At 51.6% G+C, this 115,343-nt stretch carries 108 protein-coding genes and 2 tRNA genes (2 of these 110 cut by a window edge); 67 read left to right on the top strand and 43 right to left on the bottom strand.

Translation table 11 applies throughout. The annotated features are described in order from the left end of the window. On the bottom strand, window positions 1-2,721 hold the 5' portion of the coding sequence (locus TREPR_RS06425) for a type I restriction endonuclease subunit R (RefSeq protein ID WP_015707489.1). 501 nt of this gene lie to the left of the window's left edge; 2,721 of the gene's 3,222 nt are visible here — the first part of the coding sequence; it begins with the start codon at window positions 2,719-2,721; the stop codon falls past the left edge of the window. Window positions 2,722-2,868: 147 nt separating this feature from the next. On the opposite strand from TREPR_RS06425, the gene TREPR_RS06430 reads away from it, so the two are divergent. Beyond that, entirely contained in the window at window positions 2,869-4,020 is a 1,152-nt protein-coding gene (locus tag TREPR_RS06430; protein ID WP_015707490.1) for an XRE family transcriptional regulator, read from the top strand. Beyond that, on the top strand, window positions 4,017-4,493 hold the full coding sequence (locus TREPR_RS06435; RefSeq protein ID WP_015707491.1) for a PIN domain-containing protein: 477 nt from the start codon (window positions 4,017-4,019) through the stop codon (window positions 4,491-4,493). Before TREPR_RS06430 ends, TREPR_RS06435 begins: the two co-directional genes overlap by 4 nt. A gap of 14 nt (window positions 4,494-4,507) precedes the next feature. On the opposite strand, the gene TREPR_RS17810 is transcribed toward TREPR_RS06435, so the two are convergent. The 5 genes from TREPR_RS17810 to TREPR_RS06460 all read right to left on the bottom strand — a co-directional run bounded on the left by TREPR_RS17810 (window position 4,508) and on the right by TREPR_RS06460 (window position 11,452). Beyond that, a complete protein-coding gene (locus tag TREPR_RS17810; protein WP_015707492.1) occupies window positions 4,508-5,725 on the bottom strand; it encodes a restriction endonuclease subunit S in 1,218 nt (405 codons plus the stop codon). Next, window positions 5,722-6,150 (bottom strand): Fic family protein, encoded by a 429-nt coding sequence (locus tag TREPR_RS06445; protein WP_015707493.1) that lies wholly within the window; start codon window positions 6,148-6,150, stop codon window positions 5,722-5,724. The genes TREPR_RS17810 and TREPR_RS06445 overlap by 4 nt, the downstream gene beginning before the upstream one ends. After that, the gene (locus TREPR_RS06450) at window positions 6,147-7,847 is read right to left on the bottom strand and encodes a class I SAM-dependent DNA methyltransferase (protein ID WP_015707494.1); all 1,701 of its coding nucleotides are present in this window, start codon (window positions 7,845-7,847) and stop codon (window positions 6,147-6,149) included. Before TREPR_RS06450 ends, TREPR_RS06445 begins: the two co-directional genes overlap by 4 nt. A 21-nt stretch (window positions 7,848-7,868) precedes the next feature. After that, window positions 7,869-9,965 (bottom strand): methyl-accepting chemotaxis protein, encoded by a 2,097-nt coding sequence (locus TREPR_RS06455; protein WP_015707495.1) that lies wholly within the window; start codon window positions 9,963-9,965, stop codon window positions 7,869-7,871. Window positions 9,966-10,105: 140 nt separating this feature from the next. Next, window positions 10,106-11,452 carry a DUF1015 domain-containing protein gene (locus tag TREPR_RS06460; RefSeq protein WP_015707496.1) on the bottom strand — a complete coding sequence of 449 codons (1,347 nt, stop codon included), beginning with the start codon at window positions 11,450-11,452 and terminating at the stop codon, window positions 10,106-10,108. A gap of 190 nt (window positions 11,453-11,642) precedes the next feature. Here TREPR_RS06460 and rpoN point away from each other — a divergent pair, with 190 nt between their 5' ends. Both rpoN and TREPR_RS06470 read left to right on the top strand, forming a co-directional pair. Further along, the gene (rpoN, locus tag TREPR_RS06465; RefSeq protein WP_015707497.1) at window positions 11,643-13,001 is read left to right on the top strand and encodes an RNA polymerase factor sigma-54; all 1,359 of its coding nucleotides are present in this window, start codon (window positions 11,643-11,645) and stop codon (window positions 12,999-13,001) included. Between the two features lie 26 nt (window positions 13,002-13,027). After that, on the top strand, window positions 13,028-13,369 hold the full coding sequence (locus tag TREPR_RS06470; protein WP_015707498.1) for an HPF/RaiA family ribosome-associated protein: 342 nt from the start codon (window positions 13,028-13,030) through the stop codon (window positions 13,367-13,369). On the opposite strand, the gene TREPR_RS06475 is transcribed toward TREPR_RS06470, so the two are convergent. The 5 genes from TREPR_RS06475 to TREPR_RS06495 all read right to left on the bottom strand — a co-directional run bounded on the left by TREPR_RS06475 (window position 13,356) and on the right by TREPR_RS06495 (window position 18,568). Continuing rightward, complete coding sequence (locus TREPR_RS06475) at window positions 13,356-14,426, bottom strand: class I SAM-dependent methyltransferase (RefSeq protein ID WP_015707499.1); 1,071 nt, start codon at window positions 14,424-14,426, stop codon at window positions 13,356-13,358. The genes TREPR_RS06470 and TREPR_RS06475 overlap by 14 nt on opposite strands. Continuing rightward, window positions 14,407-15,063 (bottom strand): redox-sensing transcriptional repressor Rex, encoded by a 657-nt coding sequence (locus tag TREPR_RS06480; protein ID WP_041611052.1) that lies wholly within the window; start codon window positions 15,061-15,063, stop codon window positions 14,407-14,409. Before TREPR_RS06480 ends, TREPR_RS06475 begins: the two co-directional genes overlap by 20 nt. 123 nt (window positions 15,064-15,186) lie before the next feature. Next, a complete protein-coding gene (locus TREPR_RS06485) occupies window positions 15,187-15,996 on the bottom strand; it encodes a MetQ/NlpA family ABC transporter substrate-binding protein (protein WP_015707501.1) in 810 nt (269 codons plus the stop codon). Window positions 15,997-16,089: 93 nt separating this feature from the next. Further along, a complete protein-coding gene (locus tag TREPR_RS06490; protein ID WP_015707502.1) occupies window positions 16,090-16,653 on the bottom strand; it encodes a DUF3276 family protein in 564 nt (187 codons plus the stop codon). Between the two features lies 1 nt (window position 16,654). Further along, window positions 16,655-18,568, bottom strand: a complete 1,914-nt coding sequence (locus TREPR_RS06495) for a phosphohexomutase domain-containing protein (protein WP_015707503.1) — start codon at window positions 18,566-18,568, stop codon at window positions 16,655-16,657. Between the two features lie 224 nt (window positions 18,569-18,792). On the opposite strand from TREPR_RS06495, the gene TREPR_RS06500 reads away from it, so the two are divergent. The 8 genes from TREPR_RS06500 to TREPR_RS06535 all read left to right on the top strand — a co-directional run bounded on the left by TREPR_RS06500 (window position 18,793) and on the right by TREPR_RS06535 (window position 23,616). Then, on the top strand, window positions 18,793-19,983 hold the full coding sequence (locus tag TREPR_RS06500; protein WP_015707504.1) for a cysteine desulfurase family protein: 1,191 nt from the start codon (window positions 18,793-18,795) through the stop codon (window positions 19,981-19,983). A 37-nt stretch (window positions 19,984-20,020) separates the two neighbouring features. After that, on the top strand, window positions 20,021-20,623 hold the full coding sequence (locus tag TREPR_RS06505; RefSeq protein ID WP_015707505.1) for an iron-sulfur cluster assembly scaffold protein: 603 nt from the start codon (window positions 20,021-20,023) through the stop codon (window positions 20,621-20,623). 147 nt (window positions 20,624-20,770) lie between these two features. After that, window positions 20,771-20,843, top strand: a tRNA-Met gene (locus TREPR_RS06510). A 382-nt stretch (window positions 20,844-21,225) separates the two neighbouring features. After that, a complete protein-coding gene (locus tag TREPR_RS06515; RefSeq protein WP_041611053.1) occupies window positions 21,226-21,753 on the top strand; it encodes a site-specific integrase in 528 nt (175 codons plus the stop codon). A gap of 45 nt (window positions 21,754-21,798) precedes the next feature. Beyond that, window positions 21,799-21,996 carry a helix-turn-helix transcriptional regulator gene (locus TREPR_RS06520; protein ID WP_015707507.1) on the top strand — a complete coding sequence of 66 codons (198 nt, stop codon included), beginning with the start codon at window positions 21,799-21,801 and terminating at the stop codon, window positions 21,994-21,996. After that, entirely contained in the window at window positions 21,993-22,469 is a 477-nt protein-coding gene (locus TREPR_RS06525) for a PIN domain-containing protein (RefSeq protein ID WP_245534799.1), read from the top strand. Before TREPR_RS06520 ends, TREPR_RS06525 begins: the two co-directional genes overlap by 4 nt. 4 nt (window positions 22,470-22,473) lie before the next feature. Continuing rightward, window positions 22,474-22,722 carry a hypothetical protein gene (locus TREPR_RS06530; RefSeq protein ID WP_015707509.1) on the top strand — a complete coding sequence of 83 codons (249 nt, stop codon included), beginning with the start codon at window positions 22,474-22,476 and terminating at the stop codon, window positions 22,720-22,722. Window positions 22,723-23,175: 453 nt separating this feature from the next. After that, window positions 23,176-23,616 carry a hypothetical protein gene (locus tag TREPR_RS06535; RefSeq protein WP_015707510.1) on the top strand — a complete coding sequence of 147 codons (441 nt, stop codon included), beginning with the start codon at window positions 23,176-23,178 and terminating at the stop codon, window positions 23,614-23,616. A 122-nt stretch (window positions 23,617-23,738) separates the two neighbouring features. Here TREPR_RS06535 and TREPR_RS06540 read toward each other — a convergent pair whose 3' ends face one another. Genes TREPR_RS06540 through TREPR_RS06570 form a run of 7 tightly spaced genes read right to left on the bottom strand, consistent with a single transcriptional unit; the run spans window position 23,739 to window position 31,029 of the window. Continuing rightward, on the bottom strand, window positions 23,739-24,203 hold the full coding sequence (locus TREPR_RS06540) for a hypothetical protein (RefSeq protein WP_015707511.1): 465 nt from the start codon (window positions 24,201-24,203) through the stop codon (window positions 23,739-23,741). Window positions 24,204-24,258: 55 nt separating this feature from the next. Beyond that, window positions 24,259-24,705, bottom strand: coding sequence for a DUF4421 family protein (locus TREPR_RS18140; RefSeq protein WP_281054608.1), 447 nt, complete (start codon window positions 24,703-24,705; stop codon window positions 24,259-24,261). After that, window positions 24,706-25,134, bottom strand: a complete 429-nt coding sequence (locus TREPR_RS06550; RefSeq protein WP_148257246.1) for a hypothetical protein — start codon at window positions 25,132-25,134, stop codon at window positions 24,706-24,708. Further along, window positions 25,131-25,469 carry a hypothetical protein gene (locus TREPR_RS06555; RefSeq protein WP_015707514.1) on the bottom strand — a complete coding sequence of 113 codons (339 nt, stop codon included), beginning with the start codon at window positions 25,467-25,469 and terminating at the stop codon, window positions 25,131-25,133. Before TREPR_RS06555 ends, TREPR_RS06550 begins: the two co-directional genes overlap by 4 nt. A gap of 34 nt (window positions 25,470-25,503) precedes the next feature. Next, a complete protein-coding gene (locus TREPR_RS06560) occupies window positions 25,504-26,823 on the bottom strand; it encodes a TolC family protein (protein WP_041611054.1) in 1,320 nt (439 codons plus the stop codon). Next, a complete protein-coding gene (locus tag TREPR_RS06565; RefSeq protein ID WP_015707516.1) occupies window positions 26,810-29,920 on the bottom strand; it encodes an efflux RND transporter permease subunit in 3,111 nt (1,036 codons plus the stop codon). The genes TREPR_RS06560 and TREPR_RS06565 overlap by 14 nt, the downstream gene beginning before the upstream one ends. Further along, complete coding sequence (locus TREPR_RS06570; RefSeq protein ID WP_015707517.1) at window positions 29,917-31,029, bottom strand: efflux RND transporter periplasmic adaptor subunit; 1,113 nt, start codon at window positions 31,027-31,029, stop codon at window positions 29,917-29,919. Before TREPR_RS06570 ends, TREPR_RS06565 begins: the two co-directional genes overlap by 4 nt. Before the next feature lie 336 nt (window positions 31,030-31,365). On the opposite strand from TREPR_RS06570, the gene TREPR_RS06575 reads away from it, so the two are divergent. Beyond that, window positions 31,366-31,767, top strand: a complete 402-nt coding sequence (locus TREPR_RS06575) for a pyridoxamine 5'-phosphate oxidase family protein (protein ID WP_015707518.1) — start codon at window positions 31,366-31,368, stop codon at window positions 31,765-31,767. A gap of 53 nt (window positions 31,768-31,820) precedes the next feature. Continuing rightward, window positions 31,821-32,255 (top strand): Rrf2 family transcriptional regulator, encoded by a 435-nt coding sequence (locus tag TREPR_RS06580; RefSeq protein ID WP_015707519.1) that lies wholly within the window; start codon window positions 31,821-31,823, stop codon window positions 32,253-32,255. Window positions 32,256-32,262: 7 nt separating this feature from the next. Here the strand turns inward: TREPR_RS06580 and TREPR_RS06585 are convergent, their stop codons facing one another. The 4 genes from TREPR_RS06585 to TREPR_RS06600 form a co-directional block, all read right to left on the bottom strand. Next, window positions 32,263-32,715, bottom strand: a complete 453-nt coding sequence (locus TREPR_RS06585; RefSeq protein WP_015707520.1) for a MarR family winged helix-turn-helix transcriptional regulator — start codon at window positions 32,713-32,715, stop codon at window positions 32,263-32,265. Beyond that, entirely contained in the window at window positions 32,705-34,060 is a 1,356-nt protein-coding gene (locus TREPR_RS06590) for an MATE family efflux transporter (RefSeq protein WP_015707521.1), read from the bottom strand. The genes TREPR_RS06585 and TREPR_RS06590 overlap by 11 nt, the downstream gene beginning before the upstream one ends. Window positions 34,061-34,151: 91 nt before the next feature. Then, window positions 34,152-35,243: a HAMP domain-containing sensor histidine kinase gene (locus tag TREPR_RS06595; RefSeq protein WP_015707522.1), complete on the bottom strand. Its 1,092-nt coding sequence runs from the start codon at window positions 35,241-35,243 to the stop codon at window positions 34,152-34,154. Continuing rightward, entirely contained in the window at window positions 35,240-35,911 is a 672-nt protein-coding gene (locus TREPR_RS06600; protein WP_015707523.1) for a response regulator transcription factor, read from the bottom strand. The genes TREPR_RS06595 and TREPR_RS06600 overlap by 4 nt, the downstream gene beginning before the upstream one ends. Window positions 35,912-36,104: 193 nt before the next feature. Between TREPR_RS06600 and TREPR_RS06605 the strand changes: the two genes are divergently transcribed. From TREPR_RS06605 to TREPR_RS06630, 6 genes are all read left to right on the top strand, one after another. Continuing rightward, window positions 36,105-36,752 (top strand): hypothetical protein, encoded by a 648-nt coding sequence (locus TREPR_RS06605; RefSeq protein WP_015707525.1) that lies wholly within the window; start codon window positions 36,105-36,107, stop codon window positions 36,750-36,752. Beyond that, a complete protein-coding gene (locus TREPR_RS06610) occupies window positions 36,743-37,810 on the top strand; it encodes an AAA family ATPase (protein ID WP_015707526.1) in 1,068 nt (355 codons plus the stop codon). The genes TREPR_RS06605 and TREPR_RS06610 overlap by 10 nt, the downstream gene beginning before the upstream one ends. Continuing rightward, window positions 37,807-38,919, top strand: coding sequence for a VWA-like domain-containing protein (locus TREPR_RS06615; RefSeq protein ID WP_041611056.1), 1,113 nt, complete (start codon window positions 37,807-37,809; stop codon window positions 38,917-38,919). The genes TREPR_RS06610 and TREPR_RS06615 overlap by 4 nt, the downstream gene beginning before the upstream one ends. Window positions 38,920-39,027: 108 nt before the next feature. Then, entirely contained in the window at window positions 39,028-40,050 is a 1,023-nt protein-coding gene (locus TREPR_RS06620; protein WP_015707528.1) for a DUF362 domain-containing protein, read from the top strand. Continuing rightward, on the top strand, window positions 40,043-40,942 hold the full coding sequence (locus TREPR_RS06625; protein WP_015707529.1) for a permease: 900 nt from the start codon (window positions 40,043-40,045) through the stop codon (window positions 40,940-40,942). The genes TREPR_RS06620 and TREPR_RS06625 overlap by 8 nt, the downstream gene beginning before the upstream one ends. Window positions 40,943-41,094: 152 nt before the next feature. Beyond that, complete coding sequence (locus tag TREPR_RS06630; protein ID WP_015707530.1) at window positions 41,095-42,312, top strand: pyridoxal phosphate-dependent aminotransferase; 1,218 nt, start codon at window positions 41,095-41,097, stop codon at window positions 42,310-42,312. A gap of 31 nt (window positions 42,313-42,343) precedes the next feature. Here TREPR_RS06630 and hisS read toward each other — a convergent pair whose 3' ends face one another. The 5 genes from hisS to TREPR_RS06655 all read right to left on the bottom strand — a co-directional run bounded on the left by hisS (window position 42,344) and on the right by TREPR_RS06655 (window position 47,182). Continuing rightward, window positions 42,344-43,666 (bottom strand): histidine--tRNA ligase, encoded by a 1,323-nt coding sequence (gene hisS, locus TREPR_RS06635; RefSeq protein WP_015707531.1) that lies wholly within the window; start codon window positions 43,664-43,666, stop codon window positions 42,344-42,346. A gap of 46 nt (window positions 43,667-43,712) precedes the next feature. Beyond that, on the bottom strand, window positions 43,713-44,507 hold the full coding sequence (locus tag TREPR_RS06640; protein ID WP_015707532.1) for a hypothetical protein: 795 nt from the start codon (window positions 44,505-44,507) through the stop codon (window positions 43,713-43,715). A gap of 16 nt (window positions 44,508-44,523) precedes the next feature. After that, window positions 44,524-45,756 (bottom strand): DUF362 domain-containing protein, encoded by a 1,233-nt coding sequence (locus TREPR_RS06645; protein ID WP_015707533.1) that lies wholly within the window; start codon window positions 45,754-45,756, stop codon window positions 44,524-44,526. A gap of 33 nt (window positions 45,757-45,789) precedes the next feature. Further along, complete coding sequence (locus TREPR_RS06650; RefSeq protein ID WP_015707534.1) at window positions 45,790-46,509, bottom strand: HEAT repeat domain-containing protein; 720 nt, start codon at window positions 46,507-46,509, stop codon at window positions 45,790-45,792. A gap of 118 nt (window positions 46,510-46,627) precedes the next feature. After that, window positions 46,628-47,182, bottom strand: coding sequence for a hypothetical protein (locus TREPR_RS06655; RefSeq protein ID WP_148257247.1), 555 nt, complete (start codon window positions 47,180-47,182; stop codon window positions 46,628-46,630). Window positions 47,183-47,264: 82 nt separating this feature from the next. Between TREPR_RS06655 and coaD the strand changes: the two genes are divergently transcribed. The 5 genes from coaD to TREPR_RS06680 all read left to right on the top strand — a co-directional run bounded on the left by coaD (window position 47,265) and on the right by TREPR_RS06680 (window position 50,411). Further along, entirely contained in the window at window positions 47,265-47,741 is a 477-nt protein-coding gene (gene coaD, locus TREPR_RS06660) for a pantetheine-phosphate adenylyltransferase (protein ID WP_015707536.1), read from the top strand. Between the two features lie 771 nt (window positions 47,742-48,512). Beyond that, window positions 48,513-48,701, top strand: a complete 189-nt coding sequence (gene rpmF, locus TREPR_RS18145) for a 50S ribosomal protein L32 (RefSeq protein ID WP_081468643.1) — start codon at window positions 48,513-48,515, stop codon at window positions 48,699-48,701. Window positions 48,702-48,762: 61 nt separating this feature from the next. Beyond that, window positions 48,763-48,999: an acyl carrier protein gene (gene acpP, locus TREPR_RS06670; RefSeq protein ID WP_015707537.1), complete on the top strand. Its 237-nt coding sequence runs from the start codon at window positions 48,763-48,765 to the stop codon at window positions 48,997-48,999. Further along, the gene (gene rnc / locus TREPR_RS06675) at window positions 48,944-49,816 is read left to right on the top strand and encodes a ribonuclease III (RefSeq protein ID WP_425358173.1); all 873 of its coding nucleotides are present in this window, start codon (window positions 48,944-48,946) and stop codon (window positions 49,814-49,816) included. The genes acpP and rnc overlap by 56 nt, the downstream gene beginning before the upstream one ends. Window positions 49,817-49,895: 79 nt before the next feature. Continuing rightward, window positions 49,896-50,411, top strand: a complete 516-nt coding sequence (locus tag TREPR_RS06680) for a hypothetical protein (protein WP_015707539.1) — start codon at window positions 49,896-49,898, stop codon at window positions 50,409-50,411. A gap of 9 nt (window positions 50,412-50,420) precedes the next feature. Here the strand turns inward: TREPR_RS06680 and TREPR_RS06685 are convergent, their stop codons facing one another. Next, entirely contained in the window at window positions 50,421-51,782 is a 1,362-nt protein-coding gene (locus TREPR_RS06685; protein ID WP_015707540.1) for a CCA tRNA nucleotidyltransferase, read from the bottom strand. Window positions 51,783-51,885: 103 nt separating this feature from the next. Between TREPR_RS06685 and TREPR_RS06690 the strand changes: the two genes are divergently transcribed. The 8 genes from TREPR_RS06690 to TREPR_RS06725 all read left to right on the top strand — a co-directional run bounded on the left by TREPR_RS06690 (window position 51,886) and on the right by TREPR_RS06725 (window position 57,493). Next, window positions 51,886-52,533, top strand: a complete 648-nt coding sequence (locus TREPR_RS06690; RefSeq protein WP_015707541.1) for a thiamine diphosphokinase — start codon at window positions 51,886-51,888, stop codon at window positions 52,531-52,533. 95 nt (window positions 52,534-52,628) lie between these two features. Continuing rightward, window positions 52,629-52,910, top strand: coding sequence for a 30S ribosomal protein S6 (rpsF, locus tag TREPR_RS06695; protein WP_015707542.1), 282 nt, complete (start codon window positions 52,629-52,631; stop codon window positions 52,908-52,910). Between the two features lie 5 nt (window positions 52,911-52,915). Continuing rightward, the gene (ssb, locus tag TREPR_RS06700) at window positions 52,916-53,383 is read left to right on the top strand and encodes a single-stranded DNA-binding protein (protein WP_015707543.1); all 468 of its coding nucleotides are present in this window, start codon (window positions 52,916-52,918) and stop codon (window positions 53,381-53,383) included. Between the two features lie 23 nt (window positions 53,384-53,406). After that, entirely contained in the window at window positions 53,407-53,727 is a 321-nt protein-coding gene (gene rpsR, locus TREPR_RS06705) for a 30S ribosomal protein S18 (protein WP_015707544.1), read from the top strand. A gap of 79 nt (window positions 53,728-53,806) precedes the next feature. After that, window positions 53,807-54,802 carry a YybS family protein gene (locus TREPR_RS06710; protein WP_245534800.1) on the top strand — a complete coding sequence of 332 codons (996 nt, stop codon included), beginning with the start codon at window positions 53,807-53,809 and terminating at the stop codon, window positions 54,800-54,802. 145 nt (window positions 54,803-54,947) lie between these two features. Further along, window positions 54,948-55,541 carry a 50S ribosomal protein L9 gene (rplI, locus tag TREPR_RS06715; protein WP_015707546.1) on the top strand — a complete coding sequence of 198 codons (594 nt, stop codon included), beginning with the start codon at window positions 54,948-54,950 and terminating at the stop codon, window positions 55,539-55,541. Beyond that, complete coding sequence (gene dnaB / locus TREPR_RS06720) at window positions 55,542-56,921, top strand: replicative DNA helicase (RefSeq protein WP_015707547.1); 1,380 nt, start codon at window positions 55,542-55,544, stop codon at window positions 56,919-56,921. Window positions 56,922-57,196: 275 nt separating this feature from the next. Beyond that, complete coding sequence (locus tag TREPR_RS06725) at window positions 57,197-57,493, top strand: late competence development ComFB family protein (RefSeq protein WP_015707548.1); 297 nt, start codon at window positions 57,197-57,199, stop codon at window positions 57,491-57,493. On the opposite strand, the gene TREPR_RS06730 is transcribed toward TREPR_RS06725, so the two are convergent. The 9 genes from TREPR_RS06730 to TREPR_RS06770 form a co-directional block, all read right to left on the bottom strand. Then, window positions 57,490-59,505 carry a WD40 repeat domain-containing protein gene (locus tag TREPR_RS06730; RefSeq protein WP_174269881.1) on the bottom strand — a complete coding sequence of 672 codons (2,016 nt, stop codon included), beginning with the start codon at window positions 59,503-59,505 and terminating at the stop codon, window positions 57,490-57,492. The genes TREPR_RS06725 and TREPR_RS06730 overlap by 4 nt on opposite strands. Before the next feature lie 84 nt (window positions 59,506-59,589). Further along, entirely contained in the window at window positions 59,590-60,945 is a 1,356-nt protein-coding gene (locus TREPR_RS06735; RefSeq protein WP_015707550.1) for a site-2 protease family protein, read from the bottom strand. After that, complete coding sequence (dxr, locus tag TREPR_RS06740; RefSeq protein WP_015707551.1) at window positions 60,946-62,094, bottom strand: 1-deoxy-D-xylulose-5-phosphate reductoisomerase; 1,149 nt, start codon at window positions 62,092-62,094, stop codon at window positions 60,946-60,948. 14 nt (window positions 62,095-62,108) lie between these two features. Then, entirely contained in the window at window positions 62,109-62,963 is an 855-nt protein-coding gene (locus tag TREPR_RS06745) for a phosphatidate cytidylyltransferase (protein WP_015707552.1), read from the bottom strand. Then, window positions 62,956-63,699: a polyprenyl diphosphate synthase gene (uppS, locus tag TREPR_RS06750; protein ID WP_015707553.1), complete on the bottom strand. Its 744-nt coding sequence runs from the start codon at window positions 63,697-63,699 to the stop codon at window positions 62,956-62,958. Before uppS ends, TREPR_RS06745 begins: the two co-directional genes overlap by 8 nt. A 54-nt stretch (window positions 63,700-63,753) precedes the next feature. After that, window positions 63,754-64,308: a ribosome recycling factor gene (frr, locus tag TREPR_RS06755; RefSeq protein ID WP_015707554.1), complete on the bottom strand. Its 555-nt coding sequence runs from the start codon at window positions 64,306-64,308 to the stop codon at window positions 63,754-63,756. A 17-nt stretch (window positions 64,309-64,325) separates the two neighbouring features. Then, window positions 64,326-65,174 carry a translation elongation factor Ts gene (gene tsf / locus TREPR_RS06760; RefSeq protein ID WP_015707555.1) on the bottom strand — a complete coding sequence of 283 codons (849 nt, stop codon included), beginning with the start codon at window positions 65,172-65,174 and terminating at the stop codon, window positions 64,326-64,328. A gap of 88 nt (window positions 65,175-65,262) precedes the next feature. Beyond that, entirely contained in the window at window positions 65,263-66,153 is an 891-nt protein-coding gene (gene rpsB / locus TREPR_RS06765) for a 30S ribosomal protein S2 (protein WP_041611504.1), read from the bottom strand. Between the two features lie 193 nt (window positions 66,154-66,346). Continuing rightward, on the bottom strand, window positions 66,347-66,934 hold the full coding sequence (locus TREPR_RS06770) for a Maf family protein (protein WP_015707557.1): 588 nt from the start codon (window positions 66,932-66,934) through the stop codon (window positions 66,347-66,349). Between the two features lie 89 nt (window positions 66,935-67,023). On the opposite strand from TREPR_RS06770, the gene TREPR_RS06775 reads away from it, so the two are divergent. Beyond that, window positions 67,024-67,500: a thioesterase family protein gene (locus tag TREPR_RS06775; protein WP_015707558.1), complete on the top strand. Its 477-nt coding sequence runs from the start codon at window positions 67,024-67,026 to the stop codon at window positions 67,498-67,500. Window positions 67,501-67,502: 2 nt separating this feature from the next. Here TREPR_RS06775 and TREPR_RS06780 read toward each other — a convergent pair whose 3' ends face one another. Both TREPR_RS06780 and TREPR_RS06785 read right to left on the bottom strand, forming a co-directional pair. Then, window positions 67,503-69,344 (bottom strand): ABC transporter ATP-binding protein, encoded by a 1,842-nt coding sequence (locus TREPR_RS06780; protein ID WP_201765766.1) that lies wholly within the window; start codon window positions 69,342-69,344, stop codon window positions 67,503-67,505. Continuing rightward, entirely contained in the window at window positions 69,337-71,079 is a 1,743-nt protein-coding gene (locus tag TREPR_RS06785) for an ABC transporter ATP-binding protein (RefSeq protein WP_015707560.1), read from the bottom strand. Before TREPR_RS06785 ends, TREPR_RS06780 begins: the two co-directional genes overlap by 8 nt. Before the next feature lie 150 nt (window positions 71,080-71,229). On the opposite strand from TREPR_RS06785, the gene TREPR_RS06790 reads away from it, so the two are divergent. The 4 genes from TREPR_RS06790 to TREPR_RS06805 all read left to right on the top strand — a co-directional run bounded on the left by TREPR_RS06790 (window position 71,230) and on the right by TREPR_RS06805 (window position 75,790). Further along, window positions 71,230-71,303: transfer RNA gene (locus tag TREPR_RS06790), tRNA-Arg, on the top strand. 335 nt (window positions 71,304-71,638) lie between these two features. Further along, complete coding sequence (locus TREPR_RS06795) at window positions 71,639-72,145, top strand: hypothetical protein (protein WP_015707561.1); 507 nt, start codon at window positions 71,639-71,641, stop codon at window positions 72,143-72,145. Between the two features lie 12 nt (window positions 72,146-72,157). Then, on the top strand, window positions 72,158-73,522 hold the full coding sequence (locus TREPR_RS06800; RefSeq protein WP_015707562.1) for a bacterial Ig-like domain-containing protein: 1,365 nt from the start codon (window positions 72,158-72,160) through the stop codon (window positions 73,520-73,522). 243 nt (window positions 73,523-73,765) lie between these two features. Beyond that, window positions 73,766-75,790: a formylglycine-generating enzyme family protein gene (locus TREPR_RS06805; RefSeq protein ID WP_041611058.1), complete on the top strand. Its 2,025-nt coding sequence runs from the start codon at window positions 73,766-73,768 to the stop codon at window positions 75,788-75,790. A gap of 9 nt (window positions 75,791-75,799) precedes the next feature. On the opposite strand, the gene TREPR_RS06810 is transcribed toward TREPR_RS06805, so the two are convergent. Next, a complete protein-coding gene (locus tag TREPR_RS06810; RefSeq protein ID WP_015707564.1) occupies window positions 75,800-76,999 on the bottom strand; it encodes an NADP-dependent isocitrate dehydrogenase in 1,200 nt (399 codons plus the stop codon). Between the two features lie 123 nt (window positions 77,000-77,122). On the opposite strand from TREPR_RS06810, the gene TREPR_RS06815 reads away from it, so the two are divergent. From TREPR_RS06815 to TREPR_RS06895, 16 genes are all read left to right on the top strand, one after another. Next, window positions 77,123-78,175: an aldose epimerase family protein gene (locus TREPR_RS06815; protein WP_015707565.1), complete on the top strand. Its 1,053-nt coding sequence runs from the start codon at window positions 77,123-77,125 to the stop codon at window positions 78,173-78,175. A 121-nt stretch (window positions 78,176-78,296) separates the two neighbouring features. After that, entirely contained in the window at window positions 78,297-78,911 is a 615-nt protein-coding gene (locus TREPR_RS06820; RefSeq protein ID WP_015707566.1) for an ATP synthase subunit E, read from the top strand. A 3-nt stretch (window positions 78,912-78,914) separates the two neighbouring features. Beyond that, the gene (locus TREPR_RS06825; protein ID WP_015707567.1) at window positions 78,915-79,517 is read left to right on the top strand and encodes a DUF2764 family protein; all 603 of its coding nucleotides are present in this window, start codon (window positions 78,915-78,917) and stop codon (window positions 79,515-79,517) included. Continuing rightward, on the top strand, window positions 79,514-81,274 hold the full coding sequence (locus TREPR_RS06830; protein ID WP_015707568.1) for a V-type ATP synthase subunit A: 1,761 nt from the start codon (window positions 79,514-79,516) through the stop codon (window positions 81,272-81,274). Before TREPR_RS06825 ends, TREPR_RS06830 begins: the two co-directional genes overlap by 4 nt. 69 nt (window positions 81,275-81,343) lie before the next feature. Further along, window positions 81,344-82,642: a V-type ATP synthase subunit B gene (locus TREPR_RS06835; protein WP_015707569.1), complete on the top strand. Its 1,299-nt coding sequence runs from the start codon at window positions 81,344-81,346 to the stop codon at window positions 82,640-82,642. Between the two features lie 11 nt (window positions 82,643-82,653). Then, window positions 82,654-83,256 carry a V-type ATP synthase subunit D gene (locus tag TREPR_RS06840; RefSeq protein WP_015707570.1) on the top strand — a complete coding sequence of 201 codons (603 nt, stop codon included), beginning with the start codon at window positions 82,654-82,656 and terminating at the stop codon, window positions 83,254-83,256. 37 nt (window positions 83,257-83,293) lie between these two features. Further along, window positions 83,294-85,219 carry a V-type ATP synthase subunit I gene (locus tag TREPR_RS06845; protein ID WP_245534801.1) on the top strand — a complete coding sequence of 642 codons (1,926 nt, stop codon included), beginning with the start codon at window positions 83,294-83,296 and terminating at the stop codon, window positions 85,217-85,219. Between the two features lie 284 nt (window positions 85,220-85,503). Next, window positions 85,504-85,944: an ATP synthase subunit K gene (locus TREPR_RS06850; protein WP_015707572.1), complete on the top strand. Its 441-nt coding sequence runs from the start codon at window positions 85,504-85,506 to the stop codon at window positions 85,942-85,944. An 18-nt stretch (window positions 85,945-85,962) separates the two neighbouring features. After that, window positions 85,963-87,102: a (E)-4-hydroxy-3-methylbut-2-enyl-diphosphate synthase gene (ispG, locus tag TREPR_RS06855; RefSeq protein ID WP_041611059.1), complete on the top strand. Its 1,140-nt coding sequence runs from the start codon at window positions 85,963-85,965 to the stop codon at window positions 87,100-87,102. Window positions 87,103-87,418: 316 nt separating this feature from the next. After that, complete coding sequence (locus TREPR_RS06860; RefSeq protein ID WP_015707574.1) at window positions 87,419-87,979, top strand: BAPKO_0422 family outer member beta-barrel protein; 561 nt, start codon at window positions 87,419-87,421, stop codon at window positions 87,977-87,979. Between the two features lie 217 nt (window positions 87,980-88,196). Continuing rightward, complete coding sequence (locus tag TREPR_RS06870) at window positions 88,197-89,312, top strand: hypothetical protein (protein ID WP_052299795.1); 1,116 nt, start codon at window positions 88,197-88,199, stop codon at window positions 89,310-89,312. A 60-nt stretch (window positions 89,313-89,372) separates the two neighbouring features. Next, window positions 89,373-89,951 (top strand): porin family protein, encoded by a 579-nt coding sequence (locus tag TREPR_RS06875; protein WP_015707576.1) that lies wholly within the window; start codon window positions 89,373-89,375, stop codon window positions 89,949-89,951. 24 nt (window positions 89,952-89,975) lie between these two features. Further along, window positions 89,976-91,046 carry a uracil phosphoribosyltransferase gene (locus tag TREPR_RS06880; RefSeq protein ID WP_015707577.1) on the top strand — a complete coding sequence of 357 codons (1,071 nt, stop codon included), beginning with the start codon at window positions 89,976-89,978 and terminating at the stop codon, window positions 91,044-91,046. Continuing rightward, the gene (locus TREPR_RS06885; protein WP_015707578.1) at window positions 91,043-92,068 is read left to right on the top strand and encodes a tetratricopeptide repeat protein; all 1,026 of its coding nucleotides are present in this window, start codon (window positions 91,043-91,045) and stop codon (window positions 92,066-92,068) included. The genes TREPR_RS06880 and TREPR_RS06885 overlap by 4 nt, the downstream gene beginning before the upstream one ends. A 14-nt stretch (window positions 92,069-92,082) precedes the next feature. Further along, window positions 92,083-92,370 (top strand): DUF503 domain-containing protein, encoded by a 288-nt coding sequence (locus TREPR_RS06890; RefSeq protein ID WP_015707579.1) that lies wholly within the window; start codon window positions 92,083-92,085, stop codon window positions 92,368-92,370. 9 nt (window positions 92,371-92,379) lie between these two features. After that, window positions 92,380-93,072 carry a hypothetical protein gene (locus TREPR_RS06895; RefSeq protein WP_015707580.1) on the top strand — a complete coding sequence of 231 codons (693 nt, stop codon included), beginning with the start codon at window positions 92,380-92,382 and terminating at the stop codon, window positions 93,070-93,072. Here TREPR_RS06895 and TREPR_RS06900 read toward each other — a convergent pair. Further along, on the bottom strand, window positions 93,064-95,112 hold the full coding sequence (locus TREPR_RS06900; protein ID WP_015707581.1) for a hypothetical protein: 2,049 nt from the start codon (window positions 95,110-95,112) through the stop codon (window positions 93,064-93,066). The genes TREPR_RS06895 and TREPR_RS06900 overlap by 9 nt on opposite strands. Window positions 95,113-95,232: 120 nt before the next feature. Here TREPR_RS06900 and TREPR_RS06905 point away from each other — a divergent pair, with 120 nt between their 5' ends. The 7 genes from TREPR_RS06905 (at window position 95,233) to TREPR_RS06930 (ending at window position 102,358) form a co-directional block, all read left to right on the top strand. Then, on the top strand, window positions 95,233-95,913 hold the full coding sequence (locus tag TREPR_RS06905; protein WP_015707582.1) for a hypothetical protein: 681 nt from the start codon (window positions 95,233-95,235) through the stop codon (window positions 95,911-95,913). A 1-nt stretch (window position 95,914) separates the two neighbouring features. Continuing rightward, window positions 95,915-96,589 (top strand): tRNA (guanosine(46)-N7)-methyltransferase TrmB, encoded by a 675-nt coding sequence (gene trmB, locus TREPR_RS06910; RefSeq protein ID WP_015707583.1) that lies wholly within the window; start codon window positions 95,915-95,917, stop codon window positions 96,587-96,589. A gap of 17 nt (window positions 96,590-96,606) precedes the next feature. Then, the gene (gene ligA, locus TREPR_RS06915) at window positions 96,607-98,577 is read left to right on the top strand and encodes an NAD-dependent DNA ligase LigA (RefSeq protein ID WP_015707584.1); all 1,971 of its coding nucleotides are present in this window, start codon (window positions 96,607-96,609) and stop codon (window positions 98,575-98,577) included. Then, entirely contained in the window at window positions 98,574-101,351 is a 2,778-nt protein-coding gene (locus TREPR_RS06920; RefSeq protein WP_015707585.1) for an ATP-dependent RNA helicase, read from the top strand. The genes ligA and TREPR_RS06920 overlap by 4 nt, the downstream gene beginning before the upstream one ends. Window positions 101,352-101,575: 224 nt before the next feature. Then, window positions 101,576-101,719, top strand: a complete 144-nt coding sequence (locus TREPR_RS18585) for a hypothetical protein (RefSeq protein WP_015707586.1) — start codon at window positions 101,576-101,578, stop codon at window positions 101,717-101,719. Between the two features lie 19 nt (window positions 101,720-101,738). Further along, entirely contained in the window at window positions 101,739-102,155 is a 417-nt protein-coding gene (locus TREPR_RS06925; RefSeq protein ID WP_041611061.1) for a hypothetical protein, read from the top strand. Between the two features lie 5 nt (window positions 102,156-102,160). After that, a complete protein-coding gene (locus tag TREPR_RS06930) occupies window positions 102,161-102,358 on the top strand; it encodes a hypothetical protein (protein ID WP_015707587.1) in 198 nt (65 codons plus the stop codon). A gap of 39 nt (window positions 102,359-102,397) precedes the next feature. Here TREPR_RS06930 and TREPR_RS06935 read toward each other — a convergent pair whose 3' ends face one another. Further along, window positions 102,398-103,024 (bottom strand): hypothetical protein, encoded by a 627-nt coding sequence (locus TREPR_RS06935; RefSeq protein WP_015707588.1) that lies wholly within the window; start codon window positions 103,022-103,024, stop codon window positions 102,398-102,400. Then, window positions 102,999-103,664, bottom strand: a complete 666-nt coding sequence (tmk, locus tag TREPR_RS06940) for a dTMP kinase (RefSeq protein WP_015707589.1) — start codon at window positions 103,662-103,664, stop codon at window positions 102,999-103,001. The genes TREPR_RS06935 and tmk overlap by 26 nt, the downstream gene beginning before the upstream one ends. A 138-nt stretch (window positions 103,665-103,802) precedes the next feature. Between tmk and TREPR_RS06945 the strand changes: the two genes are divergently transcribed. The 6 genes from TREPR_RS06945 to TREPR_RS06970 form a co-directional block, all read left to right on the top strand. After that, window positions 103,803-108,416, top strand: a complete 4,614-nt coding sequence (locus TREPR_RS06945) for a translocation/assembly module TamB domain-containing protein (RefSeq protein WP_148257251.1) — start codon at window positions 103,803-103,805, stop codon at window positions 108,414-108,416. Next, window positions 108,416-110,926, top strand: coding sequence for an outer membrane protein assembly factor BamA (gene bamA, locus TREPR_RS06950; RefSeq protein WP_015707591.1), 2,511 nt, complete (start codon window positions 108,416-108,418; stop codon window positions 110,924-110,926). Before TREPR_RS06945 ends, bamA begins: the two co-directional genes overlap by 1 nt. Window positions 110,927-110,941: 15 nt before the next feature. Then, a complete protein-coding gene (locus TREPR_RS06955; protein ID WP_015707592.1) occupies window positions 110,942-111,472 on the top strand; it encodes an OmpH/Skp family outer membrane protein in 531 nt (176 codons plus the stop codon). A gap of 41 nt (window positions 111,473-111,513) precedes the next feature. Then, window positions 111,514-114,279 carry a DNA mismatch repair protein MutS gene (gene mutS, locus TREPR_RS06960; protein ID WP_081468644.1) on the top strand — a complete coding sequence of 922 codons (2,766 nt, stop codon included), beginning with the start codon at window positions 111,514-111,516 and terminating at the stop codon, window positions 114,277-114,279. A 103-nt stretch (window positions 114,280-114,382) separates the two neighbouring features. After that, window positions 114,383-115,240: a KilA-N domain-containing protein gene (locus TREPR_RS06965; protein WP_015707594.1), complete on the top strand. Its 858-nt coding sequence runs from the start codon at window positions 114,383-114,385 to the stop codon at window positions 115,238-115,240. 13 nt (window positions 115,241-115,253) lie between these two features. Next, a protein-coding gene (locus TREPR_RS06970; protein WP_015707595.1) for a ComFC family protein crosses the window boundary here: on the top strand, window positions 115,254-115,343 show its 5' end (the start). It continues 666 nt past the right edge of the window; the window shows 90 of its 756 coding nt (coding positions 1-90); the start codon lies at window positions 115,254-115,256; the stop codon falls past the right edge of the window.

Raw genomic sequence — 115,343 nt, forward strand, 5'->3', positions numbered from 1 at the left:
TAGATTGGTTATAGCCATATTTTTATATTGGGTATCATGCAATTTTTCCCGTAATTCGTCTGTATCAATTTTTGATAGGTCAATTTCCCTTCCTTTTTCATTTATTATGTATTCCGGCTCTCCTTCTGCGGCTATGACACATTGATCCAGTAGTTCGTTTATGCGCTCTTGGGCTTTTTCCAGTTTTTCAGGACGGATTTTACCTTCGATTATTCCCCGCAAGTATAGTATTATATTCTTCATTGAAGGATCATAATTCATTTTGAATATTTCAGGACGCAGGGATTCAAACAAATTTTCAACCGTATTAGCATATATTATAAATTCATTTTTTATCTCATCACTACTTACAATAATATTAGCATATTTTTCAAACAATGAAAGATTTGTAAACACGGCATTTGGCGTATCTTTACCCAGCAGCAACGATAAGTCCATATCTTTATCATGACAATAATCTGCGGTCATTTTGATGGTTTCATTTAGTTGGTCGAATAGTGTTTCTATATCCTTAACCGGGATATCATCTTCATCATCGGGGGAATATTCGGCAAGCGCATTCCGGAGATGTTTGAATACATCAAGGTAATCTACAATGATACCGTTATTTTTATCGGGGAAAACGCGGTTTGCCCTGGAGATGGTTTGCATAAGGGTATGGCTTTTCATAGGCTTATCAAGGTAGAGGGTTGAGACCGAAGGGGCATCAAACCCGGTAAGCCACATGGCGCATACAAATACCAATTGCAGGGGATGGTTAGGGTCTTTAAAATTGTCTTCTATATCAAAACCATTATCATCTGTTTTATCCATGCGCTGACGGTGTAACTGAATAGAAAGCCCTTCTTTGTTAAACTTATCTTCTTCACCGTCCTCTGCGCTTACTACCACGGCCATTTCGGCCTTACGCATATAATCAACTACCTGCTTTAACTCTTCTTTTCTTATCCGGCCTTCATTTGTGTATTCGTCTATTTCGCTGATTTCTTTATTGAGTTTTTTGATTTCTTCTTTCCAGTAGTAACTTACCTTATCATACATTTTTACTGCGGTAAATTTATCTACCGAAATAACCATGCCTTTACCCTTAAAACCACGCTGGGGGAAATGTTTTACAATATGGCAGGCTATGGCATCAAGACGGTCATCACGTTTAAGGACTTCAAGCTCTTTTGCATAATGATTTTCCAGTCTGATTTTTTCTTCATCGGTGAGGGTTTCTTCCTCCAGGATTTCAGCAAAATCTTCTGAAAGTGGTTCATGTAAAAGTTCAACCCCGGGAACACGTTTTATATAATAGAGGGGGACAGTAGCGTTATCCTGGATTGATTCTGAGAAGGTATAACGGCTTAAATAACCGGTCCCTTCGGTTTTGCCAAACCAACTGTTTGTTAAGTGTCTGCTGCCCAAAAGGGGAGTTCCGGTAAAGGCCATATACTGGGCATTGGGGAGGCCCCGGCGCATATTTTCAGCCAGGTCTTTATATTGTGTCCGATGGGCTTCATCCACAAAAACGAGAATATCGGAACGTTCTGAAAGAACAGGATATTGCTTTCCCTGGTCGTAACGGAATTTATGAATAAGGGTAAAGAGGATACCGGCATTTGTTTTCAAGGCTTCCCGCAGGGCAGTGCTGGAGGCCGGCTGAACCTTTTCTTTATCACCTATGACTTCGGTACGGAGGAAGTTTTTATAGATTTGAGTATCCAGGGCATCACGGTCTGTTACTATGAGGAACGTAAAATTTCCTTCGCATTTTCGCTTGATTTTACGGGTAATCATTACCATTGAGTAACTTTTACCGCTGCCCTGGGTATGCCAGAATACTCCTAATTTGCCGTCAAGTTTTTCGCGGTTAAGAAATGCCTTGTAGGCATTATTAACGCCATGATACTGATGATTTTTTGCAATGATTTTAATTTTGCGCCGGTCAAATAAAACAAAGTTTTCAATATAATCAATCAAGGTTTCAGGTTTGCATAAACCCCGGATAAAATATTCCAGGCTTATACAATCTTCTCTGATTTTTTTACGATCCGGTTTCTCGTCTTCGTTTTCTACTTTAAGCCATTCAAAAAAGTGTTCATAGCCTGACGAAAAACTCCCGAGGCGGGTCTCCATGCCATTAGAAAGAACGCAAATCTGGTTGTAATTAAACAGCCAGGGAATATCTTTATTGTAATCGATCAAGTTTTTATCGTAAGCGGTTTTAACATTGATATTTGAATTTTTAAGTTCAATGAAAACCAGGGGAAGGCCGTTGACAAATACTATGAGGTCAGGACGTCGCCAATGGAATTTTCCCTGTATCCACATTTGGGAAGCAACAATAAAGCTATTGTTTCTCAGATTGGTAAAATCAATAAGATTCAAAATGTTGGTGGTTTTTCTGCCGTCTTTCTGGTATTCAACGGTAACGCCGTTCCGCAGTTTTTGATAATTCTGGTAATTTGCAAGTACCGGATCGCCTGATTCAGGGGTAAGGGCAAGTTCAGCAGCTTTAGATTTTACCACCTCAAGGGGCAGATGGGGATTTATCGTGATAAGGCTTTCTAACAGGACTTGTGGTAAAACCACCTGCTTTTTATTTGAACGGCCGGAATTATCCGGCAAAGTATCGGCATCCCGGGTAAAACAATTGATAGCCGTATACTTATGCTCGGCCACTAGGAGTTTTAGGGCAGCTTGTTCTATCATGTCTTCGGTGATGATATTGGGCATCCAGTCTTTACACTCCAGTTGATTTATTATATCAAGGAGGTATAAGCTGTCAAGACAGAATATTTCCTACAAAAATGTATCTTTGTAAAAAATATCTCTTTACAAAGCTAATTATTCATGTTATATTCATTAATGGTACATTGTAATATGAAAGAGGCGCTGCCGGTTAATAAAGAAATCCTCAAATGGGCACGGGAAACCATCGGAATGGACATTGCCGAAGTTGCTCGCAGGGTAAAAAAACCGGCTGAGATCATTAAAGAATGGGAGGATGGCATTTCTTCACCCACCTATCCGATGCTCGAAAATCTGGCTTATAACGTGTATCGGCGGCCGGTGGCGGTGTTCTTTTTTCCGGCAGTTCCTGAAGAAAAAAATACCAATGCAGATTTCAGAACGCTGCCCGGAGAAGTCGTAGATACCATGCCACCCGGAATTATCAAAATCTACCGTAAAGCTAAAACTTACCAGCTTAATCTGGCTGAGTTATATGAAAATAGGAAACCTGTTGAAAAAAGTTTGCTTGATATTTTTAAAATGGATTCTCTAACGAATGTCGATCAGCTGGCGCAGGATATCCGGGCCTTCCTTGGTATTGACATGGTAAAGCTAGATGTATGTAAAACCGATGATGATGCCCTTAAATTGTGGCGTGATGCGCTTGCCCATAAGGGAATTTTTATTTTTAAAGATGCTTTTTTCAATAACGAATTTTCAGGGCTTTGTGTATATGATGCGGTCTATCCGGTGATTTTCCTTAATAATATTATGCCAAAAACAAGGCAGATTTTTACGATTTTCCATGAACTGGGACATCTCCTTCTTAACTCGGGCGGTATTGATGCTCCTTCTGAAAATTTCAACAGACGCCTTACCGGGGATTATTCCCGCATTGAACAAAAATGCAATAATTTTGCCGGCGAATTGATTTTCCCCAAAAGTTTTTTTGCCGCTTTAGGTGTTCCCTTTAGTGAAGATGCGGTAATAGAATTAGCCAACATTTACAAAGTAAGCAGGGAAGTAGTTCTGCGAAAATATCTTGATACCGGTCAGATTGACTTTTCTGCTTATACTGGGTTGACTGATAAATGGGCCTTTGAATATTTCAAGCGTAGAAAAAGTAAGCCCGGAGGGAATCCTTATTTAACCAAAAAGGCATATCTTGGAGAAACCTATATTACTCTTGCCTTTAGTCATTATTACGAAGGTAAGACTAGTATTGAAGGTTTGGCTGATTATTTTGGAATGGCAGTTAAAAACATTTCTACCTTTGAGGGTTATACCCTGGGGCAAGTATGATATATGTTTTTGACAACAATACTCTTGCAGGTATATTCAGGCATTATTTCCGCGCTTCTTTTCCAACGTTTTGGGAACGGTTTGATACAATGGTTTCCGATGGTACTATCTGTTCGGTTAGGGAGGTAAATAACGAACTAAAACGCATGGCTCGCGGGGATGAATTAGAAGCATGGGCTAAAACACACACAAATTTTTTCTGCCTGCCCACATCTGACGAACTGCGTTTTATAACTCAAATATACAGTGTCCCTCATTTTTTACAAAACCTTGGTGCAAAGAAATTATTCAATGGCGGAGCCTTTGCGGATCCATTTCTCATTGCAAAAGCATATATTAGCGGTGGTACGGTAGTAACCCAGGAAAAACTAAAACCCCATGGGGCAAAGATTCCGAATATTTGCAAACATTTTTCCATACCCTACACTGATCTGCAAGGATTCTTGCAGGCACAAAACTGGGTATTCAAGTAAATAGTTTTTATAATTCACACTTCAAGTTTACCGCTTAACAGGCGAGGAAGGAGGAGATCGCGCTGGCGATCCAAGTTTTGGGATTGAGTTTGCAATATACGTTTTTGGCTAATTAAAGCTCCGGCTTTTTCATAGAACACGTCCAAAATGTGGACCTCCGGCATAATGAGCTTGATTTTATTCAAATTTTCAATAGTTAAGGCACTTTGAGATGTTCCGATTGTCGAAGAAAATAATGCATTTTTACCAATATCAGAATTAAGCCAAAGAAAAATATATAAAGCGCTTTGCGGTGTTTTTCCGCTTTGTAACCATGTCAAATTTCCATCTTTGAAGTAAAACACACGATCATCAACGAGCCATGATATTCCAATTGTACCAACTGATGTTATAAGGATGTCATTTTTTGATGGTACACCAAATTTATTTTTCAGCTCATTATACTTATCTTCTAAAATATACAATGGTTCAGTTAGCGATTCACCATTTGCGGATTGTATGACTTCTTTTGAGCGATAGAAGGGGATGCCTTTGTCTACATAATCGGACAGGTAAATTCGTTTGCTGGAAGTAATATTTACAACTTCTCCCAATCGCTTAACTTCCCATCCCTTGGGGATACCGTCTTCAAACCGTGTTTTCTTATACCCTGGAAAACGAAATCGGACAAACCACTCTTTATACAATTCCTGGGTAGCTTTTTCCAAAAGTATTATGCAGCGACTATTGTTCTCTATAAGATCGTCATAGGCGGAGAGAATTTCGGCAATACGGTGTTGGGTGGGAAGAGGTGGAACGGAAATTTTCATATGATCAAAAGTAGCTCTAATTATTGTATCAAAGACGGCACCATTTGCAATTTGTTTAAAATATTTAAGTTGATGTTTTAAGGAATAATAAATATAATCATTTGAATAGTTTGATTTTGCTCGCAGCCCGTAATTCGATTGGTTAAAAGCCATTGGCAATCCTATTTGGGCAATTTCACCGACCGTTCCTCTTGCAGAAATAATGATATCCCCTTTTTCCAATAGATTTGTTGCACTGTTTTCCAACCCTTTATCTGTGATTGTTTTTTCCGACTTATAGACCCATCTTGAATCCCCTGAAAAATCATTAACAGAAAGCCAATAAATACCCCCATTCCAATAATCTGATACTTCGGTTTTTGGAGTTCCTCCATTAATAATATCTACAATTTCACTTACCCGTTTTACTTCCCACTTACTCATTTTCCACCCACCGTGACATATTTCTGATTTTTGCTGGTAGGCTTATCGGGGATAGTTCGCTCAAGTTTCCCGCTTTCAATAAGTGGATTTAATATTGCAGTTCTAAAATATTTCCTATCTTTAATATTTACCCGTCTCTGTATTTCGTCAGCACTTTTTGGAGTGTTGCAGAAAACCAATATACGCTCTTCCCTGCTTGCATCTTGATCACTACCTTGAGGGGTATCTTGGGGGGTAGCTTGGGGGGTAGCTTGGGGGGTAGCTTGAGGGGTAGCTTGAGGGGTACCATCGAAGAAAGGCACCGGTAAAATAAACCTGAAATAGGCGTTATCGTCCGTTATGACTGGGTTGTTGCCGCAATAGGCTTTGCAATATTTATAGATCTTGATGTTCCGTAAATCAATGCGTAAAATCTGCTCGTTCATTTACTGCCCACCAGTTCCTGCAAATTCACCCGTATCTTTTTTTCCAGCTTTTTTGCTTCATCATTAAGTTTGGAAAGTTCTTCATTTAAATTAAGCATTTCATTCTTGAATTCCGCTTCGGTCATTCCATCATCTTCGATAACTACACCGACATAACGGCCGGGATTAAGGGAATAATCCTGATCCTTTATGCCATCCTCACCTTTTATTTTTGCAGCTTTACAGAGGCCGATTACATCGGCATATTTACCCCTGGGGAAGCGTTCCGTGAGCCAATCAATATTTGACTGCCAATAAGCTTTTTCTTCTTTATCTTTTGCCTTTTCTTTAGCGGCCTTGTATTCATCAAGGAGGGCTTTATACTCATCGGTTTTTCCTTCGTAAAGGCGGGTAATGATTCCCAAATTCTTTATCTGTTCATCAGAAAATTTGCGATGAGCCCGGTCCACTTGGGTAAAAATATTACGGGCATCTATAAAAAGAATTTCATCTTTTTTATGTTTTGCCTTATCGAAAAACCAGAGGGTTGCGGGAAGGGTAACGCTGGAAAACATATTGGTAGGCAGGGTTACCATCTGGCTGATGACACCGGATTCTATCAATTTTATGCGGATATCCTTTTCGCTATGCCCCGCATCGGACGCAGAATTTGCCATAACCAGAGCCGCCCGGCCTTGATCGTTCAGGGAAGTGGCAAAGAGGTTTATCCAAAGGTAGTTGGCATTGGGGACTGTTTCCTTGGCGTCTTTTTTTTTCTGCTTTGTTTTATTCCGGGGAACACCGTAACTGTTAAAGCGGGGTTGGTTGATTACCTGATCCAGTTCTACCTCGTCAACGTTAAAAGGTGGATTTGCCATGACATAATCAAAAGCGCCAAGACTATTGTGGGGATCCCGGTAATAGGAATTTGCTTCTACAATTTCGCCTCGGACATTATTCAGAATCAGGTTCATTTTTGCCAGACGAACCGTGGCGGCTGTCTTTTCAACACCATAGGCGCGGAGATTTATATCCCTGCCCTTTTTCCGATGCCGGGTTATGTAATGGGCAGTCTGGACAAACATACCACCAGAACCACAGGCGGGGTCAAGGATTTTGCCTTCCGCGGGAGCAAGCACTTCTACCATATAGCGGACGACCGTTGATGGGGTAAAGAATTCGCCCCCTCCTTGGCCTTCGGCAAGGGCAAATTCGCCAAGAAAGTATTCGTAGATTTCACCGAATATATCCAGGCTTACATCGGTGGGAATATCCTTAAAAGCTTTGAGGAGTTTTGCCAATACTAGGGGGTCATCTTCACTGTTGACCCGATAGTATTCATCTTTGGGTAGGGTTCCGGCAAGCTCTACGGTATATTTTTCCAGTTTTATCATGGCGTTCTTAACTTTTTCGGCGAGGTTGGTATCTTCGCTCAGGTTAAGCAGGTAACTGTAACGGGCTTCATCGGGGAGATAATAACCGCATTTCTCTATGGCGATTTCATGGATGGGCCGCTCGGCCCGCTTACCTTTGTTTTTGTTGTATTCAGCCTGTATGTCCGCTTCATATTGGGTGTATTTACTTTCTGCAAAACGGAGGAAAATGAGGCCGAGTATGGGGGTAGCGTATTCGGTTGATTTTAGGCCGGAGTTGGCGCGGAGCTGGTCTGCGGTACTCCAGAGGGTGTCTTTCAGGTTTTTAAGCTGTTCGTTGGTCATTCAACCTTCCTTGCACTTCTTTCAAAAGCTGCTTCTGACCTTAAATATACTAATCGACTCGTCCAAATCCACCACGCCGCGCCCGGCGCTTTCTGCGAACTGGACCACCGAATTGGAATTATCCGACAGGGTGTTAAAATCCTGTTCACAGGCTGTAACCTTTTCCGCTACCCCAAGGCTTAATTCCGTAAGGGAACGGCACAGGTTTGACGCCGATGAGGCTTCAGTCTTCATAACTGCGGCGCCGTCTTTAACGTCCACAGTAATGGTGTTGATTATCTGGTTGGAGCGTACTATCTGTTCTGCTCCTATGCTTTGTTCACGGGTGGCATCGTGTAAACGGGTGGCAATCTTTTCAACATCATGGATCTTTTCAATGGTTTCCACAAAGGACTGCTCTACTTCGGTGGAAGCGGCGGCTATACCCCGGATCTTTTTCTGAATAGACAGGAGGGCCTCGCTGGAATTTTTTGACTGCTGGGAGGTGGCTTCTGCCAGTTTGCGGATTTCCTGGGCGACTACCGCAAAACCACGGCCCGCTTCTCCTGCGTGGGCCGCTTCTATGGCGGCGTTCATGGACAGGAGGTTTGTCTGGGTTGCTACATCGGAAATAACCTTGTTCATCTCCGCCAGGGATTGGGATTCTGTCTCAACCTGCTTAGTCGCTTCCGCTACTTCCGATAGCCGCTTTTTTTCTTCCGCCGAGGAGGCTACCAATTCTTCCACATTGGCGCTCATGGACAGGGCACTCTGTTCTACAGAACGAATGCTGGCGGCCATCTCTTCCATGGCCGAAGAAGCGGCGCTTATGGCATCACCCTGGCCGTTTATTTTTTCGTTGAGCCGTTCTATCTCGTTCATGATATTGAGAACCTTGGATTCGGATTCGCTGATGGATTGGTTCTCCCGGTTTATGTCCCCACGGATAGATTCTACCACTTCCCTGGCGCTGGAAATAGTTTCCCTGGTTATCCCCGCAGAGCTTGATAAATTATCCGCGATCTGCTGTATCGAAGTCGAAGAATCCTGTATTTTTTTTACCATGGAGCTGATACCCCCGGTAAAATTGTTGAAGCCCTGGGAAAGGCTTGATGCTTCTTTAGAGCTATAGTCCCCGGATTCAATGTTTAAATCCCCGCCGGCAATAACATCGAAACATTTTACCAGCTCTTTAAAAGGCCGGGTGATGGCGGTACTCATAAAAATTGCGGCGGCAGATACTAATACTGCTATTAAAACGGCGGTTAAAATGATGAGACGCAGCAGGGCCTGGGCGTCCTTCTGTAGTACCGCAAGAGAACCGGTTGAAACCATGAACCATTCTGTCCCGGCTACCGGGGAAGAACAGACGTAGGTATCCCTGGTGAGGGAAACTGTCCCAAGCTTTGTTAATACCGATTCCAGGCTGATAGATTTGTCAACCATGTCAAAGAAGTTGCGCTGCATGATATACGTTGGATCGCTATGGGTCAGAAACAAGCCGTCAGCATCAACAAGGAAGCTGCGGCCGTCATCGGTGATCTTCCGGGCGTTGACTAGATCCACCAGGACATCCATAAACACATCGACTCCGACTACCCCGGCGATCTGCCCCCGTGCATCTTCGGCGGTCCGGACTATGGAGACGCAGATCTTTCCGGTTTGAGAATCTTCATAGGGGTCGGTAATAATGATTTGACCGGGGGACTGTATGGCGCTTATAAACCAGGGGCGCTTAACCTGATCCCAGGTTTCGGAATCTACATAGGGCGCCCAGTCTGTGGCGGTAACAAAATAGCCCCCGTCAAAACGGGAAGCAATGGTCCCAAAGTACATTTCAAAGACCGTGGAATTGGTGGAAAGTATATCCTTGAGGATGCTGTCAAGGGATTCCGGGGAAGGAACGCCCGCCGCAAAGGCGGCCGCTTGGGTGGTCATCTGAATAGCCGGGGCCAGGGCGTTTTGTATGTCCGCATTCAGGTAACGCATGGTGATATCCGCATTGGAACGGAGGTTTTTTTCGGTAATCTTGGACAGGTTGGTCATAAAAATTACGGAAAAAATCGTGGAAATCGTCAGTACCAAACCAAGACACAGTAACAGAATCTGCAATGAAAGCGAAACATATCTCTTTTTCATGGTCTATTCCTTTGTACGTGTAGGCTAAAGGGACCCCTTTATTATTCCCAAACAAGGGGGATAGTCAAGTAGTGAGAAATGCCTAACCCGTCACTGGCAGAAATAGTAACAGTAAAATTGCTTTTCGAAAAGAAAAGCCTCTACCCGAAAAGTCTCCTGCACTCCAAGTAAAAGCGCTTTTCTTCCGCCTCCCCCATGGAAAAACTTTTCCGCGGCAGAGGGCCGGAGCGGGCCACGGTGCGGAATAAGCCGTCTTTCCTCACCGGTGGCAGGAGTATGCCCACTGCGGGCTTTTCTCCGACCGCCCAGGCGAGGCGGGTCAGGTCCTTTTCACCATGGATGTAGTCAATGGAGCGCCCCTGGGCTTCGCTAATAAAACTGTCCAACAGGGGTTGGAGGGGTTCAGTGGCTATTCCGGCGGCACTGGTTTCAACCAGGATGCTCTGGCCGGCTGAGATGAGACCGTAGCGGTTTCCCCGGGTCTCCTCCGCGACCAGCCGGGAAAGTTCCTCCAGGCCGGAGATGGGGCGGCTGGAGAAACCCGGGAGCTTTTTCAGAGTTTCCAGGACCGCTTCCACTCCGGCGCCGAAGATAAGCCGGTGTATGGGTTCAAAGGCTATTCCCGGATCGTAGAGGTTTTCCAGCTCAACCAGGGCATACCGGGCAGGATGTTTCTCAAGCCCCGGTTCACCCTGATGCTGCTTTTTGTACTCCTCCCAGACCCCCTTGGCGGTGGCCAGGGAGTGGTTGCCGTCGCCCATGGCGTAGAGGAAGGGGTGGTCTCCGGGCGCGGTGTTACCGTACCGGGTGACCGCCCGGCGGGCAAGGGTCTCCAGGCCCTCCGCCAGGAAACGCCAGTCCTCTTCACGGTCCAAAAACCAGCCGCTTACTGTCCCGGCGCCGCCCATGAGGGGGGTGTTGTAACAGGGCTGAACTTGCTTTGCCCGCTCTCCCAGGCCTGGGAACAGGGTGTCCTCTTGGTCATCGATAAGTACGATGATGTGGGGCGTTTCCAGGGGGGCGGAACGGCGTATCTCCATCCGGGGGGGAAGCCTTTCCGGGACCGTGCCTTCGGTGGACCGGATCAGGGGCCGGGAAGAAGGGGCCCAGTCGTATTCTTCCAGGTCTAAGGCCAGAACCAGCCCCCGGCGGCGGGGGTGCAGAGCCGTGCCCCGTTCAATATAGACCAGACCTTTCCGGGGAGGGGCCAGAATTCCTTCTAAAAAAACGGATTCCATTGCCTTATGGATGACCTTGATACGGTTTTCCCGGTCAGGATCCTCCAGATAGACTTCGGGGAAGATCAAATTTAGGGTGGAAGGGGAGGATCCGGCGGTTTTCCGGACAGTTTCCCAATAGCTGCGGTCCTGGGTAAACTGATCGCAGGCGATAACCGCCCACTTTTCCAGGTCAATATCCCCCCGGGGAAGGGCAATTTCGGGTATAACCGTGCCTAATGCCGCAAGCCGTTGCTCTAAATCTGCCATTGAAGAGCCTCCCTGTCAGGTACTTTACCGATCACCCCGGTTTTTTACAATAGAGTTATTCGGCAACCAACCGGGTTTCCAAACAAGTCCAATCTCTTTCCGCTTGACAAAGAACCCGCATGGAACAATAGTTTTATCAAGGCCTGTTGGATTTTGACAGGCCGGGCACTCGATCCTTTGGGAGTATTCCGTGCAGCTGCAGCGTCCGTCCTTTATCCAGGAACAGCGTCTCAAAATGAATCCCCAGCAGATTCAGTCTATCAAAATGATGGGGCTGCCCATTATGGATCTGCGGGAGAAAATCGAGGAAGAGGTTGAGCGGAACCCTGCCCTGGAAGTGGTGGCGGATCATACGGTCCTTTCCCTGGATGAAGCCTATGTTCCCCGCAAAGAAGAGAATGACTACTTTGAAACCAGTTCGGATTCGGGCTTTGTCAGCAAGGGGGGGGATGAGGAATCTGCGGAGCGGCATAAATTCCTGGAAGGGGCCCTGTCCCGGCCGGAAACCCTCCAGGAGCACCTGCTCTGGCAGCTTAGGCTTGAAATTGCAGAGGAACCGGTACGCCGTATTGGGGAACGTTTAATTCAAAACCTGGACGAAAACGGCTTCCACAAGGAACCCCTGGATGCCCTGCTTAAGGAAAATAATCCTGCCTATATTGTCCGGGCCCTGGCCATAATCCGCTCCCTGGACCCCGTGGGGACCTGTACCGCCGATTACCGGGAATCCCTCAGGGTGCAGGCGGAACTCCTTCCGGCGCCCCCCCCGGGCATCATCGAGGCCCTGGATTACCTGGAACAGCTCGAGCGGGGCAAAATTGCCGAAGTAGCCCGAAAGCTGGCCCGTTCCGAAGCTGAAGTCCTGGCCATATTTGAGCAAATCAAGGAACTGTCCCCCTTCCCGGGTCGGCGTTTTGCATCGGACAATACCCGCTATGTGGTTCCGGATGTGCAGGTTATCAAAAAAGAGGGGGAATTTGTCATCATCCTCAATGACGAGGAGATCCCCGTATTGGGCTTAAATCCTTTTTTTATGAAAATTTCCGGTGAAAAGGGAGAGGATAAGTCCGCCCGGGATTTTGTCCGGGAAAATATTAAGGAAGCCCGGTGGTTTATCCAGTCGATTAACGAGCGGAACCACACCCTGCTCAGGGTATCCCGTGCTATAGTGGAGTTTCAACGGGCTTTTTTTGTGAACGGCCCCCGGGACATTGCACCCCTGACCCTGCGGGATATAGCCCAGGAACTGGGGCTGAATGAGTCAACTATTTCCCGAGCCGCCCGGGGAAAGTATATGCAAACCGAATGGGGTATCTTTGAGATTCGCCATTTCTTTACCAATTCCATCAGTGGAACCGGATCCGACAGGTCCCGGTATTCAAAGGAGGGGGTTAAGGAGATAATAAGGGAACTTATCAGCACCGAGGGGAAGCACTCTTCGGATCAGGAAATTGCCGAACTTCTGGCCAGGCAGGGAATCCCCCTGGCCAGGCGGACCGTCGCCAAGTACCGGAACGAACTGGATCTGGGATCATCGTACACCCGATAGACCCATAAAAATATCAGGAGGCAACCATGAATACTGAAGTCAAAGCAGTCCATTTTACCTTACGGGATGATACCCGGGAGTATCTGGATCAGAAAATTGCCCGCATTCCCAATGCGGAAAATATGATCATCGATCTCCTCTTTACCCTTACTAAAGATGGCAAGGACTTTTCCGCCGAAGCTAAGGTTAACTTCCGATGGGGTGTTTCAATACATGTAAAAGAAAAGGATTTTGAGCTCAATCCCGCAATTGATAAGCTTTTGGGAAAGCTTGACGCCAAGATCATCAAGGAAAAAGAAAAGGTCAAGGATGTAAAAGAAAAAGAGCGGGCCCAGGAAAAGCGGGATACTAGCTTTACCTCTTCCTAAACCGGGAATCCGGGGGAAGGGTGAAGGTGTAAACCGCCGGCAGCCGTTTCCCCCGAAAGTCTTCATCACGAATTTTTTCACGTATGTCCTCAATTTTTATGCCGGGAAAGTCCGCGTTTTCCAGATTGAAACTCCGGGTATTGGCGCTGAACCAGAGGGTTCCCCCGGGGGACAGGAGCTTGAGGCAGCTGGTAATAAGTGTACCGTGATCCCTCCGTAGATCCAGGACCCCGTTCATCTTTTTGGAATTGGAAAAGGCCGGGGGGTCCAGGATGATCAGATCCCAGCTGAGCCCTGCCTCTCTGGCGCCCTCCAAAAAGCGGAGTGCATCCGCCCGGATGAGGCGGCAGGAGGGGAGGGCATCTTTCAGGCCGGCCAGGTCCTGAGGACTAAAGTCCCTTGGGGTGACCTGCCGGGTTTCCAGGCCGTTTAGGGTAAAATTCGCCGCCGCCCAGTCCAGGTAGGTGTTGGACATATCCACCGAATCCACTCCCAGGGCGCCACCGGCTGCGGCGTACACCGAGAAGGAAGCGGTATAACAGAACAGGTTCAGCACCCGCTTCCCCCCAGCGGCTGCCCGGATTAGGGAGCGGGTCTTCCGGTGATCCAGAAAGAGCCCCGTATCCAGGTAGTCCGACAGGTTTACCCGGAAACGCAATCCACCTTCAGCGATCTCCTTCATAACATGGTCGCCTGAGGTTTTTTCATACTGTGATTTGCCCCGCTGCTTGCCCCGTTCTTTCAGAAATATCCGCTCGGTTGGGATATCCAGAGCCCGGGAAATTGCCCCTTCCATGGCACTGAGCCATTGCAATTCCTGATTGGGGTCCTTTTCATAAGGTCGCTCGTAGAGGGCGCCGGCGATTGAATCGCCATATAAATCCAAAACCAGGGGAATTTCCGGGATGTCCCGGTCATAGAGGCGGAATGCGCCGGTTTCCAAGCGCTTTGCCCATTTCCGCAGGTGTCGGTACCGTTTCCGCAGCCGGTTTTCCAGCATTTCTCCCTGGGCGGCTGTCTTCAGGTCCGGCGCGGGGTCATGGGGAATTTCCGCCATTCTCTTCCCCCTGGGCCTGCAAGGTGACACAGAGCATGGCATATCCAGAGGAAAGGTCCTCCATTTCCACCACCACCGGTTCGGGTACTTTAAGCTTTATGGCGGTAAAGTTCCATATTCCCTGGATACCCGCATTGACCAGGGCATCCGCTGTTTGCTGGGCCGCCTCGGAATGGACTGCCAAAATAGCCACCTTTACCCCGGACTTATGGATCTCGGTTTCAAGATCATCCAGGTTCAGCACCGGTATCCCATGTATAGAGGTTCCAATTTTTTGCGGGTTTTTATCAAAGGCTGCCACAATGTTCATCCCATGGGAGCGGAATTCCTGGTGCCCCATGAGGGCGCTCCCCAGGTTGCCGGCGCCTACCACAATCACATCCTGCATAGAAGCCCAGCCAAGGAACCGTTCTATAGCATCAATCAAGGCATCTACCGGGTAGCCCTTCTTGGGCTTTCCGGAAATCCCCGTAATTGCCAGATCTTTCCGCACCTGAATAGGTTCCAGATTCAATTCCTGAGCTATTAGTGTTCCCGATATATATTCGCTGCCTTCACTCTGTAGTTGCCGGATAGCATGTAAATAGGAGGGCAGCCGGCGTACAGAAGGCGTAGCAGGTATCTTTCGTTTTGCCACAATGGTCCCCAAATTTAACAATACGTTTAAATCAATATAAAAGTCAATAATAGCTTGGGGGCAAAGTAATGGCAAAAAAAGCCGGCGGGGATACCTGGGTATTCAGCGCCGGCTTTTTGAGGCCTAGAATGTCGCTACAACCCCGCCGTTGTAGTGGCTATTGATATAATCTTTAACTTTCTGGGAAAGAAGGACCTTTTTCAGGGCTTCAAAACGGGGATCATTTTCAGTCCCCTTTTTCACGACCAGGCCGTTTGCATAGGGGGATTCGGCGCCTTCGATAGCAAGGGAATCCTTAACCGGGTTAAGGCCTGCTTCCAGGGCGTAGTTGCCGTTGATGGTGGCGGCGTCTACATCGGGCAGGGCTCGGGGAAGCTGGGCGGCTTCAAGTTCCCGAAACTTAAGGTTTTTGGGGTTGACCGTGATATCCTGGGGGGTTGCCCGCAAACCGGAATTTGGGGCCAGGGTGATCAGCCCGTTTGCCTGAAGCAGGAGCAGAGCCCGGCCTTCATTGGCGGGATCGTTGTTAATGGCGATGGTGGCCCCGTTGGGGATATCGTTGATGTTTTTGTACTTCTCCGAATAGAGCCCGTAGGGTTCCACATGGACGGCCCAGATAAAGGATAGGGCGTTTTTCCATTCCTCGCTTGATTCCAGGTAGGGGATGGTCTGGAAATAGTTGGCGTCCAAATCCCCCTGGAGCAGGGCTGAATTGGGCTGAACATAGTCGGTAAATACCACTATTTTCAGGTCAATGCCCTGGGCGGCTAGATCGTCCTTTATCAATTCCAGTAATTCCCCATGGGGTACGGGGTTAACCCCTACCGAAAGGGTGGTGGCTGATTTCTGCTGATTCCCCTTGGCTTCTACGGAATAATTCAGAGACAGAACCATGGCGCCCGCCATAAGCAGGCTGATAAGTGATTTTTTCATACAGATTCTCCTTTTCTTAGTATTTATATAGTATTTATCACATATAAATATAACCTGTCAAGAGGGTTTAATTTTTTTTAGATATGAAAGGGACTATTCGTCCCGATCCCGTTTTCGGACTACCACGCGGCCCCTGGGCGCCGGCCGGCTGGACCCTGCGCCGGAAGCGCCTGGTTTGCGGGGGCCTGTTTTACCGGCCGCGGGCTTTCTGCCCGGGGTTTTGCCGCTGCCCGCTGCTTTACCGGTTTCCTTCCTGCCCCGGCTTGTGGGGCTATCGGGGCGCTCCTGTTTACTCCGGAAGCGCTTTGCCGGGGCTCCATCGGAGCGTGTTCCACCGGGCGAAGCTTTTCTGGGAGGGCGGTCTTCCCGGCCTTCACCGTCACCCCGGGATTCCGGGGCCTTGCGTGGTGCAGCGCGGCGTTTTTCCTTTACCGCCTTTTCCAGAACCTTGAGGGATTCGTCAAAGCCCTGGAGGAATTCCGTAAGATCATCCGCAAAGAGGATCACCGATTGGCGGTCAAAGCCGCCGGTATCACGGTTTTTGCTCTCCACGATATTGAGGTAGAGATCCCCCAAACGGTTTTCCTTCACATTAAAAAAATAGGTCCTGTTCTGTAGAGCGACCGTAGTCGAAAATAGCTCTCCCCGAATTCCCATGTTATACTACTCCTCTTGTATTGTCCGCTTCGCTTACCATTTTACGCTGCCATTCGATGAGGGCCCGTTCTATACGCCTGTCCGAGCCTTCCACGTCTGCCATCACCCGGAACACCGGTTCGGTGCCCGAGCCCCGCATCCAGATGCAGGCGGCGGCATGACCGGTCTTGTTAATAAAACTAATCTTGAGGCCCCCCTTGCCGGCAATGGAAAAATCGCTGATCCCCCGCTTTTCCTCCATGCCGTTGTATACGGCGGCTTCCCAGCCCGTAATGCCGTAGCGGGTCCTGAGCAGTTCCTTCCGCTCCTCCCATTCCCGGAGGAAAATTTTCTGGTACCGGCTTTTCAGTAAGCCATGATCCGTGGTCTTTACCTGAAGCACCGCCTCGGGTGTGTAGGTTCCGGTGCTGATAAAGGCGGGGAGGGCGGCGATAATGTCTGACAGGGTAAAGTCCGGCCGGTAGATTTCCGCCTGGTCTGAGAGGTTGCACCACAGTTCAAAGAAGCCCTTCCGTTCCCCCTCACTCCGTATGGCCAGGAGTTTTATCAGGGATACCAGGGTGTTGATGGGGTCCCGCACCGCCGATGGGTGGGTGATATTGCCCCCGGCAGAGCCTTCTCCCAGGATACGGACCAGATAGCCCTGTTCCCGCAGTTTCCGGGCCAGGCCCACCACATTGGCTTCCCCCACCTCGGCGCGGAACACCGACACGTCAAAGGCTCGGGCGATACGGTCTATGCGCATGGAAGTGGGGTCGTTCACCGCCACCGCTGCCTTGGTCAGGGCATTGCCCTTGTTGTCGTATTTCAGTTCCCCGGTCCACACCAGGTGGGCCAGTTCGGACACGCAGGCCAGGGCAAAGACTTCCTGGGCTTCCAAGGCCCGGGCCTTTTGTTCCCCATGGTCCCAGAACACCAGGTTGCCCCGGTCACCGTCACAGTCAGGGACATAGCCGAGCATTACGGATGGATCATTTTCGTGGAGTTTTTCTAAAAATTTGCAGCAAGGATCTAGGGACTCCCCCTCGGGAACGATACGGTGGGCGATTTCGCCGGGTTTATCGTTCATACCATGGAGGGTGACCCCCAATGAGCCGAGGAATTCCCTGTCTATGGATACGGTACGGGCTGAGCCGTTAAAGTCTGCCGCCACCCCCAGGGGCTGGTCCTGCAATCCCCGGGCGATAAGCTCAGGAATCTCCCCGGGCCCTTCATGGGGAAGGTCGCTTGAACCGGCGCATACTTCCCGGGTAAAATCAAGGTAAGCTTGGAAGGCTTCCTGTTTGACCTGCTTTTCAGCGGCGTACACTTCGTCCAGGGCAAGGCTATCCGCTTGGTTTGCGGCTTCCACAATTCGGCTGATCCGGTCCGGCTCAGCCAGGCGGCGGCGGAATTCTTCGATCAGGAGCTTGGTTTCCGAAGCCGGCAGTACCCCCCCGTCGTCAAGGCCGAATTTCAGGCCGTTGTGGCCGATGGGGTTATGGCTGGCGGAGATATACACAAACCCGTCGGCTTTGACGAAGTTTGGGGTTTCCCGGGCTAGCCGGGCAAAGGCCATGATTTCCGGGGCGGCGGTGATCCCGGTGTACCGAACCCGGCAGCCTGAAACCAGGAGCAGCCGGATCATGGGATCCGCAATGGCCGGCCCGGTAGGCCGGGTATCCATTCCCAGGATCACCACAGGGGCTTTTTTCAAGCCCGAGTTTTTGCGGATCAGGTAGCCCGCGAAAACTTCCGCGGCCAGGGCGGCAATTACCCCATGGACCGGCTTTATCGCGTCTCCGGTATCCTCTTCATTACCGGTTTCAGCGAAAATTCCCCGCCAGCCCGAAGCGGAAAGGATCATCCCCTCCAGGGCTTTGTCCAGGAAAGGGTCATTCAAAGCGGGATCACCCGCCCTAAGCAGTATCGCCATAGGGTAAACTCCTCGGCCGCGCCTTTCAACGCACGGGGGATCAAGTATACTTGTTTTTTTGTTCCGTTGCTATAGGCGAAATAATACCTTCCGGTTATACTGGGAATTGCATGTAACTGACTGAAAAGGTATACTTAAACTATGGTCAAGGGACAAAAAATAAAGTATATTAGTTGTATATGATATATAGGATTTGATAAACTATAAAGAAGGACAGGAAGCTTATGGCGGAAAAAAGGATTTACATGGACTATAACGCGACAACCCCTTTAAATAAAGAGGTAAAGGCCGCGATGATAGAGGATTTGGAAATCTACGGAAATGCCTCAAGCATGCACAGCGCAGGCCGGCATGCCCATGCCCGGGTTGAAGAAGCCCGCAAGGCCGTGGCTGACCTGATAGGGGCGCCTACCAATACGGTGATCTTCACCTCCGGGGGTTCCGAGTCCAACAATACAGTATTCCAGACCATGCGGCGCATAGCTTCAGGCCCGGATGGGAAATCTCTTACTGAAGGGCGTACCGAAATAATCACCACCGCCATTGAGCATCCCTGTGTACTCAATTCCGCTTCCTATCTCAAGTCTTTAGGCTTCAAGGTGACTTTCCTTCCTGTGGATGGGTATGGCAAGATAAAAATGGATGAATATAAGAAGGCCCTGAGCGAAAAAACCCTCCTGGTTTCGGTAATGATGGCCAATAACGAGATCGGGACCATACAGGATATCAGGGCAATCGCCGACCTGGCCAAGGCAGCTGGAGCCTGGATGCACACCGATGCGGTCCAGGCGGCGGGGAAGATCCCTGTGAATGTGGAAGATCTAAAAGTTGATTACCTGACCATGTCAGGGCACAAGATATACGGCCCCAAAGGCATAGGCGCCCTCTATGTGCGCGCCGGGGCGCCTTTGTTCCCCCTGATCCACGGGGGGCATCAGGAGGACGGTTTCCGGGCCGGTACCTACAACAACATCGGCATCCTGGGCTATGGCAAAGCCGCAACCCTGGCCAAGCAGAACCTGGCAGCCTACAACCGGGAAATCCGCCCCCTGCGGAATCAGCTTCGGGATGGGCTCCTGGCAAATGTGCCGGACATCACTATCAACGGCCATCCCGAGGATGTGCTTCCCAATACCCTGGATGTTTCCTTCCCCGGCGCGGAGGGGGAGTCGATTTTGCTGGGCCTGGACCTCAGTGGCATTGAGGCTTCCACCGGCTCGGCCTGCGCCTCAGGCAGTCTGGAACCCTCCCATGTACTCATGGCAGTGGGGGTAGGGCCGGAACTGGCCCACGGCTCCATCCGCTTCAGCCTGGGCTGGGGTATTACAAAAGAGGATATTGATTATATTATAGAAACCGTGCCGCCCATAATCGCCCGGTTCCGGGCTATGTCAACGGTACCGTCAAAACAGTAAGGCCGGAAACGAAGGTTCCGGCAGAGAGAGGTATTGTATGTCTGACTGGTTATATTCAGATACGGTTAAAGACCATTTTACCAACCCCAGGAACGTGCTCATGGAAGATGAATCTTCCTATCCAGCCGATGCCCGAGGGCTGACCGGAAATATCATCTGCGGCGATCAGATGCTGATGCTGCTGAAGATTAAGGATGATATCATCACCGATGTCCGTTGGAAGACCTACGGCTGCGCCAGCGCCATAGCCTCCACCAGCGTGCTTTCAGAGGTGATCAAGGGTATGAACATCAGGGACGCTTACAACGTCAAACCCGACGAACTGGTGAAAAAGATGGGCGGCCTGCCTGCCCACAAGATCCACTGCTCCGTCCTGGGTGACAAGGCCCTGCGTAAAGCCATCGACGACTACCTGGACAAGACAGGCCGCTCGGGGCTGCTCAAGGAAGCGTCCACGGTGATCTGCACCTGCCTGGGCATCACCGACAAGGACCTGGAAGACGCCTACCACAAGGGGGCCCGCTCCTGGGAGGATCTCCAGGCGGCCACCAAGATCGGTACCGGCTGCGGCAAAGGGGAGTGCAAGAAAAAAGCCCTGGAACTGCTTCACGAGTACGCCCATATTTTTGCGGGAGAATAGGGCGCGTCCGGCGTGTTGACATGCCGGGATAATTTTTGGTAAATTAGGTTTCATTACGCTGGCATGCGCCCCTGCGGGTTGTGTGCCGAGCGGAATGGATTATATGTTATTTCTAAAGTAACTCTAAAGAGTTACTTTAGAAATAACGGCGGCATAGCTCAGTTGGTAGAGCATACGGCTCATATCCGTAGTGTCATAGGTTCAATCCCTATTGCCGCTAAAGAAAAAAAGTAAATATGACCGAATAGATTGCGGCAATAGGGATTGAAGGGTTCAGTCCGCCGACCGAACGGGAGGAAAAGGGGCCATGGATGGCCCCGACAGGACTGAACCCCGGGTCGGAAGGCCGAAGCAGGATGCTGAGGCCTGGAGACCAATCCCTATTGCCGCTAGAAAAGATTAAATACGACCGAACATATTCCGGCAATAGGGATTGAAGGGTTTAGTCCGCCGACCGAATGGGAGGAGAAGGGGCCATGGATGGCCCCGTCAGGGTTAAACCCCGGGTCGGAAGGCCGAAGCAGGATGCTGAGGCCTGGAGACCAATCCCTATTGCCGCTAGAAAAGATTAAATACGACCGAATATATTCCAGCAATAGGGATTGAAGGGTTTAACCCGCCGACCGAACGGGAGGAAAAGGGGCCAGGCCATAGGCCGTGAATACTGCTATGCAAATCACGGTTTTATTGAACGCCATATTAAGCCCCGCGTACAGGGATTACATCTGCGGGAAGTGACAGCCCAGGATTTGGATCGGTTACAGCTTCAGATTAAAAAAGAAACCAAACTCAAGGCAAAGACCGTCAATTCAATCCTGGCCGCTGTCTGTATACCAATTCGCGAAGCCTTCAGGGTTGGAAGAGTATCCCATAACCCGGCGCAAAAATTTCGCGGCCTTGGGCGCGATGACGATCCCCGGGGGATCCTTTCAAGCGCGGAACTGAAAAAGCTCTTTGCAGAACCCTGGGAGACGGAAGCCCACAGGTTAGCTGTGGCGCTCTCGCACGCCACCGGGATGCGCCTGGGAGAAATACTTGCCATAGGGCTGGAGGATATAACCCTGGACTTCGAGGAGAAGCCGGTGTTATGGGTCCGGAAAAGCTGGTCTACAGTATCGGGCCATAAGTGAAGATGTCCGGGGGTAGCGATGCAGCGGATTTCATAGGGAGGAGATATGGATCAACCAGCGAAGGAATACTACACTTACCAGGAAGTCGCCGAAAAATTCGGCGTGTCAGACCGTACCGTGTGGCGGTGGGTGGTGACAGGGACGATAAAGGCCCGGCGTTTTTCCCGGCAAATTGTCCGGATCCCGGTAGCGGAAATCGACGGTCCCCCGATTGAAACAAAACTGAGTAGGGAAGAACAATGAGCATACCCCGCGTTTATTTGGAAACGACGATGTTTAGCTTTTATTACGAAAAACGGGAAGATCCGCATTACCAGGAATTGAAGGCCCAGACCCGGCAAGTCTTTGACATGATAAAGGCGGGGAAGTTTGAGCCGTATACCTCTACTTTTGCTACTGATGAGATGGAAAACGAAAAAGACCCTGAGAAACTGGAAAATATGCGACAGCTTATCCCTGAATTTGGCATTCGTTTTCTTGACATAACGCCGGAGGTGGATCGGCTTGCGACTCTTTACATCAAAGAGGAAGCGGTTACGGCTTTAAGTGAAACGGATGCAGCCCATATTGCTATTACGGCAGTCAATGGTTTAGACTTTATTGTAAGCCTTAATTTTGGGCATATTGCCAGGGCCTGGACCATTGAGAGGGTCCGCCGGGTCAATATCCGGAGAATTATAAAGGCATTGGCATATACAAACCAGCGGAGGTATTAGAATTATGAAAACGATAGACGAATACATGAGCGATCCCCGGATACTCAACGATCCCTACATGGAGGATGGGCCAATAAAGGAAATCCATGCCGCCCGGCTCAAGCTTCAGGATGAAACGGCGGGAATGACGGTTCAGGAAAAATGCGACTACCTCAACAATAAAGCACGGGAAACACTTGCCCGGCATGGGATTACCCCCCAGTTTGTTAATCTTGCTGGGCAGGGGAGAATCCAGCCCAAGGTTACGGTATAGCCGCTAACAAGAAATTAGCCGCTTTCCTTATCGGCAAGTAACCGTATGTTGAAACCGCCCTTGCCTAGGGGCTGTTTTTACAACGCTGCCGTGTGACCAAATATGTGACACAAATCTCAAAAAAAATAGCGTTTTAACTGATATTATCAGATACAATATGAATTTACCTATTGCACTAATTCTTTACCCTATAGTAAAATATGATATGTGAAGGGTTTACGGGGTATTTACTGATACTATATTGGATAGGTTCAATCCCTATTGCCGCTAGAAAAGATTAAATACGACCGAACATATTCCGGCAATAGGGATTGAAGGGTTTAACCCGCCTCTTTAGATGCCGCGACCAAGTGGGAGCGGCTTCGAACGGGAGGAAAAGGGGACCTGGGGCTAAATTGACGAATTTCTCCAGGCGGTGTATACTATTATTCAGCACTATGCATGGAGGTAGTTGTGAAATGGTTACTTGCATTATTGCCGGTGTTAATGATACTGGGATGCGAAAGCCTGGTGACAGATTTGCCGAAAACCGATATTCCCTTGTATCAAATATCCGGCGGATATAAATTCCCTGAAAATACACCAACTATTGATATATATAATTGCCTTGTTGGCCACGGGCTTAATTTTGGCACAGAAATATCTGCTACAGGAACTTATGCCATAACGCGATCCTCAAAATTAAATGGCAACCTATACACAGACACAAAAACAAGAAACGTCCTATCTGTTTCTATTAAGCATTTAGAGCTGGATCCTGACATAAATGATCATATCGCTATTTTTACCTTTGATGATAATTCAAAACTTGAAATTCATTTTAAATGGCAAAGACAAACTACCAATGTTTGGCAGAACGATAAAATCGAAGGTAAATTAACCATTACGTTATAACTATTGGGCACCTCTAAAAACTCGGTTATTTTTACGGTGCCCTTCAGATATCCGGCGCAGTCCTGCTGTTCTATACCAGGATGATACGGCGGAAATGACGGTTCAGGAAAATGCGATTACCTCTAAGTGGAGATAGTATTTATATAGGCACTATTCGTCAAAACAGCACGTTCGCCAAAATTGGTAATGGTGCGGGTTTTTGGCATATCAACAAAACGTAATGGGCTAAAACGAGCAATATAATGGGCCGGTATGTAACCGAATTTAAACTTAAAGGCGGTAAGCCGGGACCACTTCAATGCGCAAATTTGGTATTTTTGTTTATCACACAATGCCCTGTTTAATGCAATTTTATTGTTTACTGTTTCGGCTATTGTCGTGGTACTGCTATCTATGTTTAATTCGGGTGAATGGTATCGCTGCAATGCTTCGAAGTTTTCAATATATCGGATTCTCTGGAATTCAGGATATTGGCTTGATATGGTTCCATCGGTCAAGTATAACATGGAATCGGCGCTGCCGATTTTCCGCATGATGATATAGCAGTCTGATACCGCTATGGTATACGGGATTATAATTTTTGTCATATGGATCCTCCTTTTTTCTCTCGCTAATGAGGAATAGGTTATCTTAATTCATGTACTAAAATCGTTTTGAAAACGTCATGCTCATGGTAGCCGGGATTAATACATCAAAATTGCCCATGTTCCATAAAAGTACCGATGCATTGCAGCCCATCACCATATTGATTGACCATGAAGCATTGTGATGACCGAAGGTAATTTTGGGATTTATCTGGGGCATAAAAAGCATTTTCGTATCAGTTGTATTTATTCCCAGGTTTGCCCCAATATTAAGACCTGTATTCAAAAACATATTTCCCGGAAGTATCCATGTGTATGAATACCCTGCCGTTGGCCCAAAGTGCACAATATGTATCCGCTCGTTATAACGTGCCATGTCCTCGTTCTTTGAATATATGGACGTGTAAAATACCCCGAAACCGTAAAGCAAACTTCCATTTGATACTGTTTGTTTTTCAGACATGGTAAATACTGAACGGAGCGAATGGTTTCTATGATTATATATTCAGCTGGCCATTATTCCGCCGCTCATTATATCCAATCCAACATTTTCATGTTCACCGGTTTTGTCATCGCCGTTATAAAAATTTTTATAATGTTTAATGAATGTTTCATAATACATTTTCTCAAAATAGAAATTTAACGCCACATCAAATGAATCATTGTTGAAAGCGATAGGCATATATAGCTGGGCGGCAATGCTTTTATATCGAATGCCAAAACCAATATCCCATGGTTTGCCTGTTCTGTATCCTGCTGCCTGTTGTTGAAAAATACCCATGTTATATTTCCCGGAAAAATTCAGGGCTTTCTTTTCATCAAATGGGACAATGGTATTTTCAGCAAATAATAACCCTGTATTAAGCGGACTAATACATACATACAAAAGACAGAAAAAGGGGAGAAATGTATGTTTGCCAAAGCTATCCATCATTCTCCCTGTCTGTTCAATATCACCTTACCGCTGGCAGCAAATTCATAATTCGGTGAATTGCCAATTGTCCTGCTGGTTGTCCATATTATATCACCCACATCAATATTGCCTTCATATCTTTTGTGGGCTTCTTCTAAAAGTTTAATGTAAGCCTGTATATTAATCGGTTCTTTACTGAATCCCGGCGTGGAAATAAACGTGGTCTGAACCGTACCGATTACTTCCACATTTACATTCTGAGATATTGGCTTATATTCTCCTGTGGACATACAGGAAACCAATAGTCCGGCGGTCAATACCGCAAAAAACATCCATCCGTACCATCTGCTTTTCATAAAAACCTCCAATACTATTTTTAGGGGTTTCCCCCTACCTCACTATTCCTGTGGCCAATTCCCAGTCGTAATAGGCCGAACGATACTCAAATATTGCGCTATGAAGCCCCAGGCTTGCCTGATCGAGCTTGTTGATTGCCTCAGTTACGGATAGTTGTGTGGCTGCTCCATTGATATACGCGGTCTGCGCCAGGGCGACCGCCCGTCGAGCCATGGCTTCGATAAGCCGGGCGGAGTTTATGCGCTCCGATGCCTCGTCAAGGTTTAACCGTATTTCAATCAGTTCACTTTCTATTTCCATCTGCTTTTTTATCAAGCTGAGGGCAGCTTTTTCCTGTTCTGTTTTGGCGCTTTTCATGCGGGAAAGTCGGTATCCGCCTGCAAAGAGCGGTATGTTTACGCCGAGCTTGAGCTGCATGGAGGTGTAATCATAATCGCCGGTTAACGAATCATTTCCCATGCCGCCGAAAGCAAAAGAAAAGCCGCCAGAGACAGTGGGCAGAAACGCGCTCATCGCCGCCCTTTGACCTATATCGCTCAGTTCGCGGTTCAAAAGCAATGCACGATAATCGGGACGCCCTGAAAATACGGCGTTCAGTTGCGGCGTGCCGGGAATGACGGGCAGGGCTTCGTCGGTCTCAGTAAGAACGACCTCTTCCGAAAGGGGAATCCACCCAAGGTTCTTAAAAGCGATAGTTGCCAACTCGGCGTTTTTACGGGATTCGGCGGTGGTGGGGATTTTCGATTTCCAGTCTACCTCCGCCATAAGAAGGTCTAACTCGGTGGCTACCCCGGCCTTGTATTTTCGTTCAATGCTTTGGTAGATTTCTTCACTGGTATGTTCGGATGCTTCCATGATATGAACCACTGCAACCGCAAGCTGGGTTCGGGCATACAGTTTTTTTGCGGCGGCCCGTAGGTTTTGCCGCCTTGTTTCCAAGGCTTGCTCCTGTATCTCCCGGCCCTTTCGCGCCTGGTTATACCGCGACAGGGCGGCGGCATCAAAAATGGTTTGGTTAACGCCAACGCCCAAGGTAAGCTCATTGTCGTAATTGGAATCAATGTCCTGCCGGATAATGCGTCCGGTCGTAAGGTCGGCGGCTACCGGTGCTGACTGTTTAATGTCCTGCAAATTGCGGGTATAACTGCCCTGTGCGCCTATATTCGGCAGCAGGGCGGATCGCGCCTGTACGACATTTTCCTTTGCAAGATCAAGCTCTTTGTATGCAAGGGAAAGGTCGGGGTTGTTTTGCTCAACCCTTCTTAAATAAGACTCAAGGTCATATTCCCCGGCGTTAGCCGTCATGACGACTAATCCGCATAATAGCGCAAGTACAATGTTAGTTCGCAGCATTGATACCCTCCTTGTTCGCCTGAACGTTTAACTTTGAACGGCTTGTACGCACATATTCCAGTGATGGGATAAGCCAGAGGGTCAGAAAGGTTGCGGATATAATACCGCCGATGATAACCACCCCCATGGGCTGCCTAATCTCCGCCATTGATTCGCCTATCCCTAAAGCCATGGGGAGCATACCCAGGACGATGGCAATATTACTCATCAGGATTGGTTTGAGCTTGGTTGGACAGGCTTTAATAAGCGCTTCCTGTACCCCTTTTCCTTCCCGTTTGAGCTTGTTATAGTAATCCAGAATAAGGATAGCGTTATTTACTACCACACCCACGAGCATGATAATACCAAGCATGGAAACCACGTTTAATACCGTATTGGTTATGAGGCATCCCACAATAACCCCGATGAGGGAAAGGGGAACCGTGGCAAGGATGAACAGGGGCTGGATGATGCTTTCCAGGACTGCGGCAAGGAGCATATACACCAGGAGTACTGCGATCACAAATACCAAAAGCATATCCACGATGGAGTCTCCCATGGCCTCGGACATACCGGTCTGTTTTAAGGTGTACCCTTCGGGGAGTTTTATTTCCCCGGCAGCTTTCATAACCGCAGAGAGGGAAGAACTCTGGGAATAACCGGGCAATAATTCGGAGGTGATTTCCACGGTGCGGAAACGGTTTACCCGCATGATCATGTTATAGCCGTTGTCAAAGCGTATATCCGCATACCAGGACAGGGGATTGACCCCAGCGCGGGAAACGATGGGTATGTTTCGCAGATCTTCAATATCTGTAAGGGCCGAATCGGCAAGTTTGACCCGTATATCGTATTCCTGTCCGTTCTCTTTATAAGTGGTTGTCACCAGGCCGTCCACTGCGGCCCGCAGGGAAACTGCCACGGCCTGTACCGTAAGGCCGTCCTCGGAAAGCCGTTTGCGGTTTGGTTCAAAGAGCAGTTCTGTCTTGCCCGCTTTGGAATTCATCATGACGTTCATGGCGCCGGGGACTTTTTCGATACGGTTCTTAAGCCGATTCCCAAGGTCCTGTAGAACTTCATTATCTGTTCCCTGGAGGTACAGGTCGATGGGGGCGCCCTGGCTTATGACAATTTCCGATGGAGGCAAAACCCGGATAGCCGCGCCGGGTATATCCTTCAAAGTTGCGGTCATGGCGGCGGCAATATCGCTGTTGCTCCGGGTCCGCTCTTTTTTGGGGACCAAGGCTATGTCTACCCGCGCAACGCTCACATCCTGTGTCATGGAACCCATGGAGCCCAGAGCAGTAAGGACCGTCTCCACTTCCGTATATGCGGCAAGCCGTTCTTCGATCTCCGCGAGTACCGCTGCGGTAGCGTCAAGGTCGCTCCCCTGGGGAAGTTCCACATCAACCTGAATTTTTCCCCCGTCGCTCTTGGCCATGAGTTCAATGTTGAGCAGGGGAAAAGCCGCAATACTGAGGATGAAAACCACCAATACTACCGCAACTACAAGGGCGCTGCGCCGTTTCCGTTTTAGCAGGAATGAAATGGAACGTCCATACAGATCTTCCCATTTTTTGAATAGACTTTCCAGTTTTCTTCCCAGAGGGCCGTCCTGTTTAACCGTTGCCGGCAGTATCCGGGATGCCATAAGCGGGGTCAGGGTAAAGGAGACGATAATGGAAAACACCGTGGAAATAACAATGGTGAAGGCAAAGTCGGAAAGTATCTTTCCCATGCCGCCGCCCATATTACCCAGGGGGACAAATACCGCCACATTGGTCAGGGTGGAGGCAAAGACCGCCAGCATCACTTCCCGCGTTCCCCTGGACGCCGATTCATGCCGGGACAGACCCTGCTCCTTATACCGGAAAATATTTTCCAGTACTACCACTGAATTGGCGACCAGGGTTCCGGTGGCGCAGGAAAGGCCCATGAGGGAAAGCACATTGATGCCGATGCCCAGGGGCTTCATGATAAAGAAGGTGGCGATAACGGAGAAAGGCATGGCCAGGGCGACAATGAGGGTAGAACGGGCGTCATGGAGGAAAAAAAACAGTACAAGGGCTGTAAAGATAATGCCCAGTACCACATTGCCCAGGGTATCATTTACTGCATTTCGTATAAACGTTGCGTCTTCCTGAATGACCTTAAGCCGTATATGGCCGCCTGATTCAGCTTCAATCCGGGGGATACGTTTTATCACCCCGTCGATCACATCAAGGCTGTTGGCGGTAGGGTTCTTAACCACACTTAAAAGGATGGCGCCCTCGTTCCGGGTTCCCGCTCCTTTGTCCAATAGAATTGTGCGCTCCCTGACAACAGTATGGGTATCCCTGACATCCCCAAGCTGCCGGAGTTTGAAAACCCCCTCGGTGGTGGGAACATCCAGATTGCTAATTTCTTCCAGGGAAGTAAATTCCCCCTTGAACCGGACGGGTATATCCTGATCCGCAGTTTCAATTGATCCGCCGGGAAGTTCCAGATTCGCCGCCGCCAGGAGGCCCGCAATCTGTTCAATGGGAACCGCGCGTTCAAACACCGTGGCCCGGTTCAGTTCCACGGTGATTTCCCGTTTGTCCCCACCGGAAAGGTTTATGCTCCCGACACCGGAAACTTGGGAAAGCTGATCCCCTATGGTAGTTGAGGCCAGGGTATAGAGTTCCGTGCTGTCCATGTCGCCTTCTAACACGATCTGCATAACGGGGATGGCTGATGCAATATCTATCTTGGAAATTGCCGGCCTTTTGGCGTCCGGCGGAAGATCGGCGATAATAACTTCAACTTTATCCTTCACTTCCTGGAGGGCTGCATTTTCATCCTTCCCAAACTTAAAGGAAGCGGTAATCACCGAAGCGCTGTCCATGGAATAGGATGTTATAGAATCGAGGTCCCCGATGGCAAAGACCTGATCCTCTATCTTTTTGGTAAGCTGGGTTTCTACTACCTGGGGGCTTGCTCCGGGGTATATGGTTTGAATTGTTACCATGGCGCCCGACATATCGGGGAAGAGGCTCACGGGCAGGGAAACATAGGCCAGGATACCGAAGATTACAAAAGCCAGAAGAACCATAATGGTAAGGACCGGCCGCTTGATGGAAAGATCGACTGCATTCATCGGGTTACCGCCTGGGCTGTTTCTACAATGTTAAGTTTTATGTTATCAGAAAGACTTTGTATGCCGTCATATATCAGGAGATCACCGCTTTCCAGGCCGCCTGTGATTTCAAAATCCAGGCCCCGTTCATGCCCCACCTGCACATCGACCCGTTGCGCCTTGTTATCCCGAGCGACATACGCTGCGTATCCCGAATCGGTCTTTAGCAATTCTTTGCGGGAAACCACCAGGGCCTTTTCGTTCCGGTAGGTTTCTACCACAATATCAATGCTCATGCCGCTGATAAAGGGCCGCGCCTGATTCAACGCCATAAGGTCGGTAATGTCAAAAAAAGCGCTTACCGGAAAGGCGCGTTTCCTGCTGTCCATCAAAAGGGCAACCTGGCTTACCCGTCCGTCAAAGGTCACCTGCTGGGAATTGAGCTTCCAGTTGAAATTGGAAATGTCGACGCTTTCCAGCCCGTCAATATAAACCCTGGCCCCGTTCTTTATGAGGTTTATTTCGTTGACCCCTACATAAAAACGGGTAACCAAACCATTCTGATTGGACACGGTAAAAAGGGGCGTCCCGGGATTCACATTTTCTGTTGCCCGGACATTCAGATGGATAAGGGTTCCCGCTATGGGTGCTTTAACATAGATCATGTCCCGCGCCGCATCCAGGCTGGCCCTAGCCAGTTCATACTGCATTCGGGAATTATCAAAATCCTGGCGGGAAATATCTGAGGTGGCGTAGAGAACTTCGCTCCGCTTATAGGCGGCTTCGGCATTTTCATAACTGAGCCGGGCTTGCTGCAGTGTCCGGTTGTTTTCAGAAAAAGACAGAATCACCTGATCCTGCTTGACCTGATCCCCGACTTTTACGGCTATATTCCTGACCACATCACTGAGGGAAGCGTAGGCGGTGGATTCCGACTGGGCGTCCAGGACCGTGGGATATTTCAGATAAACCGAAAAATCTTCCGGTTCAAGCCGCCGCACCCTGACCGGGAACCCGTTTTCGCTATAAAGCTGTTCCATGCTTTTAGCTTCCGCTAGATTGTCCTTACCGGCGGAGCAAGCCGCCAGTAAGACCGCCAGGGCAGGTATCAACAAAAAGGCATTACGCATACAAAACTCCTGTTTCAAACGGCCAAATGGCCATTTTCACTTAATAGAGTTGTTCGGAAACTTCAGTTTCTGAACAAGTTCCGCTAGAAATAGCAAAATGTGAAACATTTTGCGAGACTTATGAGGAAACCAACCGGGTTTCCTCATAAGTCCAATATCCTGTATGGATGTTGCGAGATGTTAAGGAATTGTTAGTAAAATATTAAATTTGGGGAAATTTCTGGATATTTACGATTTTTCCGTATATGTAACACTTGACATTACATTAAGCCGATAGTATAGTCAAATTGTAACATATAATGTTACATTAAATCTTTCCCTTTTAAGGAGTTTCGTATGTTTGATTTTGAATCGGTATTGAAGAAGAACCCCAACGGAGTGTTGGCGACACAGGACGGCGCGAAAATCAGGACACGGGTTTTCCAATACCTGTTTGCGGATGGGAAAAAAGTCTATTTCTCCACCAACAGTGAAAAGCCGGTCTATGCCCAGCTCAAAGCGCACCCACAGGTATCGTTTTGCACCTATCCGGCGGACTTTAACCCGGTAGTGTCCGTCAACGGCAGGGCGGTTTTTATCGAAGATTTGGGGCTCAAAACTCGTGCTCTTGACGAAAACCCCATGATAAAGGGGCGTTTTAAAACACCGGATAACCCCACCTTCAAAATTTTCTATATTGAAGCCGAAGAAGTGGAAACCTTCAGCTTTACCGATGGTTCGAAAAGTTATACACTCTAAGCATTAACCTATGTCCCGTTTAAATGCGGGGCATAGGCAAAAGGAAACGGTTAATGCAAATAGGGACGAAATTTTCTATTGCGATACATATCTTATTGTGTGTTGAAGTATTTAAGGGTGAATATAAAGTTACCAGTGATTTTATAGCGGCAAGTGCCAAAACCAATGCGGTAATAATCCGTAAATTTATGGGACTTCTAAATAAAGCCGGTTTAATTGAAATAGCCCGTGGGAAAGGCGGCGGGATTACATTAATGAAACCGCCTGAACAAATTACATTATATGATATTTATTGTGCTATTGAACCGGTAGAAAATGACAGTCTTTTTAAAATACATAAAAATTCAACGCCCCAATGCCCTGTCGGTGGAAATATTATAACCTTGCTTGATCCTTATTTTCAAAAAGCCCAAAATGCCATGGAAAGTAATTTAACCCAATGTACGTTACAAAATTTATTAGATGATTTAACTACATTACGTTCTTAATTGTTTTTTACTGATCAGAAATGCCGGGTTCTCCCGTGATTGATAAGAAACGGTTGATCAGCGTTATCAGGCTGCGGGTTTCGTTTTTGCCAAAGCGGCTGATAATTCCCGCAAGTCGTTTTTCGGTTTCCTTTTCCGTCTTTTCGATAAAGTTGGTTCCTTTTTCGGTGAGGGAAAGCACGATGCATCTCCGGTTTTCTTTGTTGGTTTCACGGGTTAAAAAACCTTTTTTCTCGAGGGAAGCAAGCATTTGCGAAACTGCGGGTTTTGTAACCGATAGTTCGTTTCTGATTTTTTCACCGCTCAAATCCCCGCTGTGTTCCTTAATATAATAGAGCAGGGTAAATGACGCCAGGTTCATCTCATCTTCTTTAGCAAGGGTTGCCGGGTGGAAGGTATGGGTAAATTTTTTTAACATGAAAAGGGATCGCAGTAATTCATTGTGCAGTTCATTTTTCATGGTGTTTTAACTCCTTTAAAAGGCCGGACACCAAAATAAGCGCGACCACGGTAGTAGCTATATCCGCAAGGGGCTGTGAATACACAAAGCCTTCGAATCCCGAAAAATGATTAAGTACATACACCAGGGGAATATAAAACAAACACTGTCTCCCCAGGGATACAATCGTCCCCAGTACCGGCTTGCCAAGGGCCTGAAAGGTTATCATAATCGTCATTTGAATCCCCATAACAGGGAGTCCGAATAAAAAGGCGTGTAAAAAGGTTGCCCCCGCCGCAATCGTTTGGGCGTCATTGATAAAAAGCGCAATGATGCTGCGGCCTGCCAGGGCAAAGACACCGACAAAAAATAACGCCAAAGCGGTGGTATATACAAGGGTTATTTTCATGCCCTTTTTAAGGCGCCCATAATTTTTAGCCCCGTAATTGAATCCGGCGAAGGGCTGGTATCCCATGGCCAGGGCCATTATCAACATGAAGCTTAAACTTTCAACCCGGATGGTAACCCCCATACCGGCAATTACCATGTCCCCGTAGCTTGCGGCCATAAGGTTCCGCACCGCCATTGCCAAGCTCATCACAATATTTGAAAGCGCTGCGGGCAGCCCGATTTTAAGAATTTCTCTGTATATTTTCCCGGAAGGCTTAAAATCCCTGGGGTGTATCGAAAGCATAGTATGGGGGGATATAAAACACCACAGGAGATACCCAAGCGAAGCGGCCTGTCCTATCACGGTGGCCCATGCCGCGCCTGCGGTTCCCATGTTTAAAACCGAAATAAACACCGGGTCAAGAATGATGTTAATGATGATGCCGATGAGTGTACCAACCATTGCCTTATCGGTAGCACCTTCGCTCCGGATTTGTCCCGCCAGCGAAATATTGAGCAGCGCAATTACAATAAACGAAGAAATAATCGAAAAATAACTATCCGCGTGTACAAATGTTGCGTCACTCGTTCCGATGACATGTAAAATCGGCTTACGGAACAGAAGCAGCGCAATCGTAATAACAAAGCCTGCCATGATAGTTGTGTAAAAAGATACCGCGTTAGTACGTTTTGCGGTTTCTGCTTCCCGTGCGCCGAGCATACGGGAAATATAACTTGAGGCCCCCACGCCGAATATGTTCCCGATACCCTGGGACACCATAAAAAGGGGCATTGCCAGAGAAATCCCAGCCACCATGTTCGGGTCTCCGGTTTGCCCGATAAAAAATGTATCGGTCATATTGTAGACCAACTGGGCGATCATGCTGAACATCATCGGGAGCGCAAGCCGGATAATGGCGGTCCAAACCGGCGTTGATTCCATTAGATGTAAGTTCTTATTGCCCATTTGCGCCATTGTTTACCTCGTAATTATTAAACTATTAAAAGTTAAGATATTTACTTAAAGATAACATAAACTATTCATCATGACAAGAGGAAAATTTCAATTACGTTTTTTCCCCGATTTTCAGACGGACCGTAAAGCTTGTACCTTCCCCGGCCCTGCTTTTAACCGTTATTTCGGCGCCGGTCATATCAATCACCTTTTTCACCAGCGCAAGCCCCAGGCCGTTGCCTTCCTGTGAATGAGAACTATCCCCTTGGTAGAATTTATCGAAAATGTGTTCTTGCGTTTCCTCATCCATGCCGCAGCCGGAGTCTGTAATTTGTATTCGAGCAAAGCCATCCGCCGCTTTCTTTAAGCTCAAGGAGATGACTCCCTTGGGGGCGGTGAATTTGATCGCGTTGGCAATAAGGTTGTTCCAGACAATTTCCAGCATAGTTTCGTCATAAGAAACGGTTATCTCGTCCAGAGCCGCCTCGAAATTGATGCTTTTTTGTTCCCAAATATCCTCAAAAGCAAGGGCACAACGACGAAGCTGTTCGCCCAGTTCATAGCAAGAGGTGGTGGGGAGAATTTTCTGGTTTTCCAGTTTATTTAACTTGAGAATATTGGAAACCAGGGCGGAGAGTTTCTGGGAGGAGTTGACGATAGTTTTGATGTATTCATGCCGTTCTTCCGGTTCCAGGTTTTCGTTCTGTAATGCCGCAGCGTAGCTCTGGATAACCGAAAGGGGGGACTTGATTTCGTGGGATACATTGGCGATAAAATCATTTTTCATGATTTCGATGCTTTCAAGTTCCTCAGCCATGGTATTGAAGTCATCAAACAAAACTGCCATATAGTCTTTTTTTCCGTCTTTACTGATCGGAGTAACCCGAATCGCAAAATTCCCAGCAGCTATCTTTTTCGCCGCCTCTCTTAAACGCCGTATTGGACGCCCCTGGGACCAATAGCGGATAAAAGTAGTTAACCCCGTCAGTACCGCCGCACTGAAAACAAGCCAACCGGTCAGCGCGATGATAAAAAACTCAACCGTATCCCGACCGTCAAGTATGATTTGTTGATAAACATACATGTGGAGTCCGTTAACCACTACCAACGCAAGAAATATCCGGAGACTGTCTTTGAATGCCGTGTTGGCATTGACCCGTTTATCGGCATTTTTTTTCCAAAAAAAGATGGTCTCCCACTTCACTTGAGTACCGCCTTATAACCCAACCCATGGACGGTTACAATTTCAAAATCCTTACAAGCGGCAAATTTTTCCCGCAGTTTAGTAATATACACATCTACCGTGCGCGGGGTGCTTTCATTTTCCGTACCCCAGAAATCGTTCATAAGCTGGTTCCGGGTAAAGGTTTTCCTTGGATACGACAGGAGTTTGAACAGGACATTGAATTCCCTGATCGTAAGGGGTATTTCTTCCCCGGCCAGGGTCGCCGTCATCTCATCGGCATTGAGGACGAGGCTTCCGGCGCTCAGTTTTTTTTCATTGGCGATATTCGCCCGCCGCAGGAGCGCGCCCACACGCAGGGTTAATTCATTCATGTCCACGGGCTTGACCATATAATCGTCAATGCCGATACGAAAGCCCTGCTCCTTTGATGCAATGTCATCACGGGAGCTCATAAAGAACATGGGGATTGTTTTATCCTGTTCCCGCACCATGGCGGCGAACTTGAAGCCGTTGATTTCCGGCATCATGATATCCGAAATAATGAGGTCGATGACGGTATCTATCATGCGATCAAAGGCTTCCACCGCCCTAAGGCAGCCGATTGTCTTGTAGCCATGCTCGGTTAGATGGGCGCAGACAAGGCGGTTTAGTTTTTCATCGTCCTCAACAACCAGTATGTTGATCATGGGATTCCTCCTTAAGGTGGATTTTATCATAAATTACAAAAAAGGTTGTTAAAAATTTGTTAAATGTTGCGTGACAAGGGGGATGCGTTACGGGGAAAGGCCTGATGGGATAGCACCATATTTTATATTGCTTAGGTTCACGTCCTATTGCCGCTAAAGAAAAAATCCCCCATACTTTATGCAAGGATGTCCCATGCGTTCCCTGGGTGAAAAAAAACAGGATTTCCTCAGAAAAAAGGCCAATGAAATCTACGCCCCCTTGGATCATACCAATGAGTTGATAGACGATCTCTACGACGAGGTCAGCGGCCCGGGCTTGCAGGTTCCCGGGTTTATCACCACCAGGCTGGAAAACCGCTTTACCTACCGGAAGGATTATCAATTTTACAGCGTAAAAAATACCGCAGGCAACGGGCTGAACCTGGAATTCTATACCAGGATGATACGGGGGCTCCTGCCGGAAAAAAGGCTGGCCCTGAACTTTGATATCTTTAAAATCCAGTGGGGCTGGCATATTTACAAGACCGGGTTTATCCATTTGTTTCTGGATAGGCTGGAAACCATAGAACGGGAGTACCTGGAATACGCCGCAAAGGCGGAGAAGGAAGAGAGGATACTGCAAATTACCAGGAACAGTATTGTTACCTGGATTGATGCGGTCCTGAAGGACGGGGGCTGGGCATATCGCACTGAAAAGGAAGATGATAGGATTACCCTGAAGGTGGAGCTGAAAAACCGCCGGATCCTGGAACTGCCCGTGTACTATAGTTCCTTTCAAGAAACAATACCGGGCTTGATCAGGGCGATTCGGGATCACGAGGGGGAGGAACAATGGGAGTAAAAATCAATACCGGGGAACTGCTGAAAATTCTGGAACTAACCCCGGACCACCAGAACATCATGCTGGTGGGCAGGCACGGCATAGGCAAGTCGGAGATCATCGAACAATTTTTTTCCAAACGGGCAGCCCGGGTAGTAACCCTGTTCCTGGGCCAGATGAGCGATCCCGGTGACCTTATCGGGCTGCCAGCCCTGGACAGCTCCACGGGGAAAACCGAGTTCCGGCCCCCCTGGTGGTTTCCCCTGGACGGCAAGCCGGTGGTCCTTTTCCTGGACGAGCTGAACCGCGCCCGGCCGGAAATACTCCAGACCGTGATGGACCTGATCCTCACCAAAACCCTGGCGGGGAAAACCCTGCCCAGGGGAAGTCGGGTCATTTCTGCGGTCAACGAGGGGGAGGAGTATCAACTTACCGACCTTGACCCGGCCCTGCTTTCCCGGTTTAACATTTACTATTTTTCCCCTACCCCCGGCGAATGGCTGCTCTGGGCTGCAGAGCGGAAACTGGATCAGCGGATCATTAGTTTTATTGAGCAGAATCAGGATTGCCTGGACGGGGAAATTCTGCTTGATGCGGGGCTGGAAAAGGGGGCGGACCGCCGGTCCTGGGTCAGGGTTTCGGAGATCCTTTCCGGGGCCGGGGAAATTGACGAAACCCTGGAACGAATCATCTCAGGCATTGTGGGTATAAGTGCGGCTTTTAAGTTTTCTGAATTTGTGAAGAACAATACGGGCCTGGATCCCCGGACAGTTCTTTCCGGTTTTGAGAACAAACGGGAAGAATTGGAACGCATGGATGTCCACGAGCTGACCACATTGAACGAAAGTTTTTTCAGGATTATCGAAATTGAAGAAACCGGGGAACGGGTAAAGCAGTATATCGAAAACCTGGAACAGTACATTAAGTGGCTGAGCGGGGAAAAGCGGAATGAAGTCCTGGCCCACTGGACCACCCTCTACGAATCCTCTCTGTACCCGAAAACCAAAGTAGCAATACTGAGCAATTCTATTTATATTTTCCAGAACATTGTTAGTTTTATTGATGGGATCAAATTGTGAGTTCGAGCGGTCTTAATGAGCGGATCAGGGAGATAAGCGGCAGGTGGTATATGCGGGAGCCATTGCTGCTGCTCACCTTGTTGTCCCACCGCCTTGTGGCCAACGATACTATCAAAGCCCTGCGATCCGGGAAAGGGATGATAGAGTACAATCCCGCCTGTCTGGAAGGCCTTTCCGATCCGGAACTGGAAGAAAAGATAAAGATAGAAACAGTGCGGCTTCTGCTCCGCCACCCCTACCGCAGGCCGCCCCAAAACGATCCGGCCTTTTCCCTTATTGCCAGTAATATTACCCTGAACGAATTCTATGCCTTCAAGGAGCTCCCCTACAGGGCTTCCGATTATTGGGAGGACCCTGGGTTTAGGAAGCAGAATTTTGAATTTTATTACCGGGAGTTAAAAGGTTTAGGCAGCGATTCTGACAGCGGTGAGGATGCCGAAGAGGCCGCGCTCTGGGACGACGATGACTACATGGATCAGAAGATGAAGGGCATGGTTTCCCAGGCGGCGCTGAACAAAACCTGGGGCAGCCTCCCTGGGGAATTGGTAGAAACCCTGGTCGCAAGTCTCCGCCCGGCAGTGGATTACCGGAAGATACTCCGGGGCTTTCGGGCCATGGTCCTGTCCGGGGAAAAGGTGCTCACCCGGACCAAACAGAGCCGGCGTTACGGCCTTCTGTACCTGGGCCGCAAGAATCAGTTTACTACCCGGCTTTTAATCGGGGTGGATGTGAGCGGCTCAATTTCCGGGGCGGAACTGGACCTGTTTTATTCAGCCATGAACCGGTTTTTCTATTACGGGGTTAACACCCTGGAGCTGTTGCAATTTGATACCCTTATCCAGGGGGAGCCGGTGCTGATGCGGAAGGCCCGGAAGGCCATTGAGGTGACTGGGAGGGGAGGTACCAGTTTTCAGCCCCTGTTCAACTATTTCTCGGAGAACCATAAAAACTACGACGGCCTTATAGTTTTTACCGACGGTTTCGCCCCCATACCCCAGCTTGCCCCGGCCATAGCCCGGAAAACCCTCTGGATCTGCAACAGTAAAGCTAACTACGAGCGCCACTGCGGGTGGATGGGGAAACTGGGACGATGCTGCTGGATAGAGTAGACATTTTTATTACCATACATTTGTTAAGTTATAATTGTAAAATTTAAAAATCGTCTTTACCAATAGTACATATCAGCCTATTATAGTAGTAAATTGAGGAGGCATTGCATGAACATCCTGAATGGAAAACGAAGGGGATACCCCGTTTTAGTGGTAATTTTTTGTCTGGGGGCTTTGATTTTTTCAAATTGCGCCTCCGGTGACGCAAAGCCAGCCGCCCAGCTTGATTCCGCAGTTCCTGCAGCGGCCACCGGAAGTGCCGGGACACCAAAGGTCTATATGACCACCGATATAAGCCCCGCTGGATTGGAGGCCATGTATGAAGCCCTGGGGCGCAAAGTGAGCGGCAGAGTGGGGGTAAAACTCAGCACCGGGGAACCCGGGGGCCATCACTTTCTTTCTCCGGACCTGATTAAAGACCTGGTCCAGTCGGTGAACGGCACTATTGTTGAATGTAACACCGCATACGGGGGCCGGCGTGCGAATACCGCCATGCACAAGCAGGTGGCCATCGATCATGGTTTTACCGCCATAGCCCCGGTGGACATCATGGACGAGGAAGGCTCAATCAGCCTGCCATTTCCCAAAGGGAAAAACATTACTGAAGATTTTGTGGGTTCCCATTTTGCCAATTACGATTCCTATTTGGTGCTTTCCCATTTCAAGGGCCATGCCATGGGCGGTTTCGGCGGGGCAATAAAAAATATATCCATCGGCATGGGTTCTACCCAGGGGAAAGCCTGGATTCACAGCGCAGGAAAGAGTAAAACTAATCCCTGGGGCGGCCCCCAGGATGTGTTCCTTGAATCCATGGCGGAAGCTGCAGGGGCGGTGATGAACAGCATGGGCGACAGGATTGTTTATATCAGCGTGATGAACCATCTGTCGGTGGACTGCGATTGTTCCGATAATCCTGCCCCTCCTGAAATGGACGACATTGGTATACTGGCATCCCTTGACCCGGTTGCCCTGGACAAGGCCTGTGTTGACCAGGTATATGCATCGGATACCCGGCGGAGTGCCTCCCTGCGGGAACGTATTGAATCAAGGAACGGCATGCTCACCCTGGACCATGCGGAAGCCCTGGGCCTGGGCAGTCAGCAATACGAACTTGTGGTGATCAATGGCTGATGTGATCAAACGGGAGCTTATCTACCTCTGGTATTATTTCGATGTCCAGTTCAGGCAGATAGCGGGCTACTATGTCCTGGGCATGGCCTTAGGCTCCCTGATCTCCGTATTCGGCAAAGACCGGATCCACGGGCTTTTCGCCGCCCTTCGCTCTAAAAAGCTCGGCGCCCTGGGGGTGATCCCCGCCTCTCTTCTGGGCATTGCATCCCCCCTCTGCATGTACGGCACTATTCCTATCGCCGCCTCCTTTGCCGAACAGGGCATGGAGGAAGACTGGATCGCAGCGTTTATGATGGGTTCTATACTGCTCAACCCCCAGCTCCTTATATACAGCGTTGCCCTGGGGCCTGCAGCATTGCTGATCCGCTTTGTTTCCTGTTTTCTCTGTGGTGCTGCGGCGGGGCTTTGTGTACGCTTTTTCTTTAAGAACGCCGGTTTTTTCTCCTTTACCCGGTTCGCTGAACAGTCAAACCACGATACGGACCCGAACCTGTTTCTGCGTCTCCTTAAAAACATGGGCCGGAACATAAAAGCTACCGCCCTGTACTTCATCATCGGAGTTGCCCTTTCCGCATTGTTTCAGCGTTACGTGCCCCCGGATGCCATGGCAAAGCTCTTCGGTAACCGTCGGGGCTTCGGGCTCCTCATGGCCGCCACCATTGGTGTGCCCCTCTACGCCTGCGGAGGCGGCACCATCCCCCTGCTCTCTGCCTGGCTCAACAGCGGCATGAGCCTGGGCTCCGCGACAGCCTTTATGATCACCGGCCCTGCCACGAAGATCACCAACCTGGGGGCCCTGAAGATAGTTCTGGGCCTGAGGAATTTCATCTTCTATATCGTTTTTGTCATCCTGGCAGCTCTTCTTAGCGGCGTGGTTGTTGATTCGTGGTGAGGGGTACATACCCCCGCCCTCAGGGCGGTTAATAAGGGTATGTACCCGAATCCAATACCTTATGAGAACAACAACCCCGCTTGTGGCGGGGTTGTTGATTATCTATTCAATATTGCTCCATAATATGCTAAACTGCCCTCAAGGAGAATCCTATGTCCATAGCAAAGGGCGTAAAAGACGCTTTAAGTTCCTCGTCCATGATCCGGAAGATGTTTGAGGAGGGCAACCTCCTGAAAAAGCAGCACGGGGCCGATAAGGTCTTTGATTTTTCCATCGGGAACCCCGATGTGGAGCCTCCCCCGGCGTTTCATCGGGTGTTTCTGCGGCTTGCTCAGGAGGACGCTGCGGGTAAGGCTCCGGGTTCCCACGGCTATATGCCCAACCCCGGCTTTCCGGCGGTGCGGGAGGCTCTGGCAAAGAAGGCTTCCCGTGAACAGGGGGTTGCCCTGGAGGGGTCTCACATTATCATGACCGTGGGCGCCGCCGGGGGGCTTAACGTGGTGTTTAAAACCTTACTCAACCCCGGTGACGAAGTGCTGGTCCCCAGGCCCTATTTTATGGAATACCGATCCTATGTCTCCAACCACGGGGGGGTCCTGAAAGAAGTGGATTCCCTGCCTGACTTCAACCTGGACCTGGGGGCAATCAAAAACGCGCTCACCGAAAAGACCGCAGCAATACTGATCAATTCTCCCCACAACCCCACAGGGCGCATCTACCCCGCGAGAACACTAGGCGGCTTGGCGGAAATTCTGGTGGCCCATGGCAAAAAAACCGGTCGCTATCCCTTCCTGGTGGCGGACGAGCCCTACCGTGAAATCGCCTACCTGCCCTCGGGGGTGCCGCCGGTACTTTCCGTGTACAAACATTCTATTAGTGTCACCTCTTATTCCAAGAGCCTTTCCCTGCCCGGGGAGCGCATCGGTTTTATCGCGGTGAACCCGGGCATTCAGGACGAAGCAGATTTGCTGAACGGTCTGGTCTACGCCACCCGTATCCTGGGCTACGTAAACGCACCGGCCCTGATGCAGCGTATTGTGGCGGAGCTTACGGAAGAAAAGGTGGATGTGAATATCTACGCCCGCCGCCGGGACGCTTTTAAGGAAGTGCTGGACAAAGCGGGCATCAAATACGCCGAACCCGAAGGCGCCTTCTACCTTTTCGCCAAGGTCCCGCCAAAAAAGGGCGCCCCCGCCGGTTCAGCCGGGGATGACGGCGCCTTTGTGAATCACCTCAAACAGTACCTGGTGCTGGGGGTCCCGGGGGCCGGTTTCGGCCAGCCCGGCTGGATCCGCTTCGCCTACTGCGTGGATGAAAAAGTCATCCGCGCTTCCGGGGAGGCCTTTGGGAAAGCCATGGAGAACTGGTAAGTTCTGCCGCCCCAGGGCAAGCTCCGGGGTATTAAACCGGACTCACGAATAAAGCTATTAGTTCTTCCGGGGAAAGCCCTTCCCGGTTTTCCCGGGTAGAAAGATTACGTACTGTAAAGACCGGTCCCGCGCTCTCCCCGGGGATGATCATCCAGGGTATGCCCCGTTTCTCCGCCAGCATAAATTGCTGGGTAAGTTTTTTTGGTTCTGAAAACACTTCGCAGGGTATGCCCGCTTCCCGGAGCCGGGCGCCCAGGGCCTGGTAGACCCCGCCGTCCTCTTCCCGGACGCAGGCAATGGCAACCCTTGCATAGCTGCCCTGGCCTTCCAGTTTCCCCAGGCTTTCCAGGGCGGCGATGAGCCGGTCCAGCCCTATGGAGGAGCCCACCCCGGACAGTTTTTCCTTGGAGTACAGCCCCGCCAGATCGTCGTAACGGCCCCCGGAACATACGGAGCCGATTTCCGGCAGTTCCGCAAGGAAGGTTTCATACACGATGCCCGTGTAGTAATCCAGTCCCCGGGTAATTGACGGGTCCAGGGTAAAGGAATCGGCGGTCCCTGTATCAACCATGAAGCGGCGGATCAGGGCAAGCCGTTCCGATTCCGGGCAGGGGCCCCCGGCGGCCCGGGTAATTGCCTCAAGGGTTTCTTCAAAACTCCCCTTAGGCTCAATATAGTCCAGGATTTTTTCTGCAACTTGCAACGGAGTTTCCCACGCATTTCCCGGATTACCCAGGGCTTCCAGTTGTTCCCTCACCGCGTCCTTCCCGATCTTGGCGAGCTTGTCCACGATCCGCAGCACCTCTGCGGAAACTTCCGCCGCACCCAGGGCTTTTAGGAAGCGGTTGAAAAGGCCCCGGTGGTTGAGCCGTATGCTCACGTTCCCGGCGCCTATTGCCCTGAGGGTATTCCGCATCATCAGGAGTATTTCAAAATCCGCTGCTGCTGTGTCGGAGCCTACGGTATCAAAGTCGCACTGGGTAAATTCCCGGTACCGGCCCCGCTGGGTGTTTTCTCCCCGCCAGACCTTTGCAATATGGTAGCGTTTGAAGGGGAGGGTGAGGTCCGAGCGGTGTTCCGCCAGGAAGCGGGCAAAGGGAACCGTGAGGTCGAAGCGGAGGGCCACGTCCCGGCCCCCGTTATCGGTGAAGCGGTAGATTTGCTTTTCTGTTTCGCCGCCCCCCTTTCCCAAAAGTATCTCCGCATACTCCAGGGCGGGGGTATCGATGGGGACAAAACCGTAGGAGCGGAAGGATGCCTCGATTTTTTCCACCAAATTCCGGCGTTCAATTTCCGCTTCCGGAAGGAAGTCCCGGAAACCTTTTAAAATTTTTGGTTCAATTATAGAGGCCATATATACTCCGAAGTGTGTAAAAAATTTCCCCAATAGGGGGGGTGAATCATTTGGCGATCTTCACCGGATTCCGGATAGTATACCAATAGTCGGCGATTATTTCTACTAATTCAGGGGAGAAGGAAAGGTTTGATACGGTCCGCACCATGCCCTGGGGCAGGGTATCGGCGTTGGCCACGATTCCTGTCAGGAGCAGCCGGGTGTTTTTAAGGATGATCTCATAGGCTACCGGGGTCCCGGGGATACGCAAGGGGGAACCAAGGGGCTCCATATGCTCTATGCTTTTGGTGGTAAGGCTGAGGATCTGTATCTTTTTGGTTTCCTTGCCCGCCTCGGAGATGATCGATTCTGCGGTATACCCCAACTGCTTGGCCACCGGGAGGGTCATCCGTATCAACAAGGTCCCATGTTCTTCATACTGGCGCTGGAGCCGTTCCTGGGTCTCCTGGAAACCTCCCAGTAAATTGATCAGCTCCTCTGAGATGGATTTAAAGTCAATGGTAAAGACCCCCACCCGTTCCCGCCCCTTCATTGGTTCCAGGGCCACCAGGGTGCTCAGGAGATGGAATTTAGCCGGCGCCCGGCCTGCTGGGGCAAAGCTTATGGAAAGGCTGATGAGGGTATTGATGTATTTATTGAAAAAAACAAATTCCTGCTGGGCCAGGGTCGCCAGGAACAGGGATCGTTTAAAGCCGAACTGAACGGGGATGCAGATGATACTGTACTCTTCTATTTTGAGGAAACACTTATTCCGGTCCACACCCAGCTTTGAAAGCACATAGGGGGTACAGGTAAGAGGCTGGTTACCGTACTTTTCCAGAAACTGGGATGCGCTGGCCATGGTTCCGCCTCTCCTGTCAGGGTATGCGGCGCAGGGTTATACTGCCCTCATCCATGGTAGCGGGGATATTAGCCTTTTGCAATTCAGCCATGGAAAGCCTGAGCCAATAACCGAAGGAGCCGGGCTCAGTCCCGTCCGGGTCCATGGAGACTGCGCGCCGGTTTCCGGCTGCCTGGGCGGCAGGGATCAGCACGTTTTTGCTGGCCCAGTAATCCAGGGCTACCGGGTCCGTGCTGGCGGCGATCATGTTTTTCTGGACTGCCCGGGCGTAGGAAGAGCCGGGGCCGCCCTCGGGGGTGATCCAAATCATGTCCAGGATATTGAGGACCGGGAACCGGGTATTGGCCATCTGGGAGCCCATGCCGCCCCGGCCCACGCTGTTGTGGGGGGCCATGTTGGTCAGGGAGTTGGAAGGGGTGCCCATATAGGACTTCATGGCCCCGGTTACCTGGTACTGTCCGTGGGATTTCAGCACCGGAGCATTGATTACCTTGAGTTTTTCAGAATCGTAACGGCTGCCGTCCCAGATACCCTTTTTAAAACTAACCCTGGTCCCGTATTTGGTGGTAAATTTAGCGTAACTGACCACCAGGCCCGTGGAAAGGGCCCCGTCTTCCACCACAAAGCCGTCGTTGGTGTCCCGGCTGTCAAATTCACCCACCCTGGTACGGGTAAGTTTGTCCCAGAGCACCCCGGAAACCTTCTTCCCCTGGCGCTCAAAAAAATCAGCCACATCCTGGGCTGACTGGGTACGATCTTTGGAATTGGTATTGTCCCAGTCCAGGCTGCCCCCGGTGCGCTGGGAGCCGAACATGGACTGGCCGTTGTCGGCGATGATCACCTCGCCCCGGAACCCGTCCGGGTGGTTCACAATGTACTGTATCAGGCTTTTGAGGAGATCCGTATTGGTTCCCCCCCGTTCCGCCCACTGGGAATTGATCTTAATCAGGACCACGTCCTCCGGGCCAATAAGCCCGGGGGCATTTCCTCTTTTATAGAAGGAAACCCCTTCCAGGCCACCCAGGAGTTTTGCCACCCCATCGTCGGTTCCGTCGGTGTTTTCCTTGAGGAACACCGTGGCCCCCACGGCTGCCGCCGGGAAGATTCCCGCCAGGGTCCGCTCCGGAACACTGGCTAGCTTCATGGCATTACCCGATGACTGACTCGTTTCCGGGGACAGTATCCCGGCCCCGGTAGCTAAAATACCCGCACCGAGCACCGCCCATAGGGGTAACAGACGCCTTTTCATCCCTCCCGCCTCCTCGCTGCCCCTTATCTGACCTTACCTGGTATTATTTGCGGAGCTGGTCTGGCTGCCGCTACTGTACTTCCGCAGATCGAAGATCAGCTGCCGGGCCCGGTCCTGGACCGGCTTAATATAGCGGCCGTCGGCAATGCGGAGTATGGCCCGTATCGCCGAGGGGTCATGAAGGCCGCCGTTTTTCTCCGCCAGTATCTCAAAGGCTTCCAGGGCTGAAAGTGCCAGGAGGTTGTCCGGGGTGAGTACATCAAAGCGGGTTACCACCCAGGAGATGGTATTCGCCGTTTCTTCATTATCGTTAAGGCCTATCTTTGCCAGGGATTTAACTGCTTCCGTAAGCACCATGGGTTCCGGGTCCGCCAGCATGATCTTGAGCAGGGCGTTTTTTGCCTCCGGGCCGCCCAGTTCCCCTAGATATTCTGCCGACTTGGCCCGTACATCCGGGAAGTTGTTCATCAGCCGCCCGTTTTCCCGGGTCTGGTTGGTAACCCCTTCCAGGGAAAGGTACTCCAAGGCATTACGCACCTCTTCGCTGGTATTTCCGTGATTTATCGCTTCTCCGATATATTCCAGGGCGACCATTTTCATATCCCTTCCGGCAGCCTGGCTTTGCTCACGGATGATCATATTTTCCACCGATTCCTGAAGGTACGACTCTTCTACGGACATCTCCTGCCCCATTACCATAGACACCGTCAGAAGCCCCACCGCAGCTGCAATAACATACTTGATAGCTTTCACTGTAAACTCCTTTTTCAAATATACGTAAATTTATTCTCAAATTGTAATACTTTCAAGTTATGCAAAGCCAGTCATGATAAAAAACCCCAGGAACCCATAATTTCGCAATCTTCCGGCCCTAATTTACGATTTTCCAAAGATCGTCGATCCGTTCAAGCTCGTAGAGCCGCAGACGCTCCTTGGTTATACGGTTTTCGGTAATGGCTTTTACCCGGGTATGGGTGACAAATTCGATATCGTCAACCCGACTATTGGCACGGGAAGGTACAATCACATGGTTAAAGTAGTCCTGTGCGGATTTGAGGACAATTTTCTGGCTTACCAGCCGGGGCGCAGTTTTTGACATACGGTCCAAAAACTCAGGCGAACTGATCTCGTCGATGTAGGCTTTTGCCAAATAGGCCAGCCAGCCGTTATAGTTCCCCGCCTTGACTATGCCGTTGAGGGCTGTTACAAAACGCTCTATCTCCGCTTTAGTGACGGTATATTCCTGAACAGTCACGGTGGCGGGGTCAAAGACCTCTTCCACTGGCGCCGCAACAGGCTCAGGAACCGGCTCAGCAGGCGGCGCCTCCGCAACAATCGGCGGCGCTGCCACAGGCTGGGGAGACTCCGGCTTACTGGCGCAGGATAGGAGACCGATTAAAGGTATAATTAAAATTAAAGTTTTCATTTTATTCAACTCTATAATAGCATACCACAAAATTAAAAGAAAGGCTAGAAAATAGTAAATAAAACAAGTAATATAATGGTATATGTTAAAAGCCGCTTTTCCCGGATCCTTTGACCCCCCCAGTTTTGGTCACCTGGATATCATTGGCCGTGGGGCCGCCCTTTTTGATGAACTGGTGGTGGTAGTGGGGGCCAATCGGCAAAAAAAAGGCCTTTTTACCGTAGAAGAGCGGATCGCCCTGGTCGCGGAACTGGTAAAACCCTGGAAAAATGTAACTGTAGAAAGCTGGGACGGGCTTATTGCAGATTTTATCAGGGACCGGGACATCAGGCTTCTGATCCGTGGTATTCGTGGGGTGAACGATTTCTCCCAGGAATTGGACCTTTCTATATGGAACAAAACCCTGAATCCCAAAGCGGAGACCATTTTCATGAGTGCCGACCCCCGGTACTCCTTACTAAGCTCCTCGGCATTGAAGGAACTGGCATCGTTTCACCAAGATCTTTCACCTTATGCGCCGCTTCTGGTTGTGGAGGCGCTGAAGAAGAAGTTCTCTTAGCTTTTTGCTAATATGCCGGCGGGGGCGGGGAGGTCATCGGGGGGCTAACATGTTGAGTCCGCCTCCGTCAGCCCGCTGCGCGGTCTGCTACGGCGGGGAATTCCATAGACGCCCCCCGATGGCCTCCCCACCCCCGCCGGCACCTTGGTTAAAAGGTAGGGGATTTCGTCCACCCGCAGCGGCGTGTTGGTTCGGTGGGGTGACTTGGTTCTGGGGTGGGGCAGTTTCCGGAGACGCCCTCCTGCTCCCCGCCGGCGCCTTGGTTAAAAGGTAGGGGATTTCGTCCCCCCATAGCGGCGTGTTGGTTCGGGGGGTGACTTGGTTCTGGGGTGGGGCAGTTTCCGGAGACGCCCTCCTGCCCCCCGCCAGCGCCATGGTTAAAAGGTAGGGGATTTCGTCCCCCCACAGCGGCGTGTTGGTTCGGGGGGTGACTTGGTTCTGGGGTGGGGCAGTCTCTGATAGCAACCAAGGCATACCGCGAAAGAGAAGCCCTTTTTCCTCTGAACCAGACCTTGTAACCAAGGCGCCGACGGGGGGCGGGGCAGTCTCGGGGGCGTCTCTGGAATTCCTCCCCGGAGCAGACCCGTAGGGGCTGACGGAGGGGAATTCTACAGGTTAGCCCCCGAGGCTGTTCCGCCCCCCGTCGGCGTATTAGCGAAAAAGCCCTGACTCCCCAGGAAAATGGATATCTCCAGGAAAATGGGCTTGTCAAACTTGACAGTATTTGATATATTGTCTGGACTTTAAGATTTTATAAGTGAGGATTATAATATGGCAGTACCCAGAGCGAACACGTCGAAAGCCCGGACCCGCCGCCGGCAGTCAATTAATATGAAACTTACCGCCCCTACTCTGATTGAATGCAGCACCTGCGGTAATCGGGTTTTACCCCACCGGGTGTGTCCTAAGTGCGGTTTTTATCGGGGAAAGCAGGTAATTATTCCTGAATCAAAGGTTTAGCGCTGATTCCCAGGTCCTGGGCAGGGCGTTTAAAAGTAGAAATTTGGAGGATTGAAAGATTATGGATGAACTGTTTGAGAAGATTAAGAAGCTTATAGCGGATAAGCTGGAAATTGACGAAGGGAAGATTTCCCTCGACGCTTCTTTCCGGCAGGATTTGGGCGCGGACAGCCTGGATACCTATGAATTGGTATACGCTATCGAAGAAGAAATGGGTATTTCTATTCCTGACGAGAAGGCCAATGAATTTGAAACTGTCCGGGATGCCTACGATTTCATCAAATCCCAGCAAAAATAAGAGCGGCGGCTCGGAAAAGCCCGATTCTTCCAGTGAAACTTCCCCCGGAAAACGGGGAATCTCCTTGGAAGTTCCTGCTTTTCCTGAGCTGAGTTCGGCGCGGAAAAAAGAATTGGCGGCCTTTTTAAAAGCCGTCGGCATCAGGTTCAAAAGCTTTGAGCTTTTGAACCTTTCTTTTATCCATCGCTCAATGACCAACGAATCGGGCTACCGTTGCAATAATGAGCGGCTTGAATTCCTTGGGGACTCTATCCTGGGCGCCGCGACTGCTACCCTGCTGTACCAGGGGCTGGCGGACCGGAGCGAAGGGGATCTGGCGAAAATCAAGTCCGTGGTGGTTTCAGAGGATATTCTTGCCGGGGTAGCCCGGGAATTGCAACTGGACGGGCTGCTGATTTTAGGCCATGGAGAGGAGCTTTCCGGCGGCCGGACCAAAAACGCCATCCTGGCAGATGCCCTGGAAGCCTTGATCGGCGCACTGTACCTGGATTCAGGCTACAAAGCGGCTTTTAACTTTATACGCCACCGCATGGGCCCCGAAATCACTCGGGTTCTGGACAACCGCCACTACCGGGATTACAAATCCCTCCTGCAGGAACTTACCCAGGGCCTTTACCGCAATTACCCGGTGTACAGGGTTTTAAAACGGAGCGGCCCCGAACATGACCGTTTCTTCTGGATCGAGGTAAGCGTGGAGGGCAAAACCTTCGGCCCCGGCATGGGGCGCAACAAGAAAGCCGCGGAACAGGAAGCGGCGCGTATTGCCTATGAGGAAATAGGGGACACAAAAACCCCGGCGGATAGTTCCAAAGATTGACAAAAAACGATAACCGGGAAAGGATTGTTTACTTTACCCCTTATTAATGGTAAGGTATAATGAACAAAGGGAGACAGGAATGACTAAACGGGAAACCCCTCTGAAATACCTGCTGGTTTTATTGCCGGTCCTGATGATCGGATGCGGCTCTTCGTATTACACGGTAAGCATCGCCAATTACTCATCAAAAACAGTTGCATATTCGTATAATGGCTCCTCGGACATTTTAGGCCCGGATTATATGAAGAAATACCGTGTAGAGGCATACACCCCCTATCCGGACAATATTTCAACAGTTCCTTCCGGCCCGGTAAGTGTTACACTCATACGAAAAAACGATCTCTATGTATTTGAAGATGTTTCCCCGATTATCCTCCATGTAGTAAATACCCTGCCTTTTGAACTAACCCTTACAGCTGATAGTTATATTGACAACGGCGGATCGACGATAGTAACCCTTAAGGAATTTGAAAGCCTTGATGCGGAAATATACACCTCTAATCCTAAGTTTACGCTGAATTCTGATTTTCCCATCGATTTTGTAAAAATCGAAAAGAGAATAGAGAAAGACGATATTTATGTAACGATAAAATAATTCTTGGAATCAGGGGGAAGTATACCGCCGGTTCAGGTTCCCCGCAATCTCCAGCAGTTTTTCCCGGGTGTTCAACTCCGGGTCGTCCAGTACTGTTTCCAGTAATTCCTTGAGAATGATACCCAGCCGGGGACCCTTGGGAACTCCGGCACTGATAAGGTCGGCGCCGGAAACTGCCAGGTCTTTCAGGGACAGGGCCCGGCTTTCTGCGAGTATGGCATCGACCCGGCTGACCAGGGGTGCGAGGAAACCCGGTTCGCCCTCAATGCCCGCAGTAGCAAAGGCGTCGGCCTGACGCAGGGCGTAGATGTCCTTGAGGTTTTCTTCACCCACCCGGATGATGAAACGGCGCACTGCGGCGTCGGTCCAGGATTCCTCGTAGTGGAACATATGTTCCCTGATCAGGTGGACCAGGCGCTCGGTCAGTGCATTGGGGTAGCGGAGACGGAGGGCGATCCTCCGGGCCAGGTCCGCGGAAACCTGTTCATGCTGGTAGAAGGTCCTGACCCCGGATTCGTCGATCCGGCATACCGTCGGTTTGCCGATGTCATGGAAGAGGCTTGCCATGCGGACTTCCCGGGAGGCGTTAAGCCGGGCGGCATAGTCGCAGGCCAGGAGGGAATGGTCCAGTACGTCGAAACGGTGGAAGCCCTTTTGCTCCACCCCCCGGCAGGAGGCCAGTTCCGGGAGTATGAGCTCCAGAAGCCCGGTTTTTTCCATGAGCAGCAGGGCGATGGAAGGCCGGTCGGAGCTGATGATCTTGTCCAGTTCATCCCGGATCCGTTCCGGGGAAACCCGGACCGTGGTGGAAAGGGCCCCGGGTATGGCCGCCAGGGTTGCCTCATCCACCGTAAAGTTCAGCTGCGAGGCAAAGCGCAGGGCCCGCAGGGGCCGCAGCCCGTCTTCCCCGAACCGTTCCTCAGGATTGCCCACGCAGCGTATACGCCGATTCTGTATATCCTCAATACCCTTGAAAGGGTCCACCGTGGTTCCCGAGGGGAGGGACAGGGCAATGGCGTTCATGGTTAAATCCCGGCGGGAGAGGTCCTCTTCGATGGTAGCGGCATAGTTTACCTGATCGGGCCGGCGTCCATCGCTGTAGGTGGACTCGGTCCTGAAGGTGGTTACCTCCAGGGAGTTGCTTTTATACCGGACCGTGACGGTGCCGTGCTTTATCCCCGTGGGGATCACCCGGCGGAACAGGGCAATAACTTCTTCGGGCCGGGCATCGGTGGCCAGGTCCCAATCTTTGGCTTCCTTACCCAGGAGCAGGTCCCGCACGGCGCCTCCCACCAGGTAGACCTGTTTCCCCGCCCGGGTAAACACTGAGGCAACTTCTTTCAGTATAGGATGAACAGCGGCATTATCCATGAAAAGATAGTATAGTATAATTATGAGGTTCTGAAAATGGGATCTGGGAAAAGGCCTTCAAGGTTTTAGGGTTGACAAAAAGTATTAGGAATAAGGAGCAAATGTGCGGGGAATAGGCTTTATCGGCGGAGAAGGACCGGGATACGAGCAAAGCGCGATCCTGGCAAAGGGGGCAGACCTCATCGCTGCGGCCGACTCGGGGCTTTTAGCTGCCGAAGCCGCGGGGCTCCGGCCCGACTGGATCGTGGGGGACATGGACTCCCTGGGTGAGCTCAGCCGGCTGGATCGCTATCCCCCTGACCGGGTCCTCCGCTACCCCTCTGACAAGGACTATACTGACACGGAGCTGCTCCTTTCCTTGCTCTGGGAACAGGGCTGCGATGAGCTCTGGCTTTTAGGCGGTGGGGGAGGCCGGACGGATCATCTGCTGGCCATCCAGGCCCTCTTTGAGCGGGAAAAGAGCCCGGACCGCTGGATTACCGCCGCCGAGGACATACGCCAGGTTCGGGCCGGCCACCCCTTGGAAGTCGCCGGAGCTCAGGCCGTCTCAGGCGGCCAGGCCCCGGGCAGCCTGGTCTCGGTTTTTCCCCTGGGAATCGGCCCTTGGGAGCTGGAAAGCCGGGGACTCAAGTGGCCCCTGTCGGGTCTCCCCTGGGAGCGGGGTTTTTTTGGCCTCAGCAATGTCGCCCTGGAGGGGGACTTTATGATCCGCGCGATCCGGGGGCGTTTTCTGGTTGTTTTACCGCGGTAATTGTCCCTTGACCTTCCGGTGGTCTTCGTGTAAGCTTCTAAAACCTCTTTGCCCGTCCCTGGGACGGGCCAAATGTAAGTCCGTAAGGAGGGCCCATGCGCCAGTATGAACTGACGGTTATTTTTCCATTGGAAGAAGACCAAAACAAGGCAGGCCGGGAGCAATTGCTCACCGACCTGAATGCAAACGGGGCGGTGATCGATAAAACCGACGAAGTCGGGGATCGGGATCTCGCCTATGAGGTAAAAAAGCGGAGGCGGGGACGCTATGTCCTGTTCACCCTCAAGCTGGATCCGGCAAAAGTCGCCATTTTAGACCGGAGCTTTAAGCTCAACGCCAATCTCCTCAAGTACCTTTTTGTAAATATTGAGGAATAGGAAGCATGGCGGTAGATTTAAACCATGTGGTACTGATTGGACGATTAACCCGGGATGCGGAGCTTAAATACACTGCCAATGGCCAAGCGGTCTGCAAATTTTCCATTGCGGTAAACCGCCGTCGGAAAAACGGAGATCAGTGGGTGGACGAGGCGAATTTTTTCGATATCGTCGTCTGGGGCAAGCAGGGCGAGTCCCTCAATCAGTACCTGGTTAAAGGGAAAATGGTGGGGGTCGATGGTGAACTCCGCCAGGATCGCTGGGAACAGGATGGCCAGAACCGCTCAAAGGTGGAGATTGTGGCCACTAACATTCAGCTTCTCGGGGGAGGCCCCGGGGGCGCCGCAGGACAGGGATCCGGTGGCTCTGCCAATGGCGGCGGATTTCAGCGGGGTGATTCCTACGGGGATAAGGCTCCCCGGGACAACCCCGCCGGGGGCGACGACGGCTTTGCCGACGATATCCCCTTTTGATAATACTATAGGAGTAATTAAGTATGTCTGATGAACAGCAATATGAACGTCCTTCCAGGCAAGATCGGGGGATGGATATTCCCATGGATGGCCGGGATGGTGAGGACCGGGGCGGCCGGGGCGGAAAGGGCAAGGTATTCTTCAAGAAGAAGGTCTGCAAGTTCTGCACTCAGAAACTCAAGATAGACTATAAGGACGCGGATGTGCTGCGCCGGTTTATCACTGAACGGGGCAAAATCCTGCCCCGCCGCATTACCGGTACCTGCGCCAAACACCAGAGGGCGCTTGCCCTGTCGATTAAGCGGGCCCGGATTATTGCGCTGCTTCCTTTTGTAGCGGACTGATTTGGAACCCCTGGCCTATGGGCGAGGAACTAGCCGACTAAAGTCGGGCCGGCTTCAGTCGGGCCGACTGAAGCCGGTGTTGCAAGTAGCGCCCGCCGTGATCGGGGCTGCGGTTTCCGTAGCCCTGGTCCGGAGCGGGTTTCTGGGTTTTTTATTTTTGTTGCCCATAGGGGTTGTGGCCTATTGTTTCAGTCCCCGGTACGCCCGGATCTGTGCAGTGTTGGTAATCCTGGGAAATACCGCCTTTACCCTGTTTACGGGTTCCGGGGGATATAACCCGAGGGAGCTCTGGGCGGACATCCTGTACCTGACGGCGCTTACCACGGCCTTTACCTGGCATGCGGCGCCTCCGGCCAGGGGGCCCGCTTTTTTCAGGATGCCCACGGTGTACCGGCTCATCGCCGGTTCCGTGATAGGGGCCCTTGCCTTTGCTCTGGTGATCTACACTGCCCGGGATGACTGGGGGTTTTATGCGCTTATCAGGGAGCAGGCGGAGGCCCTTGCATCCCTTTATGCGGGAGCCTCCGGGGCGGATGTGGTACAGCAATCCCTGTCGGCCCAGTACATGACCGCGGATATTATCCTGGAAACCCTGCGGGTGGTCGGACTCCGGGGCGGTATTTTGGTATCCTGTATGCTGCTTTTCTTTGTAAGCAGGCAGATATCCCTGCTGATTACCTGGCTTGTCCGGCACAAGCCTGTTGTAAATTCCGCCGTCGGTTTCCATGTGAGGGCGGAATGTATCTGGGTCCTGTCCTTTGCCCTTCTGTCAATTCTTGTGGGAATGCGGTTTGGGATCGCCCCCCTGGAAATTGTGGCCTGGAATGTGCTGGTAATCTGCGCAATCCTATACATGGCCCAGGGTGTGGGCATAGCTCTTTTTTTCTTCGCTCGGATCATGTCTCCGGCGCTACGGATTTTTTTGAACCTGGCGATCCTGGTGATGATTTTCAGTCCTGGTATTAACGCGGTCGCCCTGGGGGTTTTAATCCTCCTGGGTATCGCTGAAAATTGGGTGCCCTTCCGGGCGCCAAAAACAAACGGCCCATCCTCTACTCCGGGGATGGGGGAATAAAAGCCGCAAGACCAGCCGGTCTCGGTGATACCTTCCCATGCCGTTGCCCGGCCTTCGTTATATGAAGGCCGTATACCAAAACCATGGAGAAACCAAAGGTTTCTCCAAGAGAAAAAGCAAAGCTTTTTCTCCAGGAGCTTGTGTTATGAAGGTTATTCTCAACAAGGATCTATCACCCCTGGGTGAAGAAGGGGATGTAAAGGATGTTGCCAAGGGCTATGCCCGGAACTACCTCTTCCCCCGGGGCATTGCGGTGCCCTATACGGATCGCACAGTAAAACTGTTTGAAGCTCGCCGGGAAGAAATTGAAGCCCGGAAGGCGGAGAAGCGCAAGGATGCTGCGGGTATTAAAGAAAAAATCGAGGCCCTTGAACTGATCCTTACCATGCCTGTGGGGGCTAACGGGAAACTCTACGGCGCAGTTACCAGCCAGACCGTGGCGGATGAACTGGGCAAGCAGGGCTTCCAGGTTGAACGGAAGCGAATTGAACTTCCGGGCAACAGCTTTAAGAGCGTGGGTAAGTACAAGGTAGCGGTAAAACTCTATGAAAGTGCCGCAGCGGAATTGACTGTAGTGGTGCAGGGGCAGCCCCTAAAGGTTGAAACCCCCACGGCTGCTCCGGTACGGCGGGACCGCCGGCGCCGGGATGAAGAAGCGGCGCCCGGGTCTGCGCCGGAAGCGCCGGCTGAAAGTCCGGCCCCGGATGCAGCTCAGGAACCGGTCGCCGACAAAGAATAAATGGCTTCCCCGGCGTTGACAGACTCAGGCAGAAACCCGGCGGACAGGGGGCCGAAGCCTCCCCCCCACAACGATGAGGCGGAACAGGCTTCCTTGGGGGCGATGCTTCAGGATGAGGACGGGATAACCACGGTTATACAGTACCTCAGGCCCGATGACTTTTATTCAAACGCCAACCGCCGGGTTTATGCGGCCATACTAAGTCTGTTTAACCAGGGCCGGAAAGCGGATATTATCACCATCACCGAGGAGCTCCGCCAGGCCGGGGAACTGGAACAGGCCGGGGGCTCCTCCTATGTATCCTCCCTTACCCATGTGGTGCCCTCCAGCGCCAATGTGGATTTTTACTCGAAAATCGTCCAGGATTGTTCACTCCGCCGCGCCCTGCTCAAGGTTGCTAATGAGCTAAGCGTCAAATCCTTTGATGAATCCCAGGAATCCCGGATAATCCTGGAAGAAACCCAGCAGCGGATTTTTGATCTTACCGAGGGCCGGAAACCCTTAAGCTTTAAGAGCGCCAAGGAAATTCTCCCCCAGGTTATTGAAACCATAGAAAAACTGTACCACTCCAAGGACGCCTATACCGGGGTTCCTTCGGGATTTGAAGAACTTGATTCTATGACCTCGGGTTTCCAGCCCTCTGAGCTTATCATCATCGGCGCCCGGCCTTCGGTGGGGAAAACCGCTCTGGCTTTAACCATGGCGGCGAATATATCGATCAATAATAAGGAGCGGAAGATACCCACCGCCTTTTTTACCCTGGAAATGTCCGATAAGGCCCTGATGCAGCGGCTCATCTCCAGCGAGGCGAATATTGAGTCCAACAAGATACGGAACGGTCTCCTGAAACCCAGCGATTTTAGCAGTCTCATGACTGCGGCGGGGAGGATCTACGAGGCGCCCCTCTACATTGTGGATATGCCCAATATGAAGCTCCTGGATCTGCGGGCCCAGGCGCGGCGGCTCCGGGTACAGCAGAAGGTGGAGATTATCTTTATTGATTACCTTACCCTGATCAGCTCCGACAATTATCAACTCCCCCGGCATGAGCAGATCGCCGAGATCTCCCGTTCCCTGAAAAGCCTGGCCCGGGAACTGGGTATCCCCATAGTAGCCTTATCCCAGGTGCGCCGTGACGCCGAGGGGAAGCGGCCGAACCTTTCGGATATCCGGGAATCAGGGTCCATTGAGCAGGATGCGGATGTGGTGATGTTCCTGCACCGGGAACGGGAGTCGGACAAGAAAAACACGGAACGTGAAAATGCGGAGGTTACCACTACGGAGTTAATCATCGCGAAACAGCGGAACGGCCCGGTGGGCACCATAGAAATCGCCTTCCTGCCCAGGTATACAAAATTTGCCCCCCTTACCAGGCAGTAATTCTCAGTTTAAACAAAGGTAGCTCATTCTCCGGGAGGGGTGGGGATTACCCCCGGCCCCTAACCTGTAGAGTCTGCTTGCGGAGCCCAGTAGGTCTCCTCCAGCAGGGAATTCCAGGAAGAGCTCGCTTGCGCGAGGGAGGGGGCCGGAGGTAATCCCCACCCCTCCCGGTCAGTAACCCAATACAATTGTTATAAATTGAATTGCTGCTTACCAGGAGTATTTGAAAAAAAAAGCGATTTGCTTTATTGTATAGAATAGCATAGGGAGGGCGTATGGCTTTTATTGATAGTTATAATTTGGAAAACCTGGCAAACGAGGCGGAACATCTGGTCCATGACGAGCTGGGCCGCCAGCTTGAATCTTTCCAGGGGGAAATCTGCCTCTGCAATGACTGCGTGGTGGATATGGCTGCCATGGCTTTGAATACGGTTAAGCCCCTGTACCGCTATTCCCTGCTGGGTACCCTCTGGGCATCCAGCGCTATGAGCGATGGGGCCTATGCTGAAAGTGTGCGGGAAGCGGTATCAAACGCCATAGAAAAGGTTCGGAAAAACCCCTCCCACGATTAATTCTTCTTCTGCAGGGGTCCCCGGATGGTCCGGCTCCGGTTCTGGGTTTCCAGTATCCACTCTGTTTCCAGGAACCGCATCCGTGCAAGGAGGAACCCCGTGGCCGGGTCATGCCAGCTTATGGTGCCGTCCCTGCCAAGGACAATAAAATAATCTTCACAGCCCAAAAGGTTAATTGGTAGGCTTGGCGCCCGTTCAAAGGGTATGAAGCCCCGGTTGCTATGAAGGGTCGATCCGTTGCCCCCTATGGTTGAAGCCACGGATTCGCCGCTCTGGGCAATAATAAAGCCCGTATCTTCTCCCCGGTATTCAACCAAGCGTGTTGAGCTTGAGGGGTTATCAATATCCAGGAGGAGCAGTGCTGAGATAGCGCTGTCCGAGGACCCTTCAACCACGCCGCCGTACACGGCCCCTTCAGGCCCCCGGTATAATTTGGCGCCCACGGTGGATGGGTAATTAAAAGGAACCGTCTCCTCAGTAGTAATATTCACCGTCAGGAAAGGTGCATTTTGGGCGATATTAGTCTGACCGATGATAACATTCTCATTATCCAGGAAGGCTATATCCAGGGGATCCGTGGCGGTATAGGTAAATTTACTGCTCCCGGTTTCGGTGGACATAACTGTGATATTTCCCACAGAATCAAGGAAGAGGGCCTGGCTTCCCAGGAGAGATGCATTACGGAGGGGATGCCTGAGGTTCAACCTTCCCAGGATCATGTCTTTACGGTCCTCAGTGCCGGCGCCTATGATGATTTCGGGATAGGACCGGGTATTTTCGGTCTGCCAGAGCAGAAACCGGCCGGGGGTTCCCGGGAGTATTCCTGAATCCCCGTATATTTGGGTATAACCCCGGGAATTTTCCAGGGTAATGGTAGCCCGGTCCCTGATGGATTGGTAGTCCAGGGGCAGGAAGCTTAAAAATTTATCCTCAGTAATAATACCCAGGGTGTCTCCCGAGACGGCGGTAGCAGATACCTGGGTAACCTTTACCCGGTTAAGCACCCGGGGTTCCAGGTCATGTTCCCCGAAAAGCCAAACCCCTCCGTCAACGGTTCCCAGAGCAACGGCGCCACCCTGGGCGGTAACTCCGCTGGAAATGATCGGCATGGAAGAGGCGGTGGTTTTATTTTGCTTTTCCAGCTTTCCCTGGGTGGTGATGATGTAATGGGTAAGGTTAATGGTTCCCCGGGCGGCGCTGTTATTCAGGGTACCCAGGTACATAAATTCAAGCAGATCCGATGAGGAAACGGTGAAGAGTTTTCCCCGGTTCACATCCCGGTCCCGGGCGATTTCTTTTCCTGTTACTGCGTCCAGAACCACAAGCCCGTCGGGGTCTATGCCGCAGAGATACCGGTTATTACCGAACAGGATGGGACTTCCCAGATTGGGGATGGTCATGGCGTTCTGGACTTCCCTTCCGGAATCCAGTTCCCAATAGTTGATCTGTCCGGAAGCTGTATAGGTCATTACCGTGCGTTCCGATCGGCCCGTGGCGGCGAAGCTGACAGTTCCGGTCATATCAGGCGGAGAATTTAAAATTTCTCCGGTTTCGGGATGAATAAACACCACTCCGGTTCTGCCACTCCGGCTTACAATAAGAAAATTTCCCGCAGCGGAATAATTGATAAAGGTTATGGGGTCTCGAAAGCGCAGGGTGAACAGGTTCTGTTTCGCCACATAATCCCAGGCGGAAATACGATAGACCCCGACGCCATCGCTTTCTACTATGGCTGCCTGGGACTTGCCCGGTCTGAGGCTCAGAGAACGGATCCCGTAGGGGCTTACCTGAAAACGATCTATCGCCGAATTATTTCGGATACTCCAAATTCCCAGAAACCCATCCGCCCCGGCGCTGAGAATATAATTCCTGGCCGAGTCAAAGGCCATCACCGATACGGTACCGGAATGGCCTGCGGCTATGGCAACGGATTGGGAATACACCCAGGGGGCAGCAAGCAGAATCATAAGGATGAATATTCCGGGTTTTATAACGTGGCGATAGTGTTTCATTTTACTTCCTTTTTTTGTTCCACCCAAAACTCCTCTTTAAATTCCGCCGGATTTTTAATATTATCGGCGGATTATTCAACGAATTTACCGGCGAGTTAAAAATAAAATATCACCAAAAACTGCAAAAAGCATCAGCCCGAAGACTAATACCACCCCTACGGTCTGAAAGGCGTTTATAATCCTGGGATGCAGGGGTTTACGCTTAATTATTTCAACAATAAAAAGAACTATCTGTCCCCCATCAAGTACCGGCAGGGGGAGGAGGTTCATGATGCAGAGGGCTATGGAAATCAGGGCCAGGAAATTCGCCATGGAACTGAAACCTGCGCCTATACTTTGCCCAAACCCTTCGGCAGCCACGTCCCCCACCATGTAGGTAATTCGTACAGGTCCGGAAACCGCCTGGGTTAAATCAATGCCCCGGAACAGGAGGCCAAAGCTTTTGACAGAAAGGGTAAAGGTTTTCCAGGTTTCCCGGGCCCCCTTGATCAGGGCGCCTAGCGGTGAAAACCGGGTGGTATGGAATTGAATGGCCGCATAGCTCACCCCTAAATCGGCGCTTCCGTTGGTATAGCTCAGAACTGCATCGGTCTGCATGGACCGGCCATCCCGTTCATAGTCTATGGCGAGTACCGGGGGCTGGTCTTTGAGTATCCTGAAAAAGGCCACTGAATAGGGAAAATCCTCCCCATTTATCCGGGTAATCCGGTCCCCGCTCCGCAGCCCCGCTATTTCCCCGGGGCTCCCCTCGGCTACAGAGCTGATAATTGGGTCTGACCAGAAATAAATACCGATTTTTCCCGCCCCGGAGCTTTTGTCCAGGCTGGGCCGCACGGTAAAATCCAGGGTTCTCCCCGCCCGCTCCACCTGTATGGGCAGGTTTTTTTCCGGGTTGGTGGCGATCTGTTCCTGAATATCGTGGTAATTTGCGGTAGCTTTGCCGTTAATGCTGATGATCCGGTCCCCGGTTTTCAGCCCCCCTTGGTCGGCGGGGTAGCTTTCCCCGGGGTTGATGTCCGAAACCAGGACTATGCGGTTATCCAGGGTAGTAACTTCAAACCCAATGCCCCAGATCACCGAAAGAACCAGGATCGCAAAGAGTATGTTAAAAAAGGGGCCCGCAAAGGCAACCACAATACGCCTCAGGGGTGTGGCGCCGTAAAAGGTGCCAGGCACCGGTGCTACGGACTTGGCCTGATTTTCATAGGCTTCCTGGAATTCATGTTCCCCCCGCATCTTGCAGTAGCCCCCTATGGGGAACATACTGACCCGGTATTCAACGGCGCCGACTTTCTTTTTGAACAGGGCCTTGCCCCAGCCTATGGAAAAAGCTTCCACGTCAATGCCCACCAGACGGGCGGCGAGGAAGTGGCCCAGTTCATGGACAAAGACCACGATTCCCAGGCCGAATAAACCTAATAGTATCTTTACAACAAGCATCTATTTCTCCAGTGAGTGCAAAATATACGATTCAGCAAGAGCCCGGGACCGGGAATCCGCTTCCAGGATGGCTTCCATAGTAACCCCTGAGTTTTTCCAGTCCCTATTTAAAACATATCCGACTATCCGGGGTATATCAAGAAAGGAAATCCCCTTTTTTAAAAAGGAAGCCACCGCAATCTCGTTGGCCCCGTTAAAGACCGCCGGGTACAGCCCCCCATTACGAGAGGCCTGATAGGCCAGAGCAAGCATAGGGAAGCGATCAAAATCGGGTTTTTCAAAATCCAGGGTAAGGGCGTCAAAATCCAGGCGGCCGAAGGGGCAGGGGACACAGTCGTCCCCGTATAGGGCCTGGTGTATGGGGAGCCGCATATCAGGCTTTGAAAGCTGGGCATAAACTGCCCCGTCTTTCAGGCGGATCATGGAATGGACCACACTCTGGGGGTGGACCACCACCCGCACCTTTTCTGCGGGGACCGAAAAGAGCCCCGCTGCCTCAATCACCTCAAGGCCTTTATTCGCCATGGTAGAGGAATCTATGGTGATCTTAGGGCCCATATTCCAGGTAGGGTGGGCCAGGGCCTGCTCCGGAGTAATAGCAGCCATTTTTTCCAGGGGTATGGTACGGAAGGGCCCCCCGGAGGCAGTGAGGAGGATTTCTTCCAGGTTTTCCTGCCCGTGGGCCCGTAATAGGTTGTAAATAGCGGCGTGTTCAGAATCTACCGGAAAAATCCGGGCCCCTTTCTCTGCGGAGCGGGCATTTACCAGGGGGGCGGCCAGGACCATGGTTTCCTTATTTGCCAGGGCAAGATCCGCCCCAGTGTCCAGCACCGCCAGGGAAGGTTCCAGCCCCGCCGCGCCTGAGATGCCATTCACCGTGATATCCGCCCCAGCTTCGGCGATGGCCCTGAGAAGCCCCTTCCGGCCGTACCAGGCTATTCCTTCCTCCGCCCTGGTTCCTTCAGGAATTTCGCCGGATATAACCAAGGCCGCATCAGGGAAATCCCGAGCCGACTCTTTAAGTAACCGATATGAGGTATGGCTTGAAAGGAGGACCACATCAAAATCGTCTTTGCCATTTCGCAGTACATCCAGGGTACTTTTCCCAATGGAACCCGTAGCGCCAAGAACGGCAACCCGTTTTTTCAATTGCCCTCCCTTAATTAATTAAAAAGCAGCCAGTATAATCCGTAATACACCGGTGCGGCCAGGGCTATAGAATCAATGGTATCCAGAATTCCCCCCCGGCCGGGAATGATGGTCCCCGAATCCTTCGTGCCCGCGCTTCGCTTCAGCGCTGATTCCCCCAGGTCCCCCAGGGTACCGGCAATACCGCAAATAAGCCCCAGTAAAATCCCGGAAAGGGGGGCGGAGAACCGGGTTGGGGAAAACTCCAGGGGGAAGAAAAGTACCGCCCCCAGGCCCACCAGGATCGACACAATAAAGCCGCCGATAAAGCCCGCGATGCTCTTATTGGGGCTTGCGGGAACGATGCCCCGGTTACCCTTGCCAAAGAGCATCCCCGCCGCCCAGGCCAGGGAATCGTTGCCCATGACCATGAGGAGAAACATGAGGATCACCATATCCGATAGGGGGATCAGGCTCATCCTGATAATCCAGGCCATAAAAAGCCCGGGGTAGATCATTACCGCGAAGCCCCCTACGACTTGGTTGTTGATATCCTGAAATTTATCCGCCCCGGTAAAGACTTTGGAAACCAAGAGCCAGGCGGCGCCTAAGGTAAGCGCCATGGGGATGGACTGACCGCTCCAGCCGAAGCTGACCATCAATGTCATGGCCAGGGGCGCCAGGCTGCCCAGAATGGCGGCCTCCCAAGAGGGCAGGGTGCTGCCTTTTTTCTTGAGCATCCCGGCGAATTCAATCGCCCCCAGGGCGCTGAGCAGGATGACCGCCACATTGACGGCGATATGGTTCTTTTGGGGAAAGTACAGCACCAGGCAGATCGTGAGGGGAACTCCGATGATGAATACTAAAAGCCTTTGAATAAGTTTATTCATGGTTAATGCGCCCCTGAATTCCGGGTACGGCGCCAAAACGCCGCTCCCGGCTCTGAAAATCCAATACCGCAGCCTGTAATTCCGCTTCGGTCCAATCAGGCCATAGTATATCAGAAATATAATATTCTGAGTAGGCCGCTTCCCAAAGGAGGAAGTTGCTGGTCCGCAATTCCCCGGCGGTCCGGATAATAAGGTCCGGGTCCGGTATATCCGGATTATCCAGGCAGCTCCGGATCAAATCCTCGGTTACCGTGATTTCGCCGGGTCCCTCCCGGACAATCCTCTGGACCGCCCGGCGTATTTCATCCCTGCCGCCGTAGTTCAGGGCCAGGATCACCTGGAGCCCCTGAAAATCCCGGGTGTCATCGCAGGCCTGCCGCAGCTCCCGGACAATGTCCGGGGGAAGTCCCCCGGGGTCTCCGGTATGGCGGATACGTATGCGGTTCTGCCGGTAGAAGTCCATTTCCTCAATGAGGTAGCGCTTCACCAGGCCCATGATGAACCCTACTTCCTCGGCGGTGCGTTTCCAATTTTCCGTGGAAAAAACGTAGAGGGTAAGGTAGCGTATCCCCATATCCCCGGCGGCTTTTACAATCCGCTTAGCGGTTTTAAGCCCCTCCAGGTGTCCCTGGGTCCGGTTCTGGTTCCTCTTCTGCGCCCAGCGGCCATTCCCGTCCATGATGATTCCAATATGGACAGGAACCGAAGCCCCTGGGATTATTTTTTTTTCACTCAAAGCCAAACGAACCCTTTTCGAAAATAAGTGAGGAAAATTGCGAAGCAATTTTCCTCAAACTTCCATTATTTCTTTTTCTTTTTCTTCCAAAACCTGGTTAATCTTGGTAATATAGCTGTCGGTTACCTTTTGTAATTCTTCGCTATGCTTGGTTTCCTCATCCTCGGTGATATCCCCGTCTTTGAGAAGTTTTTTAATCTCCTCGTTACCGTCCCGGCGTATATTCCGTACCGCCACCCGGCTCTGCTCGGTTTGGTTTTTAGCAAGCTTAACAATTTCCTTCCGCCGTTCTTCCGTAAGCGGGGGGATGGAAATACGGATCACCTTGCCGTCATTGGAAGGGTTAAGGGACAGTTCCGATGATCGGATGGCCTTTTCAATTTCCCCGATCAGGTTTTTGTCCCAGGGCTGTATCACGATGAGCCTGGCTTCGGGGATGGAGATATTCGCCACCTGGTTCAGAGGGGATTTATCCCCGTAGTAATCAACCTTGATTTTATCAAACAGTGCCGCCGAGGCCCTGCCGGTTCTGAGGGAGGCAAAGCCGTCTTTAAGGCTTGAGACCGTTTTTTTCATCCGTTCTTCAGATGATGAAATGACGCTGTGCATATCCTCTCCTGGTTTTCTTACTGGCCGACTTTGAAGTACACATATTCATTGACTGTTAAGGCCGCCCCAAGCTGCTTGCTCTTTTCAGAGAGTGTTTGTGCTACGGTCTGTTTTTCGTCTTTCACAAAGCCCTGATCCATGAGGCAGATATCTGCCAGGTACTTGCTTATCTTTCCTTTAAGGATATTGTCCAGCACGTTGGCGGGTTTGCCCTTGAGCTTTTCATCCTGCTCAAGCTGCTTGCGGAAGATATCTTCCTGCTCCTTGAGGAAAGCCGGATCGACCTTGGACTTGTCCAGGGCCAGGGGGTTGAAGGCCGCGATGTGGAGGGCCAAATCAAAGGCCAGAGCTTTGGCTTCTTCTTTCTGAAGCACATCCGCTTTGTCGGCCCCCAGTTTTACTACCACACCGATATTGCCGTCCCCGTGGATGTAGGAAGTGACATATTCATTGGCCCCGGCCTTGATGACCTTGATCCGCTTAAGACTCATGTTTTCCCGGATCTTGGTTGCCAAATCGGTGACCAGGCCGGCCAATTCATCGTTGGGCTCCGTATAGCCCTTTTCCAGGACCTTATCCGCAATAACCCCTCCCAGGGCAATAAATTCGGGGTTCCGGGCCACAAAGTCGGTTTCCGTGGCGATCTCCACCAGGGCCGCAGTATTGTTCGCAACCTTGACAAAGATCTTGCCTTCGTTGGTGGCCCGGTCGGAGCGCTTCTCCACCGCTGCGAGTCCCTTTTCTTTTAACAGTTTTTCTGCCTTGGCAAAATCGCTCTCGCAGCTGACCAGGGCGTTTTTACATTCCATCATACCCGCCCCGGTTTTTTCCCGGAGCTTTTTAACATCCGATGCACTGATTTCCATATCGTAAACTCCTCTGTATATACATATATTCAATGGAGTTTAGTCTTCGACTAAACTCCAAGAGAAGAATAAAAAACCTGAGGGTTTTTTATTCTTCTCCAAAAACCTTATCCACATCCACCGGCAGATCTTCTTCCACAGGCTCCGGTTCCACCGGGGTGGGCACAACCGCAGGGGCTTCACCGGAATAGGCTTCTATATCGACCTCCCGGTCCTCTTCTCTGATGGAGGCATCGGTCAGGACCTCTTCTGTTTCCTGGTCTTCATCCCCCAGGGTTTCAATGATCTTGAGCCCTGCTTCATTGTCCGCCTCCACCACCGCGTTTGCGACGATCTGGGTAAAGAGGGTGATCGCCCGGATGGCGTCGTCGTTCCCCGGGATGGGGTAGGTGATGCCCTCGGGGTTGCAGTTGGTGTCCACCACCGCCACGATGGGGATGCCCATACGTTCGGCTTCTGCCACAGCGATAGCTTCCTTGCGGGTGTCAATGATAAAGAGTATGCCCGGGGGATCCTTCATTTCCTTGATGCCCCCGAGGTTCTTCTGGAGTTTCGCCCGTTCTTTGCCCAGGGAGGCTATTTCTTTTTTGGTAAGATTTTCAAAGGTTCCGTCAACTTCCATTTTTTCCAGTTTCTTAAGACGGAGCAGGGATTTTTTGATGGTAACAAAGTTGGTGAGCATACCGCCGAGCCAGCGGTTGTTCACGTAGAACATCCCGCAACGTTCGGCCTCTTTCTGGATTGCCTGCTGGGCCTGCTTCTTGGTGCCCACAAAGAGCACAGTTTTCCCCGCCGCCACGGTTTTCCGTACCGCGTCATAGGCATCCTTAATGGCTTGGATAGTTTTCTGGAGATCGATGATATGGATCCCGTTCCGTTCCGCGAAGATGTATTTCTTCATCCGCGGATCCCAGCGCTTGACCTGGTGACCAAAATGGACTCCCGATTCAAGCAAATTCTTCATGGTGACTACCGCCACAGCTTCCTCCCGCATCAACATTTCCGGCATAAGACCTAGCTCCGGCGTTTATATCCGGGAGAAAGAGCCTTGGCGCCGGTGTGACGCCTTCCCTATATCTCACCGCCCGCTAGGGGGCGGTGGAAAATGGGCAGAAATCTCCGATTTCTGCCTTCAAGATTTTAACTTTGTTAAAATCTTGAATTAAAAAAGGTTAATCCCCGTAGGGATAGCCATTTTCCTTAAGCATGACATAAAATTCGTGCATTGGCAAGCCCACAATGCCGCTGTAGGATCCTTTTATACCGGTGACAAAGCACTCCGCCAAGCCCTGTATTTTATACGCCCCCGCGGCGCCCTGCCATTCCCCGGTATTGATGTACCATTCAATTTCTTCGTCCGAAAGGGGGGCAAAGCTCAGGGTACTCACCACGGAACGGCAATCCAGGGTTTTTTCCTTGCCGTTGTAGAGGGCCATGGCGGTGACAACCTCATGTTCCCGGCCCCGGAGCCGGTTCAGCATACGCCGGGCGTCCTCCCGGTCCGCCGGTTTTCCGTAAACATCACCGTCCACCGAAATAAGGGTATCCGCCCCAAAAATCCAGCCCGGAAGCCGGGCAGAGAGGAGTTCGATGATACGGTTGACCTTCTGTACCGCAAAATTCTCTGCTTGTTTCCTGGGCTCCAGGCCGCGTTCTGGAATTTCATCAATATGGGCAGGCATGATGCTGAAAGGAAGCCCTAAAAGTTTGAAATATTCCTGTCTTCGTAATGAGCCGGAGGCTAAAATTATCGGTTCCATAATCTCTTAATATACTATAATTATTCATAAAAAAGTGCATAAAATTCATATTTTTTTTCATATTGAGGCCTATTCCCGGAGGTCTTGAATTGATTTTTCTTCATATTATATGGCTAAAGGGGACGGGCCTTGGGTTAAAAGCTGTTTTATGGTATAGTTCCGCCATGGAATTGAATACGTTTTTATCCGCCGGCCTCCGGGCTGAAAAGACTGAACAGGTAACGGATCGCAATACCGCCAAGTCCTGGGGCAGCGGGGAGCTTCCGGTATATGCCACCCCGGCTATGATCGCCCTCATGGAAGGAGCCGCAGTTGCGGCGGTTCAGGACAAACTGCCTCCGGGCATTTCTACGGTGGGTACGGAGCTACAGATCAAGCACCTTGCTGCAAGCCCCCTAGGTATCGAGGTCCGGGCCTGGGCTGAGCTTATCGAAGTGGACGGCAGACGGCTCCGTTTTAAGGTAGAAGCTGCGGATGCCGCGGGAAAGATAGGCGAGGGCGTTCATGAACGGTTTGTCATCGAAAATGAACGGTTTTTGAAAAAAACATCGGAAAAAAAGCAATAGGATCAAACCGGCGTAGCTTGTAGCTGGGCGGTAAAAAATTCATGGTACTGCCCTTTTCGGGCCAGAAGCTCTTCATGGGTTCCCGACTCTGCCAGTCTGCCGTCCCGGAGCACCATGATGGTATCCGCATTCCGTATGGTGGACAGCCGGTGGGCAATGACGATGGATGTTTTTCCGGAAGCGATGGTTTCCATGGCCCGTTGAATGATCTGCTGGGTTTCGGTATCAATATTTGAGGTCGCTTCGTCCAGCACCAATACCGAAGGGTCAAAGGCCACCGCCCGGGCAAAAGAAATTAACTGGCGTTGTCCCGCAGAAAAAGTGCAGCCCCGTTCCCGGACTATTTCGTCATAAGATCCGGGCAGCGATTCAATAAACCGGTCGGCGCTTACGTACCGGGCCGCAGCTTTTATCCGATCATCATCGATAGCTTTATTATTAAGCCGGATGTTGAATTTGATATCCCCGGAAAATAGAAATACATCCTGTATAACCACTGCAATAGATTTGCGGAGACTGAGTATATTGTAGTCCCGGATATTTCTCCCATCCAGAAAAATGGCCCCCCGCTGTATATCATAGAAACGGGAGATCAGGCTTATCACGGTTGATTTGCCTGAACCTGTGGCCCCCACAAAAGCTACGGTCTGGCCTCTTTCGATGGTAAAGGAGACGTCTTTCAGAACCCAGTTTTCCCCTTCGTAGGCAAACCAGACATTGCGGAATTCAATACGGCCCTTCAGGGATGGAAGGTTGATCCCCGATTCGGCGTCCTCCAATTCTCCGGTATTTTCAAAAACCTCAAGAATCCGATCTGAGGAAACCAGGGCGGACTGAATCGAAGTAAACTGTTCCGCAAGCGCACTGACCGGTTCAAACAACTGTTTAATATAACTGATAAAGGCATATAGAACCCCGACTTTCAGGGCTCCGGAATTTACCCCGTTCACACTGCTTGCAATGGAGCTCCCCGCGCAGGCGACTAACAGGACCGAGATAGTAAGGTTGTTGATAACCTCCACCACAGGCTTGCTGAAACTGTTCAGTATAACTTCTCGCAGGCTGTACTTAACATATTCGCCGTCCAGTTTATCCAGCTCGCTGGCCTTTTCCTTTTCCCGGTGAAAAATCTGGACCAGTCGCATCCCGGAAATATTTTCCGCCAAAAAGCCGTTGATCCGGGCGATCATTCCCTTTACCTTGGTAAAATTTATCCGTGCCAGGTGCCGGTAAATCAGGGTAACTGTCACAATCAGGGGAATACAAATGAGGCTTACCAGGGCCAACATGACATCAAAGCGGAACATCAGGATGATGATGCCGCTTACCAGGATAAAATCCCGGAATACATTCACAAAGACATTAGAGAACAGATCGTTCAGGGCTTCTACATCATTGGTTAAACGGGTGAGCAGCCGTCCGGAGGAATTCCGGTCAAAGAAACCCATGGACATTCCCTGGATGTGGGAAAAAAGATCATTACGGATTCTGAACATGATCTTCTGCCCGATCAGGGTTACAAAATTGGTTTGCAGATACTGCATCACTGCCGCCAGGATTACTACCCCCAGGTAGCCGAAGGCTAGGATCGTCACCGCCCGGTCTTCCGCCCTGCCCTGGCTGATATATTCGTCAATTACCTGTTTGATGATCCAGGGTTTGGCCAGGGTCGCCGCATTCATAAGCAGTGCAATAAGCGCACAGCCTGCGAGGGGTAAAAGGTAGGGCGCAAAATAGGGTTTAAACCGCTTAAATCCCCCCTTTCGGCGCTTTATCTGGAATTCATCCTTGCCAAAGCGGTATTCCTTGGTCGGCCGTGAATCCCAGGGACTCATGCTACTCATGTTTGTTTCCCCCATTACCGGATTGGACTTCCCACAGGAAGGTATAGGTCCCCTTGTTCCGAATAAGATCCCGGTGGCTCCCCTGTTCAATGATACGGCCCCGATCCAGCAATATGATATGATCCGCTTTTTCAATAGTTGAGAGCCGGTGGGAAATCAATATGCCGGAACGTTTTTCCAGCAGGCGCCGGATGTTTTTTAAAATATCCTGTTCGGTCTTTGAATCCACCGCAGAAAGACTGTCGTCAAGGATAAGGATGGCCGGGTCCTTAATCAGAGCCCGGGCTATGGATACCCGCTGTTTTTGTCCGCCTGAAAGGGTAACCCCACGCTCACCTACAAGGGTATCAAAGCCATCGGGAAAAGAAATAATGTTATCGTAAATTTCAGAAAGACGGGCAGCTTCCTCTATTTCCTCCATTTTATAACTCTGGCTGAAAAATTCAATATTGTTTTTTATGGTGGTGGAAAAAAGAAAATTGTCCTGGGGAACATAGCCAATACTTTCCCTGAGCACATCCACCGGTATATCCTGGATGTTCTCCCCGTCGATAAGGATCTCTCCGGAGTCCGGGTCGTAGAGCCGCAGAATCAGGTTGGCAATGGTGGTCTTTCCGGACCCGGTAGCACCGGCGATGCCGAAGGTTTCCCCGCTCTTTATCTTAAAGGATATATCTTCCAGGGTAGGTCCCACCGCTCCCGGATACCGGAAGCTTACATGGCGGAATTCAATAGCCCCCAGCAGCTGAAAGGCATCCTGCTTTATCCGGTGCAGCCTATTGTCGGATATATTAAAAAGATCCTCCAGCCGGCTGTAGGAGGCGTTTCCCTTTTGAATAAGATCAATAATACGTCCCACGGTTGTTACCGGTGCCATCAGCGCCAAAAGGTATAAATTAAAGGCGATAAAATCTCCCACACTTATCTGCCCGGCCTGAATAAGCCGGCTTCCGTAGATGATAAAAAGAAGAAAACTAAAGCCGAAGCAGATTTGAATACCAGGCGTCAAAAGGGCGGAAATTTTGGTCAGCCTTATTTGGGCGGAAACCCGCTCCCCGCTCAGGCCGATGAAACGTTTTACTTCGTCTTTTTCCTGGGCAAATGATTTAATAATCCGTATCCCCGAAATGCTTTCCTGTATGCGATCTGCGATTGCCGCATAGGCTTCCTGGACATTCCGAAACCGCTGGCGGATCATCGGGGCAAGGATGAACATCAACAGGATTGCAAAAGGCACCGGAAGCACCGCCAGTATCGCCAGGCGCGGGTTTATCAGCCGGGACATAAAAAACACCGATAGTATTCCCGTGGTTATCCCGTCCAGGGATTGTATGAACCCCGGGCCAAAGGCCATCCTGATGGCCTGGACATCGTTAATCGCATGGGCAACCAGATCGCCGGTCTTATGTTCACTGTAAAACCCCAGAGGCAGGGTTTGCAGATGCCGGAAAAGGGCGCCCCGAAGGTACACCTCCACAGCCCGGCTGTTTCCTATCAAAAACCAGCGCCATACAAACTTCAGGGAAAAAACAATCAGCGCCAAGGACATTACCAGCAGAACCCGACGGAGTATCTCCTGCCGGGACAGGAACTGCGAAACCAGGGCATCGGTGATACCCCCAAGCATCCCGGGAATCCTCATGGCAATAGACGCGCACCCAAAGAGAATGAGAATTCCTGCGGTATAACTGAGGGCATGCCGCTTTATAAAGCCGGTGAGCAGATCCTTTAGCATTTTAGTCCTGTTTTATCGTCATGGGTCCTGGATGTCTTTGTTATACCATATGGAGCTGGGTTTGTCACGGCTGGTTCATTTAAAAAAGTAACTTTGCCGGGGTGCTTGACTTTTTTATCGGGATATGTAATGATTACGCCGTCATATAATGAGAGATTAGCTCATCTGGATAGAGCGTCAGCCTCCGGAGCTGAAGGTGGCACGTTCGAGTCGTGTATCTCTCAAAGCCGTAAGTCTTTGTAACATAAAGACTTACGGCTTTGAAAAAACCTAAAACCACCGGGAAACCGGTGCTTCAAGCTTATTTAATTCACCTAGAATCTTGTCCATGAAAAACCCGACCCGGGATAATTTTTCCTCTGATTTTTTGTTTTTCCCTATAATTTTACAGCTTTCAATACCCGTAAGGCTAAATGGCTGCTATTTTTTTATATACTTATTAAGACAGAGTAAAAAAACGATCGTGGTTTGTGCTGCCTGTCAGTAGCCAGCCGGTTTTATGGACAGAACAGCTCATTGTCTACCTAAAAGTGATAAAAAATATCTTTTGGGGGAGTGTATGAAAAAAATAATTTCGTTCTTAATAATTCTACTAGTTTTAACCGGATTGGCATCAGCACAAACCCTTTCTGCGGAAACGCCGGTTTCTGAAAAAAAAACACTGAAAGTAAGTATCTGGGCCGGGCTGGAATGGAATATGAATGCCCGTACCTTGTTCAGCCTTGGGGGAATCCTAGGTGCGAATTATGCCATTAAATCTTCTTTTGCAGCAGGAATTAAAAATGGTTTTAGTTATAACTTCAATGAAATTGTGGTTCTGGAACCGGAAGGTTTTTTCCGCTGGTATTTTTTGCAAGGCGAGGCCGGAAGTATCTTCCTCCAGGGTGACCTGGGGGCAAGTTTTATTTTTGCTGATTCCCGGCTGTATATGCTGCCCCTGGGCGGTATAAGCGGGGGTATCCGTATATATCTGAAGAATTCGGAAAACTTTTTTTTGGAACCCTATGGCCGTCTGGGCTACCCCTTTGTTTTCGGTATTGGTATTACCGGCGGGTATTCGTTTTAGGGAGGAAGAGTGATGAAGCAATTTTATTGGTTACTAATCAGTTTTGCCGCAGTTATAGTAAGCGGCTGTTCAAATCCTTTTTTCCCCAAAAAACCGGAAATCCCGCCCGAACCGAAGGCTGTGCTGGAATCCCTGCGCATAAGCCAGGAACCTAATAAAAGTTTTTATATCATCGGGGAAGATTTTGATCATCAGGGGCTGGAAGTAATCGGCCTTTATTCGGACAACACGGAAAAAATCGAACCCATAGACCGGGAAAACCTGAGCGGCTACGATGAAGAAACCCCGGGTCCCCAGGATATCACCGTCTCGGTGGAAGAAGAGACTGCGACCTTTACGGTAATAGTCTGCGATCTTGATCATATTGCGGTAAGCGCCACGCCCCAAAAACTCAATTACGCCAAGGGGGAAGCGCTGGATATAACGGGCCTGGAGATTATCGGCTATTACGCCTATGAGGACAGTCCGTTTTTATCACAGAATGAGCCGGTCTTCCCGGAAAATCTGAGCGGGTATAACATGGAAATACCGTCGCCACAATCCGTTACCGTTACTATCAAGGAAAAGACGGCTGGTTTTGCAATAAAAGTGTTTCCTCTGGAATGGCTGGAAATAACCGGTAAAGGGAAAGAGTATTACGTCCTGGGGGAAGAGCTTGATCTGGACAGCATGGAAGTAACGGGGCATTACGTGGATCCCAATGATCCTTATACAGAGGTTACCAGGATCGAAACCCTGGAGCCGGGCATGATAAGCGGCTATGATCCTGATGCAATGGGCAGCCAGACGGTCACCATAACCATAGACGGTAAAACAGAGGTGTTTACGATAAAAGTCTGGGAATTTATCGATCTTGTGATAAGCAGCCTGCCGCTGAAAAAGATCTATACCAAGGGCGATGAACTGGACCTTAAGGGGCTGGTGGTAATAGGGACCTATACCGATGACGGTAGTAACACGGTGGAACGGGAAGAAACCATCACCTTGGATAATATCATCGGCTACGATAAGGACCTGCAGGATGTCCAAATTATTACGGTGAAGGTACGGCATCTGGAGGTCAGCTTTACTATAACGGTGGAAGGCCAGGTACAGGTACTTATTTATCTTGACGCACCGCCGGGGGGAGTGCCGGAGCATATTACCCTTTCCAAAACCGGAGTTAACTTTCCTTCTGAAGTGGAATTGACCCTGTCCCTGGAATATGAGGAATACGGCTGGTTTATTAATAACAGCGATAGTGCTGCTTCCCTGAGCGAAACCTTTGTGCTCAATGCCCATGGCCTTCCCCTGAGCGATAATCTGCTCAGGATTGAGGTAAAAACCTTTGAAGGAATTTATTACGGCAAAGAGCTGGTCTTTACCATTGTGAAATAGGAGAAAAAAGCCATGAAAAAAACTGCAGGACAATTTTTTATTCGTGTTGAGGGGTTTAATACCCCGCCCTTTAGAGCGCTTAAAAAGGGTATTAAACCCCGAATACAACTACCTTATGAGAACAACATACCTCGTCCCTTTTGGGCGAGGTTGTTGATTCGTGGGGAGGGGGTTAAAAAGATTTTAACCCCTGAGTCCAATTCCTTAAGAGAACAACATACCTCGCGGCTTGCCGAGAGGTTGTTGATACCTGCCCTGGCTATTGCCTGGGGCCTTATCGCGGCTTGCACGCCGGCATTGAGCGCTCCTTCCCTAACCGGGGAAGAAGAAAGCGCCTGGGTCAGGGTCATCCTTGGGGACCGGGAGGAATCCCCGGGTGCCAGAACCGTGGTTCCCGCAGACCCGCTTTTTAGCTATACCCTGACCTTTACCAGCGACGACTACACGGAGGTAAAAAAGGAATGCACCGATACTGATATCCTTGTGAAGCTGGGAAAAGGGGACTGGGAACTCAAAGTGGAGGGGAAAAAAGCCGGCATTACGGTAGCGGAATCGGATACCATGCATCTCAGTATGCTCACCAAGGAGGCTGCCCCTAAGACCCTGCGGGTTGTGCTGCACCCGCTTACTACATTCACCCTGGCAGATGGAAGCTTCCGTTATGATATACAGTTTGACAGCGGCCTTACGATCACTGAAGCCGGCCTTACCCTGAGCCCCATAGACAGCGGGACGGCAACTGCTCCCATAGACCTGCTCCTCCAGGGAAGCGGGGATATCTCCCTGGCCCCGGGATACTACCGCCTCAGGGTTACCGCCCGCCAGAACCAGCAGGTCGCCGCCAGGGGGGACATTGTCCACATTTATTCAGATACCCAAACGGCAAAGGAGTATACTTTTACTGAGAATGATTTTGCGGAGAGCGTATTTCTTGCGGGCACGGCTAACTCCGCCGGCTATACCCCCCGGTGGGTGTATGTGTACCAGGGCGAGGACTGTACCAATCAACTTGCGGATGCGGAGGCTAGCGGGGGAAAATGGGAACTGTTTGTACCTTCGTCCTATGGCAAGGTCTACATTAAGACGGAACTGGAAAAGGAGGGAGCCATCTTTTTCAGTAAACCTGAGCTCTATCCTGCGGATGGCAGCAGTATTCCTGCGGGAGGGGATGCCCATGTTTCTTTGGCGGTCAACCGGTATGATATCACAAAAAACGCCATGCCCTACGGGAACATCAGTATGCTTTCCGCCGCCTTTGAAAACGAGCAGGTATCGATCACCGTAAACCCCAACAACGTGTACCACCTGCGCCCGGACAGTTTGCGCTATACCCCGGAAGGGGCGGCGGCGGTAGTCATCCCCTGGACCGCCAATCCCGCAAGCTTCGCCATGCCCGCCAGGACCGTGGCAATGGATGCGGTATTTGACAGCGATATTGCCCTGCTCCATGTTCCTTCCCAGGGTATCACCTTCCCCACCGGGGATTCAGACACCGGCCGCAATACCCTGGGTTATAATTTTAGCCTGGGAGAGACGGAAGTTACCTACGAACTCTGGTACCGGGTGCGGATGTGGGCAAAAGATCATGGGTATATCTTTGACAATCCCGGAACGGTACAAGGTACGGACTATGCCCCGGGCATAACTCCCGCTTCCCTGGGAAACCGTCGTTTACAGCCTATAACCAAGGTAAACTGGTATGATGCGCTGGTATGGTGCAATGCCATGACCGAGTGGTATAACGCCGAAACCGGCAGTTCCTTTGAGCCCGTATATGTGAGGGGAAACAATGTTGTACGCAATAGTACGGTAAATACTACGACCCTTGGCATAAAGCCCGGCGCTAAGGGCTTCCGTTTACCCAGCATCGTAGAATGGGAATTTGCCGCCCGGTGGCAGGGAGAAGAACGCGACTTTACCGCAGCTATAGGCATCAGTTCCAACGGTACCCAGTATTACTTTACCCCCGGGAATTATGCCAGCGGGGCAATGAACCCTGTCACTAATAACAATGAGACCAGCCGGGTGGCAGTGTTCTCCGGAACGGCAGCCCTGACCATAAAACAAAGGGCGCCGAATCAACTGGGTTTCTATGATATGAGCGGAAATGTCCAGGAATGGTGTATTGAAACAGCCATTTCACACTGGGAAATCCGGGGTGGATCTTTCGAGGATGACCTAAGTGCTATGGCCCTGGGAAGGAGCATCAGTTATGGGCCTTTGCGGGCGGATAGAGACACCGGCTTCCGGGTGGCTCAAACGGAGTAGGGGCGGCGCCTAGAGCCGTGCCGCTACGGCGTCGATAAATTCCCAGGAGTCCAGGGGCCGGGGGGGAGCGGGAACTGCCAGGCGGGCCAGGTCGGCGGTCATCTCCCCCGCTTCTATGGCAGCGAGGGCGGCCTTTTCCAGGTTACGCGCAAAGGCTGCCAGATCGGGCAGGCTGTCCAGTTCAGCCCGCTTTGCCAGGGCGCCGGTCCAGGCGAAGATCAGAGCCACAGGGTTGGTGCTGGTCTTTTCCCCTTTTTGCCAGCGGTAGTAATGCTGCTGCACCGTGCCGTGGGCCGCTTCGTATTCCACCGCCCCGCTGGGAGACACCAGGACACTGGTCATCATGGCCAGGCTTCCTGCAGCGCTGGCGACCATGTCGCTCATCACATCACCGTCGTAGTTTTTGCAGGCCCAGAGAAAGCCCCCGTCCCCTTTCACCGTCCGGGCCACCGCATCGTCGATGAGGGTGTAGAAGTATTGGACCCCTGCGGCGGCGCATTTTTCTTTAAATTCGGTTTCGTATATTTCAGCGAACAATTCCTTGAAGCGGCCGTCATAGGTTTTGGAAATAGTATCCTTGGTAGCGAACCAGACCGGGAGTTTTTCTCCAATGGCGTAGAGGAAGCAGGAACGGGCGAAACTTCTGATTGAGTCGTCCAGGTTGTGCATACCTTGTGCTATGCCTGAGCTCTTCATGTCTGCAACCAGGACCCGCTGTTCCGCGCCATTCGCACCGGTATACACCAGCTCCACTTTCCCCGGGCCGGGGATGCGCATTTCTGCGGCTTTGTATATGTCCCCGTAGGCGTGGCGGCCTATGACTATAGGTTTGGTCCAACTTGCGATGCTTGGTTTGATGCAGGAAACTGAGATAGGCTTGCGGAAAACCGTGCCGTCCAGGATCGCCCGGATGGTGGCATTGGGGCTGGGGTAGAGTGCCTGAAGCTTGTATTCAGTTTGCCGGGCGGCATTGGCGGTGATGGTGGCGCATTTGACCCCCACCCCCAGTCGCTGGATGGCCCGGGCCGATTCGGCGCTCACCGAATCCGCGGTGGCGTCCCGGTTTGCCAGACCCAGGTCGTAGTATTCGGTTTTCAGGTCCACCCGGGGGAGGATCAGCTTTTCCTTTACTAGGGCCCAGAGTACCCGGGTCATCTCATCCCCGTCGATTTCTACGATGGGGTTTTTCATACTTATCCGTCTAGCCATTGTTTTCTTCCTCGGTTTTACTATAGTATAAAAATGCGAATTATATCAATTGTTGGGCCTTATGGCAGAGCTTGAAGTAATGCCCCTAGGCGCATACAATACGAAAAAAATATGGGGGTACCCTTGAAAATAACTGAAAAAACCTTTGGAATCCTTTCTACCGGAAAAAAAGCGACCCTTTTTACCCTGAAAGCAGGGGAATTAACCCTGTCACTTTCCAGTTTTGGGGCAATTTGGACATCCCTTTTAGTACCCTCCGGAAAAGAGGGAACCGCGGACATACTTTTGGGGTATTCCACCCTGGACGGCTATACCCATAATAAGCCCCATATAGGGGCCACCATCGGCCGTTTCGGGAACCGTATCCGGGACGGGCGTTTCGCCCTTAACGGGAAAACCTATACTCTGCCGAAAAACGATGGGGAACACTGCCTCCATGGGGGCCTGCGGGGTTTTGATAAGCTGCTCTGGAAAGGGGAGGCTTATAAGGAAAGGGACGGGGTTTTTGTCCGTTTTGAGCTGAGAAGCCCCGACGGGGATCAGGGCTTCCCCGGGAACCTCAAGGCGGTGGTGAGCTATGGCATTACCAAATCCCATGAAATTATCGCCGACTACCGGGCAAAAGTTGACACCCCCTGCCCGATCAACTTAACCAACCATGCTTATTTTAACCTTGCCGGGGAGGGCAGCGGGGATATTCTGGATCATGAACTTGAATTGTACGCCTCTTCCTACCTGGCGGTGGATTCTTCTCTAATCCCTACCGGGGAACTTACACCAACTGCCGGGAGCCCCTTTGATTTTAGCTCCCGCAAACCCATTGGCCGGGATTTTCAGGGTACCTTGGGGAAAAACGGGTCATCAGGCCCGGGCTATGACCACTGTTTTGTGGTGGACGGGGAGAATGGGAAGCTGCGCCCCTGTGCGGATGTGCTGGAGCCCCGGTCCGGCCGGTCCATGCGGGTCTTTACTACTCAGCCGGGAGTCCAGTTTTACACGGGGAACTTTCTGGACGACCTGCCCGGGAAGGCCGGGTCCGTGTATACCAGGCATTCCGGGTTCTGCCTGGAAACCCAGTACCTGCCGGATTCACCAAACAGGGGGGAATTCCCCAGTTGTATCTTCGGGCCCCAGCGGGAATATCACGAAAAAGCGATATTTTCATTAAATTGGTAAATATTTATGTAATGGTATTGCATATTTCATTTTCACCGGATACAATTTGTTTGTTAGTGGAAGATTATTTTCAAATGGAACCACGACTTGAATTTAAATATATATTATAGAAGAGGAGATTATGGAAATACAACTTCAAGAGCTTATTGATAAAATTAAGAAAGACGGGATTACCAGCGCCTCTGAGGAAGCTTCCAAGCTGAAGTCCCAGGCGGAAGCCGATGCGGGGCGCATTACCGAAAGTGCCCGGAAAGAAGCGGCGGAGATAGTCTCCAAGGCTAAGGCCGATGCGGAACGGCTTGAAAAAGCCGGTACAGCCGCCCTTGAGCAGGCTTCCCGGAACCTGGTCCTTGCCTTTAAGGGAGAAATTGATGCCCTTTTAAGCAAGATTGTCGCCGCCAAGACAGGCAGCTCCTATGGTGACGATACCCTGAAGGCCATACTTCCGGAATTGGTAAAAAGCTGGGCCTCCAAGGGGAGCGATTCCCTGGACCTCATCCTCAGTGAGGATAACCTCACTAAACTCCGGGGCTATTTCAACGAACAGCTCGCCTCTGAAATCAGCAAGGGGGTGGAGTTAAAATCGGACCGTAATCTGGGCGCCGGTTTCCGTATTGCCAGCAAGGACGGGGCCGCTTATTACGACTTTTCCGCCGAATCCGTGGCGGAACTCCTGTCAGCCTACCTTAATCCCCGGCTTTCGGAGATTCTCAAGTCTTCGGCAAAAGGAAATTAAACGGTGGGCTCCTATTATTACTTAGCAGCCCAGCTTCCTAATCTCGTCTATGGCCAGAGTGCGCCCATAAACTTTGGTTATTTCGAAGAATTAGCCGAAAAATTTCTGGATGCTACGGATAAGGCCTTTTTTGATATGATTAGCCTGGCTCCGGATAGCTTGGGGCCTGAGGGTGATGGAACGCCTTCCTACGCTGAGCTTCCCCGCTCCACGGGCTGCGAATTTATTGACAAATGGCGGGAATGGGAACGGGCGCTAAGGCTTAACCTGGCTCGGTACCGCTCCCAGCGGCTCAAACGGGACAATGTAGTCTCGGTGGAGCCCCCCCTGCTCCCGGTGGAAGCTTCGGCAGCTGCCGCAAGAGCGGTTGCGGTGTCGGATTCACCCTTGGAAGCTGAAGAAATCCTGGACAAGGCCCGTTGGGACCTTATCGGGTCTATACAAGGATTGGATAGTTTTAGCCAGGACATCATCTTTGCCTATAAGCTCAAGCTGCTCATCCTGGAACGCCGTTTGTCCTTTAAAACGGAAGAAGGATTCAAAGAATACAAATCACTCTACGCTGCCATTCTGGATAGCGCACAGTCCGTGGGAGAAGCTAAATGATCGGAACAAAAGGTACAGTAGTCGCCGTTAATGGCAATATGGTGAGCGTCCGCTTTGACGGCGCCGTTTCCATGAACGAAGTGGGCTTTGTCAAACTTGGAGACAAGAAGCTTAAAAGCGAGGTCATCCGTATCAGGGGTGATATTTCCCAGCTCCAGGTTTTCGAAGTCACCAAGGGTATCTCCGTAGGGGATTCAGTGGAATACTCCGGGGACATGTTGGCGGTGGAAGTCGGCCCCGGCCTTTTAGGCCAGGTATACGACGGCCTCCAGAACCCCCTGCCCAAGTTGGCGGCGGTGGCGGGTAACTTCCTGGAACGGGGGGTCTACCTGGATCCCCTTTCAGTGGATATTTCCTGGGCATTTACCCCGGTCGCCAAGGTTGGTGATACGGTGGAACGGGCGGATACCCTGGGTACCGTACCGGAAGGGGCCTTTACCCACCGGATCATGGTGCCTTTTAACCTCTATGGAACCTATACGATAGCTTCTATTAAAGGAGCCGGTTCCTATACGATCCGGGATACCATTGCAGAACTCAAGGATGAAAAGGGCAATACTATCCCGGTCACCATGAGCTTCCGCTGGCCTGTCAAACGGCCCATTGACTGCTTTGTTGAACGGTACAAGCCCACGGAACCCATGGTTACCCGTGTCCGGCTCATTGACACCTTCTTCCCCGTAGCCCGGGGCGGCACCTACTGTATCCCCGGCCCCTTCGGGGCGGGCAAGACCGTGCTGCAGCAGATCACCAGTCGTTACGCTGATATCGACATTGTAATCCTTGCAGCCTGTGGGGAACGGGCCGGTGAAGTTGTGGAAACCCTCAAGGAATTCCCCGAACTGACTGACCCCAAAACCGGTAAATCCCTGATGGAACGGACCATCATCATTTGTAATACTTCTTCCATGCCCGTAGCTTCCCGTGAAGCTTCCGTTTACACCGCGGTGACCTTGGCTGAATACTATAGGCAGATGGGGCTTAACGTCCTGCTCTTGGCAGACTCTACCAGCCGCTGGGCCCAGGCTATGCGCGAAATGTCCGGCCGCCTGGAAGAAATCCCCGGTGAGGAAGCTTTCCCCGCCTACCTGGAATCCACCATCGCCAGCTTCTACGAACGGGCCGGCACGGTGCGGCTTCGGGACGGTTCCATCGGATCGGTCACCATCGGCGGCACGGTCAGTCCCGCAGGCGGTAACTTTGAAGAGCCCGTTACCCAGGCAACCCTCAAGGTGGTCGGCGCCTTCCACGGCCTTTCCCGTGAACGTTCCGATGCCCGTAAGTTCCCCGCCATTCACCCCCTGGATTCCTGGTCCAAGTACAAGGGCATCATCGCCGCTGAAAAAGTCGGCTATGCCCACGGATTTATGCGCCGGGGCAGTGAAGTTGAGCAGATGATGAAGGTCGTCGGCGAAGAAGGCACCAGTATTGAAGACTACGTGATCTACCTCAAGGGCGATTTGATTGACTCGGTATATTTCCAGCAGAACTCCTTTGATGCGGTGGACGCGGCGGTCAGCCCGGATCGGCAGAAGCATATTTTTGCAATACTGCTCCACATCCTGGCGTCCCAGTTCACGTTTCCGGATAAAAACGAAGCCCGCAGCTGGTTCAACCGGCTCAGGCAGAAATTCCTGGACTTCAACGGTTCGGAATGGCAGAGTGAACGTTTCGTTTCCCTGCAAAAAGAAATTGAATCCACCGTGTCTGCCCAATCCACTGGTCTGGATAAGGCGGCAGAAAAAGTACTTGCATAAAAACCCCAGGTTTTTATGCTGGAGTTTTCCTTTGGAAAGCTCTGCGATTAAATGGAATAGGATGGAGCCATGAACAAAGTATATAGCAAAATTGAGTCCATTACCGGAAGCGTTATTACGGTTAAGGCCGAAGGAATCCGTTATGGGGACCTTGCGGAGGTAGATACCGTATTCGGCACTTCCCTGGCGGAAGTTAACCGCCTGGCTGGGGATTTGGTTTCCCTGCAGGTATTCGCCGGGGGCCGGGGTATTTCCACCGGCGACACAGTGCGCTTCCTGGGCCGCCCTATGCAGGTAGCCTTTTCGGAAAACCTCATGGGCCGGGTATTCTCCGGCTCCGGGACCCCCCGGGATAACGGCCCGGCACTCACGGATAACCCCATACCCATAGGCGGGCCTTCGGTTAACCCCGCTAATCGTATTATACCCCGGAACATGATCCGTACCGGTATCCCTATGATCGACCTCTTCAACACCCTGGTGGTGTCCCAGAAGCTGCCTATCTTCTCTGTATCCGGTGAACCCTACAACGACCTTCTGGCCCGCATAGCCATGCAGGCGGAAGTTGACGTCATCATCCTGGGGGGCATGGGCCTGAAATACGACGACTACCTGTTCTTCAAGGATACCCTGGAAGAAGGGGGCGCCCTTTCCCGGACCGTAATGTTTGTGCATACCGCTTCGGACCCCACAGTAGAATGCCTGATGATTCCCGATATGTCCTTGGCAGTGGCTGAGCAATTTGCCCTTCAGGGCAAGGACGTGCTGGTCCTCCTCACGGACATGACCAACTTTGCCGATGCCATGAAGGAAATCTCCATTATCCAGGAGCAGGTTCCTTCAAACCGCGGGTATCCCGGGGATTTGTACAGCCAGCTCGCCAGCCGCTATGAAAAGGCGGTTGACTTTGAAAGCGCCGGTTCCATCACCATCCTGGGGGTTACCACCATGCCCGGTGACGATGTAACCCACCCGGTGCCGGATAATACAGGGTATATCACCGAAGGCCAGTACTACCTGAAAAACGGCCGTATCGAGCCCTTCGGTTCCCTTTCCCGGCTTAAACAGCAGGTAAACGGCAAAACCCGGGCGGACCACCGGGCCCTGATGGACGGTATGATCAAGCTCTATTCCGCTTTCCGGGATACCCTGGAAAAGAAGGCCATGGGCTTTATCATGACCGCCTGGGACGATAAGCTTCTCAAATACGGGGATCTCTTTGAAAAAAAGATGATGGACCTTACGGTTAATATACCTCTGGAAAAGGCCCTGGACTTGGGCTGGGAAATTCTTTCGGATTGTTTCAGCCCCGAAGAAACGGGATTGCGGACGGAACTTATCAATCAGTTCTGGCCTAAAAAAGATTAAGCGGGCGCCCAATGGCAAAGATTAAGCTGACCAAAAATGAGCTTAAAAAACAGAGAGATTCTCTAAAAATGTATCAGCGGTATTTGCCGACCCTGATGCTCAAGAAGCAGCAGCTCCAGGGAGAGATCCGTACCACCGAGATGAGAATCAAGGAGTTGCGGGAAGAACGGGACCTGCTGGATGAGACCTTTAAAGACTGGGTTGGAGTTTTTGGGGAAAAAGGTATCTTTACCACCGCCATTTTGTCCATTGTCCGGATTAAAACTTCCGAGGGAAATATAGCCGGGGTTGCGATCCCCATTTTCCAGGGCGCGGAATTTGAGACTGCCAATTATGATTTGGCCCGTACCCCACTGTGGCTTGATCTGGCGGTAGAAAAGATGAAGCAGGTAATTTTACTGGATTTGGAAGCCCAGGTTCTGGAAGAGCAGCGCAAGCGGCTGGACCATGAACTCCGGATCACCACCCAGCGGGTTAACCTCTTTGAAAAGATAAAGATCCCCGAAACAAAGGGCAGTATAAAGAAAATAGGCGTATACCTGGGGGATCAGCAGACCTCGGCGGTAGTGCGGGGCAAGATCGCCAAGAGCGGACTGGAGAAGGCGGCAAAATGAACATTCACCACGTGAGGTTCCTTATATGATAGTACCCATGAAAAAGGTATCCCTGGTTGTTCGTGACAGAACCCAGGTAGAAGCCCTTACCACCCTGAGGGGCCTCGGGGTATTGCATCTGGAAAAGCGCGATGCCTCCTCCGACGCCCTTTCCAAGGCCCTGGAGCAGAAAGCCAGTGCGGAGAACGCCCTGGGTATACTCCAGCTTTTGGAGCAGCCTAAAAAGGGAGCGGCGAAAAACCGCAACCAGGCTGATCAAACCCGCCGTTCCAGCGATGCGGGTAACGAAGAAACGGAACCCTACTCAGCGGATGCGGTAAACGCCCCGGCGCGGCCGGATCTGGTAGACCTGATCCTGAACCTTGGGAAGGATCAGAAAGCCTGTGAGGATCAGAAGATAGTCTTGGACCGGGAGCAGCAGCGACTGGAAAAATGGGGAGACTTTAAGCCCGGCTTGATTCAGGAACTGGCGGAGCAGGGGATCAAGTTGCACCTTTATGAACTAAGCCCCAATGCTTTGGCTAATATTCCTGAGGAAATCCGGTATATTATCTCAGGTCAGGATAAGGCTACGGTACGGCTGGTGGTCCTTGATCAGGAAATTCCGGGGCTCCAAAGCTTCAGGCTTCCGGAAAAATCCCTCTCCGAACTGGGACAGGAACAGGCGGAATTAAGCGCTAAATTACAGGGAATCAAAGAAAGGCTCAATAAACTTGCGGATCGGAAATCAAGCCTTATCCATGAAATAGCCCAGTTACAGGAGCAGGTGGATCTTGAATTCGCCCGGGCATCCTTGGAGCAGATAGACGAGGTTCCCCCGGAATACGCTGTTTCCTGGATCTCAGGCTATGCGCCCCAGGAAGATGTGGGGGCCATCAAGCGGGCCGCCGCAGAACACGGCTGGGCCATGATCGCCGATGATCCCGGGCCGGATGATGATGTTCCGACTAAATTGAAAAACAACAAGCTGGTAAGCCTCATCTATCCCCTGACGGACTTTCTTGAAGTGGTACCCGGCTACCAGGAAACGGATATTTCCGGTTGGTTCCTGTTCTTCTTCACTATCTTCTTTGGCATGATCTTCGGGGATGCTGTATATGGGCTCCTGTTCATCATCATTGCCCTGATTGGTATTGCGAAAACCGCAAAGAAGGGGGTGCCTGCGATTTTTAAGCTGGTGCTGCTTTTAGGGTTTTCAAATTTTGTCTGGGGGATCCTGACCTGTACCTGGGGTGGGATGGATGCAGACAAGCTGCCCCTTTTCCTTCAGAACATCTCCCTGCCCCTTATTTCTAATGTGACCGCCGGCAAATCGGAGTATTACAGCGGCATTGTTCAGCAAAATCTGATGATCTTCTGTTTCTCCCTGGCGGTGCTGCAGCTTTCCATAGGGCATATTATTAAAATCTTTAAGAGCCGAACTCTCAAATTACTGGGAGATCTGGGTTCCGCGGCCATGCTGGGGGGCATGTACTTTATCGTGCTTTCCCTGATAGCCAGCAATGCATCCAGGCAAATCCCCTTTTATATGAGCGCCGTGTATGCTTTTGCTGCGGGTTTTGTGCTTAACTTCTTGTTTGCCAACTATGACGGGAGTATCGGCAGGTCCATCATGGAAAGCCTCAAGAACATGGTTTCGGTGATCCTCAATATTGCCAATGTGTTTTCCGATATTATGTCCTATATCAGGCTTTGGGCGGTGGGCCTTGCGGGCGGGGCTATTGCCCTGACCGTGAATTCCATGGCCGGTCCCATGCTGGGGCATATGGTGTTTTTCATCTTTGGTATTGCGCTTTTGATCTTCGGTCATGGCCTTAATATGGTACTGAATGTGCTGTCCGTACTGGTTCACGGGGTTCGTCTCAATACCCTTGAATTTTCAGGCCATGTGGGACTCACCTGGTCGGGCCATGCGTACAGGCCCTTTGCCAAACGGGTAAAAGATGAAGCCCAATCCGCTTGAGGGATTGGGAAAAAGAATGGGTTTATGCCGGCCTTTGGTTGGCTTTAATAGAACTGCGCGGGGAACTGCGTTGCAAGTTGCGCGGGGAACTGCGTTGCAAGTTGCGCAGCTTATGTTGCGTGAAACAGGAGTTATGCCAGGCCGAGCTTGGCTTCCATAGAATTGCGCGGGAAACTGCGTTGCAAGTTGCGCAGCTAAGCTGCGTTAAATAGGAGTCATGCCAACCTTTGGTTGGCTTCGATAGAACTGCGCAGCTAAAAGCTGCGCTAATATAGGAGTTACTTATGAATTTAGGTTTATTGAGTGCAGGTCTGGTATTGGGCATTTCTGCGGTTGGTTCAGGATTGGGTATCAGCATTGCCGGACGGGCGGTAATCGGGGCATGGAAAAAATGTTATCTCAACAATAAACCTGCGCCCATGACCTTGATCGCATTCGGCGGGGCGCCCTTAACTCAGACTTTCTACGGCTTCATACTGGGCTTGCTCTTTATGAAACCCGCTGCCTTAGCGCACCCTGAGAATGGCGCTCTTTATCTGGGCATTGGGATTGCTTCGGCGTTTGCCATAGCCGGTTCCGCTATTGCCCAGGGTCAGGCGGGTGCTGCAGGCGCGGATGCCACAGGTGAAACCGGTAAAGGCTTTGTCAACTACATGATGATAGTTGGTATCTGCGAAACTGTTGCTATTTTCGCCATGGTTCTTTCCATGATCAGCCTGAACTAGGAATTCCCAAGCTTCACCTTGTCTGAACGAGTTTCGCGGACAGTAACCGTCGGCGGCTTAAAAAGCCCCGGCGGTTCTATGCAGACTGTTTCTATTGGGGGCGGTCTTCCCGTGGTTATCCAGACCATGTGGAAGGATCGCCTTTCGTTTTCCGATCTGGAAGGCCCCTCCGGTGAAAAGACGGTGGAACGGATCAGGCGGCTCCAGGCCATGGGCTGCGCTCTGCTCCGTTTTGCAGTCCCAGACCTGGAAGCCGCGGAAGTGCTTGGCAATCTGGCCGCCATGGTTTCCATGCCCCTGGTGGCGGATATCCATTTTGATTACAAAATAGCCCTTCGCTGTCTTGATTTCCCTATAGCAAAAATACGCATTAACCCCGGCAATATAGGCGGCCGGGACCGGGTGGAAAAGGTCCTGTCCAAGGCTGCCGCTCAGGGCGTCCCCATACGTATTGGGGTAAATGCCGGGAGCCTGCCCAGGGACCTTGGTCTTCGGGTTGATGCCGGGGAACTGAGCCGGGCGGAGGCCCTGGTTGGGGCGGCGGAACGGGAACTGGGTATATTTGACGAATTCGGCTTTTCCAATACCCTGGTCTCCATGAAGGCCTCTTCGGTGGCTGAGACCATACGGGCAAACCGGCTTTTGGCGGAACGGACCGATGCGCCCCTCCACATAGGGGTGACGGAAGCGGGGCCCCTTATCGCCGGGGTGACCCGGAACGCGATTGCCCTCCATGCCCTGCTCAGCGAAGGCCTGGGGGATACCATCCGGGTTTCCCTGTCGGACACCATGGAAAACGAGGTGATCGCCGGGAGGGAAATACTGAACACCGCAGTGGAGGGTTCCGAAGCCGCCCGGGAGCGGCAGGGGAAACGGGGTGGGGTGACCATTATTTCCTGTCCCCGCTGCGGGAGGAACAGTTTTGATACCCACGGCTTTACCCAACGCTGGCTGGATACTTTCTACGCCATGGACAAAACTATTACCGTAGCCGTAATGGGCTGCGCGGTGAACGGTCCCGGGGAAGGGCGCCACGCCGACCTGGGAATAACCGGCGCGGGGAATAAGGCACTTATCTTCCGCCATGGCGAGGTGATACGCACCATTGATGCTGCCGATGCGGATACCGCTTTTCGGGAAGAGTTGGATCGGGTATAATAACAAGTAGTAAGAAAAATTTTACCACAAGGTACACAAAGGAATTTCGGAAAACTTAATAGTATAGGTCAGTATCTGAACCCTGATAGGTACAATCCAGCACTTTTTGGGTAGTTTTTTTCTGTAATCTTTTCCTCTCCTCTCTGTCCTTCGTGTCCTTTGAGGTTATTAAATTCTATTATAAATCTGTGGGTCAAGTTTAGGGGTTCTTCATTTTTTAAGATTTTTTTTGGAAACTATGGCATTTATGAAAAAATCATTTAGACTTAATATAAGTTATTAAAAGAGATAACAAAAATATTTTTGGAGAGTGAGAGTGAAAAAGGTTTTAGCTATTTTTATCGTTGGTTTATGTCTGAGCACTGCGGCAGTATTCGCACAGCACCCCGAAGGAACCGGAATCGGCATTGTTGGCCAATATGGCTTAGTCGGCGGCGGGATTGGCCCTGCGTTGTCCCTTAAACTGGCGCCAGTACCGGTATATTGGTCCGTTAACCTGAAAATTGACGATGATATTTTCGGTATTGGCCTTGCGGGGGATTATTATTTTTTTGATGAATCTCTTACCGGGAGTTCCGATTTTAACTTGGGTTGGTATTTGGGAGCCGGCATTGGCGCAGGAATTTCATTTGGCAGTTGGGACGGTTATATGGGTGACTATAACCATTTTGGGTTTAATGCGGCAGCCCGGCTCCCTATTGGGCTTTCCGCTGTTTTTGTAAAGAAGGTAGAGGTTTTCCTGGGGTTTGTACCCGCCTTGGGCTTTGATTACGCATCGGTAACCTATAAACCTAAGGTTGGGTCAAATTCGACGGATAGCGATTTTGATATCGACTTTGATATAGGCGGGGAAATAGGTATTAGGATCTGGCTGTAGTATCCCCGTATTCAAACCAAAAAGAAGCCCCGATAGCCCGGGGCTCTTTTTTTTTTGCAGCCCTGGAATACACTATGATAGGGTCTAAATTAGGAATAACCACAAGAACCTGCTTTCTTTTGTCCGTGTAGCCTGTGTGCTCCCCCGCGTAAGCGGGTTCTTCGTGGTTGAATTTGGAATTCTTGTTCATTTTGTTTCTATGGTAGGGGATTCGGTGGTGAGAAAAAAGAGCGTGTTATCCTTTTTAATTCTGGTCTTAGGCTGTACTGCGGTCTTTGCCCAAACCCGGGTCCAGCGTCCCTATTGGTATACCCTGGAACGGGGGAAGCTTCACTTCCGTAACGGTGAATACGGGGACGCCCTGGTTGCCTTTGAGGACGCCCGGAATCAGCGGCGGGTCATGTATACCCGGATGGAAGAGGACCTGATAGCCCTCCTTTCCCTTCCGGAGGTGCGCCGGATGAATAATTCCCTGGAACTTATCGAACCCTACATTGTGGAACGGGGCTATATTGATGCCGCTGCGGCATTGACAGAGTGCTACTACCGTTTCCCCAAGGAGTCCCTGGCTGATAATGCCCTGAACGCCCTGGCGGCCATAGGCCGGTATAAGGATTTTCCTGATGCGGAATACTGGATAGGGGAGACTTACCGGGTGGAGGGTGAGCTGGGCATAGCACTGAAGCAGTACGAGAAGGCCTACGAACAGCGCCTTCTTTTGGAAACCCCGGGCTTCGATTTGGAGATACTCTATAAGATTGTTGATGTCCACCGCCTTCGTCAGGAGTATGTTGCCATGGAGGAGCGGCTTCTGGAGATACTCAAGCGGGATACCCTTTGGTCAGAGGATGCATCCTCATTTGTCAGAACCGCCATGATGCGGACCCTGGAGAATGATGGGGTAAATCGTTTTCTGACCCTCTACCGTTACAGTAACCAGGATGTGGAACCGGCACACCGGCTTTTGGGGCTTTACTACCACGCTTCGGGCCGGCATAACCGGGCGGTGGAACACCTGCTCTTCGCCTTCCTGATACAGAATACGGCCATGGTTGATGAGATACAGAGAAATCAGTTTGATTTTGTCTTTACCACCCTGGATGCCTTTAGTGCCCTGATCACCCGGCGGCCCGCCCTACAGGCGTATATCGAAGATGTTGAATACTACAAAACTATCTACTACCTGGGAACCGCCCTGAATGGGAGCGGCAGGCTGCCTCCGGCCCGGGAACTATGGGCCTTCCTATCCCGCCGGCAGGCCGGTGAATGGACAACCCGCAGCGTCGCCCAGCTCCGCAGCCCCTTCCTGGAACGGGCTATTGAGATGCCTTAATCCGCAATGCCTTGATTAAATGGGTCTGTCAAATTATTATACAGAAACGAGGAGTATAGTATGAAAAAGTTTCTAAGTGCGATTTTTTTGTGTTCGGTAATTTCCGGGGTATCGATTTTTGCGTTTGAAGCGGAGGATCTTAAAACCTACCCCGACGTAACACCAGCAGGGAGTTTTGCTATTAATGGGGGTATAGGTATAAATGCCCTTGGCTCTAAGTATGGTGAATTGACGGTTCCGCCTCTGTCGGTATCCGCAGACTATGCCCTGCCCCTTGGCGGATTGCCCTTTTTTGTGGGGGGTATATTCGGGTTTTATGCTTCCCGGGATAGTTGGAAGGAATGGACCACTTCCTATGAATACACGGGTCTTTTTTTTGATATCGGCGCCCGGTTCGGGTATCATTTCAACTGGACCGTTCCCAATTTGGATACCTATGCCGTAGCGACCCTGGGGGTTGGAATAGAATCATCGAATTTAAAAATTGCAGGTAAAAATCACCCCGATACCGATCCGGCGGTGTTATTTGGTGTTGCCATAGGCGGTCGTTACTTCTTTACGCCGAATCTCGGGGCATTTCTGGAGCTTGGTTACAGTTCCCTGTCCATTGTAACCCTGGGCGTTTCTTTTAAATTCTAAACTGATTCCAACAGCAGGATTGCTATGAGCAAAATTGTACTAAAAGCGGAAGACCTGGATGGGTACCTCACCGAGGCTGATAAGGCCTACCTGGTTCAGATGGACGAAATTTACAAAGAAGTGTTGAATTGTTTCAACATCCTCACCCTTACCCGTTCGGTAAGCGAGCGGAAACAGGCGGAGGATAAGCTCATCGCCTTTTATAACCGGATGGGTACCCTTATGCAGGATATCTGCCGGAATAGCCCGGGTATACAGGTATACTCTTTCCTCACCCCCAATGAAAGCCACGCCGAGGCGTCCCGGCTTATTGCGAAGCTCCGGGATGTACGTACCGAAAACCAGGAATTTGTCTACTACATACAGCGGGCCTACGAAATGCTTTTCAAACTTGCCTATGGCGGGCAATCCGGGGAAAACAAAAACTACCTTATTGTTAAAACCCCTGTTACTGTTCCTGTGCAAAATTATGCGGTTCACAAGATTACTAACATCGACAGCCGTATTGAGAATACCGTGATGTGCGTCATGCTCCGGGGGGCATTGCTCCCTTCAATGATCATGTCAAAGGAAATACAGGAATATTCTTCCCATGGGTATGTCAGCCCCTTTGCCCTTTTCAGGATACGCCGGGACGATTCAAAACACGAAAATGATATGGAGTATATCCTGGACCTGGACAAATCCTACTTCAGCCTGGAAAGCCTGGACGGTAAGGACCTGGTATTTGCGGACCCCATGAATGCCACCGGGGGCAGCCTGGTGACAGTGGTGAAGTACCTCCTGGATCAGGGGATCAAGCCCCGGTCGGTGCAGTTCTTCAACGTTATTGCCGCCTTGAAGGGGGCTCTCCGGGTGGTCCGGGCTTTGGATAACTGTCAGGTCTATACCCTCTGGATGGACCCGGTTCTGAACGATGCGGCCTATATCATGCCCGGCCTGGGGGATGCGGGGGACCGTATCAACGGGCGGGATATGGAAGAATATCCCCGGAATATCATTCAGCTCATCGCCGATTACGGTTCTAATATAGCAAAACTGTACCGGGCCCAGCTGCGGGAGATAGAGCATACGGTTCTTGGTTTTCAAAAATGAAGCGACCTGCACTATTACTGTTTTTTTCAATTTTCTGTTTTTTTTCCTGCGCTTCCGGGGGGGTAACTACGGCGGAGGAATACTATTCCCTGGGCATGGCCTATTTTGATATGGGGAAATATGCGGAAGCGGAAAAGTGGCTGAACCGTGCCCGGATGATGGATAAAACAAAGGTAGCCTCTGAATACAACCTGGGTAGGATAGCCTTTGAGACCGGTCGTTACCAGGATGCGGTGAGGCACTTTGACCGGATTCTTGCCAAGGATAAGGATAATGTAATGGCCCTGAAGGCCGCCGCCTATACCCGGATAAAGACCAGTGAATTTGTCCTGGCTGAAGGTCTGTACAGCCGGGTGCTGACCCTGGAACCGGAAAGCGTTGATCAGGGGTATAATTATGCCTTGGTACTTATGGCCTTGGAAAAGCCGGAACAGGCAGAGGATGTGCTGCTGAAGTACCAGGTTGCCATGGCGGATAACAAGGATACCCTGCTGCTCCTGGCCCGGGCCCGGAAAGCCCTGAACAAGGTAGAGGCGGTGGATGATTACAATGAATGGCTCCAGACCAATTCGGACAACACGGTGCGCTATGAATACGCCCAGGTTCTGGAGTCCGCCCAGTTTTACGCCCGGGCCCTGGAGGAATACCGTACTGTGGTCAATGCCCTGCCCCAAGGCCAGTCTGCCAGTCCCCCTGTCCCCGGTACTCTGGACAGGGCTTCTGTACGTTTTACCATTGCACGGCTTCTGCTTATCGCGGACCCTGAAAAGACCGATGGGATTACCGAACTGGAAACTGCAATAACCGACGGGTTTTCGGACACTGAAAAGCTTGAGATCCTCCTTACCGAACCTGGTATTAGTGCAGCTAGTAAGGATGAGATCCATCGGGTCATTGAAAATCTGGAGAAGGCAAAGCTTGATGCGGAAAAAGCCGAAGCGGAAAAGGCTGAAGCTGAGGCAAAAGAACCGCCGGAAGATGACGGTCAGGATAGTATCGATGACGCCGCCATGGAAGGATAGAGGGATAGATTAAAATGATTGTTTCCATGATACAGATGATTTTTCAAATTCCCGATGTGGATAGTATTAAAGCGAAGCGGCAGATCGTCCGTTCCGTAAAGGATAAGCTCCAGCACCGTTTCCACATGAGCGCCGCTGAGGTGGATCTTCAGGATTCCCTGTCCTTTGCCCAGATTGGGGGGGCCCTGGTGTCCAATTCCAAGGTCTTTGGAGAATCGGTGCTGCACAAGGCTTTTGAAATGATAGAAAATGAGGTGCCTGTCCGTATACAGGATGTGAGCATCCATTCGGAAGAATTTTAGGGGAGATCCATGGGTCATTGTTTATGCGGGAAACTGCGTTGCACTAAGCGCCCCACCGGGCGGGTATATTTGGCGGCGATGCTGTTTTTTACCCTTTTTTTTGCCTCCTGCGTGGGGGTTCATTCGGACATTACCATACGCAAGGACGGGAGCGGGACCATTGCCCTGGAATACCGGCTTTCCCGGGAGCTTGAGTCCCTGGGAAAACTGGACGGCAACCAGGGCTGGCTTCCCCTGCCGGTGGGAAAAGCGGATTTTGAGCGAACCGTTGCCCGGGTTCAGGGGCTGTCCCTGGGGTCTTTTAACACAAAAATTACGGGGCAGGATAGTATTACCCAGGTGAAGTTGAATTTTACTAACCTGGATGCCCTGGCACGTTTTTTGGACAGCACCGGCCAGGGGGTTTCTCTGGTCCGGGAAGGGGAGAAAACCCGGATGACCCTGGGCTTCAGCGGCGCTGCGGGGGCACAAAACCGGGAGCTTATGACCCTGGTCTCAGAGGCCATGGAATCCTATACCCTGGACTTCGGCCTTACCCTGCCCAATGAGGCGGAACTGCGTATACTCGGCGAAAACGGCCAGGTCCTTTCCGCGCCCCCCGCAGGAACCCTCATGGTCCAGGGTTCCCGTATTGTCTATTCTTCACCCATGGCGGAGCTGCTTTCCTCCCCCGGTCGGGTCGTTTTGGATATATTATGGTGATATCCCGCCCACCGGAAGACGGCGGCTGAGCCTGGGCTGATAATCCCCATCTTTCCCTTCTAAATAGACTGCCTCCGCCCGGAGGTAGCCATTGAAATTAACGGGCAGCACAATCTCAGTGGTGAAAGGGTTGGGCGGGCCTTCCCCCAGAACAAATTCCATAGAGTTTAGGTTCTCATCCTCGATATACCGGAAGGGCATGGGGGCCGAATAAATGATGGGTATTTCCTGCCCCGGGGTTTCGGCGGAACCATCCAGGTAAAGCTCAAATTTCAGGGGATGTCCCGGGGCTTCCAGGGTGATCCCCAGGGTCCGCCGTTCCAGCCATACCCGGCTTGTCACCTTCATATCCAGGCTGCCCGGGGCTTCCCTAGGGGGGATCGGTAAAGAAGCCGGGATACGGTTCAGGAAAAATATGCCGGTCCCCAGGGATGCGGCGGCGCATACCAGAACGGTGAAACCGGGGACCCCCTTGAAAAGCCAGGGCTGGTTTTTTTCCCTGCCCTGTATAACCCTGCCCCGCTTGAGGATGATGAAAAAAGGCAGAGAAATCAGGGCGACATAGAGGATTACCGGAATATTTCCCGAAAGGATGAGGGTTTCAAACTGTGTATTTCCGGTGAGATACAGGGCCCGGAGCGCCTCTGCCCCCCGGAGAAAGCTGAAGATGGCGCAGAGCCAGATAAGAAGGGGCTGGGTAAAACAGGACGCCAGGAAGGTAAAGAAAAAGACCCATATAAAAATTGGGATAAAGGTAATGTCCAGAAAGGCTGCCAGGAGTATTTCCAGGGCGCTCAAAATGACCGCAGAGCTGCCGTAAAAATTCGCCCTCCGGGGAACATAGATCAGGTTCAGTGCCGGGCTGATCAAGGTAAAGAGGGCGATCCCCAGAAGCTGTATCCCTGCGGCGGCATAAAACAGGGCGGGGGCATTTCCCCGCAGCCCGGTTAATGTACCCGTGTCCTGGATCAGAAGCCGGAATAGCAGGGAAGCTCCTGATAAGGACAGAACCAGGAGCAGGTAGAAGAGGAGGAGTATCCAGGATTGTTTGAGGAATATTTTCCACTGGACTGCCAACCTGAACCGGAACACCACGGAATAGATAAGCACCGCAAACACAAAAAGAGCCGCAATAGCCAGGAAGAACAGTACCGTGGCATATTCGGGTACAAAAAGGGTTTTTCCAAAGTACTGGAAAACCAGGTAGTGATAATCGTGATTTTCTGCTCCCAGGTCCAGGGCCCGGACATAGTCCAGTATCAGTTCTCCCAGAGCAGGGGCATCAAGGGTACTTCCGGCGGGATTAGCAGGGACCGCATTATTGCCACTTATATAGATAGCAGGTATGCTCCGGGCATAGGCAAATTCCAGGGGGGAGGGCCCTTCGGCCAGGCCCAGCTTGTACAGCTCGTTAAACCTTATGGCCAAGGTATAGGGAATGCCCCGGGATTCGCAGAGGCTTCCCAGGGGTTTCAGAATATGCAGAGGCGCCAGGGCTTTCTGTGCGCCATGGTGGATCACGATTTCTCCGGACGGGAGGTTCATATCCAGATATACCAGGCCGGTGCTTTCGGGAACCGCAATCCGGGAATAGAGATCCTCTAGACCCCGGTGGGGATCCTCTGCGGGATGAGGAAGCGCCGTCCATTCATCCCCCAAGAATGCGACCAGGATATCCGTTTCCGTTCCCTCTGCCAGGACTTTTTCGATAAAGCCCAGGGCAAGATCAAAGCCGAAGGGGAAATCTTCCGGGTTTTTTGTATCCCCGGTGTTTTCAGCCCCCGAAAGAGGTACGGCCAGAATAAAGGTTCCCGGCTTTTTTTCCCCGCCCTCGTTAGTGGAAGCGGGAAGGGAAACATGGATGGAAAAACCGAAACCTCCGTACCCGGCAAAGAGGGAACGTTCCTCAAAGGGTATCTTCCTTTCTCTCAGAATACCCGCAAGCATGACCCGGCGGGAAGTTTCCAGGGCAGGGATGTTCTGTACCCGTTCTTCCGCAGGGAGGATCATGCCGGGTACGAAAAAAAGGAGGATCAACATTCCCCGCCTGATTGAGCTCACAGGTCAAAGATAGTCCCTAGGCGGGTATACGTCAAGATTCCATATATGAGCTTGTTTTTCCACTCCCGTCGGGGTTATAGTATAGTTAAGGATAGTACTGTGCAGCGTCCATTAATTTTTCCGGCCCTGAAAAAAAGCCCCCTGCTTTTTTTGGCAATTTTTCTGATCCTCCTTCCCGCGCTGTCCTGTTCCCGGGCAGAGCCTAAAATAGCTTTTGGTACCCTCTCTCTGGTCTATTTCCAGGGTGAGCGGGGGCCGGAAGAGCGGTTTTCCTTTTTTGTTATCCCCGAGGATGATGACGGGGTGGAGGACCTGGTGGATCTCTACCTCTACCACGACCGGGAAGGGCTCTGCTGGCGCCTCAGTTCCGATGACTGGGTTAGCTATGAAAGTGAAGGCCAGACCTGGGTAGGGAGTCGCAATATCGCCATGCTCGATAACGAGGCCCTGCCCCGGGGACAGTTCCGGGCGGTTCTGGTGGATAAAGGGGGTGAGCAGACCGAACGGCTCTTTACTTTTGACGCCCCTGCGGAGGCTCCTCATCCTTTTCCGTTTCTGTATGTCAGAGACGGCCGGTACCGGATAGAGTCGGAGTATCCGGTACATTATTTTATCTGTTACGATGCCGAGGGAGCCGTGCTGAGGACACTCACGGTTGAAGCTCTTGAGGGGCTCCTGTCGTCCCTGGAATTGCCCAAGGAAACCCGGGTAATTGCCCTTTGGGATGAGGAAAGCGAGTTTTTTACTTCCGCCCTTACCAATGTGGTGTCCATAAACTAGTATGTCATACGGTATTAAAAGCTATGTGATCCGCGCAGGGCGGATGAGTGTTGCCCAGCGGCGTTCCTACGAAACCCTGGGGCCGGATTTTTCCGTTCCCTTTGCCGAAGGGTTACTGGACTTCAACTCTGTTTTTGGATCCCATAATCCGGTAACTTTGGAAATTGGTTTTGGTATGGGCATAGCCACCGCAGAGATCGCAGAGGAAAACCCTGATAAAAACTACCTGGGGGTGGAAGTCCACAAGCCCGGTATAGGCAGGCTTCTCTGGGAAATAGAAAAGAGGGGGCTCACTAATATCCGTATCATTGAATACGACGCAGTGGAGGTGCTTGGTAAAATGATACCCCCCTCTTCCCTTGCGGCCTTTCACATTTTCTTTCCCGATCCCTGGCCCAAAAAACGGCACCACAAACGGCGCCTTATCACCCGGCCCTTTACAGAAACCTTGGTAGAAAAACTGCTCCCCGGCGGCTATGTATACATGGTAACCGACTGGGCCGAATACGGCGAATGGGCCCTGGCGGAACTTTCCGGTACTCCTGGCTTACGGAACCCCTATGACGGTTTTGCACCCCCTCAAGCCTGGCGCCCTCAGACTAAATTTGAACGCAAGGGTCTGGATAAGCACCATGAGGTGCGGGAATTGTTCTTTCTGAAAGAAAAGGGGGAATGAGGAGTGAGGAAGGGGGAATGACAAGAAAAGATGACAGGGCCGCTGCTCTGGAAAGATTGATTAAAGGGTATCAGGATTCCTACTACAATGGGGAAGCTGAGATATCAGACGCCGAATTTGATGCCCTTTGGGACGAATTAAAAGGCCTGAAACCGGATAGCGCAGTTTTACTGCGGGTTGGAGAAGACAATATTGACGGGTTCCCCAAAGCCCGGCATCTGATTCCCATGGGCAGCCAGGAGAAGGCTGCAAACCCCCTTGAATTCCGGGCCTGGGCTGAAAAAATGGCTCCCCCTTCCTTTGTGGTGCAGTATAAACTGGATGGGGCAAGCCTTGAACTTCAGTATGAAAAAGGAAAACTCCTGCGGGCAATTACCCGGGGTGACGGGGTGATTGGGGACGAAATTACCCGGAACGCCCGGCGTATGTCCGGGGTTGCGGCGGAACTGGATATCCCCTTTTCAGGCGGCATCAGGGGAGAGGTGGTGATGACCCACCAGGTCTGGCGGGAAAAGTACGCCGACAAGGCCAACTGCCGGAATGCCGCCAACGGGCTCATGCGCCGCAAGGATGGTGTGGGCTGCGAGGACCTTTCCCTCATTGCCTATGACGCCGCCGCAAAGGATGATGACAGTTATTTTACCGATGAACTTTCCAAAATAGCCTGGCTTAAGGACCGGGGCTTTTCGGTAACCGAAACCCGGGAATTTGCCACTGCAGAGGATGTGATAGTTTACCGGGAAAAAATAGCCGAGGAACGGAAGGGCCTTTCTGTGGACATCGACGGGCTGGTGATAAAGGACCCCCGCACGGACATGACCGATCTCCGGCGCGCCAGGCCGGAAATGCAGATTGCCTTCAAGTTTGATCTGGAGGTGGCGGTAAGTGTACTGCGGGAAGTGGTTTGGAGCAAATCCGGCGCCACCTATACCCCCATCGGCATTGTAGACCCGGTGCGGCTTGCGGGGACCACGGTCCAGCGGGCCAACCTCAACAACCCCGACATGATCCGGGGTATGGGGCTGAAGATTGGTTCTCCGGTGCGGGTGGTAAAGCGGGGGGAGATCATCCCCAAGATTGAAGGGCTTGCCCCGGCCTTGCCTGCGGGCAATGATGCTGTTGAAGAAACGGATATCAGCTTTCCTGTTGAGTGTGAAACCTGCGGCACAGAACTGGTGGATATCGGTACCCGGCTTTACTGTCCCAACCTTGGGTGCCCCAAGCGGCTCCTTCACCGGCTTGAAAAGTGGGTTTCGGTTTTGGATATCCGTGAGTTGGGGGAAAAGTTGATTTACCAGCTCTTTGAAACGGAACGGGTCCGCCAAATTTCGGAACTCTATACTCTGGAAACGGCGGAACTTTCTGAATTGGAACGCATGGGTGAACAGTCTGCTGCCAAGGTGGTCCGCCATATCAGGACCAAGCGGGACTTGTCCCTGGCTGCCTTTATTGCAGGGTTTGACTTTGACGGGGTGGGGGAGACCATCATGGAGAAAGTTACCGCCGCAGGGTTTGACACCCTGGAAAAAATACGTTCAGCTTCGGTAGAAAAACTGGCCGAAGTTTATGGTCTGGGAGAAATCACTGCCCGCACCATTGTTGAGGGTCTTGCGGATACCGGGGAAGAAATGGATAGGATACTTGCCAATGGGGTCATCAGTATTGCTGCGCCACCCAGGGCAGAAGATCAGCCTTTGCAGGGTTGCTCCTTCTGTTTTACCGGGGAGCTCAGTTCCATGAAACGGAACCAGGCTGAGGAAAAGGTCAAAACCCTGGGAGGCTCCTCCAAATCATCGGTGGTAAAAGACCTTTCCTTCCTGGTGACCAATGATCCCGGCTCAGGTTCCGCCAAAAATGCCAAAGCCCGCAGCCTGGGTATCCCCATCATTGACGAGGAAGGCTTTTTAGCCATACTGGCTGACCCGGCGAAGGTGAAGGCCTACAGCCCGGCAGGCGGCGTAGGCGCACTACAGGGGGAACTTTTTTGAAAGAAAGCCCGGGGAAACTGCTTTCAGAAAAGGTGTCCCCGGGTAAGCAGCTTCCTGCACAGGATCTTCTGGCCAAGCTTGCCGAAACGAAGCTTCCCCTGGTTCCCCACCTTGGGACAATCTGTGATTCCTTGAATGAAAGGGGCATAGCAATAGTACGCTCGGACCCCGGAAGCGGCAAATCTACCCTGGTACCACTTGCCCTGATGGATAGCCTGGGGAGCAGTAAAGCTGCGCGTATACTCATGCTGGAACCCCGGCGGGCCGCTGCCTTAAGCATTGCCTCCCGGATGGCGGATATCCTGGGGGAGGAACCGGGTGAACATATCGGCTATTCCGTGCGGCTCAGGAGGAAAGTTTCCGGGCAAACCAGGGTGGAGGTACTCACCGAAGGGCTCCTGGTCAGGCGTCTCCAGAACGACCCGGACCTCACGGGGGTTTCCACGGTCATCTTTGACGAGTTCCACGAGCGTTCTGTTCACACGGACCTTGCGCTTGCCCTGCTTCTGGACCTCAGGCGCTTGGGTTCCCCGGTACGGATTCTTATCATGTCCGCCACCATGGACGCAGAAAAAATAGCCGGTTTTATCGGCCGGTTTGAGGTGGGTGGGAAAGTTCCGGTGATAGACTGTCCCGGCCGGGTCTTTCCGGTGACCCTGGAATACCGGCCCATACCTGAAAGGGCGTCTCTGGGTGCGGAAACCGCTGCCTGTATCCGGGATGTACTTACTGCAGAGACGATTTCTGTAGTAAATACAAAAACTGTTAGTATGAAAAACACAAATAATGCTAGTATAGATAACATAAAAACTATTAAAATAGATAACACGAATAATGTTAATATAAATGATGCTAAAAGCGATAGCACAAATACTGTCCCCGGTGCCATTCTGGCTTTCCTGCCGGGTAAGCGGGAAATAGGGGATGCTGCGGCGGCCCTGTCTGCTGCGGGACTTGACCGGAACTTTGACATATTAAGCCTTCATGGGGGACTGCCCCTGGACCGGCAGCGTCAGGTTCTGGGGCCGGTAAAAAGCGGGGATAAGCGGCGGATCATCCTGTCCACCAATGTTGCCGAAACCGGCCTTACCGTGCCGGGGGTTACCCTGGTGGTGGATGCTGGGTATGCCCGTATAGGCCGCTTTCATCTGCCCACAGGTATGAATCGGCTTGTTTTGGAACCTGTGAGCCGGCAATCCGCAGATCAGCGGGCGGGTAGGGCGGGGCGTCTCATGCCGGGCCGCTGTATTCGCCTGTGGGCGGAAAATACCTGGCGTCCCGAAGAGACGGTCCCGGAAATTCTGCGCATCGATCTTTCCGGCCTGGTTCTGGAATGCCTTCTTTGGGGGGTAAGCCGGCCTGAGGAATTGCCCTGGCCGGATCCGCCTCCAGCCCCTGCTTGGGATCAAGCGTTAGTATTACTGCAGGACCTGGGAGCGGCGGATCAGGCGTTAAAGGTTACCGGGCGGGGCGGGGAAATGGCAAAACTGGGCTTGGAACCCCGGCTGGGTATGCTCTGCATTGCCGGCAGGGATGCGGGGAAACCCGCCCTGGGATGCGCTGCCGCAGCAATACTTTCCGAACGGCCGCCCCCGGACAGTTTTGGTGATGCCGAATTTGCCGGCCGCCTGAAGGCCCTTCGTACCAATCGTAATTCACCCTGGGCCCGTCAGGTCGCCGAATCCGCCCGGGACCTCCTGAACCGCCTTGGCATGGGCGGTCTCCCCTTTTCCTGGAGCATGGAGGATGAGGCGGACTGCGGCGAACTTTTAGCCGCCGCTTTTCCGGACCGGCTTGCCCTCAGGCAGGAGACGAGAAAATTCCGCTTTGTTTCCGGGAGGGAGGCCCTGGTTCAGGATGCTGCGGCCGGCGCGTGGGCCAACCAGGAATGGCTTGTTGCCCCTGAGGTTGATCCCGGAGAACGGACCGGCTACATCAGGCTTGCGGCGCCTGTTTCGGCGGAAACCGCCCTTAGGGTTCTGAAAAACCGTATCGAACTTGAGGAGACCATCCAGTGGAACGGTTTGGTTCCCCGGTCGGTGATCCAACGTATGGCAGGACGGATCATCCTTTCCCGGGAACAGCGGCCAAGCAGCCGTGAGGCCGTCATAGGGGACCTTCCCGGCCTGTTGGAAAAACAGGGTATGAGCTTGCTCCCCTGGGATGAGGGCCAGGGGGAAGGCCGGCGGCTTCTGGAACGGATACGGTTTTTTATGAAACGCATTAATACTAAATTCAATAATAATGCTGTAGATACTATTGCTAATAATATAGTGAATGGTAATACTGCGAAAAATGAGAATGCTTATTCCATTAAAAAGACAGTATGGGATGACGAAGCCCTGATTCAGGAGGCCGGTGAATGGCTGGGGCCCTTTATTTGGGAAGGCCGGGAAAGCGGGAAGGGGGCTATCATAGACGGCGGCGGCCTTGTCCGGGCCCTGGAAACCCGGCTCGGCTGGGAATTAAAGCGGCGTCTGGACGCGGAAGTTCCCGATTTGTTTGCGCTGCCTAAGGGCAGGAAACGGCCCATTGACTATAGTTCCGGTGAACCGATGCTGTCCCTCCGTCTCCAGGACGCCTTCGGCATAAGGGGCGCACCACAAATACTGGGCCTTCCGGTAGTTTTTTGCCTGCTCTCTCCTGCCGGTCGGCCCATACAGACCACCCGGGATTTGCCGGGTTTCTGGCAGGGCTCCTACGCAGATGTCCGCAAGGAAATGCGGGGCCGCTATCCCAAACACAACTGGCCCGAGCCGGGGGCGCTAATGTAGTGGCAAGGTTTATAGAACCCATGAAGAAAAAAAGACCGATATAAATATCGCCATTACCCTCCTGGCCGATGCTGTACAAGCAGGTCTTGTCAAGAAAAATGTATGATATTTTATTAAGAATTCCCAAAAACGGTGACGGGCGCCACTTTTTTACACTGTTTTACCCCTCCCATTAAAGCAAATCCCCGGCATTTACCCCTAACCCCTGTATTAGGAGGCTATAAATGGATAGAGCCACCCACGACATCTTTGACCGTTCGTTCAAGTTTCTCATGCATCTTTCAAACAGGGCGGTTATCAATGTAATCAACGGCCTTTTCGGGACCAACCACCCCCTGGACAGCCCGGTACGCCCAAGAAGGGGCTGAATATACCGGCAAGGAGGCCTTGCTCACCCTGACCTTTCCCCAAGTCCGGGTAATCTACTGGGAGACCAGCCGCCGTACCCCGGACCTGATAAAAATTCGCTTGAAATTTACAAAGGATGCGTATTATGATTTTGAGGTCCCGGTATTCAAGTTTCCGGATCATAGTATAGTGGAGTTGGAAGAGCTGCACATGGTCATCCTGCTGCCCCTGCACGCCCTGAAACTGCGGAAACAGATAGCTTCGGCCCGGACGCCGGAGCGACGGCGGGAACTGTTTCGGAAATTGCCCGCGCTACACGCCGAGATAGGGGATGCCATAGACTGGGCGCAACAAGCGGGGGATATTATGCCGGGAGATGCGGCCGAGGCCGGAAGGCTTATGGACCGCTTGTTTACCGAGTTGTACAAAAGGGTTACGAAGAATATGCGGAGGTAAAACACGTGATAGATTTTGACGAAATGCTCAGGGAGCATAAGTATCTTGAGGAACTGAGAATTCATGCCGAGGAATTGGAAAAGCGGAACCAGGAAACGGAAAAGCGTGTTCGGGAATCGGTACGAAATTTTAAAGCCCTGGGGCTTTCGGAGGAACAAATTGCCTCAGCCTTGGGGCTTCCCCTGGAAGAGCTGGCAAGATAGGGTAAGGTCGCAGCCCCCGCAAAAGGCGCCAGCCACCGCTTAGTAGGTATTCTCGTCCATACCCTGGAACCGCTCCCGGACCCGTTGCAGCATCTGTAGTTCCCGAGTAATGGTTTTTTCGTAGTCCAGGGTTTTTTCCTCAATACGGAAGGCTTCGTCTTCCCAGAACTGAACCCTGGTCAGATTCAGGAACCGGAAGCGGCGTTCCCCTGCCTTTTCCGCCCAGTCCAGTGCAGCTTGCCAGTAGGAGAGGGCAGTACGGAAACAGGTTTCTGCAGTTTCCAAACTTTCGAGGTTCTGTTCCTTCCAGGGGGCGTTGTAGAAATAGGCGTTCCGTTTATTCCACTTTTCCCCCAGGAGGAGGTACTGTTCGATCAGTTTGATATTCAGGTGCATATTGAAAAGGTAACGGTACTTTTCCCACTGGGCTTCGTTTTCTATCAGGGCCAGGGCGTAGAGGGGGTTGGCAAAATCCGCCTTCAGGGCCTGTTCAAGCCAGTAGATATTTTCCATGGTGTCGTCGGGGTACTGCACATAGTGAATGTGGAAAAGCCTCCAGTACTGCTCTTTATACTGAACAGTGTAGGAGTGGAGAGGTAGGGGAAGGAGCAGCCCGATGATGAGAAGTAAGGAAATTTTTCTATGAAGCCCCGTCTTTACCCGCAACCCTGTCTCCCGCTCCTTTAAATATCGGCATTTTTTCCATGGCGGTCCAGATTTCTTCGCCCACCTTTTCCGGGCTTTGTGAGGCATTTATGGTCACAACCCTGACACCCCCATCGGCAAAGCGGGGGAGTATCTCCCGGTAACGGCGGCGAACCTGAACCTGGAAATCCCGGTACTCGAAGATCTCCCTGCTCGGGCGGTTTTCCATCCGTTTTACCGCTATATCCGGATCAATATCCAGGAAAAAAAGGAGTTCCGGCCCGGGAAAATCCCGGTTCAGGAGCTCAGGGGGTTCCTCTCCGCAGGTGATCCCCTGGTAAACCAGAGAGGAGGGGGTATAGCGGTCGGAAACCACCAATTCTCCCTGCCCGCAGCGTTCCACCACCCCCCCGCTTCCGTAGAGGTGTTCCCGGCGGTCGGCGGAGAAAAGCGCCGCCAGGGTTTCAGGCTGCAAGGGCAGCTTTCCCCCCAGGGCTTCCCGTATGAGGACCCCTATGGGGCCGGCAGTGGGTTCAAAGTCGCCATGAAAGACCGGCAAATTTGGATCGGCTGCGAAACGGCGGCGGATTTGTCCCATTTGGGTGGTAGTTCCGCTCCCATCACCCCCCTCAAGTACCACAAAATTTGAAATAATGATCATAGTGAGATATGGTATACCATAGACGATTACATGACAATTCGGCAGACGCTTATATGGCAATTCAGCCGATATTGATAATGAGGTACTATCGAAAATGCGCTGCAATGTGCAACAAAATTTCCCGTCCAGGGACTATGGGTGAATAAACCCGTGAAAGAAGGGGCTGGTAAATTCAGGAAGGATCCTGTTTACCGCTTATTTCGCTTTGCTATAGAATTACTCGTATTTCTCGCCCTGGTGGTGTTGAGTACTCTTTTGCTCAGGCCCCTGCAACGGGGTATGCAGTTCCGCATGACCGAACTCCGGAACAGTCTCCTGTCCCAGGCGGAACTGTTCCTGGATCGCCGCATTGAATACAGCTCCATGGGGCCCTCCATATTCGGCTCCTTGGATATACGAAACATCCGTGTCTATGGCGCCGGACCTACTGTGTCCGCGGGACCTACTGAGTCCGCCGGACCTACTGAGTCCGCAGATTCCGAAGCGGTGATAACCATTGACCGGTTCCGTCTTTCCTATTCCTTCTGGGAACTGCTGCAAGGGAAATTCCCCGAATCAATCCGCTCTGTCCGTATTGACCGCCCGGTGATAACCCTGGATCTAAACCGGGACGCTGACTTGGGGACTATTTTTGCCGGTAATGAACCGGAGCTTAGGGATTCCGGGGATCTCAGAGATCCCTGGGATCTCAGAGATCCCTGGGATCTCAGAGATCCCCGGAATGATACCATGCGGAGGATTTCCGCCATGATTCCGGAGAACCTGCGGGTCCGCCTCCGGGGCGGTGAATTCCGCATCCTGCCCGCCAGCTTTGGGGGGACTGTCTTTCATGTGGAGGGACTTAATTTTGATGCCCAGGCCGAAACAGGCAGGTTCCTCTTCGATGGACATTGGACCGCCCGGGCCGAACTGGCCGCTTTTTTGGGGCAATCCCTGGGGGCCTCCATGTCCGGCCGCATGAATGGGGAACTGTCCCGGGATCTGAATAATGGCAGCCTTACCATCGGGCTTCCGGCCCTTTCGGGAGACTACTTCAATATGCGGACTCTCACGGTAAATCTCACCCTAACGGAAAAGGACATTGAAATACGGAAGATCAATGATCGTCTGCCCGTGGATTTCTGGGTAAGCTACGGCTTTGATACCCGCCGTATAAGTGCCTCCTTCCGGGCTGAAAATTTTTCGGCCCGGGATCTGCTGAGCTTTACCGGCCCCTGGCGTAAATACAATAGCTACCTGGGCATACGGAGTACCGGTTCCGCCTCCATAAGCCATAGCCCCGGGGGGGAAATTTCCTACGAAGTGGATCTCTCCGGTTCAATGCAGGCCGCCCTGGCTGGGAAACCTGTTTCTTATGCCCTGGCTGGCAAGGGGGATGATCGTTATTTTGGATTTGAGCGCTGTGAATTCCACCTTCCCCTGGGGGATTTGAGTTTCACCGGGGGCTTGGGAATAGGTTCCTTGGCGCGAGAAACTTCATTGCACGTGGCGCCTAGCGGGACGATCCATGTGTCGGATTTCAGCCTTACCGGGGACGGGGTAATCAACGGGGATTTTGTCTTGAGCAGCTCCGGGCGGACCATAAATCTCTTTGGGGAAGAGGTATCCCTGGGGCAGGTGGTTTTTGCCGCCCTGGACGGGGATCTGGTCATGGAAGAACAGGGATTTACCTTTGCCCTTTCAGCCCTGCGGTTCCGGAATATCGAGTCCTATGAGGATGTGCAGCTCGGTTCTTTTTCATTTGAGGGCTCCTTTGATCAGGACCCCAGCCATCTTCAGGGCAGCCTTGCCCTGGAATCCTTCTCTCTCTCGGATATACTTAATCTGCTCCGTCCCCTTACCACGCTTGCACCGATTCCTCTGGCCGTACAGGATCTTACGGATGATCTGTCCATCACTGCCGAGGTATTTGTTACCACTGATTTTAAACATATCCTTTACAATACCCCCCGGCTGGTGGCGGCTTATTCGGGTAAACGGCCGGTCTATGCCCTGCTTTCCCTTTCCGGAACGGACCGGCGTTTTGAGATGAACCAGGGGCAGTTGGTCTGGGCCGACGGTTCTGTAGAAGCTTCGGGTTTCACGGATTTTTCCAATCCCAATGATATTACCTTTTCTTTCCAAACCGCCTATGAGGATATATTCTACTACCTGGATGGGGAATTCCTGGACCGGCACTCCCTGAGTGTGCGGGGGTCCTATGGATTTCAGGTATTTATCGGGTCTACCGGTTTAGGAGGTTACTCCGGGTATGCGGAAGCTGCGTCCATACCCATTCCCTTTGGGAAACAATTTTCCCGCTTGAGTATGCTCATCTCATTCCGGTATGACAATGCGGATTCCTGGTCCGTGGATGTGGAACGCTTTGATGTGCAGGATTTGGTTACACCCGGTTCGGCTCAAAGCGTGGTAAGTATTTCCGGCGGGATAGATCAGGATGGACTCCGGTTCCCCCGGATCCTCTTTGACGACAGCCGGGGGCTCCTTGCGGGCAGCGCCATGGCCACCTGGGGTTCCGAATTTACCAACCCTGCGGGAAGTCTGGTTATAGGAAACCAGGGGGGTGCGGAACTAGCCCGTATTGACGGCAGCTACATCGAAGGGGAACTGGGGCTCAACTTTTCCGGAACCGGCCTTCAACTAGGCCGTATCCTGGGGAACACTAATAACGCGGTGCTTACCGGGAACGGGCAGATCAACTGGCGTTCCCTGGATTCCTATTCCGCCAGCATTATCCTGGAGGAACTTTCCATAAGAAAAGGGGACAACGATATTATTGTTTCAGGCGAAGTGGATTTGAACCAGGATGATATCACCTTCAATAAATTAAATGTGAGTTACGGCGGCCTCCGGGGAGAACTGGACCTTTTCCATATGGATAGGCAGAATTCCCTTATTTCAGTTGCCGCCCGGGTCCAGGGAAATGTAATGGCCCGGATCCTGGAGACTTCCTTTAATATGGATATAGTCTTTGTCCCCATAAGTTCCTGGTTTAGTATAGGGAAGGCGATCAATTCCTTTGAGGGAATCCTCAATGTGGAAAATTTTCGCATTGACAATACCCGGTCGCGGCAGCCCTTTATCTTTGTATTTTCCCGTGATTTTGCCAGGCTTTCCCTTTCCGGCGGCCCCGGGGAAATGCTGCGGCTCCAGGTCTCGGATAAGGGGGAATTCTACGTTGCCTTTTCTAACCCCGCCCCTATACGGGGTTCCATAGCCGGGGTCATCGGTCCAAATACCATCGACGCCCGGACAACGAACCTCTACGTGGACCTGGGCTCTCTCTGGCGTTTCATCCCCGGGAAAGAGATCGTTAATGTTCCCGGGGGCGTTGTGGATCTTTCGGTGCAGATCCGCGGCAGCTTGGGTGATCCGGAATTTTTTGGAACCGCCCGGGGGCATAGTGTGCGGCTCCAGGTGCCCCAGTTTTTAGGCGCCGATATAGAGCCGGTGCCCATGACCGTAACCCTGGAGGGAAATGAGATGAATTTTGGCCCCATCCCCGCCCGGGTCGGGGCCGGGGCCGGCATGGTCACCGGCTGGTTTCGCTTTGATCGCTGGGTACCGAATATCTTAACCCTGGATATCCGGGTGCCCGAAGAGACCGGCATACCCTTCAAGGTGGATATTTCGGGGATTATGGCCGAAGGAGACGCTTCGGGCCACCTGGTTCTTTCCATGGCGGATATGGTGCTTTCCGTTACCGGAGATTTGGTTGGCAATAACGCGGAAATTAGCCTGGATACCCGGGATCAGGCGGCTATCGGCCAGCCCTTCCTGGGCCATTCCACTGGAAAAATTTCAACCCTCACAAATCTCCGGATAAGCACCGGGTCTAAGGTTGAATTTGTGTATCCCACCAGGGATCTGCCCTGGATACGGGCCAATGCCGCCGCAGGGTCAGCAATACAGATCACCAGCGATACCCTTTCGGGGCGTTTTACTGTGGATGGGGATGTAAATCTGCGGAGCGGGGAGCTCTACTATTTCCAGCGGAATTTTTATATACGGGAGGGAGTCCTGAATTTTAAGGAAAGCGAGCTCCATGTTGAACCCCGTATAACAGCCCGGGCGGAGGCCCGAGACCGGAATGAAGAGGGGCCGGTAACCATTTCCATGATTGTGGACAATTCGCCCCTGCAATCCTTCTCTCCTCGTTTTGAATCAAACCCGGCGCTTTCTCAGACCGAAATTTTATCCATGCTGGGGCAGAATTTGACCGGTGCCCCCTCTGAGGACCCCAATGACGTATACCGGAGCATCGGTTCCGCCACATCGGATTTTCTGACCCAGTTTTTCCTGGTCCGTCTTATTGAACGCCGGGCCCGGGATCTGCTGCACCTGGATATGTTCTCGGTTAGGACCCAATTACTGCAAAATGCTGTTTTTCGGGTTACAGGGCTTCAGGACCCGGTTGACAGGAATAGCGGTGTCGGTAACTATTTTGATAATACAACTGTTTTCTTAGGTAAGTACTTTGGCCCTGACATTTTTGGTCAGACTATGGTATCATTACGGTACGATGAAAACCGGACAACATTTGGCGATTTGTCCCAGGGAGGTTTAACTCTTGGGGCCGGGGTGTCATTGGAGGCGGATCTGGGGTTTGAAATGCGCAATCCCCTGTTTTCCATCCAGTTTAATTTTGCCCCCCGGCACCTTGAAAATATGTTTATCGACGATGTATCATTTACCATTTTATGGAAACGGTCGTATAAAAATTTGAGAGATTTATGGAAGAAGGAGCCTTGATGCGCAAAGGTTTTGCATTATTGTTGATTCTGCTTGTTGTGTGTAGCGTTTTTGCGCAGGAAGTCCCGGGAAATCTGGAGGGCGGCGCCCAATGGTACCAGGGAAAACCTATTAAGAACATTGTTTTTGAAGGTTTACATCATATCAAAGCCTCGGAGCTTGAGGGAGTAATGGCTCCCTTTATCGGCCAGACCTTTAATGATGAGGTGTTCTGGGAAATCCACGGGCGGGTCTATGCACTGGAGTATTTTGAGACCATTACCCCCAGCGCCATACCTGCGGACAGTACCGGAAGCGAGGTTATTATCCGTTTCCGGGTAACCGAGCGTCCCACGGTGTCCCGTATTACCTTTACCGGAAACAGCCATGCAAGCCGGGGTGAGCTCATGAATGTGATTTCCCTCAAGGTAAACGATGTGGTAAACCAGGCAAAACTCCGTATGGATGAGACTGCGGTGCTTACTAAATACCTGGAAAAGGGGTACCCGGATATAAAGGTCGGATCACAAACTACCCCGGGTAAAGACGGAACGGTCCAGGTAAGCTTTTTTATCACCGAAGGGGATAAGCTTACCATTGACGAAATACTCTTCGAGGGGAACAATATCTTTTCCACCCGGACCCTCCGGGGGCAGGTCAGCTTGAAACCCAAGGGGCTCATCACCCTTTTCAATGATGGGGCCTTTCAGGAGACAAAGCTGACTGCGGATATAGCGGCGATTACCCAGTATTACCGCGACCGGGGCTATATTGATGCCGAGGTAAGCGATGTGGTACGGACACCCAAGCGGGACGCGAAGGGTAATAATATCCTGAGTATTACCTTCAGAATTTATGAGGGGAGAATCTACACCTTCGGAGGGGTTACCTTTGAGGGGAATGAAATCTTTACGGATGAACAATTAGCCGCCGTGATATACTCAAAAACCGGGGATACAGTCAATGCCCGGCGGGTAGAAGCGGATATCCAAAGGGTAATAGGGCTTTATGCTGAAAATGGGTATATTTTCAATTCCATAGTCCCCAATGAAACCCGGGATGCCCTTGATGGGGTACTGCGTTTCCGGATTTCCATTGTTGAACGGGGACGCGCCCATATTGAACATATTATTGTCCGGGGAAATGAAAAAACCAAGGAACCGGTAATACTCCGGGAAGTACCCCTGGAAGCGGGGGACGTGTTTTCAAGAACAAAACTGATGGATGCCCAGCGTAACCTTATGAACCTCCAGTACTTTTCCAGCGTCATCCCCGACATGACCCCCGGAAGCAGCGAAAGCCTGATGGATCTGGTATTTACTGTGGAAGAGGCGCCGACAACGGATATACAGTTCGGGCTGACCTTTTCAGGTTCCGCGGATCCCGATGCCTTTCCCATTTCCGGACTTATCAAGTGGAACGATAGAAACTTCCTGGGCTACGGTAATATTGTAGGGGCCGGGGTAAACGCATCTCCTGATACCCAGAGTTTGTCCCTGGAATATACCCAGCGCTGGCTCTTTGGGCTGCCCCTGTCCGGGGGCTTTGACTTTACCCTGCGTCACCAGGATCGCCAAGCTGCCATGAGCGGCCCGGCTCCCTATTTCAACGGCGATGAGGATGAGGCCTATCCTGCGGGGTTTCATTCCTATGAGGAGTATGTAGATAACAGCAAATACCCCTCCAACGCCTATCTTATGGACTATGAACAGTGGGGCATTTCCGTCGGGTTCTCCACAGGTTACCGCTGGCTTACCGCCCTGGGAAACCTGGGGGTAGGTGGGGGTGTACGTACCGGTATGACCATGAATACCTATGACGCCGATTTTTACCGGCCCTTTGATCCTACCCTGCGGGACAAGAATAACCAATGGAGCTGGACAAATTCCCTTTGGACCAGTGTTTCCCTGGATCAGCGGGATATCTACTACGACCCTTCCAAGGGCTACTACCTTTTTGAGCGTATGGGGTATTACGGGCTCTTTGACTTTGAGCGGGAGCACTACGTAAAATCCGACACCAAGGCGGAGTATTTTCTTACCCTCTTTAATCTGCCCATAACGGATACCTACAGCTTTAAGGGGGTCTTCATGCTTCATACCGGGGTGTCCTTTATTCTGCCCCAGCCAAGCTACAATCCTCCGGTTATTGAGGAGGCAAATAAGCTGGTAGTGGACGGGATGTTTATAGGCCGGGGCTGGACAGGTGAACGGTCAAACCGGGGGACGGCTCTCTGGGAAAACACGGCGGAAATCCGTTTCCCCATTGTGCCTGGGATACTTGCCCTGGACGGATTTTTTGACGCTGCGGCGGTTAAGGCGACCCCGGAAGCTTTCTTCAATGATTTTCACATGATAGATATGCGGTTCAGTCTGGGCGGGGGGCTCCGTTTTGCAATTCCTCAGTTCCCCTTCCGGTTCATCCTTGCCAAACGCTTCGTGGTTGAAGATGGTCAAGTTGTATGGCAAAAGGGTAATATGGGGGATTCGGGGCTTGATTTTGTGATATCCTTTGCGTTGTCAAGTTACTAATTCAAGGTAGGGAAGATGAGAAAACGCGGAGTAATAGTATTACTGTTTATAATAGGTTTGGCGGGTTCCTTGCATGCTCAGCAGCTCACCCGTTTTGCGGTGGTGGATCTTCTCAGGGTTTATACGGCTTTTTTCCGGGAATCCCGGGCGGCCCGGGAACTGGAGGAGCGCAGCGCCCGGGTCCAGAACGAAATCGACCGGATGACTGCGGAAATTCAGAATCTGTACAATTCCATGGTTGATGCCCAGACCCGGGGGGATGAGGAGCGGTCCCTGCGGCTCCAGAGCGAGATTTACCGGAAACAGGATTTCCTCCGGGAGTACCACCAGGTTAAGACTGCGGAACTGGAAGATCAGAAAAGAAAGCTGGCCCAGTCAAACAGTTTTATGGAGCAGATCAGCGATGAGATCCGTTTTATCGCAGAAAGCGAGGGGTACAGCATGGTACTCAACCAGAAGGAGAATACGGGCATACTCTGGTTCAGCCCGTCGGTGGATATAACGGATAAGCTCATTACTAATCTAAGGAACAAAGCCGGACGCTGAGGGGGAAAGGAGGTTTTATTAAGTCTGCCGATTCAAGCCCTATACAAGATCAATACAAAAGAATTAAACGGGACCACCAGGGGGATGTGCTTTTTTTCCGCCTAGGCGATTTTTATGAGATGTTTTCAGATGATGCCCTGGAAGTTTCCGCTTTGCTTAACCTCACCCTTACTAACCGCAACGGGGTTCCCATGTGCGGGATTCCCTACCATGCGGCCCGTTCCTACATTGCCCGGCTGTTGAAATTCGGGAAAAAAATCGCCATCTGCGAACAGCTTACAGAAGCCGGCAAGGGCCGGGGCATTATCGAACGGAAGGTGGTAGAGGTGATCACCCCGGGGACCACGGTGGACGAGGACTTCCTTGAAAAGGGGAACTCCAACTACCTGGGCGCCCTTGCGGGAACCGGGAAGCTGCTTTCCTTTGCCTATATCGACCTTTCCACCGGAGAATTCCACGCCACATCTTTTCCTTACGAGGAAGGGGCGGAACGGCTGCGCCAGGATTTGGAACGACTTCAGCTTCGGGAACTGGTAGCCCAGGAATCCTTGTTGGAGGAATCCCCGTCCATTGCCGCCGCCGTGATGGACCGGCCTGGCCTGGTGGTAAACCGCTGGGCGGACTGGCTCTTCGACCTGGGCCGTGGCCGTGAGCGGCTGGAACGGCAGTTTGGTACCGCAAGCCTGAAAGGCTTCGGCTTAGAGGATAATTCCCCGGAAATACTTTCTGCCGGCGCCGTGCTGGATTATCTGGATGACACTGCCAAGAGCCTCATTCCCCATGTCCGTTCCGTAACCGTTTACGGGGACAGCGAATACTTAGGTATAGACGAATCCACCCAACGGAACTTAGAATTAGTCAGAAACCTCCGGGATGGGGACCTGCGCTTTTCCCTGCTGGAGGTAATGGACGAGACCAAGACCGCCATGGGCCGCCGGCTCCTGAAGCGGCGCATACTCCACCCCCTGCGGGATTTGGGCCGGATCAAAGCGCGGCTTGATATGGTGGAGGCCCTCTACCGCGATCAGGGGCGGCTCACAGAATTACGGGAACTCCTGGGGAAAACTCCGGATCTGGAGCGGCTCTGCTCCCGGCTTGCCATGGAAAAAGCCCATGCCAAGGATTTGCTTTCCATCAGGAACGCCCTCACCGCATATAAAGCCATCAACGAACTGGGCCGCGCCCTGAACTGTGGGGGCACCTTTGTTTCCTTTGAGTCCGCCTCTACCCTTGCCGCCAATGATCTGGCCCGTCTCATGGGGCTCCGGGACCTTCTGGAAAAGGGTATTCTGGATGATCCCTCTATTCTGCTCACCGAGGGCAAGCTTATCCGGGATGGCTATAATACGGAACTGGATGAACTCCACAAACTCCGGGACAATGGCCGCTTTCTTCTGGAAAAATATCTGGAAGAGGAACGGCTTGCCACGGGTATAAGCAGCCTCAAGATACGGTACAATCGGCTCATCGGTTATTTCTTTGAGGTTACCAAGGCGCATCTTTCCAAGGTTCCCCCTTATTTTATACGCCGCCAGGGTATAGTCCAGGGCGAGCGCTTTAGTACTGACCGCCTGGCCGGCCTGGAATCGGATATCAACGGCGCTTCCGACCGGGTTGTTGAGCTGGAAAAAAAGCTTTTCCTGGAAATCCGGGACCAGGCTAAGGCCCTTATTGCGGAGCTCGCCGCCGCCGCCGCCCAGATCGCCGAACTGGATGCCGCCCAGTCCCTGGCCCGGGCCGCTACGGTCCGGGGCTGGGTACGGCCTCTGGTGGATGCCGAAAACCGCCTGGAAATTCGGGAAGGTCGCCACCCGGTGGTGGAGGCCCACCTGCCCGGGGGGGAATTCATCCCCAACGACGTGATCCTGGAAGAGGGCGGGGTGGTCTTCGCCCTTATCACGGGCCCGAATATGGCGGGCAAGTCCACTTACCTCCGCCAGGCCGCGCTGATCGCTATCATGGCCCAGTCGGGCAGTTTTGTTCCCGCTCGGGAAGCGAAGATCGGGGTCACAGACCGTATCTACTGCCGGGTGGGCGCCTCGGACAACCTTGCCCGGGGAGAGTCCACCTTCCTGGTGGAGATGAACGAGACCGCCCATATACTTAACACCGCTACTGAACGGAGCATGGTCATCATGGATGAGGTGGGCCGGGGCACGGGCACCTACGATGGCCTCTCCATCGCCTGGGCGGTATGCGAGGAACTCCTGGACCGGATCAAATGCCGCACCCTTTTTGCCACCCACTACCATGAGCTTGCCCTGTTATCCCATCCCCATCTTGCCAACCGTTCCATGGAAGTCCTCAACCAGGGTGGGGAAATAGTTTTTCTGCGGAAACTTAAGGAAGGCCCTGCGGCAGAATCTTACGGCCTCCATGTGGCCCGGCTTGCGGGTTTAAGCGAAGAGGTTCTGCGCCGGGCCGCTGAGATCATGGACCGGCTTAAAGAAGGGGAACGGGTTCTGCACAGCGCATTGCCCCAGGCAGCGATACAGTCGGCTAGACAGCCGGAGGCTCTGTCAGTGGTGCAGCCGGGTTCCACAGGACAGCCTGCGCGGGGAACTTCGTTGCAAGTCGCGCCTGAAGAGCCGGCCCGGGATGCCGCCCTTACTCCGGAGGCGCCTAAGCCTTCCACTCTGATACGCCGTATTGCAGAGGACATCGCCGCCATTGATCTGAACCGCATGACTCCCTTGGAAGCCCTGAACCGTATTCACACATGGAAGGCCCTCTTTGATGGAAAGGATACCTCCCGGCACAGTAAGGCAGCCAGGGACAATTCAGCGCCTTCATTGTTTGATGAGTGAATCTTCCCTCTTCTCTGTGTTATATATTTTTTAACCAGTTGCTAAAGCAAAATTTCCCATAAACCCATATCTCCTTTAGGGGGAAAATCCCAAAGGAGAGTTTATGGCGAATAAAAAAGAACTGAAATCAGGCGTTCAGAGAGCTACTATTTCAGTACAGGGTGCGGTGGTTGCGGTTATAACGGTTCGGGATGAGGATTATATTTCCTTAACCGATATTGCCCGGTACCGGGATTCAGAGCGGACTGACTATGTCCTGCAAAACTGGATGCGAAACCGAAGCACCATTGAGTTTATGGGACTATGGGAGTCGTTCAACAATCCGGATTTTAAACCCATCGAATTCGATGGGTTTAAAACAGAGGCTGGTTCCAATGCATTTTCTCTTACTCCCAAGCGATGGATTGAGTCGACTCATGCGATTGGCATAATAACAAAGCCAGGCCGATACAATGGAGGTACCTTTGCCCATAAAGATATAGCCTTTGAATTCGCCTCATGGCTTTCGGCGGAATTCAAGTTTTATCTTATCCGTGAATTCCAGCGTCTTAAAGAGGAAGAACATCAGCAGCTTTCCATTGAATGGAATTTTCAACGAATGCTAGCAAAAATAAATTACCATATACATACCGATGCAATCAAAGATCATATTATCCCAACGGTTGTAACGAAAGCCCAGGCGGGCATGGTATATGCCTCGGAAGCAGACTTACTTAATGTAGCCTTGTTTGGAAAAACGTCCCGGGAATGGCAGAATGAGAATCCGGATGCACAAGGTAATATTCGGGATGCAGCAGATTTGGAACATCTGGTTGTGTTGAGCAACCTTGAAAGTATTAATGCCCTGCTTATTCGGCAAGGGTTGTCCCAGAGGGAACGTCTTGTGCAGCTGAATAAGGTTGCTATAACGCAGATAAAATCCCTGGTTGGCAACCGGCAGATACAAAAACTGACAAAGTAGAAAGGGGATATATATGACTAACTCCTTCACCAATCATGCTGCCCAGGCCGCTGCCTATGTACGGGAATACCTTTTTCCGGCCGGATGCCCCATTTGCGGGACC

The sequence above is a fragment of the Treponema primitia ZAS-2 genome, from assembly GCF_000214375.1.
Classification (GTDB): Bacteria; Spirochaetota; Spirochaetia; order Treponematales; family Breznakiellaceae; genus Termitinema; species Termitinema primitia.

Bases quoted from the DNA above. Each gene is read 5' to 3' on its own strand.
- TREPR_RS06785 (WP_015707560.1), bottom strand. From the start codon at position 71,079: ATGCTAAAGGATCTGCTCACCGGCTTTATAAAGCGGCATGCCCTCAGT.
- TREPR_RS06655 (WP_148257247.1), bottom strand. From the start codon at position 47,182: ATGAAAACTTTAATTTTAATTATACCTTTAATCGGTCTCCTATCCTGC.
- TREPR_RS06470 (WP_015707498.1), top strand. From the start codon at position 13,028: ATGAATACTGAAGTCAAAGCAGTCCATTTTACCTTACGGGATGATACC.
- TREPR_RS06795 (WP_015707561.1), top strand. From the start codon at position 71,639: ATGAAAAAAATAATTTCGTTCTTAATAATTCTACTAGTTTTAACCGGA.
- TREPR_RS06430 (WP_015707490.1), top strand. From the start codon at position 2,869: ATGAAAGAGGCGCTGCCGGTTAATAAAGAAATCCTCAAATGGGCACGG.
- TREPR_RS06685 (WP_015707540.1), bottom strand. From the start codon at position 51,782: ATGGATAATGCCGCTGTTCATCCTATACTGAAAGAAGTTGCCTCAGTG.
- TREPR_RS06735 (WP_015707550.1), bottom strand. From the start codon at position 60,945: ATGCTTGTTGTAAAGATACTATTAGGTTTATTCGGCCTGGGAATCGTG.
- TREPR_RS06810 (WP_015707564.1), bottom strand. From the start codon at position 76,999: ATGGCTAGACGGATAAGTATGAAAAACCCCATCGTAGAAATCGACGGG.
- tmk (WP_015707589.1), bottom strand. From the start codon at position 103,664: ATGATCATTATTTCAAATTTTGTGGTACTTGAGGGGGGTGATGGGAGC.
- TREPR_RS06555 (WP_015707514.1), bottom strand. From the start codon at position 25,469: ATGAAAAGCAGATGGTACGGATGGATGTTTTTTGCGGTATTGACCGCC.
- TREPR_RS06800 (WP_015707562.1), top strand. From the start codon at position 72,158: ATGAAGCAATTTTATTGGTTACTAATCAGTTTTGCCGCAGTTATAGTA.
- TREPR_RS06450 (WP_015707494.1), bottom strand. From the start codon at position 7,847: ATGACCAACGAACAGCTTAAAAACCTGAAAGACACCCTCTGGAGTACC.
- TREPR_RS06485 (WP_015707501.1), bottom strand. From the start codon at position 15,996: ATGAAAAAATCACTTATCAGCCTGCTTATGGCGGGCGCCATGGTTCTG.
- rpsF (WP_015707542.1), top strand. From the start codon at position 52,629: ATGCGCCAGTATGAACTGACGGTTATTTTTCCATTGGAAGAAGACCAA.
- TREPR_RS06885 (WP_015707578.1), top strand. From the start codon at position 91,043: ATGAAGCGACCTGCACTATTACTGTTTTTTTCAATTTTCTGTTTTTTT.
- TREPR_RS06680 (WP_015707539.1), top strand. From the start codon at position 49,896: ATGACTAAACGGGAAACCCCTCTGAAATACCTGCTGGTTTTATTGCCG.
- TREPR_RS06770 (WP_015707557.1), bottom strand. From the start codon at position 66,934: ATGGAACCGATAATTTTAGCCTCCGGCTCATTACGAAGACAGGAATAT.
- TREPR_RS06575 (WP_015707518.1), top strand. From the start codon at position 31,366: ATGTTTGATTTTGAATCGGTATTGAAGAAGAACCCCAACGGAGTGTTG.
- TREPR_RS06460 (WP_015707496.1), bottom strand. From the start codon at position 11,452: ATGGCAGATTTAGAGCAACGGCTTGCGGCATTAGGCACGGTTATACCC.
- TREPR_RS06630 (WP_015707530.1), top strand. From the start codon at position 41,095: ATGTCCATAGCAAAGGGCGTAAAAGACGCTTTAAGTTCCTCGTCCATG.
- rnc (WP_425358173.1), top strand. From the start codon at position 48,944: ATGAATTTGAAACTGTCCGGGATGCCTACGATTTCATCAAATCCCAGC.
- TREPR_RS06590 (WP_015707521.1), bottom strand. From the start codon at position 34,060: ATGGCGCAAATGGGCAATAAGAACTTACATCTAATGGAATCAACGCCG.
- TREPR_RS06840 (WP_015707570.1), top strand. From the start codon at position 82,654: ATGGCAAAGATTAAGCTGACCAAAAATGAGCTTAAAAAACAGAGAGAT.
- TREPR_RS06445 (WP_015707493.1), bottom strand. From the start codon at position 6,150: ATGAACGAGCAGATTTTACGCATTGATTTACGGAACATCAAGATCTAT.
- TREPR_RS06600 (WP_015707523.1), bottom strand. From the start codon at position 35,911: ATGATCAACATACTGGTTGTTGAGGACGATGAAAAACTAAACCGCCTT.
- acpP (WP_015707537.1), top strand. From the start codon at position 48,763: ATGGATGAACTGTTTGAGAAGATTAAGAAGCTTATAGCGGATAAGCTG.
- TREPR_RS06850 (WP_015707572.1), top strand. From the start codon at position 85,504: ATGAATTTAGGTTTATTGAGTGCAGGTCTGGTATTGGGCATTTCTGCG.
- TREPR_RS06505 (WP_015707505.1), top strand. From the start codon at position 20,021: ATGTCTGACTGGTTATATTCAGATACGGTTAAAGACCATTTTACCAAC.
- TREPR_RS06520 (WP_015707507.1), top strand. From the start codon at position 21,799: ATGGATCAACCAGCGAAGGAATACTACACTTACCAGGAAGTCGCCGAA.
- TREPR_RS06475 (WP_015707499.1), bottom strand. From the start codon at position 14,426: ATGGCGGAAATTCCCCATGACCCCGCGCCGGACCTGAAGACAGCCGCC.
- TREPR_RS06780 (WP_201765766.1), bottom strand. From the start codon at position 69,344: ATGAGTAGCATGAGTCCCTGGGATTCACGGCCGACCAAGGAATACCGC.
- TREPR_RS06640 (WP_015707532.1), bottom strand. From the start codon at position 44,507: ATGGCCAGCGCATCCCAGTTTCTGGAAAAGTACGGTAACCAGCCTCTT.
- TREPR_RS06530 (WP_015707509.1), top strand. From the start codon at position 22,474: ATGAAAACGATAGACGAATACATGAGCGATCCCCGGATACTCAACGAT.
- TREPR_RS06625 (WP_015707529.1), top strand. From the start codon at position 40,043: ATGGCTGATGTGATCAAACGGGAGCTTATCTACCTCTGGTATTATTTC.
- ssb (WP_015707543.1), top strand. From the start codon at position 52,916: ATGGCGGTAGATTTAAACCATGTGGTACTGATTGGACGATTAACCCGG.
- TREPR_RS06525 (WP_245534799.1), top strand. From the start codon at position 21,993: ATGAGCATACCCCGCGTTTATTTGGAAACGACGATGTTTAGCTTTTAT.
- TREPR_RS06605 (WP_015707525.1), top strand. From the start codon at position 36,105: ATGCGTTCCCTGGGTGAAAAAAAACAGGATTTCCTCAGAAAAAAGGCC.
- TREPR_RS06550 (WP_148257246.1), bottom strand. From the start codon at position 25,134: ATGATGGATAGCTTTGGCAAACATACATTTCTCCCCTTTTTCTGTCTT.
- TREPR_RS06610 (WP_015707526.1), top strand. From the start codon at position 36,743: ATGGGAGTAAAAATCAATACCGGGGAACTGCTGAAAATTCTGGAACTA.
- TREPR_RS18585 (WP_015707586.1), top strand. From the start codon at position 101,576: ATGGATAGAGCCACCCACGACATCTTTGACCGTTCGTTCAAGTTTCTC.
- TREPR_RS06455 (WP_015707495.1), bottom strand. From the start codon at position 9,965: ATGAAAAAGAGATATGTTTCGCTTTCATTGCAGATTCTGTTACTGTGT.
- TREPR_RS17810 (WP_015707492.1), bottom strand. From the start codon at position 5,725: ATGAGTAAGTGGGAAGTAAAACGGGTAAGTGAAATTGTAGATATTATT.
- trmB (WP_015707583.1), top strand. From the start codon at position 95,915: ATGTCATACGGTATTAAAAGCTATGTGATCCGCGCAGGGCGGATGAGT.
- TREPR_RS06845 (WP_245534801.1), top strand. From the start codon at position 83,294: ATGAAAAAGGTATCCCTGGTTGTTCGTGACAGAACCCAGGTAGAAGCC.
- TREPR_RS06895 (WP_015707580.1), top strand. From the start codon at position 92,380: ATGGGTCATTGTTTATGCGGGAAACTGCGTTGCACTAAGCGCCCCACC.
- TREPR_RS06540 (WP_015707511.1), bottom strand. From the start codon at position 24,203: ATGACAAAAATTATAATCCCGTATACCATAGCGGTATCAGACTGCTAT.
- ligA (WP_015707584.1), top strand. From the start codon at position 96,607: ATGACAAGAAAAGATGACAGGGCCGCTGCTCTGGAAAGATTGATTAAA.
- frr (WP_015707554.1), bottom strand. From the start codon at position 64,308: ATGCACAGCGTCATTTCATCATCTGAAGAACGGATGAAAAAAACGGTC.
- TREPR_RS06880 (WP_015707577.1), top strand. From the start codon at position 89,976: ATGAGCAAAATTGTACTAAAAGCGGAAGACCTGGATGGGTACCTCACC.
- TREPR_RS06900 (WP_015707581.1), bottom strand. From the start codon at position 95,112: ATGTTGATCCTCCTTTTTTTCGTACCCGGCATGATCCTCCCTGCGGAA.
- TREPR_RS06955 (WP_015707592.1), top strand. From the start codon at position 110,942: ATGAGAAAACGCGGAGTAATAGTATTACTGTTTATAATAGGTTTGGCG.
- TREPR_RS06965 (WP_015707594.1), top strand. From the start codon at position 114,383: ATGGCGAATAAAAAAGAACTGAAATCAGGCGTTCAGAGAGCTACTATT.
- tsf (WP_015707555.1), bottom strand. From the start codon at position 65,174: ATGGAAATCAGTGCATCGGATGTTAAAAAGCTCCGGGAAAAAACCGGG.
- TREPR_RS06495 (WP_015707503.1), bottom strand. From the start codon at position 18,568: ATGGCGATACTGCTTAGGGCGGGTGATCCCGCTTTGAATGACCCTTTC.
- hisS (WP_015707531.1), bottom strand. From the start codon at position 43,666: ATGGCCTCTATAATTGAACCAAAAATTTTAAAAGGTTTCCGGGACTTC.
- rpmF (WP_081468643.1), top strand. From the start codon at position 48,513: ATGGCAGTACCCAGAGCGAACACGTCGAAAGCCCGGACCCGCCGCCGG.
- TREPR_RS06560 (WP_041611054.1), bottom strand. From the start codon at position 26,823: ATGCTGCGAACTAACATTGTACTTGCGCTATTATGCGGATTAGTCGTC.
- rpsR (WP_015707544.1), top strand. From the start codon at position 53,407: ATGTCTGATGAACAGCAATATGAACGTCCTTCCAGGCAAGATCGGGGG.
- TREPR_RS06435 (WP_015707491.1), top strand. From the start codon at position 4,017: ATGATATATGTTTTTGACAACAATACTCTTGCAGGTATATTCAGGCAT.
- TREPR_RS06570 (WP_015707517.1), bottom strand. From the start codon at position 31,029: ATGCGTAATGCCTTTTTGTTGATACCTGCCCTGGCGGTCTTACTGGCG.
- TREPR_RS06835 (WP_015707569.1), top strand. From the start codon at position 81,344: ATGAACAAAGTATATAGCAAAATTGAGTCCATTACCGGAAGCGTTATT.
- rplI (WP_015707546.1), top strand. From the start codon at position 54,948: ATGAAGGTTATTCTCAACAAGGATCTATCACCCCTGGGTGAAGAAGGG.
- TREPR_RS06500 (WP_015707504.1), top strand. From the start codon at position 18,793: ATGGCGGAAAAAAGGATTTACATGGACTATAACGCGACAACCCCTTTA.
- TREPR_RS06875 (WP_015707576.1), top strand. From the start codon at position 89,373: ATGAAAAAGTTTCTAAGTGCGATTTTTTTGTGTTCGGTAATTTCCGGG.
- TREPR_RS06830 (WP_015707568.1), top strand. From the start codon at position 79,514: ATGATCGGAACAAAAGGTACAGTAGTCGCCGTTAATGGCAATATGGTG.
- TREPR_RS06585 (WP_015707520.1), bottom strand. From the start codon at position 32,715: ATGAAAAATGAACTGCACAATGAATTACTGCGATCCCTTTTCATGTTA.
- dnaB (WP_015707547.1), top strand. From the start codon at position 55,542: ATGGCTTCCCCGGCGTTGACAGACTCAGGCAGAAACCCGGCGGACAGG.
- TREPR_RS06890 (WP_015707579.1), top strand. From the start codon at position 92,083: ATGATTGTTTCCATGATACAGATGATTTTTCAAATTCCCGATGTGGAT.
- TREPR_RS06820 (WP_015707566.1), top strand. From the start codon at position 78,297: ATGGAAATACAACTTCAAGAGCTTATTGATAAAATTAAGAAAGACGGG.
- TREPR_RS06580 (WP_015707519.1), top strand. From the start codon at position 31,821: ATGCAAATAGGGACGAAATTTTCTATTGCGATACATATCTTATTGTGT.
- TREPR_RS06725 (WP_015707548.1), top strand. From the start codon at position 57,197: ATGGCTTTTATTGATAGTTATAATTTGGAAAACCTGGCAAACGAGGCG.
- TREPR_RS06620 (WP_015707528.1), top strand. From the start codon at position 39,028: ATGAACATCCTGAATGGAAAACGAAGGGGATACCCCGTTTTAGTGGTA.
- TREPR_RS06565 (WP_015707516.1), bottom strand. From the start codon at position 29,920: ATGAATGCAGTCGATCTTTCCATCAAGCGGCCGGTCCTTACCATTATG.
- TREPR_RS06730 (WP_174269881.1), bottom strand. From the start codon at position 59,505: ATGAAACACTATCGCCACGTTATAAAACCCGGAATATTCATCCTTATG.
- TREPR_RS06645 (WP_015707533.1), bottom strand. From the start codon at position 45,756: ATGAAAAGGCGTCTGTTACCCCTATGGGCGGTGCTCGGTGCGGGTATT.
- coaD (WP_015707536.1), top strand. From the start codon at position 47,265: ATGTTAAAAGCCGCTTTTCCCGGATCCTTTGACCCCCCCAGTTTTGGT.
- TREPR_RS06490 (WP_015707502.1), bottom strand. From the start codon at position 16,653: ATGGGAATTCGGGGAGAGCTATTTTCGACTACGGTCGCTCTACAGAAC.
- bamA (WP_015707591.1), top strand. From the start codon at position 108,416: ATGCGCAAAGGTTTTGCATTATTGTTGATTCTGCTTGTTGTGTGTAGC.
- TREPR_RS06745 (WP_015707552.1), bottom strand. From the start codon at position 62,963: ATGAATAAACTTATTCAAAGGCTTTTAGTATTCATCATCGGAGTTCCC.